The 112,606-nt window shown below is 67.8% G+C and carries 110 protein-coding genes (2 of these 110 running past the window's edge); 60 read left to right on the top strand and 50 right to left on the bottom strand.

What is annotated here, in order from left to right:
• The 3 genes from ASD77_RS13970 to ASD77_RS13960 form a co-directional block, all read left to right on the top strand.
• Positions 1–139 carry the 3' portion of a homocysteine S-methyltransferase family protein gene (locus tag ASD77_RS13970; RefSeq protein ID WP_055942904.1) on the top strand. 956 nt of this gene lie to the left of the window's left edge, so 139 of the gene's 1,095 nt are visible here — the last part of the coding sequence; its start codon lies beyond the left edge, outside the window; it ends in the stop codon at positions 137–139.
• On the top strand, positions 136–2,904 hold the full coding sequence (metH, locus tag ASD77_RS13965) for a methionine synthase (RefSeq protein WP_055942901.1): 2,769 nt from the start codon (positions 136–138) through the stop codon (positions 2,902–2,904). The genes ASD77_RS13970 and metH overlap by 4 nt, the downstream gene beginning before the upstream one ends.
• Before the next feature lie 781 nt (positions 2,905–3,685).
• Entirely contained in the window at positions 3,686–4,870 is a 1,185-nt protein-coding gene (locus ASD77_RS13960) for an MFS transporter (RefSeq protein ID WP_055942897.1), read from the top strand.
• On the opposite strand, the gene ASD77_RS13955 is transcribed toward ASD77_RS13960, so the two are convergent.
• The 6 genes from ASD77_RS13955 to ASD77_RS13930 form a co-directional block, all read right to left on the bottom strand.
• Complete coding sequence (locus ASD77_RS13955; protein ID WP_055942894.1) at positions 4,867–5,553, bottom strand: alpha/beta hydrolase; 687 nt, start codon at positions 5,551–5,553, stop codon at positions 4,867–4,869. The two genes, ASD77_RS13960 and ASD77_RS13955, sit on opposite strands and share 4 nt — an antisense overlap.
• Before the next feature lie 29 nt (positions 5,554–5,582).
• Positions 5,583–6,209: a DUF2058 family protein gene (locus ASD77_RS13950; RefSeq protein WP_055942891.1), complete on the bottom strand. Its 627-nt coding sequence runs from the start codon at positions 6,207–6,209 to the stop codon at positions 5,583–5,585.
• 35 nt (positions 6,210–6,244) lie between these two features.
• Positions 6,245–6,481 (bottom strand): SlyX family protein, encoded by a 237-nt coding sequence (locus tag ASD77_RS13945; protein ID WP_055942888.1) that lies wholly within the window; start codon positions 6,479–6,481, stop codon positions 6,245–6,247.
• Positions 6,471–7,823, bottom strand: a complete 1,353-nt coding sequence (locus ASD77_RS13940; protein WP_055942885.1) for a UDP-glucose/GDP-mannose dehydrogenase family protein — start codon at positions 7,821–7,823, stop codon at positions 6,471–6,473. The genes ASD77_RS13945 and ASD77_RS13940 overlap by 11 nt, the downstream gene beginning before the upstream one ends.
• A gap of 49 nt (positions 7,824–7,872) precedes the next feature.
• Positions 7,873–8,808, bottom strand: a complete 936-nt coding sequence (locus tag ASD77_RS13935; RefSeq protein ID WP_055942883.1) for an FKBP-type peptidyl-prolyl cis-trans isomerase — start codon at positions 8,806–8,808, stop codon at positions 7,873–7,875.
• Between the two features lie 82 nt (positions 8,809–8,890).
• Entirely contained in the window at positions 8,891–9,439 is a 549-nt protein-coding gene (locus tag ASD77_RS13930) for a glutathione peroxidase (protein WP_156383668.1), read from the bottom strand.
• A 150-nt stretch (positions 9,440–9,589) separates the two neighbouring features.
• Here ASD77_RS13930 and ASD77_RS13925 point away from each other — a divergent pair, with 150 nt between their 5' ends.
• The 9 genes from ASD77_RS13925 (at position 9,590) to ASD77_RS13885 (ending at position 15,662) form a co-directional block, all read left to right on the top strand.
• Entirely contained in the window at positions 9,590–9,850 is a 261-nt protein-coding gene (locus ASD77_RS13925) for a hypothetical protein (protein WP_055942877.1), read from the top strand.
• Positions 9,851–9,853: 3 nt separating this feature from the next.
• Entirely contained in the window at positions 9,854–10,216 is a 363-nt protein-coding gene (locus tag ASD77_RS13920) for a GntR family transcriptional regulator (RefSeq protein ID WP_055942874.1), read from the top strand.
• Positions 10,216–11,091 (top strand): ABC transporter ATP-binding protein, encoded by an 876-nt coding sequence (locus ASD77_RS13915; protein ID WP_055942871.1) that lies wholly within the window; start codon positions 10,216–10,218, stop codon positions 11,089–11,091. Before ASD77_RS13920 ends, ASD77_RS13915 begins: the two co-directional genes overlap by 1 nt.
• Positions 11,088–12,083 carry an ABC transporter permease gene (locus tag ASD77_RS13910; RefSeq protein ID WP_055942868.1) on the top strand — a complete coding sequence of 332 codons (996 nt, stop codon included), beginning with the start codon at positions 11,088–11,090 and terminating at the stop codon, positions 12,081–12,083. Before ASD77_RS13915 ends, ASD77_RS13910 begins: the two co-directional genes overlap by 4 nt.
• 61 nt (positions 12,084–12,144) lie before the next feature.
• The gene (locus tag ASD77_RS13905; RefSeq protein ID WP_055942865.1) at positions 12,145–12,807 is read left to right on the top strand and encodes a hypothetical protein; all 663 of its coding nucleotides are present in this window, start codon (positions 12,145–12,147) and stop codon (positions 12,805–12,807) included.
• A 92-nt stretch (positions 12,808–12,899) separates the two neighbouring features.
• Positions 12,900–13,574 carry a hypothetical protein gene (locus ASD77_RS13900; protein ID WP_156383649.1) on the top strand — a complete coding sequence of 225 codons (675 nt, stop codon included), beginning with the start codon at positions 12,900–12,902 and terminating at the stop codon, positions 13,572–13,574.
• A gap of 82 nt (positions 13,575–13,656) precedes the next feature.
• Positions 13,657–14,493: a hypothetical protein gene (locus ASD77_RS13895; RefSeq protein WP_055942858.1), complete on the top strand. Its 837-nt coding sequence runs from the start codon at positions 13,657–13,659 to the stop codon at positions 14,491–14,493.
• A gap of 16 nt (positions 14,494–14,509) precedes the next feature.
• Positions 14,510–15,172, top strand: coding sequence for a hypothetical protein (locus ASD77_RS13890; RefSeq protein WP_156383648.1), 663 nt, complete (start codon positions 14,510–14,512; stop codon positions 15,170–15,172).
• A 64-nt stretch (positions 15,173–15,236) separates the two neighbouring features.
• Complete coding sequence (locus tag ASD77_RS13885; RefSeq protein WP_055942852.1) at positions 15,237–15,662, top strand: hypothetical protein; 426 nt, start codon at positions 15,237–15,239, stop codon at positions 15,660–15,662.
• A gap of 15 nt (positions 15,663–15,677) precedes the next feature.
• Here the strand turns inward: ASD77_RS13885 and ASD77_RS13880 are convergent, their stop codons facing one another.
• Positions 15,678–17,117, bottom strand: a complete 1,440-nt coding sequence (locus tag ASD77_RS13880) for a class II fumarate hydratase (protein WP_055942849.1) — start codon at positions 17,115–17,117, stop codon at positions 15,678–15,680.
• Positions 17,118–17,257: 140 nt separating this feature from the next.
• Here ASD77_RS13880 and purB point away from each other — a divergent pair, with 140 nt between their 5' ends.
• The 13 genes from purB (at position 17,258) to pilH (ending at position 31,082) form a co-directional block, all read left to right on the top strand.
• On the top strand, positions 17,258–18,625 hold the full coding sequence (purB, locus tag ASD77_RS13875; protein ID WP_055942847.1) for an adenylosuccinate lyase: 1,368 nt from the start codon (positions 17,258–17,260) through the stop codon (positions 18,623–18,625).
• Between the two features lie 23 nt (positions 18,626–18,648).
• A complete protein-coding gene (locus ASD77_RS13870) occupies positions 18,649–19,047 on the top strand; it encodes a VOC family protein (protein ID WP_055942844.1) in 399 nt (132 codons plus the stop codon).
• Positions 19,044–19,943, top strand: a complete 900-nt coding sequence (gene bla, locus ASD77_RS13865) for a subclass B3 metallo-beta-lactamase (protein WP_200947401.1) — start codon at positions 19,044–19,046, stop codon at positions 19,941–19,943. Before ASD77_RS13870 ends, bla begins: the two co-directional genes overlap by 4 nt.
• Before the next feature lie 70 nt (positions 19,944–20,013).
• Positions 20,014–21,252 carry a cupin domain-containing protein gene (locus ASD77_RS13860; protein ID WP_082563308.1) on the top strand — a complete coding sequence of 413 codons (1,239 nt, stop codon included), beginning with the start codon at positions 20,014–20,016 and terminating at the stop codon, positions 21,250–21,252.
• Positions 21,249–22,160: a GNAT family N-acetyltransferase gene (locus tag ASD77_RS13855; RefSeq protein WP_235578540.1), complete on the top strand. Its 912-nt coding sequence runs from the start codon at positions 21,249–21,251 to the stop codon at positions 22,158–22,160. The genes ASD77_RS13860 and ASD77_RS13855 overlap by 4 nt, the downstream gene beginning before the upstream one ends.
• 185 nt (positions 22,161–22,345) lie before the next feature.
• A complete protein-coding gene (locus tag ASD77_RS13850) occupies positions 22,346–25,174 on the top strand; it encodes a 2-oxoglutarate dehydrogenase E1 component (RefSeq protein ID WP_055942839.1) in 2,829 nt (942 codons plus the stop codon).
• A 42-nt stretch (positions 25,175–25,216) separates the two neighbouring features.
• On the top strand, positions 25,217–26,443 hold the full coding sequence (gene sucB / locus ASD77_RS13845) for a dihydrolipoyllysine-residue succinyltransferase (protein ID WP_055942836.1): 1,227 nt from the start codon (positions 25,217–25,219) through the stop codon (positions 26,441–26,443).
• Between the two features lie 108 nt (positions 26,444–26,551).
• Entirely contained in the window at positions 26,552–27,988 is a 1,437-nt protein-coding gene (gene lpdA, locus ASD77_RS13840) for a dihydrolipoyl dehydrogenase (RefSeq protein ID WP_055942832.1), read from the top strand.
• 73 nt (positions 27,989–28,061) lie between these two features.
• A complete protein-coding gene (locus ASD77_RS13835) occupies positions 28,062–28,400 on the top strand; it encodes a hypothetical protein (protein WP_055942829.1) in 339 nt (112 codons plus the stop codon).
• Between the two features lie 3 nt (positions 28,401–28,403).
• Positions 28,404–28,997 (top strand): TIGR00730 family Rossman fold protein, encoded by a 594-nt coding sequence (locus ASD77_RS13830; protein WP_055942826.1) that lies wholly within the window; start codon positions 28,404–28,406, stop codon positions 28,995–28,997.
• A 274-nt stretch (positions 28,998–29,271) separates the two neighbouring features.
• Entirely contained in the window at positions 29,272–29,568 is a 297-nt protein-coding gene (locus ASD77_RS17845) for a GIY-YIG nuclease family protein (RefSeq protein WP_082563307.1), read from the top strand.
• Between the two features lie 20 nt (positions 29,569–29,588).
• On the top strand, positions 29,589–30,587 hold the full coding sequence (locus tag ASD77_RS13825) for a YhdH/YhfP family quinone oxidoreductase (RefSeq protein ID WP_055942822.1): 999 nt from the start codon (positions 29,589–29,591) through the stop codon (positions 30,585–30,587).
• A gap of 102 nt (positions 30,588–30,689) precedes the next feature.
• Positions 30,690–31,082, top strand: a complete 393-nt coding sequence (pilH, locus tag ASD77_RS13820) for a twitching motility response regulator PilH (RefSeq protein ID WP_055942820.1) — start codon at positions 30,690–30,692, stop codon at positions 31,080–31,082.
• 64 nt (positions 31,083–31,146) lie between these two features.
• On the opposite strand, the gene cfa is transcribed toward pilH, so the two are convergent.
• The 3 genes from cfa to ASD77_RS13805 all read right to left on the bottom strand — a co-directional run bounded on the left by cfa (position 31,147) and on the right by ASD77_RS13805 (position 33,476).
• Complete coding sequence (cfa, locus tag ASD77_RS13815; RefSeq protein WP_055942817.1) at positions 31,147–32,265, bottom strand: cyclopropane fatty acyl phospholipid synthase; 1,119 nt, start codon at positions 32,263–32,265, stop codon at positions 31,147–31,149.
• A gap of 5 nt (positions 32,266–32,270) precedes the next feature.
• Positions 32,271–33,062, bottom strand: a complete 792-nt coding sequence (locus ASD77_RS13810) for a DUF3298 and DUF4163 domain-containing protein (RefSeq protein WP_055942814.1) — start codon at positions 33,060–33,062, stop codon at positions 32,271–32,273.
• A 114-nt stretch (positions 33,063–33,176) separates the two neighbouring features.
• A complete protein-coding gene (locus tag ASD77_RS13805; RefSeq protein ID WP_055942811.1) occupies positions 33,177–33,476 on the bottom strand; it encodes a GNAT family N-acetyltransferase in 300 nt (99 codons plus the stop codon).
• A gap of 198 nt (positions 33,477–33,674) precedes the next feature.
• Between ASD77_RS13805 and ASD77_RS13800 the strand changes: the two genes are divergently transcribed.
• Positions 33,675–33,878 carry a hypothetical protein gene (locus ASD77_RS13800; protein ID WP_055942808.1) on the top strand — a complete coding sequence of 68 codons (204 nt, stop codon included), beginning with the start codon at positions 33,675–33,677 and terminating at the stop codon, positions 33,876–33,878.
• A 141-nt stretch (positions 33,879–34,019) separates the two neighbouring features.
• Here ASD77_RS13800 and ASD77_RS17840 read toward each other — a convergent pair whose 3' ends face one another.
• From ASD77_RS17840 to ASD77_RS13780, 3 genes are all read right to left on the bottom strand, one after another.
• Positions 34,020–34,721, bottom strand: coding sequence for a histone (locus ASD77_RS17840; RefSeq protein ID WP_156383647.1), 702 nt, complete (start codon positions 34,719–34,721; stop codon positions 34,020–34,022).
• Positions 34,722–34,801: 80 nt separating this feature from the next.
• The gene (locus ASD77_RS13785) at positions 34,802–35,416 is read right to left on the bottom strand and encodes a rhomboid family intramembrane serine protease (RefSeq protein ID WP_055942798.1); all 615 of its coding nucleotides are present in this window, start codon (positions 35,414–35,416) and stop codon (positions 34,802–34,804) included.
• A 9-nt stretch (positions 35,417–35,425) separates the two neighbouring features.
• Positions 35,426–37,042 carry an MFS transporter gene (locus ASD77_RS13780; protein ID WP_055942794.1) on the bottom strand — a complete coding sequence of 539 codons (1,617 nt, stop codon included), beginning with the start codon at positions 37,040–37,042 and terminating at the stop codon, positions 35,426–35,428.
• A 148-nt stretch (positions 37,043–37,190) separates the two neighbouring features.
• Here ASD77_RS13780 and ASD77_RS13775 point away from each other — a divergent pair, with 148 nt between their 5' ends.
• A complete protein-coding gene (locus ASD77_RS13775) occupies positions 37,191–38,945 on the top strand; it encodes a M14 family metallopeptidase (protein WP_055942791.1) in 1,755 nt (584 codons plus the stop codon).
• Between the two features lie 149 nt (positions 38,946–39,094).
• Here the strand turns inward: ASD77_RS13775 and ASD77_RS13770 are convergent, their stop codons facing one another.
• Positions 39,095–39,847: a glutathione S-transferase family protein gene (locus ASD77_RS13770; protein WP_055942787.1), complete on the bottom strand. Its 753-nt coding sequence runs from the start codon at positions 39,845–39,847 to the stop codon at positions 39,095–39,097.
• A gap of 51 nt (positions 39,848–39,898) precedes the next feature.
• A complete protein-coding gene (locus tag ASD77_RS13765) occupies positions 39,899–40,780 on the bottom strand; it encodes a ZIP family metal transporter (RefSeq protein WP_055942784.1) in 882 nt (293 codons plus the stop codon).
• Between the two features lie 263 nt (positions 40,781–41,043).
• On the opposite strand from ASD77_RS13765, the gene ASD77_RS13760 reads away from it, so the two are divergent.
• Genes ASD77_RS13760 through dbpA form a run of 4 tightly spaced genes read left to right on the top strand, consistent with a single transcriptional unit; the run spans position 41,044 to position 44,261 of the window.
• The gene (locus tag ASD77_RS13760) at positions 41,044–41,826 is read left to right on the top strand and encodes a YbaY family lipoprotein (protein ID WP_082563305.1); all 783 of its coding nucleotides are present in this window, start codon (positions 41,044–41,046) and stop codon (positions 41,824–41,826) included.
• Between the two features lie 7 nt (positions 41,827–41,833).
• Entirely contained in the window at positions 41,834–42,412 is a 579-nt protein-coding gene (locus tag ASD77_RS13755; RefSeq protein WP_235578539.1) for a ribonuclease domain-containing protein, read from the top strand.
• Positions 42,409–42,843, top strand: coding sequence for a barstar family protein (locus ASD77_RS13750; RefSeq protein WP_055942776.1), 435 nt, complete (start codon positions 42,409–42,411; stop codon positions 42,841–42,843). The genes ASD77_RS13755 and ASD77_RS13750 overlap by 4 nt, the downstream gene beginning before the upstream one ends.
• 41 nt (positions 42,844–42,884) lie before the next feature.
• Positions 42,885–44,261 (top strand): ATP-dependent RNA helicase DbpA, encoded by a 1,377-nt coding sequence (dbpA, locus tag ASD77_RS13745; protein ID WP_055942773.1) that lies wholly within the window; start codon positions 42,885–42,887, stop codon positions 44,259–44,261.
• A 179-nt stretch (positions 44,262–44,440) separates the two neighbouring features.
• Here dbpA and ASD77_RS13740 read toward each other — a convergent pair whose 3' ends face one another.
• Positions 44,441–44,650: a cold-shock protein gene (locus ASD77_RS13740; protein WP_055942770.1), complete on the bottom strand. Its 210-nt coding sequence runs from the start codon at positions 44,648–44,650 to the stop codon at positions 44,441–44,443.
• A gap of 308 nt (positions 44,651–44,958) precedes the next feature.
• On the opposite strand from ASD77_RS13740, the gene ASD77_RS13735 reads away from it, so the two are divergent.
• The 3 genes from ASD77_RS13735 to ASD77_RS13725 all read left to right on the top strand — a co-directional run bounded on the left by ASD77_RS13735 (position 44,959) and on the right by ASD77_RS13725 (position 48,386).
• On the top strand, positions 44,959–45,516 hold the full coding sequence (locus tag ASD77_RS13735) for a YaeQ family protein (protein ID WP_055942767.1): 558 nt from the start codon (positions 44,959–44,961) through the stop codon (positions 45,514–45,516).
• 4 nt (positions 45,517–45,520) lie between these two features.
• The gene (locus ASD77_RS13730; RefSeq protein ID WP_055942764.1) at positions 45,521–46,702 is read left to right on the top strand and encodes an NAD(P)/FAD-dependent oxidoreductase; all 1,182 of its coding nucleotides are present in this window, start codon (positions 45,521–45,523) and stop codon (positions 46,700–46,702) included.
• Positions 46,703–46,772: 70 nt separating this feature from the next.
• Positions 46,773–48,386, top strand: coding sequence for a carboxylesterase/lipase family protein (locus tag ASD77_RS13725; protein WP_055942761.1), 1,614 nt, complete (start codon positions 46,773–46,775; stop codon positions 48,384–48,386).
• Between the two features lie 60 nt (positions 48,387–48,446).
• Here the strand turns inward: ASD77_RS13725 and ASD77_RS13720 are convergent, their stop codons facing one another.
• The 4 genes from ASD77_RS13720 to ASD77_RS13705 form a co-directional block, all read right to left on the bottom strand.
• Positions 48,447–49,427 carry an LLM class flavin-dependent oxidoreductase gene (locus tag ASD77_RS13720; protein WP_055942758.1) on the bottom strand — a complete coding sequence of 327 codons (981 nt, stop codon included), beginning with the start codon at positions 49,425–49,427 and terminating at the stop codon, positions 48,447–48,449.
• 84 nt (positions 49,428–49,511) lie between these two features.
• Positions 49,512–50,183, bottom strand: coding sequence for a glutathione S-transferase (locus tag ASD77_RS13715; protein ID WP_055942754.1), 672 nt, complete (start codon positions 50,181–50,183; stop codon positions 49,512–49,514).
• Between the two features lie 189 nt (positions 50,184–50,372).
• Entirely contained in the window at positions 50,373–51,932 is a 1,560-nt protein-coding gene (locus ASD77_RS13710) for a YdiU family protein (RefSeq protein WP_156383667.1), read from the bottom strand.
• Between the two features lie 5 nt (positions 51,933–51,937).
• Positions 51,938–52,687 carry a sulfurtransferase gene (locus ASD77_RS13705; RefSeq protein ID WP_055942748.1) on the bottom strand — a complete coding sequence of 250 codons (750 nt, stop codon included), beginning with the start codon at positions 52,685–52,687 and terminating at the stop codon, positions 51,938–51,940.
• An 87-nt stretch (positions 52,688–52,774) separates the two neighbouring features.
• On the opposite strand from ASD77_RS13705, the gene ASD77_RS13700 reads away from it, so the two are divergent.
• Positions 52,775–53,137: a metalloregulator ArsR/SmtB family transcription factor gene (locus ASD77_RS13700; RefSeq protein WP_055942744.1), complete on the top strand. Its 363-nt coding sequence runs from the start codon at positions 52,775–52,777 to the stop codon at positions 53,135–53,137.
• Complete coding sequence (locus ASD77_RS13695; protein ID WP_055942741.1) at positions 53,134–53,580, top strand: SRPBCC family protein; 447 nt, start codon at positions 53,134–53,136, stop codon at positions 53,578–53,580. The genes ASD77_RS13700 and ASD77_RS13695 overlap by 4 nt, the downstream gene beginning before the upstream one ends.
• Positions 53,581–53,678: 98 nt before the next feature.
• On the opposite strand, the gene ASD77_RS13690 is transcribed toward ASD77_RS13695, so the two are convergent.
• Positions 53,679–54,041, bottom strand: coding sequence for a DUF6164 family protein (locus ASD77_RS13690; RefSeq protein ID WP_055942738.1), 363 nt, complete (start codon positions 54,039–54,041; stop codon positions 53,679–53,681).
• An 86-nt stretch (positions 54,042–54,127) separates the two neighbouring features.
• Here ASD77_RS13690 and ASD77_RS13685 point away from each other — a divergent pair, with 86 nt between their 5' ends.
• A complete protein-coding gene (locus ASD77_RS13685) occupies positions 54,128–54,562 on the top strand; it encodes an FKBP-type peptidyl-prolyl cis-trans isomerase (RefSeq protein ID WP_055943496.1) in 435 nt (144 codons plus the stop codon).
• Between the two features lie 467 nt (positions 54,563–55,029).
• Here the strand turns inward: ASD77_RS13685 and ASD77_RS13680 are convergent, their stop codons facing one another.
• Complete coding sequence (locus ASD77_RS13680; protein ID WP_082563304.1) at positions 55,030–56,628, bottom strand: serine hydrolase; 1,599 nt, start codon at positions 56,626–56,628, stop codon at positions 55,030–55,032.
• A 97-nt stretch (positions 56,629–56,725) separates the two neighbouring features.
• Between ASD77_RS13680 and ASD77_RS13675 the strand changes: the two genes are divergently transcribed.
• The gene (locus ASD77_RS13675) at positions 56,726–57,985 is read left to right on the top strand and encodes a TIGR03862 family flavoprotein (protein WP_055943489.1); all 1,260 of its coding nucleotides are present in this window, start codon (positions 56,726–56,728) and stop codon (positions 57,983–57,985) included.
• Between the two features lie 391 nt (positions 57,986–58,376).
• Here the strand turns inward: ASD77_RS13675 and ASD77_RS13670 are convergent, their stop codons facing one another.
• The gene (locus tag ASD77_RS13670; RefSeq protein ID WP_055942735.1) at positions 58,377–58,721 is read right to left on the bottom strand and encodes a RidA family protein; all 345 of its coding nucleotides are present in this window, start codon (positions 58,719–58,721) and stop codon (positions 58,377–58,379) included.
• Positions 58,722–58,750: 29 nt separating this feature from the next.
• Entirely contained in the window at positions 58,751–59,341 is a 591-nt protein-coding gene (locus tag ASD77_RS13665; RefSeq protein WP_055942732.1) for a DUF998 domain-containing protein, read from the bottom strand.
• 250 nt (positions 59,342–59,591) lie between these two features.
• Here ASD77_RS13665 and ASD77_RS13660 point away from each other — a divergent pair, with 250 nt between their 5' ends.
• Positions 59,592–60,680 carry a diguanylate cyclase gene (locus tag ASD77_RS13660; RefSeq protein WP_055942728.1) on the top strand — a complete coding sequence of 363 codons (1,089 nt, stop codon included), beginning with the start codon at positions 59,592–59,594 and terminating at the stop codon, positions 60,678–60,680.
• A gap of 9 nt (positions 60,681–60,689) precedes the next feature.
• On the opposite strand, the gene ASD77_RS17830 is transcribed toward ASD77_RS13660, so the two are convergent.
• The 5 genes from ASD77_RS17830 to trxC all read right to left on the bottom strand — a co-directional run bounded on the left by ASD77_RS17830 (position 60,690) and on the right by trxC (position 64,736).
• The gene (locus ASD77_RS17830) at positions 60,690–62,495 is read right to left on the bottom strand and encodes a GGDEF domain-containing protein (protein ID WP_162247634.1); all 1,806 of its coding nucleotides are present in this window, start codon (positions 62,493–62,495) and stop codon (positions 60,690–60,692) included.
• A 45-nt stretch (positions 62,496–62,540) separates the two neighbouring features.
• A complete protein-coding gene (locus ASD77_RS13645) occupies positions 62,541–62,816 on the bottom strand; it encodes a hypothetical protein (protein ID WP_156383645.1) in 276 nt (91 codons plus the stop codon).
• Between the two features lie 146 nt (positions 62,817–62,962).
• A complete protein-coding gene (locus ASD77_RS13640) occupies positions 62,963–63,757 on the bottom strand; it encodes an SAM-dependent methyltransferase (RefSeq protein ID WP_055942717.1) in 795 nt (264 codons plus the stop codon).
• Entirely contained in the window at positions 63,754–64,299 is a 546-nt protein-coding gene (locus tag ASD77_RS13635) for a GNAT family N-acetyltransferase (protein ID WP_156383644.1), read from the bottom strand. Before ASD77_RS13635 ends, ASD77_RS13640 begins: the two co-directional genes overlap by 4 nt.
• On the bottom strand, positions 64,296–64,736 hold the full coding sequence (gene trxC / locus ASD77_RS13630; RefSeq protein WP_055942710.1) for a thioredoxin TrxC: 441 nt from the start codon (positions 64,734–64,736) through the stop codon (positions 64,296–64,298). The genes ASD77_RS13635 and trxC overlap by 4 nt, the downstream gene beginning before the upstream one ends.
• Positions 64,737–64,823: 87 nt before the next feature.
• On the opposite strand from trxC, the gene ASD77_RS13625 reads away from it, so the two are divergent.
• The gene (locus ASD77_RS13625; RefSeq protein ID WP_082563301.1) at positions 64,824–65,903 is read left to right on the top strand and encodes a tetratricopeptide repeat protein; all 1,080 of its coding nucleotides are present in this window, start codon (positions 64,824–64,826) and stop codon (positions 65,901–65,903) included.
• Position 65,904: 1 nt separating this feature from the next.
• Here ASD77_RS13625 and ASD77_RS13620 read toward each other — a convergent pair whose 3' ends face one another.
• The 5 genes from ASD77_RS13620 to ASD77_RS13600 all read right to left on the bottom strand — a co-directional run bounded on the left by ASD77_RS13620 (position 65,905) and on the right by ASD77_RS13600 (position 79,587).
• Positions 65,905–68,388: a S9 family peptidase gene (locus ASD77_RS13620; protein ID WP_055942707.1), complete on the bottom strand. Its 2,484-nt coding sequence runs from the start codon at positions 68,386–68,388 to the stop codon at positions 65,905–65,907.
• A 95-nt stretch (positions 68,389–68,483) separates the two neighbouring features.
• Complete coding sequence (gene thpR / locus ASD77_RS13615; RefSeq protein WP_055942704.1) at positions 68,484–69,074, bottom strand: RNA 2',3'-cyclic phosphodiesterase; 591 nt, start codon at positions 69,072–69,074, stop codon at positions 68,484–68,486.
• 228 nt (positions 69,075–69,302) lie between these two features.
• Positions 69,303–71,423 carry a M13-type metalloendopeptidase gene (locus tag ASD77_RS13610; protein WP_055942701.1) on the bottom strand — a complete coding sequence of 707 codons (2,121 nt, stop codon included), beginning with the start codon at positions 71,421–71,423 and terminating at the stop codon, positions 69,303–69,305.
• Positions 71,424–71,632: 209 nt separating this feature from the next.
• Positions 71,633–78,733, bottom strand: a complete 7,101-nt coding sequence (locus ASD77_RS13605; RefSeq protein ID WP_055942699.1) for a DUF4347 domain-containing protein — start codon at positions 78,731–78,733, stop codon at positions 71,633–71,635.
• A complete protein-coding gene (locus ASD77_RS13600) occupies positions 78,730–79,587 on the bottom strand; it encodes a sulfotransferase (RefSeq protein WP_055942695.1) in 858 nt (285 codons plus the stop codon). Before ASD77_RS13600 ends, ASD77_RS13605 begins: the two co-directional genes overlap by 4 nt.
• Positions 79,588–79,985: 398 nt before the next feature.
• Here ASD77_RS13600 and ASD77_RS13595 point away from each other — a divergent pair, with 398 nt between their 5' ends.
• Positions 79,986–82,061: a bifunctional diguanylate cyclase/phosphodiesterase gene (locus ASD77_RS13595; RefSeq protein WP_055942692.1), complete on the top strand. Its 2,076-nt coding sequence runs from the start codon at positions 79,986–79,988 to the stop codon at positions 82,059–82,061.
• Between the two features lie 64 nt (positions 82,062–82,125).
• Here the strand turns inward: ASD77_RS13595 and ASD77_RS13590 are convergent, their stop codons facing one another.
• Entirely contained in the window at positions 82,126–82,992 is an 867-nt protein-coding gene (locus ASD77_RS13590) for an HDOD domain-containing protein (protein ID WP_235578538.1), read from the bottom strand.
• Positions 82,993–83,396: 404 nt separating this feature from the next.
• On the opposite strand from ASD77_RS13590, the gene ASD77_RS13585 reads away from it, so the two are divergent.
• Positions 83,397–83,852 carry a PA2169 family four-helix-bundle protein gene (locus ASD77_RS13585; RefSeq protein ID WP_055942689.1) on the top strand — a complete coding sequence of 152 codons (456 nt, stop codon included), beginning with the start codon at positions 83,397–83,399 and terminating at the stop codon, positions 83,850–83,852.
• Positions 83,853–83,958: 106 nt separating this feature from the next.
• Here ASD77_RS13585 and ligD read toward each other — a convergent pair whose 3' ends face one another.
• The 5 genes from ligD to ASD77_RS13560 form a co-directional block, all read right to left on the bottom strand.
• Positions 83,959–86,493: a DNA ligase D gene (gene ligD, locus ASD77_RS13580; RefSeq protein ID WP_055942684.1), complete on the bottom strand. Its 2,535-nt coding sequence runs from the start codon at positions 86,491–86,493 to the stop codon at positions 83,959–83,961.
• Between the two features lie 71 nt (positions 86,494–86,564).
• Positions 86,565–87,194: a GIY-YIG nuclease family protein gene (locus tag ASD77_RS13575; RefSeq protein WP_156383641.1), complete on the bottom strand. Its 630-nt coding sequence runs from the start codon at positions 87,192–87,194 to the stop codon at positions 86,565–86,567.
• 3 nt (positions 87,195–87,197) lie between these two features.
• Positions 87,198–88,127: a Ku protein gene (locus tag ASD77_RS13570; RefSeq protein WP_055942679.1), complete on the bottom strand. Its 930-nt coding sequence runs from the start codon at positions 88,125–88,127 to the stop codon at positions 87,198–87,200.
• Between the two features lie 88 nt (positions 88,128–88,215).
• Positions 88,216–88,482: a DksA/TraR family C4-type zinc finger protein gene (locus ASD77_RS13565; protein ID WP_055942676.1), complete on the bottom strand. Its 267-nt coding sequence runs from the start codon at positions 88,480–88,482 to the stop codon at positions 88,216–88,218.
• Positions 88,483–88,576: 94 nt separating this feature from the next.
• Complete coding sequence (locus tag ASD77_RS13560; RefSeq protein ID WP_055942673.1) at positions 88,577–89,503, bottom strand: M14 family metallocarboxypeptidase; 927 nt, start codon at positions 89,501–89,503, stop codon at positions 88,577–88,579.
• Between the two features lie 130 nt (positions 89,504–89,633).
• On the opposite strand from ASD77_RS13560, the gene ASD77_RS13555 reads away from it, so the two are divergent.
• Together ASD77_RS13555 and ASD77_RS13550 are read left to right on the top strand one after the other, a co-directional pair.
• Positions 89,634–90,476: an MnmC family methyltransferase gene (locus ASD77_RS13555; protein ID WP_055943479.1), complete on the top strand. Its 843-nt coding sequence runs from the start codon at positions 89,634–89,636 to the stop codon at positions 90,474–90,476.
• Positions 90,477–90,559: 83 nt separating this feature from the next.
• Positions 90,560–90,814 (top strand): hypothetical protein, encoded by a 255-nt coding sequence (locus ASD77_RS13550; protein ID WP_055942670.1) that lies wholly within the window; start codon positions 90,560–90,562, stop codon positions 90,812–90,814.
• A 4-nt stretch (positions 90,815–90,818) separates the two neighbouring features.
• On the opposite strand, the gene ASD77_RS13545 is transcribed toward ASD77_RS13550, so the two are convergent.
• Positions 90,819–91,796: an AraC family transcriptional regulator gene (locus tag ASD77_RS13545; protein WP_055942667.1), complete on the bottom strand. Its 978-nt coding sequence runs from the start codon at positions 91,794–91,796 to the stop codon at positions 90,819–90,821.
• Between the two features lies 1 nt (position 91,797).
• Positions 91,798–92,343, bottom strand: coding sequence for an OsmC family protein (locus tag ASD77_RS13540; RefSeq protein ID WP_055942663.1), 546 nt, complete (start codon positions 92,341–92,343; stop codon positions 91,798–91,800).
• Positions 92,344–92,569: 226 nt separating this feature from the next.
• Between ASD77_RS13540 and ASD77_RS13535 the strand changes: the two genes are divergently transcribed.
• From ASD77_RS13535 to ASD77_RS13520, 5 genes are all read left to right on the top strand, one after another.
• Complete coding sequence (locus ASD77_RS13535) at positions 92,570–93,403, top strand: class I SAM-dependent methyltransferase (protein WP_055942660.1); 834 nt, start codon at positions 92,570–92,572, stop codon at positions 93,401–93,403.
• 2 nt (positions 93,404–93,405) lie between these two features.
• The gene (locus tag ASD77_RS13530; RefSeq protein ID WP_055942657.1) at positions 93,406–94,230 is read left to right on the top strand and encodes a methyltransferase domain-containing protein; all 825 of its coding nucleotides are present in this window, start codon (positions 93,406–93,408) and stop codon (positions 94,228–94,230) included.
• Positions 94,231–94,565: 335 nt separating this feature from the next.
• Positions 94,566–94,727 carry a hypothetical protein gene (locus ASD77_RS18400; RefSeq protein WP_200947400.1) on the top strand — a complete coding sequence of 54 codons (162 nt, stop codon included), beginning with the start codon at positions 94,566–94,568 and terminating at the stop codon, positions 94,725–94,727.
• Complete coding sequence (locus ASD77_RS13525) at positions 94,724–95,194, top strand: YaiI/YqxD family protein (protein ID WP_055942654.1); 471 nt, start codon at positions 94,724–94,726, stop codon at positions 95,192–95,194. Before ASD77_RS18400 ends, ASD77_RS13525 begins: the two co-directional genes overlap by 4 nt.
• A gap of 14 nt (positions 95,195–95,208) precedes the next feature.
• Positions 95,209–95,520, top strand: a complete 312-nt coding sequence (locus ASD77_RS13520; RefSeq protein ID WP_156383666.1) for a DUF6122 family protein — start codon at positions 95,209–95,211, stop codon at positions 95,518–95,520.
• A 4-nt stretch (positions 95,521–95,524) separates the two neighbouring features.
• Here the strand turns inward: ASD77_RS13520 and ASD77_RS13515 are convergent, their stop codons facing one another.
• Positions 95,525–96,847, bottom strand: a complete 1,323-nt coding sequence (locus ASD77_RS13515; protein WP_055942647.1) for a VCBS repeat-containing protein — start codon at positions 96,845–96,847, stop codon at positions 95,525–95,527.
• Between the two features lie 555 nt (positions 96,848–97,402).
• Here ASD77_RS13515 and ASD77_RS13510 point away from each other — a divergent pair.
• A complete protein-coding gene (locus ASD77_RS13510; protein ID WP_055943476.1) occupies positions 97,403–97,711 on the top strand; it encodes a YkgJ family cysteine cluster protein in 309 nt (102 codons plus the stop codon).
• A 10-nt stretch (positions 97,712–97,721) separates the two neighbouring features.
• Complete coding sequence (locus tag ASD77_RS13505; protein ID WP_055942643.1) at positions 97,722–97,937, top strand: hypothetical protein; 216 nt, start codon at positions 97,722–97,724, stop codon at positions 97,935–97,937.
• Positions 97,938–98,160: 223 nt separating this feature from the next.
• On the opposite strand, the gene ASD77_RS18185 is transcribed toward ASD77_RS13505, so the two are convergent.
• Both ASD77_RS18185 and ASD77_RS13500 read right to left on the bottom strand, forming a co-directional pair.
• On the bottom strand, positions 98,161–98,334 hold the full coding sequence (locus tag ASD77_RS18185; protein WP_156383639.1) for a hypothetical protein: 174 nt from the start codon (positions 98,332–98,334) through the stop codon (positions 98,161–98,163).
• 3 nt (positions 98,335–98,337) lie between these two features.
• A complete protein-coding gene (locus tag ASD77_RS13500) occupies positions 98,338–99,387 on the bottom strand; it encodes an LD-carboxypeptidase (RefSeq protein WP_055942640.1) in 1,050 nt (349 codons plus the stop codon).
• Between the two features lie 142 nt (positions 99,388–99,529).
• On the opposite strand from ASD77_RS13500, the gene ASD77_RS13495 reads away from it, so the two are divergent.
• The 3 genes from ASD77_RS13495 to ASD77_RS13485 all read left to right on the top strand — a co-directional run bounded on the left by ASD77_RS13495 (position 99,530) and on the right by ASD77_RS13485 (position 102,352).
• Positions 99,530–101,056, top strand: coding sequence for a hypothetical protein (locus tag ASD77_RS13495; protein WP_055942637.1), 1,527 nt, complete (start codon positions 99,530–99,532; stop codon positions 101,054–101,056).
• A gap of 117 nt (positions 101,057–101,173) precedes the next feature.
• Positions 101,174–101,791: a dihydrofolate reductase family protein gene (locus ASD77_RS13490; protein WP_055942633.1), complete on the top strand. Its 618-nt coding sequence runs from the start codon at positions 101,174–101,176 to the stop codon at positions 101,789–101,791.
• A gap of 81 nt (positions 101,792–101,872) precedes the next feature.
• Positions 101,873–102,352 (top strand): VOC family protein, encoded by a 480-nt coding sequence (locus tag ASD77_RS13485; RefSeq protein WP_055943473.1) that lies wholly within the window; start codon positions 101,873–101,875, stop codon positions 102,350–102,352.
• A gap of 20 nt (positions 102,353–102,372) precedes the next feature.
• Here the strand turns inward: ASD77_RS13485 and ASD77_RS13480 are convergent, their stop codons facing one another.
• On the bottom strand, positions 102,373–102,555 hold the full coding sequence (locus ASD77_RS13480) for a DUF2892 domain-containing protein (protein WP_055942631.1): 183 nt from the start codon (positions 102,553–102,555) through the stop codon (positions 102,373–102,375).
• 98 nt (positions 102,556–102,653) lie between these two features.
• Positions 102,654–103,889 carry a cation:proton antiporter gene (locus tag ASD77_RS13475; protein ID WP_055942629.1) on the bottom strand — a complete coding sequence of 412 codons (1,236 nt, stop codon included), beginning with the start codon at positions 103,887–103,889 and terminating at the stop codon, positions 102,654–102,656.
• A 188-nt stretch (positions 103,890–104,077) separates the two neighbouring features.
• On the opposite strand from ASD77_RS13475, the gene ASD77_RS13470 reads away from it, so the two are divergent.
• From ASD77_RS13470 to ASD77_RS13460, 3 genes are read left to right on the top strand one after another with little or no spacing between them, the layout of a single operon-like run.
• Positions 104,078–105,226 carry an SPFH domain-containing protein gene (locus ASD77_RS13470; RefSeq protein WP_055942626.1) on the top strand — a complete coding sequence of 383 codons (1,149 nt, stop codon included), beginning with the start codon at positions 104,078–104,080 and terminating at the stop codon, positions 105,224–105,226.
• Between the two features lie 12 nt (positions 105,227–105,238).
• Positions 105,239–106,564, top strand: coding sequence for a hypothetical protein (locus tag ASD77_RS13465; RefSeq protein WP_055942623.1), 1,326 nt, complete (start codon positions 105,239–105,241; stop codon positions 106,562–106,564).
• Positions 106,561–106,821: a hypothetical protein gene (locus ASD77_RS13460; protein WP_055942619.1), complete on the top strand. Its 261-nt coding sequence runs from the start codon at positions 106,561–106,563 to the stop codon at positions 106,819–106,821. Before ASD77_RS13465 ends, ASD77_RS13460 begins: the two co-directional genes overlap by 4 nt.
• A gap of 108 nt (positions 106,822–106,929) precedes the next feature.
• On the opposite strand, the gene ASD77_RS13455 is transcribed toward ASD77_RS13460, so the two are convergent.
• Together ASD77_RS13455 and ASD77_RS13450 are read right to left on the bottom strand one after the other, a co-directional pair.
• Positions 106,930–107,772 carry an SDR family oxidoreductase gene (locus tag ASD77_RS13455; RefSeq protein ID WP_200947399.1) on the bottom strand — a complete coding sequence of 281 codons (843 nt, stop codon included), beginning with the start codon at positions 107,770–107,772 and terminating at the stop codon, positions 106,930–106,932.
• A gap of 73 nt (positions 107,773–107,845) precedes the next feature.
• On the bottom strand, positions 107,846–108,946 hold the full coding sequence (locus tag ASD77_RS13450; RefSeq protein ID WP_055942616.1) for a Gfo/Idh/MocA family oxidoreductase: 1,101 nt from the start codon (positions 108,944–108,946) through the stop codon (positions 107,846–107,848).
• Positions 108,947–109,093: 147 nt separating this feature from the next.
• Between ASD77_RS13450 and ASD77_RS13445 the strand changes: the two genes are divergently transcribed.
• Positions 109,094–110,014 carry a LysR family transcriptional regulator gene (locus ASD77_RS13445; RefSeq protein ID WP_055942613.1) on the top strand — a complete coding sequence of 307 codons (921 nt, stop codon included), beginning with the start codon at positions 109,094–109,096 and terminating at the stop codon, positions 110,012–110,014.
• A 238-nt stretch (positions 110,015–110,252) separates the two neighbouring features.
• Positions 110,253–111,107, top strand: a complete 855-nt coding sequence (locus tag ASD77_RS13440) for a PA4780 family RIO1-like protein kinase (protein WP_055942608.1) — start codon at positions 110,253–110,255, stop codon at positions 111,105–111,107.
• A gap of 27 nt (positions 111,108–111,134) precedes the next feature.
• Here the strand turns inward: ASD77_RS13440 and ASD77_RS13435 are convergent, their stop codons facing one another.
• Positions 111,135–111,971 (bottom strand): NAD-dependent epimerase/dehydratase family protein, encoded by an 837-nt coding sequence (locus tag ASD77_RS13435; protein ID WP_082563297.1) that lies wholly within the window; start codon positions 111,969–111,971, stop codon positions 111,135–111,137.
• Between the two features lie 123 nt (positions 111,972–112,094).
• On the opposite strand from ASD77_RS13435, the gene ASD77_RS13430 reads away from it, so the two are divergent.
• Positions 112,095–112,606, top strand: partial view of an AraC family transcriptional regulator gene (locus tag ASD77_RS13430; protein WP_055942604.1) — the 5' portion only. 280 nt of this gene lie beyond the right edge of the window; the window shows 512 of its 792 coding nt (coding positions 1–512); the start codon lies at positions 112,095–112,097; its stop codon lies off the right edge, out of view.

Here is a 112,606-nt window from a genome sequence, read left to right as displayed (position 1 = left end):
GTTCGCGCAGTCCGGCCTGCTCAATCTCGTGGGCGGATGCTGTGGCACGACGCCGGCGCACATCAAGGCCATCGCCGAGGCCGTGGCGGGAATCCCGCCGCGCCGCCTGCCTGCCGACGGCCTGGAACAGGCCGCATGAGCCCGCGCATCCGCCACACCCGCCTGTCCGGCCTGGAACCGCTGGTCATCACGCCGGACCTGCTGTTCGTCAATGTCGGCGAACGCACCAACGTCACCGGCAGTGCTCAGTTCCGCAAGCTGATCAAGGAAGAACGCTACGAGGAAGCGGTCGACGTCGCCCGCCAGCAGGTCGCCAACGGCGCGCAGATCCTCGACGTCAACATGGACGAGGGCCTGATCGATTCCGAGAAGGCGATGGACCGCTTCCTCAACCTGATCGCCTCCGAACCCGACATCGCCCGCATTCCGGTGATGGTCGATTCGTCGAAGTGGAGCGTGATCGAGGCCGGCCTGAAATGCCTGCAGGGCAAGGGCGTGGTCAACTCGATCTCGCTGAAGGAAGGCGAAGCCGCCTTCATCGAGCAGGCCCGCAAGGTGCTGCGCTACGGCGCCGCCGCCGTGGTCATGGCCTTCGACGAGACGGGCCAGGCCGACACCTGTGCGCGCAAGGTCGAGATCTGTACGCGTGCCTACCGCATCCTGACCGAAGAGGTCGGCTTCCCGCCGGAAGACATCATCTTCGATCCCAACATCTTCGCCGTGGCCACCGGCATCGAGGAGCACGACAACTACGCCGTCGACTTCATCGAAGCGACCCGCATCATCAAGCGGACCCTGCCCCACTGCCACGTGTCCGGCGGCGTATCGAACGTCTCGTTCTCGTTCCGCGGCAACGAGCCGGTGCGCGCGGCGATCCATTCCGTGTTCCTGTACCACGCCATCCAGGCCGGCATGGACATGGGCATCGTCAATGCCGGCGGCCTGCCGGTCTACGACGACCTGGACGCCGAACTCCGCGAGCGCGTGGAGGACGTGATCCTCAACCGGCGCAAGGATTCGACCGAGCGGCTGCTGGAGATCGCGGACCGCTACAAGGGCAGGAAGGGCGAGGCGCAGGTCGAGAATTTGGCCTGGCGCGACAAGCCGGTGCGGGAGCGCCTGGCGCATGCGCTGGTGCACGGCATCGACGCCTTCGTCGACCAGGACACCGAGGAAGCGCGGCAGCAGGCCGTGCGTCCCTTGGACGTGATCGAAGGGCCGCTGATGGATGGCATGAACGTCGTCGGCGACCTGTTCGGCGCTGGCAAGATGTTCCTGCCGCAGGTGGTCAAATCCGCCCGCGTGATGAAGAAGGCCGTGGCCTACCTGCTGCCGTTCATCGAGGAAGAGAAGCTGCGTACCGGCGATGTCGCCAAGTCGAACGGCAAGATCATCATGGCCACGGTCAAGGGCGACGTGCACGACATCGGCAAGAACATCGTCGGCGTGGTGCTGGCCTGCAACAACTTCGACGTGGTGGACCTGGGCGTGATGGTGCCCACGCAGAAGATCCTGGACACCGCCCGCGCCGAGAACGCCGACCTGATCGGCCTGTCCGGCCTGATCACGCCGTCGCTGGAGGAAATGACCCATGTCGCCCGCGAGATGCAGCGACAGGGGTTCGAGATGCCTTTGCTGATCGGTGGCGCAACGACCTCGCGTGCGCACACCGCGCTGAAGATCGATCCGCACTACAACGCGCCGACGGTCTGGGTGAAGGATGCGTCGCGTGCGGTCGGCGTGGCGCAATCGTTGATCTCGCGCGACATGCGCGCGGCCTTCGTCGCTGCCAACGACGCCGACTACGCCGAGATCCGCGAACGCCACCGCAACCGCGGCGACGCCAAGCGCCTGGTGTCCCTGGAGAAGGCGCGCGGGCAGAAATTCGACGGCGGTTGGGACCACTACACGCCACCGGTGCCGAAGCAGCCGGGCCTGCATGTCTTCGACGACTATCCGCTGGCGGAACTGATCGACTTCATCGACTGGACCCCGTTCTTCCAGGCCTGGGAACTCGCAGGCAAGTACCCTGCGATCCTGACCGACGAGGTGGTGGGCACGCAGGCCAGCGAGCTGTACCGCGACGCACGCGCGATGCTGGATCGCATCGTGTCGGAGAAGTGGCTGACGGCGAAGGCGGTGTTCGGCCTGTGGCCGGCGAACAGCTTCGGCGACGACGTCGAGATCCAGCCCCTTCACCCGCTTGCGGGGGAAGGCTGGGATGGGGGCCACGCGGCGGCTCAGACCCCACCTCCCTCCTTCCCCGCGAGCGGAGCAGGCGGCGCAACCCGCCTGCACTTCCTGCGCCAGCAGGTCGACAAGCCCGCCGACCGGCCGGATTTCTGCCTGGCCGACTTCATCGCGCCCAGGGACTTCGGCAAGCAGGACTGGATCGGCATGTTCGCGGTCACCGCCGGCATCGGCATCGACGCGCATGTGGCGCGCTTCGAGGCCGACCACGACGACTACAACGCCATCCTGCTCAAGGCGCTGGCCGACCGGCTGGCGGAGGCGCTGGCCGAACGCCTGCACCAGCGCGTGCGCAAGGAGTTCTGGGGTTACGTGTCCGACGAGTCGCTGGACAACGAGGCCTTGATTGCCGAGAAGTATGTCGGCATCCGACCTGCCCCGGGTTACCCGGCCTGCCCCGAGCACAGCGAGAAAGGCACGCTGTTCCGCCTGCTCGATGCCGGACACAACGCCGGCATGTCGCTGACGGAAAGTTTCGCGATGCTGCCGACCGCGGCGGTGTCCGGCTATTACTTCAGCCATCCGCAGAGCCAGTACTTCGTGGTCGGCCGCGTATCGAAGGAACAGGCGGCCGACTACGCCAAACGCAAGGGCGTGGAACTGGCCCAGGTCGAGCGCTGGCTGGCATCGAATCTGGACTACGACCCCGAATAAGAAAGCTCACCGAGCACCTTGGTGACGCGGCCGCCAGCGTGCCTCCCGAGGCCGAACCCGCATGGCACCTACTCCCCCTCTCTCCCGCCGGGAGAGGGCAAGGGTGAGGGCGAACCGCCGCAATCCCAGTCCGTCCCGGATTGTGGACAACCCCACCGTCGTCCCAGCGAACGCTGGGACCCATCTTGCTCTTACGAGATGCCGCGGCCCGCATGCGCAATGGATTCCAGCTTTCGCTGGAATGACGGGACTACGGGCAGGCCAACCACTCCGTCGTCCCAGCGAACGCTGGGACCCATCTTGCTCTTACGAGATGCGACGGCCCGCATGCGCAATGGATTCCAGCTTTCGCTGGAATGACTGGACTACAGGCAGGCCAACCACTCCGTCGTCCAGCGAACGCTGGGACCCATCCTGCTCTTACGAGATGCCGCGGCCCGCATGCGCAATGGATTCCAGCTTCCGCTGGAATGACGGGATCACGGGCAGGACAAACACCCCTCGTCCGAGCGAACGCTGGGACCGATCTTGCTCCTACGAGATGCCGCGGCCCGCACACGCAATGGATTCCAGCTCCCGCTGGAATGGCGGGCGAAAACGCGCGCTCCAACCGTGGCAGGCCGAGCGCGCGATGCCGACCGTAGCGTGCGCCATGCGAACGACTCGCGCTGTCTGTTGACCGTCACAGAATCACTACAGCTCGCGGCCAGTTCCCGCACACCACACCTCCAGCGGCCGCAACCGCTGTTCGACCGACCATCACCCACCGCTACAATGCGCCATGACACCGCCTGGCGCCGCCGATCCGCATCCCTATCCTGCCGTCCGGCTGTCCAGCTTCTACTTCTTCTACTACGCCGCGCTGGGCGCGTTCACGCCGTACTGGAGCCTGTACCTGGAGTCGCGCGGGCTGGGTGTCGCAGCGATCAGCGTATTGATGAGCCTGTGGTATGCCACGCGCATCGTGTCGCCCAGCCTGTGGACCACGCTGGCCGCACGCTCCGGGCATCCGATCCGGTGGCTGCACCTGGGGTGTGCGCTGGCGCTGGGCTGCTTCGCGCTGTTCCTGCTGCCGCTGGAGCACGCGGGCCTGTTCGCGGTGATGCTGGGCTTCTGCTTCGCCTACAACGCGGTGATGCCGCAGTTCGAATCGATCACGATGTCGCACCTTGGTGCGCGCAGCGACCGCTACGGTCTTATCCGCGTCTGGGGATCGATCGGCTTCATCGTGGTGGTGGCGTCGTTCGGCTGGCTGATCGACGAGCGTCGCCTGGGCGTGGGGTCGCTGCCCTGGCTGATGCTGCCGGTCTTCGTCGGCGTGCTGGTGTCCGCGCTGGCCAACCGCTATGCGCACGAGCCCAGCCTGCCGGCGCACGCGGCGGACGACAGCTTTCGCGCGCGGTTGCGGAAACCGCAGGTGATCGCTTTCTTCGTCGCGGCCTTCCTGACCCAGATATCGTTCGGGCCGTTCTATACGTTCTTCTCGATCTACCTGTCCGAGCATGGCTACCCGACCGCGACGCAGGGCGTGCTGTGGACGGTCGGCGTACTGGCGGAGATCGGGGTGTTCTTCCTGTCCAGCCGCATCTTCCGGCGCTGGGATGCCAGCCGGGTGCTGCTGGTGGCGCTGCTCAGTGCCTCGCTGCGCTGGCTGGTTACCGCGCTGTTCCCCGACAGCATGCCCGTGATGGTGATCGCGCAGCTGACCCATGCGCTGAACTTCGGCGCCTTCTTCGCGGCGGCCATGCAGCTGCTGGTGCGTTTCTTCCCCGGCCGGATGAACGGCCACGGACAAGGCGTGTTTTATGGTCTGTCGTCCGGCGTCGGCGGGGTCTGTGGTGCCTTGCTGGCCGGTCAGCTGTGGCGTATCGGCGGCGAAGCCGCGTTCCTCTGCTCGTCGGCCATCGCGCTGATCGCCGCCTTCATCGTCTGGCGATGGTTGGTGCGGGACACGTCGGCCGACTAGCCTGCCGTGCGCTGTCCGATCCCGTTCAGGAAATGCCGGATGCCGACAGCAGCCGCCTCTGGCGCCATCTGGAACAGGAAATGCGGCGCATCGATCGTCGCCTGTCGCGCATCGCGCGCGCAACGAAGGATCTGACGCCCGGCATGGCGTCCGATCAAGCGGTCGCGCCCGGCCTGCAGATGAAGCACGGGGATCTGCAAGGCGGCCAGTTCGCCTCGGACGTCGACACGCAGCGCCGCAAGCGCACGCCGACGCAGGACATCGTGCCGCACCGTGCGCATGGCGGTCAGGAACTCCACGCGCAGTGCCGGCGGCAATTCACCGCCGGCCAGCCATCGCTCGAGGATCGGAAGCGGTGGCGCGATGGCCGGCAGCCGCTCCAGCAGTTGCGCGCCCATCCTGCTCGCCGGCAGGGGTGCATGGACAAAACTCGCCGCCAGCACCAGTCCGCGAACACATGCCGGGTGACGATGCGCCAACAGCACGGCCAAGGGCCCGGCGAAGGACTCCGCCACCAGCACGACATGCCCGCGACCCGGCAACCTCGGTGCAAGCGCCTCCGCCAGTTCCGGGTAGTCCTTGAACTGCTCGCTGTCGTACGCCAGCACATCCACGTCGGCGACATCCGCCAGCGCGGTCACCAGCGGCGCATACAGTCGTCCGGTACCGTCGAGGCCCGGCAACAGGCAAAGCCGTGGCCGGTCGCCCGCTGTCACCACACCAGGTCGTCAGGCACCTGGTACTGGGGATCGGCATAAGGATCGTCTTCGGCCGAGGCGTTCGGGTCGACCTTCAGCGCGATGGCGGGCGCGAAAATGGCTTCCGCCTCGGCCAGCACGGCCGCCGTGACCAGCAGGTAGCGTCCGTTCTGCTGCACCACGCCCAGCTCGCCGGCATTCAACGCCTTCAGCTGTTCGGCAGTGACGTAGATGCGCTTGATCTTGCCGCCATAGGGGAAATGCCGCGCGATGTCGGCCTCGGCATCGTTGAGGCCCTTGTCCTTGAGGAAGGCTTCCAGCTTGGCCTTGGCCTCGCGGCGCACGCGCGCCTCTTCCTGCTTCACGCGCTCGGCTTCGATGCGCTCGTCCTTCTCGCGCTGGGCGCGGATGGCGTAGGCCTTGGCCAGGTCGATGTCTTCCTGACTGCGTTTCGGCTTGCCCGCACCACCCTGCGGCGGACGCGGCTTGCCGCCCTGGCCGGGTTTGGAATGCGCGCCGCCCTTGCCGGCCGGCCTCTGGGTGTCGCGGCGCGGATCGGGCCGGCGGTCGGGTTTGCGCTCGGGCTTCGGCGCGGGCTTGAAACCCAGGCCCAGCAACTGGTCGCGGAGTGAATCGGTCATCGGTCTTTCGTGGGGACTGCTGAGCCGCAAGCGTATCAATAATGCGGCGGGGGTGGCTCGTTGGCGGGATCTTCGAACAGCGACGTACGCACCTTGCCCAGTTCTTCCACCATGTGGCGCAGCAACAGCGCCGTGCGCTGGTTCTCCGCACGCGCATCTGCCAGGGCCTCGCTCAGTTCGTTGAGCGAGTGCTCCTGGAACGCCAGGCGGGTCTCCAGTTCGACCAGACGCCGTTCCAGCGCGTCGCTGGGCAAGGGCAGATCAGCCTGCACGCAGCGATCTCCCGCGACCGATGCCGTAATAGGCCAGGCCCGCTGCTTCCACCTCAGCCGGGTCGTACAGGTTGCGGCCGTCGAAGATCACGGCATCGCCGAGCGTTTCCTGCAGGCGCGCGAAATCCGGGCTGCGGAACTGCTTCCACTCGGTCACCACCACCAGCGCATCCGCGCCTTCGATCGCGTCGCGGGCGTCGTCGCACAACAGCAGGTCATCGCGCTCGCCGAAGATGCGGGCGGCCTCCTCGCGCGCTTCGGGATCGTAGGCGCGCACCTGGGCGCCCGCTTCCCACAGTTCGGCGAGCAAGCGGCGGCTGCTGGCCTCGCGCATGTCGTCGGTATTGGGCTTGAACGACAGCCCCCAGACGGCGAAGGTCTTGCCGCGTACGCCTTCGTCTTCGCCGCGGTCGTAGTGGCGCTGGATCAGCTCGAACAGATGGCCTTTCTGGCGCTCGTTGACCGACTCCACCGCCTGCAGCAGCTCAGGCGCGTAGCCGTGCTGCTGCGCCGTGCGGGCCAAGGCCTGCACGTCCTTCGGGAAGCAGGAACCGCCGTAACCGGCACCGGGATAGATGAAGTGCCAGCCGATGCGCGGGTCCGAGCCGATGCCCTGGCGTACATGCTCCACATCCGCGCCCACGCGCTCGGCGATGTTCGCGATCTCGTTCATGAAGCTGATCTTGGTGGCCAACATGGCGTTGGCGGCGTACTTGGTCAGCTCCGCCGAGCGTACGTCCATCACCACGATGCGTTCGTGGTTGCGGTTGAAGGGCGCGTACAGCCGGCGCAGTTTCTCCACCGCCTGCGGCTGCGATGCGCCGATGACGATGCGGTCGGGGCGCATGCAGTCGTTGACCGCGTCGCCCTCCTTCAGGAATTCGGGATTGGACACCACGTCGAACGCGACATCGACGCCGCGCGAGGCCAGTTCCGCCTCGATGCTGGCACGCACCTTGTCCGCGGTGCCGACCGGCACGGTGGACTTGTTGACCACCGTGCAGGGGCGCTGCAGGTTGCGGCCGATCGTGCGCGCTACCGCCAGCACATACTGCAGGTCGGCGCTGCCGTCTTCGTCCGGCGGCGTGCCGACGGCGATGAAGACCACCTCGCCATGCGCGATGGCATCGACCGCATCGGTGGTGAAGCGCAGCCGCCCGGCCTCGTGGTTCGCCTTGACCATCGGCGACAGGCCGGGCTCGTAGATCGGCACGACGCCCTGGTTGAGGCCGTCGACCTTGATCGGGTCGATGTCGACGCAGACGACATCGTGCCCGACCTCGGCCAGGCAGGTGCCGGTTACCAGTCCGACGTAACCGGTACCAAAAATCGCTACGCGCATCAGCCCATGTCCATCAGTGAAAGTTCAGTGCTGAATACGGCGATTCGGATTACTGCAGGACACCCATCAGCTCGACGTCGAACGTCAGCGTCGCATCCGGTCCGATCTTGCCGCCCGGCGCGCCGTTGGGTCCGTACGCCAGGCTGGACGGAATCCAGAAGCGGTACTTCGCCCCCACCGGCATCAGCGCCACGCCTTCGGTCCAGCCCGCGATCACCTGGTTGAGGCCGAACTCGGCCGGCTCACCGCGCGCGTAGGAACTGTCGAAGACCTCGCCGTTGAGCAGCTTGCCTTCGTAATTGACCCGCACCCGGCTGGTCGGCATCGGGCGCTGGCCGTTGCCCTGGCGCAGCACCATGTACTGCAGGCCGGAAGCGGTGGTGACCACGCCCGGCTTGGCCTTGTTGGCGGCCAAGAACTTGGCGCCCTCGTCGCGGTTGCGCTGCGCGGCGCCGGCCTGGCGCTTGGCGAGATAGGCCTGCATCTCGGCCTGGGCCTGTTCCAGGGTCAGCAGCGGCGTGCCGCTCTTGGTGGCCACGGCTTTCACCGCCTGCGTCAGCACGGCGATGTCGATCTCGTCCTTGAACGGCACCAGCGACGGGCCGATCACGTAGGTGCCAAGGAAGACGCCGACCTTGGTCTTGTCCACCGGCGGCGGCGTGCTGCCCGGCGGCATGCCGGGGATCGCCTGGCCGTCGGCCACGGCGATGTTGAGGCGAAGCAACTGGTCCGTGGCCTGGGCTTCCTGTTCGTTCATCGCCTTCGGCTTGCCCGCGAAGGTATCGCCGATGGCACGCTCGAACGCGCCCAGGTCCATGAACGGACCGACCGGCTGCAGCGAATTGCCCACGTCCACACCAATGGCGTAGCTCACCTTGTCGCGCTCGGACACCAGCGCGGTTTTTTCCTGTGCAGCCACGCTGCCTCCCAGCATCGAAAACGAGATTGCCAACAACACGGCTGCGCCGCGGACCGACCGCTTCATCCTTTCTGCTCCTGGAACCTGCGCCGCGATGGGGGCGCCAAACCGATATTGTGGCACGCCCGCTGGCCGCGAAGGCACCGCGTCAGCGCACAGCGCGCGGTACCTTGAGTTCGCGCTCGATCGCCGCGACCACGGCCGGATCGTCCGGCGAGACCTTGCTGGGGAAGTTCGCCACCACGCGCCCGTCCCTGCCGATCAGATACTTGTGGAAGTTCCAGCCGGGTGCGGTTCCCGTTGTTTTCGCCAGCGATGCGTACAGCGGCGTCGCCTTGTCGCCGGTCACAGCGACCTTCTCGAACATGGGGAACTTCACGCCATAGGTCAGCGTGCAGAACTCCTGGATCTCCTTTTCGCTGCCCGGCTCCTGACCCCTGAAGTCGTTGGAGGGAAAGCCGAGCACCGCGAATCCCTGCGCGCCATAGCGCTGATGCAGCGCTTCCAGCCCCTCGTATTGCGGTGTATAGCCACATTTGCTGGCGGTGTTGACGATCAGGAGCACCTGGCCGGCGTACCGCTCCTTCAGGTTGACGGGCGACTTGCCGGCCAGCGGACGGTAGCTGACATCCAGCAGACCGGCGGCCAATGCCGCTGCGGAGACCCCGAGAAGCACGAGAAACGCGAGCAATTTCAAAGATTTGGACTTCACGGCAGCACTCCACTATTACGAACATGACAAGTATGCCTTCAGTTGGGTGACAAAACCCCGCGCCCCGGTTGACGGCCTGTGTTTTGGTGTTATAGTTGAATACAACACCACTCACCCAACTCAGGGGGGTACCCGATGAACCCGAAACTGACCCACACCCTGCCCAGCCTGGCCGTCGGCGGCCTGTTGCTGGCAGCGGGTGCCCTGGCGGCCATGTCCGGCGCCCGCACGTCCGAGGTGGATCCGGCCACGCTGGTGGGCGCGCTGGAATCCGACGTCCGCGAGATCACCGGCGACGACCAATCCCCGCAGGCGCCCGCGCACAAGCGCCGTGCCCGCGCCTCCCTGTCCATGCCGTACTTCTCTTTCGGCCAATCCCTGCGTCCGAGGAGCTGAGCCATGGCGCCCATCCAATGGAGCGACGGTGCTCCCATCTACCGTCAGTTGAAGGATCGCGTGATCGCCATGATGCTGGACGGCATCCTGAAGCCGGGCGACGCCCTGCCCTCCGTCCGCCAGGTGGCCGCGGAGTACCAGCTGAATCCCATCACCGTCTCGCGCGCCTACCAGGAGTTGGCGGACGAGGCACTGGTGGAGAAGCGCCGCGGCCTGGGCATGTTCGTCACCGACGAAGCCGCCAAGAAGCTTCGCGGCAGCGAGCGCGAGCGTTTCCTGACCGAAGAGTGGCCGGCCGTCGCCGAGCGCATCGAGCGCCTGGGCCTGTCCATCGAAGAGTTGCTGCAATCCAAGGGGATCAAGTGATGAATGCTGCAATCGCCAATACCGTGGTGTCGGCCCACGGCCTGCGCAAGGCGTACCGGAACAAGCTTGCGCTGGACAACACCAGTTTCGAGATCGAAGCGGGCAAGATCATCGGCCTGATCGGCCCCAACGGGGCCGGCAAGACCACCGCGCTGAAGGCCATCCTGGGCCTGACGCCGTTCGAGGGCCAGCTGAAGGTGCTCGGGCTGGACCCGCGCAAGGACCGCGACGAACTGATGAAGGATGTCTGCTTCATCGCCGACGTCGCCGTGCTGCCGCGCTGGATGCGGGTGAAGGAGGCCATCGACTTCGTCGCCGGCGTCCACCCGCGCTTCGACCGCGCCAAGTGCGAACGCTTCATCGCCAACACCCAGCTCAAGCCCAACCTGCGCGTGCGCGAGATGTCCAAGGGCATGATCGTGCAACTGCACCTGGCGCTGGTGATGGCGATCGACGCCAAGCTGCTGGTGCTGGACGAGCCCACGCTGGGCCTGGACATCCTCTACCGCAAGCAGTTCTACCAGCGCCTGCTGGAGGACTACTTCGACGAGCAGAAGACGATCATCGTGACCACCCACCAGGTGGAGGAGATCGAGCACATCCTCACCGACGTGATGTTCATCCGCGACGGCAAGATCGTGCTGACCTCGCAGATGGAAGAGGTCGCGGAACGCTATACCGAACTGCTCGTCAGCGGCGAAGCGGTCGAGCAGGCCCGCGCCCTGAAGCCCATCGACGAACGCGCCCTGCCCTTCGGCAAGACCGTGCTTCTGTTCGACGGTGCGCCGAAAGGACATCTCGCCGCCCTCGGTGAAACCCGTACCCCTGGCCTGGCCGACCTGTTCGTCGCCATCATGAAAGGAACCTACGCATGAACGCCGTGACATCGACATTGGGCAAATCCTCCAAGCCGGGCGCGTTCACGTGGTTGCTGAAGCGCGAGTTCTGGGAGAACCGCGGCGGCTTCTTCTGGGCCCCGGTCATCACCGGCGGCATCTTCGTGGTACTGAACGTGATCCTGGCGATCATCGGCAGCATCGCCGCACGTGGTTCGATGGGCGGCGGCTTCGACATCGATGAAGCGCCGCGAAAGGCCGAGATGATCGTCGGCGGCATTGGCGACGGCATGTTGCTGGGTGGCGTGATGCTGGCCTGCGTGGTGCTGGCCTTCGTGGTGTTCTTCTACGCGCTGGGCACGCTGTACGACGACCGCCGCGACCGCAGCGTGCTGTTCTGGAAGTCGCTCCCCATCTCCGACACGCACATGGTGCTGTCCAAGCTGGCTTGGGCGCTGCTGCTGGCCCCGTTGCTCGCGGTGGGCGTGGGCATCCTGATCGGGCTGGCGATGTGGCTGATCTCGGCGCTGACCATCACGGTCAACGGGTTGCCGGCAGGCGGCGCGATCTTCACCCACTCGCATCCGCTGCGCATCATCGGCGGCGTGTTGTCCTCGCTGCCGGTCTACGTGTTCTGGGCACTGCCGGCGGTGGGCTGGTTGATGTTCTGCTCGGCCTGGTCGCGCAGCAAGCCGTTCCTGTGGGCGGTGCTGGTGCCGGTGCTGGCCTGCGTGATCATCAGCATGACCGACATCCTGCCGGGTCTGGAAATCCGCCACGATCTGATCTGGTACACCGTGGTCTACCGCGGCCTGGCCAGCGTGATCCCCGGCGCCTGGTTCCCCACCCTGTCCGGCGGTGCCGCCAATCCGCAGGCCGAGATCAATACGCCGGACGACCTGGCCAATGCCATCGACCTGACCCGCAGCTGGCAGGCCTTCGCCTCGGCCGACCTGTGGATCGGTGCGGCCATCGGCGTGGCCCTCATCATCGGTGCGATCTACCTGCGCCGCTGGCGCGAGAGCGAGTAAGCCTGCCCGGGGCGGCGCCCCACCGCCGCCCGCTTTTCTTCGATACGACAAGGGACAACCCATGCACAAGAATGCTCTTCTGGTCCGCAGCGCCGGCATCGCCGCCGCCTTGCTGCTTGCAGCCTGCCAGCCGGCACAAGACAAGCAGGACACCACCGGCATCGCCGCCGAGGCCATGGGCGAAGTCGCCAAGGGGCTGGGTGAAGCCAGTCAGGAAATGGAGAAGGCCCGCGAGGAAATCGCCACCGCCCGCGAAAAGCTGGCGCGCGAGAACATCTCGCTCAACCGCAACGAAAGCCAATCCCTGCCGAAGGCAGAGATCACGCCGTCCGGCGAGTTGTTGATCGAAGGCAAACCGGTCGCCACCACGGCGGAACAGAAGGCGCTGGTGCTGGCCTACCGCGGCGAGCTGCTCGGCGTGGTCGGCGACGGCATGGCCATCGGCATGGAAGGCGCACGGGTTGGCATCGATGCCGCGGCATCCGCCCTGAAGGGCGTGCTCGCCGGCCAGTCCGGCGACGAGATCGGCCAGCAGGTCGGCGAACAGGCCAAGGCGAAGATCAAGCCGATGGTGGCGCAGCTGTGCACGCGCCTGCCGGGGCTGCTCGTTGCGCAGCAGGCCCTGGCCACCGCGCTGCCCGAGTTCAAGCCTTACGCCAGCATGGACCAGTCCGACGTGGACGACTGCGGCGATGCCAACGGCGACGGTACCTGGACCTTCTGAGCCCGCTGCCTCACGTGGCGCACAGCGCGACAGCCGATTCCCGGGATCGCCGCGAACGACGCGCGTCGCCCCCACCCGCGAAGGAGACCGACATGCATGCACCCTGCCTCCACCGTGCCCTGCTTCCCTTGTTGCTCGCCAGTCTGCTGCCATTCGCGGCGCAGACGGCCAATGCCAGGGACACGAGCATCGACAGCGAAATCAGTGCCGACCTGGCAAGCGCACGCGATGACGTGCGGGCCGAGCTGGCCGCCGCCCGCCGTGAGCTGGAGACCGGCAACCTGCAACTGGGCGACAACCTGCGCTTCGGAAAGTCCGGCAAGCGCACCGCCGACGAGGATCGCGTGCTGCCGAAGGCGGAAATCACCCCGCAGGGCGACTTCCTGATCGAAGGCAAGGCGGTCGCCATCGACGTCCGCCAGCGGCAGCAACTCCTGCGATATCGCGGTCAGGTGATCGACATCGCCAAGGCCGGCATCGACATCGGTGAGCGCAGCGCGCAGGCCGCGCTCGAGGTCGTGGACCGCGGCCTCTTCAGCCTGATGGTCGGCGCCATGACCGGCAGCCTGGAACGCCGCGTCGAGAAAACCGTCAGGGAGACCGTGGAACCCGGCGTGCGCCAAATCTGCCGCAGCCTGCCGGCGTTGATGGACAGCCAGCAGGGCCTCTCGGCCAGTCTTCCGTCGTTCCGTCCCTACGCCACGCTGGAAGCGGACGATGTCGAAGACTGCGAGCGGGAGGTCCGTCGCGAGTTCGCCACGCGTTGATGCACCGTTGATTCCGCCGGCAGCGCCCCGCCCTCGCCACCGGCATCTCCGGCCCGAACGACCCGATTCCCGAGACCCGCCGATGCGCACCGCCCTGATCGCTTCCGCCCTGCTCGCCCTGCTCGCACTCTCCGCGCCCGCGCTGGCGTCGGACAGATACTGCAAGCACGAAGCGCCGCGCCAACTGACGCTCGACATCGGCGACGCCAGGGCCGTGGTGTTCGAGGTCGGCCCGCATCATCTGACCGTGGAATCACGTGTCGGTGCGCCGGCCGCCCTGGATGGCCGGGCCTGCAGCAGTCATGCCGACCGGCTTCCGCGCCTGAAGATCGAGCAGCGGCGGGCCGGTGACAAGCTGGTCGTTCGGCTGTACCAGGACGGCAATGCCAGCGTCTTTTCGTTCGGCGGCAAGTACGCCTACCTGCACCTGTCCGCGACCCTGCCCGACCACGTGCCCGTGCAGGTGAAGGTCGGCTCGGGCGAAGCCGAGGTCACGGGTGCGCCGGTGCTCAGCGCCGACGTCGGCTCTGGCCATGCCGTGGGCCGCGATATCCGCGGCCTCGTCGCCGCCTCGGTGGGCTCGGGCGAGATCGATGTCCATGGCGCCGGCAGCCTCAACGTGGTGTCGATCGGCTCGGGCGAAGTCGAGGCGGACAAGGTGCGTGGAGCCACCCAGGTCGGCGGCATCGGCTCGGGCGGCTTCAGCCTGTCCGGCGGCGGCGACGTCGAGATCCGCTCCATCGGTTCCGGCGGCGCCGAGCTGCGCGACATCAACGGCAACGTCACGGTCGGATCAGTGGGCTCCGGCGGCGTGGACGTGCGTGATGTCGCCGGCAACCTGAGCGTCCGCTCGGTGGGCAGCGGCGACGTCGACCACGACGGCGTGAAAGGCAAGATCGATATCCCCCAGCGTCGTTGATTCCCGAGGAATGACCATGATTCGTACGTTCGCCATCGCCTTTTCCGTCGCGCTGCTGGCTGCCTGCTCACCAGGCGCCGATGCCGATGCCGACAAGACCTCATCCCGCGCGTTGTGGGGCCAGAACGTCAAGCTCGACAGTCCCGGTCATCCGAAAGCCGAAGTGTCGGCGAAGGGCGACTTCATCGTCGATGGCAAGCCGGTGCCGGTCAGCGATGCGCAGCGCGCCTTGCTGGTCGCCTATCACCGCGAACTCGGCGGCATCGCCGACGCCGGCATCGCCACCGGCAAGGAAGGCGTGAAGCTGGCCGGCAAGGCGGTCGGCGCGGCGGTGAAGGGCATCTTCAGCGGCAATCCCGACCAGATCGACCAGCAGATCGACGCCGAGGCGAAGAAGGTGGAAGCCGAAGCGATGAAGATCTGCGACCGCCTGCCCGGCCTGTACAAGGCGCAGCAGGACCTTGCCGCCGCGCTGCCCGCGTTCCAACCCTACGCGAGCATGGAGCTGGACGACGTGGAGGAGTGCCGCACCTCGCACAGCGGCGCCCACGATGCCGGCGAGGAAGTCGGACGCGCGCTCGGCCGGGCGGTCAAGGGCGATGCGCCCGGAACGGCAGGCAATGCCGCGGCGGAAGCCGATGCCGCCGCCGCGCAGCCGGCCGATGCGCCTTCGCCCTGAGCGCCCGTCTGGCGCGTGGCGCGCGACGTCGAGTCATCCTTCCTTTTCCCTTACGAGGTCCGCAATGAAATACGTCGGCACGATGCTGCTGGGACTGGCGATGACGGTGTCCACCGCGCAGGCGGCCGATACACCGGACCCCGCCCGCGAACAGGCCTTCCAGGACCACATCGCCTACGTCGCCACGTTCGCGATGCCGGTGCTGATAGAGAAATGCGCCGCGACGGATGCGGGCTACCTGCAGCGTGCAGCCCCGGCCTATTTCCGCTACGTCAATACTCACCAGGACCAGATCGAGCGCGGGCGCCTGCTGACGCTCGCCGAGTTCGCGCCGGGCGACACCCTGGTCGCATACCGCGAGCGCACGCTCGCGCAACGACTGGGGCGCCTGGACAGCGGCACGCCCGAGCAGAAGCAGCAGATGTGCGAAGGCGCGCTGGCGATGCTGGGCGGGATGAAGATCCCCGGCGAGTGGCCGCCGCGCGACTGACGCGCGGCAACGTCCTCAACCGCCACCGCCTCCCGGCTTGCCGTGGATGCCGCCTTTCGCCAGCACCGCCGGATCCAGCAATCGCTTGAGGGTCGTTTCCGGTAGGCCGGTGACCTCGCGCGCCACCTCCAGCACCGGCCGGTTCTGCTTGTAGGCCTGCTTGGCGATGGCCGCACCTTTCTCGTAGCCGATCACGGGATTCAACGCCGTCACCAGGATGGGATTGCGGTCCAGCGCTTCCCGCACGCGATCGCCGCGCACGCTGAGTCCGGCGATGCAGTCGTCGGCCAGCAGGCGCGACACGTTCGACAGCAACTGGATACCGTCCAGCAGGTTGTGCGCGATCAGCGGCAGGGTGACGTTGAGCTGGAAGTTGCCGGTCTGCCCCGCCACGGTGATCGCGGTGTGGTAGCCCATGACCTGTGCGCACACCATCACCGTCGCTTCCGGAATCACCGGATTGACCTTGCCCGGCATGATGGAACTGCCGGGCTGCAGCGCCGGCAGTTCCACTTCGCCCAGGCCCGCCAGCGGACCGGAGTTCATCCAGCGCAGGTCGTTGGCGATCTTGGTCAACGCCACCGCCAGCGCGCTGAGCTGGCCGGACAGCTCGACGGCGTCGTCCTGCGCGGCCAGGCCCTCGAACTTGTTGGCCGCGCTCTCGAAACGCGTACCCGTGCTGGCCGACAACGCCTTCGCCACGCGTGCACCGAAACGCGGATCTGCATTGATGCCGGTGCCGATGGCGGTCCCGCCCAGCGGCAGGCGCCGTACGCGCTTCAGCGTGTCCTCGATGCGGGCCTGCGCGGACGACAGCTGCGCCGACCAGGCCGAGAACTCCTGGCCGAACGTCAGCGGCATGGCGTCCATCAGGTGCGTGCGGCCGGTCTTGACCACCTTGCCCAGCGCCTTGCCACGCGCATCGATGGTCTTGCGCAGGTGCGCGATGGCCGGCAACAGGTCCTCCAGCACCGCCAGTTGCGCGGCCACGCGCAGGGCGGTCGGGATAGCATCGTTGGAACTCTGCCCGAGGTTGACGTGGTCGTTCGGGTGCACCACCGCGGTGCCCGCACGCGTCGCCAGCGTGGCGATCACCTCGTTGGCATTCATGTTGGACGACGTGCCGGAACCGGTCTGGTACACGTCGATGGGGAAATGCGCGTCGTATTCGCCCGAGGCCACCGCCCGTGCGGCGTCCTGCACGGCCTTGGCGATGCCCTTGGGCAACAGGCCCAGCCCGGCATTGACCTCGGCCGCGGCGCCCTTGACCAGGCCCAGGGCGCGGATGAAGCCACGCGGCATCGGCCGGCCGGAAATGGGGAAGTTCTGCACCGCCCGTTGCGTCTGCGCACCCCACAGCGCCTCGGCCGGCACGTGCAGTTCGCCCATGCTGTCGTGTTCGATGCGGGTGCGTGCGGCGCGGGGCTTGCCCACGGCGGTCTTCTTGCTGGTCATCAACCGTCTCCTGGAGGGATTCACGGCGTGCGCACCGGCGCGGATGCCGGCGGCTGGCGGGGGTCACAGGATACGCCAGGCCGGTTCACCGCCTTCCCGGGGTAAAATGGAACGCTCCCTTTCAGCCGCCCTCCTTCCCCATGTCGGATTCGTCCCTGCTCGCCCTGTCCCCGCTCGATGGCCGCTACGCCGGCAAGGTCGATGCGCTGCGCCCGATCTTCTCCGAGTACGGCCTGATCCGCGCCCGCGTGAAGGTGGAGGTGGAGTGGCTGCTGGCGCTGGGTGCGGAGCCGGGCATCACCGAGCTGCCGGCGTTCTCCGCCGGCGCCACGGCGAAACTGCGCGCGCTGGCCGACGGCTTCAGCGTCGCGCACGCCGCACGCGTCAAGGAGATCGAGCGCACCACCAACCATGACGTCAAGGCGGTGGAGTACTTCATCAAGGAGCAGCTGAAGGACGACGCCGAACTGGCGCCCGCGCTGGAGTTCGTCCACTTCGCCTGCACCAGCGAGGACATCAACAACCTGTCCTACGGCCTGATGCTGGAACAGGCGCGCCGCGAGGTGCTGTTGCCGACGCTAGACGGCGTGGCCGCGACGCTGCGCACGCTGGCGCACGCGCAAGCGGCCCAGCCGATGCTGTCGCGCACGCACGGCCAGACGGCGTCGCCGACCACGCTGGGCAAGGAGATCGCCAATGTCGTGGCGCGCATCGAGCGCCAGCGCGCACAGATCGCCGCGGTCGAACTGACCGGCAAGATCAACGGCGCCGTCGGCAACTACAACGCGCACGTGGCTAGCTACCCCGATGTCGACTGGCCGGCGTTCGCGCAGCGTTTCGTCGAGGGCCTGGGCCTGGTGTTCAATCCGTACACCACCCAGATCGAGCCGCACGACAACGTCGCCGAGATCGGCGATGCCGCGCGCCGCGCCAACACCATCCTGATCGACCTGGCCCGCGACATCTGGGGCTACATCTCGCTGGGCTACTTCAAGCAGCGGCTCAAGGAAGGCGAAGTCGGCTCGTCGACGATGCCGCACAAGGTCAATCCGATCGACTTCGAGAATGCGGAAGGCAACTTCGGTATCGCCAACGCGCTGTTCGAGCACTTCAGCGCCAAGCTGCCGATCAGCCGCTGGCAGCGCGACCTGACCGATTCCACCGTGCTGCGGGCACTGGGCACGGCGTTCGGCCATACGCAGGTGGCGCTGGACTCGCTGGCCAAGGGCCTTGGCAAGCTGGAAGTGAATCCGGCGCGTCTGGATGCCGACCTCGACGCCGCCTGGGAAGTGCTGGCCGAAGCCGTGCAGACGGTGATGCGCCGCCACGGCCTGCCCAATCCGTACGAACAGCTGAAGGCCCTCACGCGCGGCCAGGGCATCACCGCCGACTCGATGCGCGCCTTCGTCGAATCGCTGGACCTGCCGGCCGAAGACAAGCAACGCCTGCGCGCGATGACGCCAGGCCGCTACACCGGCCTCGCCGAGCGGCTCGCCCGTAACATCTGAAGGACGGACGCGAGGGAACGGCGATGCACCTGCTGATCAACATCGATGTTCCCGACCTGTCCGCGGCAGAGGTGCTGTACACGACGGCCTTCGGCCTGACCGCCGCGCGTCGCTTCGGCGACGGCGGCGTGGAACTGCTGGGCGCGCAGGCGCCGATCTACCTGCTGCACAACCCCTCCGGATCGATCGCGGCCGCCGATGCGCCCCGCGACTACGCCCGCCACTGGACGCCCGTGCACCTGGACGTGGTGGTGGATTCCCTTGAGCCTGCCCTCGCCCGCGCCCTGCAGGCCGGTCTTGCGCAGGAAACCGACATCCGCGAAACGAACTGGGGACGCATCGTGCGGCTGGCCGATCCCTGGGGCCACGGCTGGTGCCTGCTGCAGTTCGTCAACCGCGGCTACGACGAGATCGCCACATGATGCTCCGCACCACCTTGCTATCGGGCTTAATTGCCCTCGCGCTGCCGACGGCCGCACTGGCTGCCGACACCCCCATCGCCAAGGCCTGCGCCGATGACGCCGGCTGGAACGACCCGGCCACGCCGCTGAAGGTGTACGGCAACACCTGGTACGTCGGCACCTGCGGCATCAGCGCGCTGCTGGTGACCTCCGATGACGGCCACATCCTGGTCGATGCCGGCACGCCGCAGGCCGGTCCGCAGATCCTCGCCAACATCCGCACGCTCGGCTTCAAGCCGGAGGACGTGCGCGCCATCGTGTTCTCGCATGAGCACCACGACCACGCCGGCAGCTTGGCCGAACTGCAGCGCGCCACCGGCGCGCCCGTCTACGCCCGCGCACCGGCCGTGGATACGTTGAAGCGCGGCAGACCGGATCGCCGTGACCCGCAAATGGAGGTGGCGGAACCCATCGCCCCTGTCGCGCAGGTCATCACGCTCGCCGACGACGGCGTGGTGAAGGTGGGCGGGCTCGCCTTGCAGGCCATCGCGACGCCCGGCCACACGCCCGGCGGCACCAGCTGGACATGGCGGTCCTGCGAAGGCGATGCCTGCCATCAGATGGTCTACGCCGACAGCCTGACCGCGATCTCGGACGACGTGTACCGCTACAGCGACGATGCCGCGCACCCGGGTTACACCGCCGCGTTCCGCGCCACCCTGGCGCGCGTGGCCGCGCTGGACTGCGACATCCTGGTCACCCCGCATCCGTCAGCAAGCCAGTTGTGGGCGCGGATCGGTGCACGCGCCAACGCGCCGCTGGTCGATACAGGTGCCTGCCGCGCGTATGCGGAACGGGCCACGCAGCGGCTGGACAAACGCCTGGCAGACGAAGCCGCCTCCCCGCCTTCGCCTTGACCGGCCTCAATGACGACACGGCCATGGCCGTGGATGCTGGCTTTCCCTCCCCCGTCGCGACTGCATGCCCATGAAGAACAAGACCGCCCGCCCGCCCAAGGATCTGCCGTTCGAGGTGGACGCCTCGCGCGCGCAGCCGCTGGGCATGCCGGCCGAGCGCTTCCTGCGCGACTACTGGCACAAGCGTCCGCTGCTGATCCGCAACGCTTTCCCGGATTTCGAAACGCCGGTGCAGCCGGAAGACCTCGCCGGCCTGGCCTGCGAGGAAGGCGTGCTGGCCCGCCTGATCAGCCTGGACCGGACGACGGGTGCCTGGGACGTGCGTACCGGGCCGTTCCAGGAAGAGGACTTCCCCGGCCTGCCGCACCACGACTGGACCCTGCTGGTGCAGGACGTGGACAAGTGGGACGCGGACGTGCGGCGACTGCTCGAACAGTTCCGCTTCCTGCCGCGCTGGCGGGTGGACGACATCATGATCAGCTTCGCCGCGACCGGCGGCTCGGTCGGCGCGCACGTGGACCACTACGATGTGTTCCTGCTGCAGGCGCAGGGCGAGCGGCGCTGGATGATCGATGCCAGCGTGGCGATGGGCAGGCCGGCGCCGGACCTCGGCTTCCAGGACGACGTGGCGATCAAACTGCTGCGCACGTTCGATCCCACGCACGAATGGGTGTTGTCGCCGGGCGACATGCTGTACCTGCCGCCGCTGGTCCCGCACCACGGCGTGGCGGAGAACGCCTGCCTGACCTTCTCGATCGGCATGCGCGCGCCGTCGTCGGCCGAACTGATCGGCGATTACCTGGATACGCTGATCGCCGAGGCCGACGACGCCCAGCGCTACCACGACGAAGACCTGACCGCGCCGCAGGACCCCAACGAGATCGACGCCCGCGCGATGGAGCGCGTGGTCGAGGCGCTCAATGCGCTGCGCATGAACGACCCGGACCTGGTCGGCGACTGGTTCGGCCGCTTCATCACCACCTATCGCGCGTCCGGCGACGTGATGCCGGCACCGGATGCCCCCTCGCGCATCGAGATGGAATGGGACCTGCAGCAGGGCGCGCGACTGCTTCGCCACCCGTTCTCGCGTTTCGCGTGGCGCCGGCGCAGCAAGGGCGCAACCCTGTTCTGCAATGGCGTGGATTACGTACTACCGGTCAAGGACGCCCAGCAGCTGGCGGCACTGGAGAGCCTGGACGTCGCCACCTATGGCGCGCTCAGCGAGGCCGGTCGCGATGCCGTGATGGCACTGGCGGCCCAGGGTCACTACCAGCTGGCCCTGGAGGATGACGGGGAAGAAGACGCGTGAGCACAGGCCTGGACTACGGCATCGAAACCGTCGATTACGCCACCGGCGCGGCGCCGGTGCACCAGGTCCGGGACGTGGTCTTCGTGCAGGAACAGCAGGTGCCGCGCGAGCTGGAGCGCGATGCGCTCGATCCCCTCAGTCATCACGTGCTGGCCCGCGACGCAGCGGGGACGCCCATCGGCACCGCGCGCCTGACGCCAGAGCACCGCATCGGCCGCATGGCGGTGCTCTCGGCCTGGCGCGGCCGCGGCGTCGGCGACGCCCTGCTGGTCGCCCTGCTGGACGAGGCCCGCCGTCGCCAGTGGCCCGATGTCTCGCTGCACGCCCAGGTCACGGCCGAGACCTTCTACGCCCGGCACGGCTTCGTGCCGGAGGGGGAGCGCTTCGTTGAGGCCGGCATCGAGCACCAGGGCATGCGCCGGCACCTGGCCGGGCCCGCCAGCATCGTCCATCGCGCCGAAGCCGTGGCCATCGCCACTGCCGTGGTGACCCAGGCACGCCGCGCGCTGGTGATCTACAGCCGGGCGCTGGATCCGGGGCTCTGGGATGCGCCCGCGGTCGTGGAGGCGTTGCGCCGCTTCGCCACTCGCCAGCGTGGCGCGCAGGTCAGCGTGCTGCTGCACGATGCCGGTACCCCGCAGCGGGCGCTGGCCCCGCTGATCGGCCTGGGCCAGCGCCTGCCCAGCGTGTTCGCCTTCCGCGAAGTGCAGGACCCGGTGGACCTGGCGTACACCGCCGCCTTCGTCGCCAACGACGACCACGGCTACTATCACCGCCCGCTCGGCCATCGCTTCGATGGCGAAGCGGGCCTCGCGCACGCCGGTCGCGCCCGGCAGCTGCGGGACGAGTTCATGCAGATGTGGGAGCGTTCGCGCCCCGTCACCGAGTACCGGGCGCTGGGCCTCTGACGTCATGCGAGCGGCCTTGTCCCGAGGGCCATCATCGATCCGTGATCTGCGTCTTTAGTCCAATCCGGTTACGCCCCATTCCCGGCATGGGGGTATAATTTCCCGGTTTTCGTCCCTGTCAGTGCGGTATCGCGCAGTACGGACGCAAGCGCCCCTCGACTACCCCACTGCACGCCATCGCCATCGTGGACAACCTCCTGAAGCAGTTCGCGCAATCCTCGCAGCTCAACGGAGGCAACGCCTCCTACGTTGAAGACCTGTACGAGCAGTACCTCGTTTCCCCGGAAAGCGTGGGCCCCAAATGGAAGGCCTACTTCGATGGCTTCAAGGGCCGCGAGGCCGGCGACGTGCCGCATTCGGTGGTCATCCAGCAGATCACCGACGCCGCCCGCCAGGCCGCCAACAACGGCCATGTCGTGGCCGCCGGCGGCGACGAGCGCGAGCGCAACGTGGGCCGCCTGATCACCGCCTACCGGTCGCGTGGACACCTGGGCGCCCGGCTCGACCCGCTGGGCCTGACCCCGCCGGTCAACCCGCCCGACCTGGACCTGGCCTTCCACAACCTGTCCGAGCGCGATCTCGACAGCGAGTTCAGCACCGGCAACGTCGGCGGCAATTCGCGCATGAAGCTGCGCGACCTGCTGGCCCGCCTGAAGGCGGCCTACACCGGCCCCATCGGGGTCGAGTTCATGCATATCCCGGAAGTCGAACAGCGCCAGTGGCTGTACCAGCGCCTGGAGACGGCCGGTGGCCAGTTCGGCCTGTCGGACGAGGCCAAGCGCCGTACCCTGGAGCGGCTGACCGCGGCAGAGGGCCTGGAGCGCTACCTGCACACCAAGTACGTGGGCCAGAAGCGCTTCTCGCTGGAAGGCGGCGACGCGCTGATCCCGCTGCTCGACACGATGATCCGCAGCGCCGGCGAAGGCGGGGTCAAGGACATCGTGGTGGGCATGGCCCATCGCGGCCGCCTCAACGTGCTGGTCAACACGCTGGGCAAGAGCCCGCGCAAGCTGTTCGACGAGTTCGAGGGCAAGTTCGAGCACGACAACAGCCTGGCCCACGCCGGCGACGTGAAGTACCACATGGGCTTCTCCGCCGACATCGCCACCCCGGGCGGCCCGGTCCACTTGGCGCTGGCGTTCAATCCCTCGCATTTGGAAATCGTCGACCCGGTCGTGGCCGGCAGCGTGCGGTCGCGCCAGGAGCGCCGCACCGACGCGGCGCGCCAGACGGTGCTGCCGATCATCATGCATGGCGATGCGGCGTTCGCCGGCCAGGGCGTGGTGATGGAGCTGTTCCAGATGTCGCAGGCGCGCGGCTTCGCCGTCGGCGGCACGCTGCACATCGTCATCAACAACCAGATCGGCTTCACCACCAGCAACAAGGAAGACGCCCGCTCCACGATGTACTGCACCGACGTGGCCAAGATGGTCGGCGCGCCGGTGTTCCATGTGAACGGCGACGATCCGGAGGCGGTGGTGTTCGTGGCGCAGATGGCCTACGACTTCCGCCAGCAGTTCAAGAAGGACGTGGTGATCGACCTGGTGTGCTACCGCCGCCACGGCCACAACGAAGCCGACGAGCCGGCCGCGACGCAGCCGGTGATGTACCAGACCATCCGCAAGCACGCGACCACGCGCGAGATGTACGCCGCCACGCTGGAAGCGGCCGGCGTGATCCCCGCCGAGGGCGGCAAGGCGCTGGCCGATGCCTACCGCAACAAGCTGGACTCGGGCGAATACACCACCGAACTCGCCAAGCAGAAGGACGACGAACTGGCGATCGACTGGTCCAAGTACCTGTCGGGCAAGCTGAGCGATCCGGTCGACACCAGGGTCAAGCGCAAGTCGCTCGACTCGCTGGCCAAGATCATCACCACCATCCCGGCCGGCGTGGCGCTGCACCCGCGCGTGGCGAAGATCTACGAAGACCGCGTGAAGATGGCCGCGGGCGAACAGCCGGCCGATTGGGGCTTCGCCGAAAACCTCGCCTACGCCACCCTGCTGGCGGAAGGCAACGGACTGCGCCTGGTCGGCCAGGACGCCGGCCGCGGCACGTTCTTCCACCGCCACGCGATCCTCCACGACCAGAAGACCGACAGCTACTACCTGCCGCTGCGCCAGCTGGTCGAACAGCCGGAGCAGGCCACCATCATCGACTCGCTGCTCAGCGAGGAAGCGGTGATGGCGTTCGAGTACGGCTTCTCCACCACCGACCCCAACACCCTGTGCATCTGGGAAGCGCAGTTCGGCGACTTCGCCAACGGCGCGCAGGTGGTGATTGACCAGTTCATCGCCGCCGGCGAAGCCAAGTGGGGCCGCATCAGCGGCCTGACCCTGTTGCTGCCGCACGGCTACGAAGGCCAGGGGCCGGAGCACAGCTCCGCGCGCCTGGAGCGTTTCCTGCAGCTGTGCGCGGTGGAGAACATGCTGGTCTGCGTGCCCACCACGCCCGCCCAGTGCTACCACATGCTGCGCCGGCAGATGCGCATGACCACCCGCAAGCCGCTGGTGGTGATGACGCCGAAGTCGTTGCTGCGCCACAAGCTGGCCGTGTCCACGCTGGACGAACTGGCCAACGGCGAGTTCCAGCACCTGATCCCCGATGCCGTCGCCGACGCCAAGAAGGTCAAGCGCGTGGTCGTGTGTTCCGGCAAGGTCTACTACGACCTGCTGGAAGACGCGCAGAAGCGCGGCCAGGACGACGTGGCGCTGGTGCGCGTGGAGCAGCTCTACCCGTTCCCGCGCCCGCAGCTGGCCGCCGAACTGAAGCGCTACGGCAAGGCCACCGAGGTGGTTTGGTGCCAGGAAGAGCCGCAGAACCAGGGCGCGTGGTACCAGATCAAGCACCACCTGCAGGCCTGCCTGGCCGAGAAGCAGACGCTGCATTACGCGGGTCGCGCGCGTTCGCCCTCGCCCGCCGCCGGCCATTTCGCCGAGCACGTCGAGGAACAGCTCAAGCTGGTCGCCGACGCACTGGTCAACAAGCTCGGCAACGACAACGTCGCCGAATAAGCCCCCACTCATTAGAACAACATCACCAGGACGTCCCATCCCATGGCCACTGAAGTCAAAGTTCCGGTTCTGCCCGAGTCCGTCTCCGATGCCACCATCGCCGCCTGGCACAAGAAGGTCGGCGACGCGGTCAAGCGCGACGAGAACCTGATGGACCTGGAAACCGACAAGGTCGTGCTGGAAGTGCCCTCGCCCGTCGACGGCGTGCTGAAGGAAATCAAGTTCAAGGAAGGCGATACGGTGACCAGCCAGCAGCTGCTGGCGATCATCGAGGAAGGCGCCGTGGCGGCAGCCGCACCCGCCGCCGCCGCCGAAGAGAAGCAGCCGGCCGCCGGCGCCCAGGAAGTGCAGCCGAAGGCCGCCGCCGCCAAGGCCGACGCCGCCGCGCCGTCCAGCACCAAGCCGGCACCCGCCGGCGCCGACGCGCTGCCGCCGGGCGCGCGCTTCACCGCCATCACCCAAGGCATCGACCCGGCCGGCGTGGAAGGTACCGGCCGTCGCGGCGCGGTAACCAAGGAAGACCTGGTCAACTACGCCAGTGGCAAGACCGCCGGCGTGTCCGGTGGCGCGCGTCCGGAAGAGCGCGTGCCGATGACCCGCATCCGCACGCGCATCGCCGAGCGCCTGATGCAGTCCAAGAACTCCATTGCCATGCTGACCTCGTTCAACGAAGTCAACCTGGCCAAGGTCATGGAGATGCGCAAGGAACTGCAGGACGACTTCGTGAAGGCCAACGGCATCAAGCTGGGCTTCATGAGCTTCTTCGCCAAGGCCGCTGCCAACGCGCTGCAACGCCACCCGATCGTCAACGCCTCGGTCGACGGCAACGACATCATCTACCACGGCTACGCCGACATCTCGATCGCCGTCTCCACCGAGAAGGGCCTGGTCACGCCGGTACTGCGCAATGTCGAGCGCATGGGCTTCGGCGACATCGAGAAGGGCATCGCCGAGTACGCCAAGAAGGCGCGCGACGGCAAGCTGGGCCTGGAAGACCTGCAGGGCGGCACCTTCACCATCACCAACGGCGGCACCTTCGGTTCGCTGATGTCCACGCCGATCGTCAACCCGCCGCAGAGCGCCATCCTGGGCATGCACGCCATCAAGGACCGCGCCATCGTCGAGAACGGCCAGGTGATCGCCGCCCCGATGATGTACATCGCGCTGTCCTACGACCACCGCATCATCGACGGCAAGGACGCGGTGCTGTTCCTGGTCGACATCAAGAACCAGCTGGAAAACCCGCACCGCATGCTGCTGGGCATGTAAGAGCGAGAAGTGAGCGATCAGGAGTGAGAAGTGAGAGCGGCTGCTTTTGCTTTCCTCCCCTCACTCCTCACTTCTCTGCACTCACTCCTCTTACTCTGAGCGAATGAAATGAGCGAACAATTCGACGTCGTCGTCATCGGTGCGGGCCCTGCCGGCTACCACGCCGCCATCCGTGCCGCGCAGCTGGGCATGAAGGTCGCATGCATCGACGCCGCGCTGGGCAAGGACGGCAAGCCCGCACTGGGCGGCACCTGCCTGCGCGTCGGTTGCATCCCGTCCAAGGCATTGCTGGATTCCTCGCACCAGTACCACAACCTGACCCACCAGTTCGAACAGCACGGCATCAGCGTCAAGGACGCGAAGATCGACGTCGGCACCATGGTCGGCCGCAAGGACGCCATCGTGAAGCAGTTCACCGGCGGCATCGCGCAGCTGTTCAAGGCGAACAAGGTGACGGCGTACTACGGCTTCGGCCAGTTGCAGCCGGGCAACCTCGTGAAGGTGAAGCAGCACGACGGCAGCGAGGTCGAGCTCAAGGGCACCAACATCATCATTGCCGCCGGTTCGGATTCCATCGAACTGCCCTTTGCCAAGTTCGATGGCGACACCATCGTCGACAACGTTGGCGCATTGGATTTCACCGAAGTGCCGAAGCGCCTGGCCGTGATCGGCGCAGGCGTGATCGGACTGGAGCTGGGCAGCGTGTGGAAGCGCCTCGGCGCCGACGTCACCATTCTCGAAGCCCTGCCCGATTTCCTTGCCGTCGCCGACAGCGAAGTGTCGAAGGTCGCCGCGCGCGAGTTCAAGAAGCAGGGCCTCGACATCCGCCTTGGCGCCAAGGTGTCGAAGACCGAAGTCACCGGCAAGGGCAAGAAGAAGGAAGTCGTGGTCACCTACAGCGACGCCGAAGGCGAGAAGACGCTGACCGTCGACAAGTTGCTGGTCGCCGTGGGCCGCCGCGCCGCGAGCAAGGGCCTGCTGGCCGAGGGCACGGGGGTCAGGCTCAACGAACGCGGCCAGGTGGAAGTGGATGCGCACTGCCATACCGGCGTCGATGGCGTCTGGGCCATCGGCGACTGCGTGCGGGGGCCGATGCTGGCGCACAAGGGCTTCGAGGAAGGCATCGCGGTCGCCGAGCTGATCGCGGGCCTGCCCGGGCATGTCAACTTCGACACCATTCCGTGGGTCATCTACACCTCGCCCGAGATCGCCTGGGTCGGCAAGACCGAGCAGCAGCTCAAGGCCGAGGGCGTGGCCTACAAGGCCGGCTCCTTCCCGTTTGCCGCGGTGGGTCGCGCGGTGGCGATGGCGGAGCCGACCGGCTTCGTGAAGGTCATCGCGGATGCCGAAACCGATCGCGTGCTCGGCATGCATCTGGTCGGCGCCAACGTGTCCGAACTGGTGCACGAAGGCGTGCTCACCATGGAGTTCAAGGGTTCCGCAGACGACCTGGCCCGCATCTGCCACGCGCACCCGTCGCTGTCGGAAGCGGTACACGATGCTGCGATGGCCGTGCACAAGCGCGCGATCCACAAGGCCAACTGATCCGCTGGCCCGCCACGAACGGCCCGGTTTACCGGGCCGTTCTGCTTCCGGGCTTCCATCACCGGATGAAACCATGTTCGCCTTGCTGCTTCCCCTGACGATCGCAGGCATCGCCATGACCCCGCCCGACCGCCACGACGATCCCCACGCGCGGTGCATGCTGGTCAGTGCGGGCATGGACGTGCGCGAGGCATGGACAATCATGCAGCGCCCGCCGGACAGCACGCTCAGTGGCCACAGCGCCGCCGGCCCGGACGGCGATCCACCAGCAGGCAGTTTCGCCATCGATTTCTGGCAGACCACCGACGCCCACGGCGTCCGCCGCACCTCCGCGTTGCGCTACCGCGGCGGCACCATCGAAAGCGTGGACTGCGGCCGCATCGATCCCCCCTCCCCCTTGAAGGAAAACTGATCCATGCGTTCCCTCTGCGTCTACTGCGGCTCCAACGCCGGCAACAAGCCCGCCTACACCGAACGCGCGATCGCCCTGGGCGACCGCATCGCCAAGGAAGGCATGCGACTGGTCTACGGTGGCGGCAACGTCGGCCTGATGGGGACCGTGGCCGATGCCGTGCTCGCCGCCGGCGGTGAGGTGATCGGCGTCATTCCCGAACAACTGGTCAACTGGGAAGTCGCGCACAAGGGCGTGACGAAGCTGGAAATCGTCGCCAACATGCACGAGCGCAAGAAGCGCATGTTCGACCTGGCCGACGGTTTCGTCGCCCTGCCCGGCGGCTTCGGCACGCTGGACGAGATGTTCGAGATGCTGACCTGGCGCCAGCTCGGCATCGGCGACAAGCCGTGTGCCTTCCTCGACGTGGAAGGTTTCTACACCCCGCTGATGGGCATGATCGACCGCATGGTCGAGGAGCGCTTCCTGCACCCGGAACAGCGCGCCGACCTGTGGCACGGCGACGACCTCGATGCGATGGTCGCGTGGATGCGCGCCTACACGCCTGCGCAGGCGGACAAGTGGATGGATGAGAAGCGGCGCAAGACGTTGCGGTGAGCCGTCCATCGTCCTAGCGAAGGCTGGGACCCCTCTTGCTCTTGCGGGCAGCCATGCGGCGACCACCGGCAATGGATTCCAGCGTTCGCTGGAATGACGGTGGGCGGTGTCCGTGCGATGGACGAACTGCCGTCGTCCCAGCGAAAGCTGGGACCCATCTTGCTTTCAATATGACCTTCACCAAAAACGCTACCAGCGGATTGCTGCTTGTCCGGGAACGGTGAGGTAGGTTTATAGTCTTCTCGCTCGCGCTGACTGGCAAAGGAGAGCCTGCATGCCTCGGGAACGGATTCCCTGTGTCTACATTCTTTGCAGCCAACCACGCGGCACGCTCTACATCGGCGTAACCTCCGAACTTCCAGGACGTATCTGGCAGCACAAGCACGATCAAGCCGACGGCTTCACTCAACGCTACGGCGTCCATACTTTGGTCTGGTATGAAGTCCATGAGCAAATGGAATCTGCGATCCTGCGCGAGAAGGCCATCAAGGCATGGAAACGCCTCTGGAAGATTCAGCTCGTTGAAGCCACAAACTCCACTTGGCGGGATCTCTATCCCGACATTCTTTGAATGAAAGAGGTGCCTAGACCATGACCCTGCCTTCCACCCCCTTCAACGCCTTCCGCATCCATCACGACGACGCCGGTTATCGCGGCGGCGTCAAGGCCATTGCGCTGGATGCCCTGAATCCCGGCGAGGTGGTCATCAAGACCGCGTATTCGTCGGTCAACTACAAGGACGCGCTCGCCGGCACCGGTGAGGGCAAGATCCTGCGGCGCTTTCCGCTGGTAGGCGGCATCGACGTGGCAGGCCACGTGGTGGCCTCGACGGATCCGGCGTTCAAGGAAGGCGATGCGGTGCTGGTGACCGGCTCGGGCCTCAGCGAAACGCGCGATGGCGGCTATGCCCAGTACGCGCGACTCGATGCGAAGTGGGTCATTCCCCTGCCCGACGGACTCAGCCTGCGCGAGAGCATGATCCTGGGCACCGCCGGTTTCACCGCCGCGCTGGCGCTCTACCGCATGCGCGACAACCGGCAGACGCCCGACCTCGGTCCACTCGCCGTCACCGGCGCGACCGGTGGCGTGGGCTCGCTGGCTGTCGACATCTTCAGCAAGGCGGGCTTCGAGGTGCATGCCATCAGCGGCAAGCCCGAGAACACGGACTACCTGAAATCCATCGGCGCCAGTGAAGTCCTGGGCCGCGACGCGCTGGCGACCTCGCGGCCGATGGAGTCCGCGCGCTTCGGTGGCGGCCTGGACAATGTCGGCGGGCCGATGCTGGCCAGCCTGCTGGCGCAGACCGTGCCCTACGGCAATGTCGCCAGCGCCGGCCTCGCCGCCAGCGCCGACCTGCCCATAACTGTGATGCCCTTCATAATTCGGGGCGTGTCCCTGCTCGGCGTTGCCTCCGCCGGCACCGCGCGCGATATCCGCGAACACGTCTGGCAGCTCCTGGCCAGCGACTGGAAACCGCGCCACCTGGACACGATCTGCACACGGGAAACCACGCTGGAAGGCCTGCCGGAGGTGTTCCGCACCATGCTGGACGGGCGTTCGTTCGGACGCACGCTGGTGCGAATGGGATGAACGGCACAGGCGGCGCGACGGGCGTCGTCCGTTGGCCTCCCAGCCCATTGTGTTGTCACCGACAAGGTCTAAAATCGACGGCGGGGAACACTGGGGATATCCATGGCAAAGATTCTGATCGTCGACGATTCGCCGTCGCAGCTGCTGGGCATCCAGCGCATCGTCGAGAAACTGGGGCACGAATCCATCACCGCCGAGGACGGCGCAGCGGGCGTGGAAGTCGCCAAGCGCGAGCTGCCCGACATGGTGCTGATGGATGTGGTGATGCCGAACCTCAACGGGTTCCAGGCCACCCGCACGCTGAGCCGCGAGGCCACCACCAAGCACATCCCGGTCATCCTGGTGACCACTAAGGACCAGGACACCGACCGCATGTGGGGCCTGCGCCAGGGCGCCAAGGCCTACCTGACCAAACCGTTCTCCGAGGATGAGCTGGCCGAAGTGATCGAGCGCATCTTCAACGCGCGCGAACTGCCTTCCGCTCCGTCGGCCTGACGCGCGACATCGATGGATCGGGAAAGAGCAGGCTGCGGCCTGCTCTTTTCGTTTGAGTGCCCGTTCAGCGCGGTGCGACGTAGCCGCCCGGTACGCCGCGCGGCGACAGCACCAGTTGCCACAGGTGCGAACGGCGACTGCGGAAGGTGGCCATCGACGCCGCAAGGTAAAACCGCCACATCCGGCGGAAGCGCTGGTCGTAACGCGGAGCCAGCGCATCCCACGCGGCTTCGATATTGTCGCGCCATGCCTGCAGGGTCAGGTCGTAGTCGGCGCCGAAGTTGTGCCAGTCCTCCAGCACGAACCGGCCCTCGGCCGCGTGCGTGATCTGGGCCGCCGAGGGCAGCATGGAGTTGGGGAAGATGTAGCGCGCGATCCACGGATCGGTGCGGTCCACCGAGCGGCTGCCGCCAATGGTATGCAGCAGGAACAGGCCGTCCGCCGGCAGGCAGCGCCGCACCACGTCGAAGTACGCGGCGTAGTTCTTCACGCCGACATGCTCGAACATGCCGAGCGAAAACACCGCATCGAACGGCTCGTCCAGCGCGCGGTAGTCCTGCAGGCGGATCTCCACCGGCAATCCGGCGCACAAGCGGCGCGCGTACTCGGCCTGCTCGCCCGAGATGGTAACCCCGACGCCTTCCACGCCATACCGCTCGGCCGCGAACGTCAGCGCTTCGCCCCATCCGCAGCCTACGTCGAGCACCCGCATGCCGGGCCGCAAGCGGAGCTTGCGGCAGACCAGGTCGAGCTTGGCTTCCTGCGCAGCGTCGAGGGTGTCGGCATGGCGCCAGTAGCCGCAGCTGTAGACCAGGCGACGGCCCAGCATGGCGGCGTAGAGATCGTTGCCGAGATCGTAGTGGCGTCGCCCCACTTCGCCACTGCGGCGCGGCGACTGGAGGTTGGTCAGGCGGGCCCGCAGTGCATCGAAGATCTCGCCGGCGCGCGGCACCCGCTCGTCCAGGCGCGCCGCCAGCAGGCGGTACAGCAGGCCGTCGAGCGAGGCGGCGTCCCACCACCCGTCCATGTAGCTTTCTCCCAGGCCCAGCGATCCCTGCCCCAAGACGCGCGCGTGGAAGCGCGGATCGTGGACCTGGAGGTCCCAAGGCCGTTCGCCACCGACCCGCACATCCGCTTCGGCCAACAGGGCTGCAATCCTGCGCTCGAAGCGGGCATGCGGCATGGCGGTCAGCGGGCGAACAGCTCCGCGTACGCCGGGGCGACGTGCGGCAGCAGCAGCGCCGAGGGCACGTCGACCGTCTGCGTGCCATCGGCATACGGACCCACCTGGTAGGGCGGGAACACGAAGCGCAACGCGGTGATGCGGCCTGCCGCGTCGAGCACCGGGATGAACTCGCTGAAGTTGCCGGCGTCCGGCTCCGTGCCTTCGTCGATCATCCGGAAGGTGCTCTTGATCAGCGCCGCGCGGTCGGTCGGCGCCAGCTCGTCCTCGTCCGCGCGGGTCACCACGGCGGTGTGCAGCTGTTCGCGCACGTAGTCGCTGATGGCCTGCCAGCCTTTCGCGCCAGGAACAAGGGCGGCGGCGGTCAGGCGGGCGTCCTGCTTCGGCAACCAGACGAAGCGCGCGATGAGCGGCTGGCCATGCGCGCCGCCGGTGTAGCGGCTGCCATCGGCCGCCACCGCCACGATGTTCGGTGTATCCACCACCTGTTCGAAGGCCAGCGACAACTCGTAGGGGGCCGACGGCTTGTCATTGCCGAACGCCTCGACGGCCTCCATCAGCTCGGCGCGCTGGGCGTCGGTATAGGCCGCCAGTGTCCGCGCCAGGCCGGGATGGCGGTTGACCGTCGCCGGATAGCTGATACCCACGACATAGCGGTCGGTGGACTCGATGACATCCTTCAGCTCGGGCGGCGCCACCGGCGCATCTGCAGGCGCGACCGCGGGCAGCTGCGGCTCGGCGGCGGTCGGCGGCGGGGCGGACTCGCGCTTGCAGGCGGACAGCGCCAGCGTCGCCATCAGGACCAAGCCGATGCCACGGATCGGGTTGCGGGTAGTGAGGGGGGATGACACGTACGGGCTCCTTCCGCGTGTGAGGGGCGTCATTCTAGGCTGCCGTACCCGCCACCTCCATCACGATCGTGCGTCGACCAGATCGGCGTACTCGGGATGCCGTTGGACGTACGCCGCCGAGTAGGAACACGCCGGCACCACGTGCCAGCCCTGGCGGCGCGCGTGGTCCAGCGCCGCCTTCACCAGCGTGGCGGCGATACCGCGCCCCCCGATGGCCTCGGGCACGCCGGTATGGTCGATGACCATGCGCCCGTCCCGCAGCGAGTACAGGAGCTCGGCCTCGTGGCCGTCCAGGCGGAGGGAGAAGCGGTGGGCGTCCGGGTCGTGATGGAGGTCGGGCGTGGGCGAGTCGGCGGTCATGGCAGCTCCGTGGTAGGGGACACCCCTACAGTGTGACTCAATGCCCGCCTGTCCCTGTGGCACAACTGGACGCAGCGCGTCACATTCATGCTTGTGAAAGAAAGGGACCGCTGCGGGAGCGTGACCGATATCGCACTTCCATAGTTGGCACGATTGCTGCGTGACATGGCACAAAGACCTGCATCTCGGAGTTCCGCCATGAGCCTGATCGACGCACTGCCCGATGTCTCCAACGCCAGCGACTTCACCCTGCTGGAGGGCCTTTACCAGCTGACCGTCACCGGCCACACCGATGCGTGGGAGTTCGAGAAACTCAACAACGCGGTGTACGAGCGCCTGATGTCGACCTATTCCGGCAGCGAGAACGCCGGCGTGCACGCCGTGCACTCGTTGATGGACTGATACCGCACTTCTTCCACCGGGTGCTCCGGCGCGGCGCAGGGGTCCACCTTCGGGTGTGACTGCCGCGCCGGAGTCCCGTCCCACCTGCATCGACGATGCAGGCAGAACGATCCTCCCTTCTTCCTCGACATGAACGTGGCGCTACTCGCCACGGTGATCGCGTTTGCCCTGATTGCGCCGATCCTGCGTGCCGGCGCTGCCCTGGATCGCCTTCATCCGGCTTTCCGCCGCATGCAGCTCGTGCGCCTTGCCGGCGGCTTCGGCGGAGGCGAATCCCGCTTCCGGCGTGGCGCCATGAGTCTCCTGATCCAGATGCTGCCACGGTGCAGGCTGGCGATCGTGTTCCAGTTTCTGTTCGAGCAGGCTGCGTGCGTTGGCCAGCGCCTGGGCGGGTGTGATCTTCTTCGGCGTGCGCTTGCGCGCGACCTTCTTCGCTGACGCCTTGGCTGCGGGGGCTTGCCGCGTGCCGGTGGTCGTCTTCGTCGTCGCACGTTTGGCCGGACGCTGAGGTGCCGGCTTCTTCGCTACCTTGCGCGCGATCTTCTTGGTGGCGGTCTTCGCCGTCTTCTTCGCGGCCACCTTCCGCGTCGTCTGCTTGGCGACCTTGCGCGTCGCGGTCTTCTTCGCCACCTTGGTGGCTGTCTTGCGTGTCGCACCGGACTGGCGGGCGACTTTCTTGGCGGCAGCTTTTGCGGGTGCGGCTTTCTTCGCGGTGGTTTTCTTGGCGGCGACCTTCTTCGTCGCAACCTTCTTCACTGCCTTGCGTGCCGCCGTCTTACCGGCTGCCGTTTTCCTGGCCGTCTTGCTGACGCTCTTGCTCGCTGCTGTCTTCCGGGTCGCCATGCGTTTCTCCACGGGTGGGACACAACACCGGGATAGCATGGCCCACCTTCAATGCAGGTGAGCAAAGCCGCAATGGCGGCTTAACCGAAGCTGGGGCGCGACAGTTCCTGCAGGAAGTGTCCCACCACGCCGGTGTCCATCACCACCAGAAACAGCACGCCATAGGCCGCACCGGCCAGGTGGGCGCCATGGTTGATGTTGTCGCCACCGCGCTTGTCCATCCAGATGCTGTAAGCGATGTACAGCACGGCGAACACGATGGCCGGCATCGGGATGAAAAACACGCCGATCGTGGCCCAGGGCGCCAGCATGATGAAGGCGAACAGCACCGCCGACACCGCGCCGGACGCGCCCAGGCTGCGGTAGTTGGGGTCCTTCTGGTGCTTCAGGTAGGTCGGCAGGATCGAGACCACCAGCGCCGAGAAGTAGAACAGCGGGAACACCCACGGCCCGTGCTGCGCCGCCATCCAGGCTTCGATCTGGCGACCGAAGAAGAACAGCGTGAACATGTTGAAGAACAGGTGCCAGATGTCGGCATGGATGAAACCGTAGGCGACCAGCCGGTCGTACTGGCGATGGCGGTCGATCGCCGGCGGCCACAGGATCAGCCGCATCAGCAGCGACGGCGTCCGCAATGCGATCAGGCTGACCACGCAGGTGGCCGCGATCAGTAGCAGGGTGATGGGAGCGTCCATCCTTCGTCCTCAGGCCGCAGCGCGGTAGTTGTCCTGCATCGGGTACGTGCGTGCGTACAGCGCGAACGCGAGCGCCGCGACAAACGCAAAGCCGGCGAAGAAGAACATCAGGAACGCGTTCTCCGTCCAGCCCTGCGCCTGGATCCAGCCGATCACCGCCGGATCGCGGACGCTGGCATTGGTCAACAGCACCCACAGGCCGCCGAAGGTGCTGGTCAGGTACCAGAACGCCATGATCACACCCTTCATCGCCATCGGTGCCTGGCTGTAGGCGAACTCAAGCGCCGTCGCCGATACCAGCACTTCGCCGAAGGTCAGCAGCAGGTATGGCAGCGTCTGCCAGGCCAGCGAGACCTGCTCGCCCTCGTCCATCTGCAGCTGCAGCATGCCGGCGACGATCCACGACAGCGCGGAGATCGCGATGCCCCAGCCCATCCGGCGCAAGGCGGTGACGTTGAAGCCCATCTTCCGCAGCGCCGGGTAAAGCACGAGATTGTTGAACGGGATCAGCAGCATGACCATCAGCGGGTTCAGTGCCTGCATCTGCGTGGCGTCCTTGACCAGCCGGCTGGGCCACCACCATGCGTCGTGCGGGATCACCATGTCCTTGCCCTGGATGACCCAGGTGGAAGCCTTCTGGTCGAACAGCGACCAGAACGGCGTGACCAGCGCGAACACGATGAGGATGCGCAGCACCGACCGCACGCCCTCGATGGCGACATCCGGGTGCAGGCCGCGCGCGCGCTCCAGTTGCAGCGAGGCACCCAGGCCGATACCGGCGATGATCGCGCCCAACGCGAGGCACGCGGTGATCACGAATCCCCACGCTTCGGGCCAGATCGTGACGCCTGCGAACTTCAGCGCCCACAGCGCCAGCATCGTGACGGCAGCGGCCATGCCGATGGCGGCGACCAGCGTGCCCGCGCCGAATCCCTTGACCAGCAACGCACTGCGCACGATGTTGAGGAACGAATCCGGATCCTCGCCGCGCGACGGCGGCACATTGACGTACTTGTGACGTCCCGCCCAGAAGATCAGCGTGGCGATGAACATCAGGATGCCGGGAATGCCGAACGCCCACGCCGGACCCCAGCTGTTCAACACCAGCGGCATCAGCAGCGAAGCGAAGAACGAACCGAAATTGATGATCCAGTAGAAGGCGTCGAAGACGATCTTCGCCTTGCTCTTGTTGGTCTGGTCGAACTGGTCGCCACAGAACGTCACCACCAGCGGCTTGATGCCGCCCGACCCCAGGGCGATCAGGAACAGACCGGTATAGAAGCCGGTCGCGTTGCTCTCGAACAACGCCAGGCACGCGTGGCCGGCGCAGTAGATCAGCGAGAACCAGAGGACGGTGTTGTACTTGCCGAAGTAGCGGTCCGACAGCCAGCCCCCCAGTAACGGGAAGAAGTACACACCGATGACGAAGCTGTGGAAGATGTCCTTCGCCGCACCATTCCGCGACGCTTCATCAGGCAGGTACGCCAGCAGCACCGAGCTGATCAGGAACGGCACGAGGATATTGCGCATCCCGTAGAAGCTGAAACGCTCGCAGGCCTCGTTGCCGATGATGTAAGGGATCTGGCGGGGCATGCGGCCCTGGCTGGCTTCTGCGGTCGTGCTCATCCGATCTTCCGGTGAAAAAGTCCCGGAAGGGTAACGTATCCGCCCGCGCAGGGTCGAACCGCCGCGCCGTCACCGAGAGGCGATCAGGGGCTGGGACTGACCGCGATTGCGCGGCATCATGCGCCCCTGCCCTGTTCAGGAATTCCCGATGCTGCGACCGCTCTTCGCCACCCTGCTGCTGGCCTTGGCACCCCTTGCGAACGCCCAGACCCCGCTGACGACCGTGGCCGAACGCTCCGGCTTCATCGAGACCGGGCGTTACGAAGAAGTCACTGCGCTGTGCGATGCCTTCGCGCGCCGCTATCCGACGTCGGTCCGCTGCATCACCTTCGGCACCAGCCCGGAAGGACGCCCGATGAAGGCACTCATCGCCTCCACCAGCGGCGCGCTGACACCGGAACAGGCACAGCGGCGCGGGTTGCCGGTGGTGCTGGTCCAGGGCGGCATCCACGCCGGCGAGATCGATGGCAAGGACGCGGGCTTTCTCGCCCTGCGCGAGGTGCTGGACGGGAAGGCCGCCACGGGTGCGCTGGACAAGCTTGTGTGGGTGTTCGTGCCGGTGTTCAACGTGGACGGCCACGAACGCTTCGGCGCGTGGAACCGCCCCAACCAGCGTGGCCCGAAGGAAATGGGCTGGCGCACCACCGCGCAGAACTACAACCTCAACCGCGACTACCTGAAGGCCGACACGCCCGAGATGCAGGCGATGCTGCACCTGGTGCAGCGCTGGGATCCACTGGTGACCGTGGACTTGCACGCTACCAATGGCGCGCAGTTCGAGCACGACATCTCGATCCAAGTCGAGCCCGTGCATGCCGGCGACGCCGGCCTGCGCGAGGCTGGCCTGGCGTTGCGCACCGGCGTGATCGATGACCTGGCGAAACAGGGATCGCTGCCCCTGCCCTATTACCCGTCGTTCGTCGTGAACGATGATCCGACCTCGGGCTTCGAGGACAGCGTGCCGCCGCCTCGCTTCTCGCATGGCTACTACCTGCTGCGCAACCGCATCGCCATGCTGGTGGAAACGCACTCGTGGAAGACATACCCGGTGCGGGTGCGCATCACCGGCAACACCGTGGTGTCGGTGCTGGAGCATGTCGCGCGCGAGGGCGTGTCGTGGCAGGCAGCGGCGAAACAGGCTGATATTGCGGCTGCATCGCCCGGCGGTCGAGCGGAACCGCTGACCTACATCGCCGCGCCCACCGCGCGTACCGTCGACTTCCGCGGTTACGCCTACACGCGCACGATGTCGGAGGTGTCCGGCGCACCGATGACGCGCTACGACGAAACCACGCCGCAGATCTGGAAGGTGCCGCTGAAGGACGACATTCGTCCCGGCATCGTCGTCGAGGCACCGGGCGCCGGCTACCTGGTGCCTGCTGCCGAAGCGTCGTGGGTGGCCGCCGTGCTGAAGACGCACGGCGTGGAGTACCGCCTGCTGGGCAAACCCTGGCAGGGCGACGCCGATGTCTTCCGTGCACGCAAGGCCAGCTTCGGCGCCGGCCCGGTGGAGACCCACCAGCGCCTGACGGTGGAAGGCGACTGGCAGCGCGAGACGCGCGGCGTGCCGACCGGCTCGCTGTTCGTGCCGATCGCACAAGCAAAATCGCGCCTGGTGATGGCGTTGCTGGAACCGCAGGCACCGGATTCGCTGCTGGCGTGGGGGCGTTTCAACAACGCCTTCGAGCGCAAGGAGTACATGGAAGATTACGTGGCCGAGACGGTGGCGCGCGAGATGCTGCAGGACCCGGCAGTGAAGGCCGAGTTCGAGCGCAAGCTGCGCGATGACAAGGCCTTCGCGGCGGATCCTGGCGCGCGGCTGGCGTTCTTTTACCGCAAGCATCCCTCGTGGGACGAGCGTTACCAGCTGTATCCGGTGCTGCGGGTGGATAGGGCGCCCTGATCAGCCCCTTGTGGGAGCGACGTGAGTCGCGACAGGTTTGCCAGAACGCGTCGCAGCACGCGAAGAGGGAGAACCACCGGCTTTCCGCAGGGGGGGTTGGTGCGCGGTCGCGACTTACGTCGCTCCTACAGAGGAGCAAAAGCGCGCGCTCAGCCCGGGCGCCGTACGCCGTAGCGCGGCGCGGCAGTTCCATACGTGGTTTCGGTGAGCGGCGCGCCCATCGCGGCCAGTGCGGCGCGTTGCTCCGGCAGCGGCGTACGCAGGCTCCCGTCCTCATAGCGCGCCAGCGTGTGGAACGCGGGCAACGCCCATGCGCGTTCGAGCAGGCCCGCCACGCGCGGCCAGCGCGCTGCGTCCACCTGATAGCGCACGAACGCGGCATTGCGGAAGAACGCCGCGATGCTGATGTCGGCGATCGAGACCTCGCCGAAGATCCAGCCCTGTGCCGGCAGCTGGGCCTCCAGGTAATCCAGCGCGACAGGCAGTTCCTCCTCGCGCGCCCCGCGCACGACGTCCTCGTCGGTGCCTTCGTTGAACAGGAACCGGCGCACGCCCTTCTGGAAGAACATCCGCCAGACGATGACATCGCCCAACTGGGAATCGCAGTATTCCTCCAGCCAGCGCGCCTTCGCCCGCTGGACCGGATCGGCCGGATACAGCGGGACCTCGAGGAAGCGATCCTGGACGTACTCGCAGATCACGGTGGAATCGTTGAGCACCAGGTCGCCGTCGAGCAGCACGGGGATACGGCGCAGCGGACTGAGCCGGCCGAACGCGTCGTCGCCGACAAACGGCGCGATGGGATCGATCCGGTACGGGATGCCTTTCAGTTCGAGGCACACCAGCACTTTGCGCACATAGGGCGACAGGTAGTTGCCGATGATCGTCAGCGGTTCGGTCATGCGCGGGCTCCGTGGGGACCGGGTGCAGCGTGCGCATGCCGCGCGCGCCGGTCAACCCAGCGCGGTATCGAGCGCCATCATCAGGCAGAACCCGATCGCCAGGCCGAGCGATGCGATGGTCCCGTTGCCATGGCGGTTGGATTCGGGAATCACGCTGTGGCTGACGGCGATCAGCATGGCGCCGGCGGCGAAAGCCAGGCCCCACGGCAACAGCAACGACGAAACAGACACCGCCCACGCGCTGAGTACCGCCGCGACCGGCTCGGCCACGCCCGACAGCGCGCCGATGAAGACCGCCTTGCTGCGCGCCATGCCGGCACTGGCCAGGATCAGCGCCACGACCAGGCCCTCGGGGATGTCCTGCAGCGCGATGCCCATCGCCAGGCCTTCCGCCCCGCGCAGGCCACCGCCGGCAGCCACGCCCACCGCCATGCCTTCGGGCACGTTGTGCAGCACGATGGCCAGCACGAACAGGACCACGCGCGACGGCACCAGATCGCGCTTCGCATCGCGCGGATCGTCCACCACGCCGCGGTCCAGCGCCAGCAGGGCCAGCGCGCCCAGCAACACCCCGGCGCTGACCAGGCCAGCAGCACCCCACGCCGAGTACCCCGCGCGACCTGCCGCGTCCAGCCCCGGCAGCACCAGCGAGAACGCCGTGGCCGCCAGCATCACCCCTGCGCCGAAGCCCAGCAGGCCATCCGCCAGTTGTTGTTGCAGGTGCTTCACCACCCACACCGGCATCGCGCCGAGCGCGGTCGCCAGCGCGCACAGACCACCACCACGCAGCGCACGCCGCAGCCCGCTGCCGTCGTCCAACGGAATCGTCGCTACCAGCGACAGGGCCACGCCCGCGATCATCAGCGTGACCACGACATACGGCCACGCGAACAGGACGCGCGTCTGGGCGAAAGGATGCAGCACCCGGTTCATGCCGTCGTACTCCCCGCACGGCGCAGTGGCGTCGATCCCGATACTAGCCGCGCCTGCGCAGCGACGCTCATCGCAAAACTGAATCGCTGTGATGGGTAGAGCCCATCGCGCGTGGCCTCGGCCCTGGTCGGCGCGTTGGCGCCCCGAGGCAAGCCGAGACCGTTCGCGCTTCTGCGACCGCGTGCCGGTGCTTCCTGCGTTGACGAACCATTACGTCCGCCATCGCTAAGCTGGCCACCCGCCACCGCCACCAGGAGCGCGCGATGTTCCGTCCCATGCTGATGACCGCCTGCCTGCTCGCGCTGGTGGGCTGTCAATCTCCGCCAGCCACGGCGCCGGCGCCGGAGGCGCCTTCTGCGGCTTCGCCCACGTCGGCCGCGATCCAGGGCCGCGCGCTCTACATGGAACGGATCGCGCCGCCGCCCGGCGCGATCCTCAGCGTGCAACTGGTGGACAACCAATTGGCCGACACGCCCGCTGCCGTGGTGGCCAGTGCCGACTTCGCCGATCTCAAGGGTCCCCCGTTCGCCTTCACCCTGCCTTACGACCCGGCAAAGCTGCGCCCGAACGGACAGTACGGCCTGCATGCCGGCCTTCGCGACGCGCAGGGCAGGCTGTGGTTCGTCACCGATACGCGGGTGCCGGTGACGCCGGGCTCGACGGCGCCGGTCGAGTTCCGCATGGTGCGTGCGGGCGCGGACCCGGTGGCGCCTGGTGCGGGCACGCCCTGGGAGCAGGCCCGGGCGCGCGGCAGCGTATTCCGCGGCATCGGCACCGAGCCGGGCTGGTCGGTGGAAGTCGGCGGCGGCGCGATCCCGCGCCTGTGGGGTGACCTGGACTATGGCGAGCGCACCATCGAGGTCGCGCAGGCGCGCAGGACCGCGCAAGGTTATGCCGGCAGCACCGGCGATGGCCTTGCCGTCGCGCTGACCACTAAGAAGGAAAGCTGCAGCGACGGCATGAGCGACACCGAATACCCCGCCTCCGCCGTGCTGACGGTCGGCGACCAGACCTATCGCGGCTGCGGCCGCTTCCTGACGGAATGATGCCTACATGAGTCGACGTTCCCGCGCACGCCGCCAGAGCCGCCAACGCCTTCCCTTGATCGCCTTCGTGATGCTGCTCGTGCTGGGTGCGGGCGCGTGGTGGTGGTCGCAAAGCGACGATGCGCCCGCCCCATCAGCCACCACCGCACGGGAAACCCCCGAGTCCACCCAGACCAGCGCCGTGCTGGCGCTGCCGCCGGTGGAGCAGACCCGTCCCGGCGCACTCGCCGGCGAGGTGCCCGACGTCGCGCCGCCTGTCGCGCCTGCCGCGCCATCGGCATCGCGCAGCACCGGCGCACTGCCCGCCTTCCTGCCGCCGGAAGCCCAGCACACCCTGACGCTGATCCAGCGCGGCGGGCCGTTCCCGCACCGGCAGGACGGCAGCGTGTTCCAGAACCGCGAGGGGCGACTGCCGCGGCAATCGCGCGGCTATTACCGCGAGTACACCGTCGACACCCCGGGACTGGACCATCGCGGCGAGCGACGCATCGTCACCGGCGGCCAGCCGCCGCGCGAGTACTACTACACGGACGATCATTACGAGAGTTTCCGCCGGTTCGAGATCGGCGGCGAGGCCACCCCATGAGCGACTCCGGCTTCGATCCCGGCCTGGCCGATCCCGCGCGCGCGGGCGTGTTCTTCGTCACCGACGACGATCTGGATCCGTTGTCCGCCGTCGGCCGCGACGCCGGCCTGCTGGCCCGCCGCATCGACCTGTCCGGCTGCGACAGCAAGTCCGCGCTGCTGCTGCGCATCGCCACGGTGCTGGACTTCCCGCAAAGCTCGGGACGCAACTGGGACGCGCTGTCCGACAGCCTGCGCGACCTGTCCTGGCTGGAGGCGCCGGGCTACGTGCTGCTGTTCGAACAGGCGCACGAACTGCGCGACCGCGCCGAGGACGATTTCGACACCCTGCTGGACATCCTGGACGAGGTGTCGCAGTTCTGGACCGCGAACGACGTTCCGTTCTGGTCGTTCATCGCCCTGCCGGAAGAGGACTTCCCCGACCTCCAGTAGGGTTTCCCGGCGGTGGCCGCGCCGATCTGCGAAAATGCCGCATGATCGATTTCACTTCTCTTCCGCTGGCGCCCGGCCTGCAGCAGGGCGTCCAGGCGCTCGGCTACACCCGTCCCACCCCCATCCAGGCCCGCAGCCTGCCCGCCATCCTCGACGGCCGCGATGTCATTGCGCAGGCGCCGACCGGCAGCGGCAAGACGGCCGCGTTCGGACTGGGCCTGCTGCACCGGCTGGATCTTGCCACCGTGCGCACGCAGGCGCTGGTGCTCTGCCCCACGCGTGAGCTGGCGGACCAGGTGGCGCAGCAACTGCGTAAGCTGGCGCTCGGTCTTCCCAACCTGAAAGTGCTGACGCTCTGCGGCGGCATGCCGCTGGAGCCGCAGCTGCGCTCGCTGGAAGCGCACGACCCGCACGTCGTGGTCGGCACGCCCGGCCGCATCCAGGAACTGCTGCGCAAGAAGGCGGTGCACCTGGGCGGCGTGCGCACGCTGGTGCTGGACGAAGCGGACCGCATGCTCGACATGGGCTTCGAGGAGCCGATCCGCGAGATCACCGGCAAGACGCCGAAGGATCGCCAGAGCCTGCTGTTCTCCGCCACCTTCACCGATGCCATCCGCGATATCGCCCGCAACACCCTGCGCGATCCGCTGGAAGTCACGGTGGATGCGCCGCAGGAACAGGCAGTGATCGAGCAGCGCTTCGTGCGCGTGGAGCCGGAGCGCAAGCAGACCGCCCTGGCCGGACTGCTGGCGCAGCGCGGCGTCGATTCGTGCGTGGTGTTCTGCAATATGCGCAAGGACGTGGACGAAGTGGCCGGTTCGCTGCAGCACTTCGGCTTCTCCGCGCTGGCCCTGCATGGCGACATGGAACAGCGCGACCGCGACGAGGTGCTGGTGCGCTTCGCCAACCGCAGCTGCAACGTGCTGGTCGCCAGCGATGTCGCAGCGCGCGGTCTGGACATCGAAGACCTGGCCCTGGTCGTCAACTACGACATGCCCAGCGACGCCGACACCTACGTGCACCGCATCGGCCGCACCGGTCGCGCCGGTCGCGGCGGGCTGGCGATCAGCCTGTGCACACCGCGCGAACTGCCGCGGGCCACGGTGATCGAGGAACGCCTGGGCGCCCCGCTGCTGTGGGACCGCAGCGTCCCGCCCGCGCCGAAGGCCAACACCGCACCGCCTGCCACGATGACCACGTTGCGCATCGATGCGGGCAAGACCGACAAGCTGCGTCCCGGCGACGTGCTGGGTGCATTGACCGGCGACGCCGGCCTGTCCGCGTCCGCCATCGGCAAGATCCATGTGTTCGCCACGCGCACCTACGTGGCCGTCGCGCGCGAGAAGGCCGCCGCCGCGCTGTCGCGACTCAACGCCGGCAAGATCAAGGGCCGCAGCTTTCGCGTGCGCAAGCTCTGAGGCATCCATCCTGCGGCGTGGCGTGGGAGCGACGTAAGTCGCGATGACGCACCGACATTGTCTACAGGTCCGCGATCGCGACTCACGTCGCTCCCACAACGAGAAAACAAGACCACACAAACAAAAACGCCGGCGCTTGCGCACCGGCGTTTTCTTGAACCGTCGGGTTCAGCGCTGGATTACAGCGGCTGCACCTGGTCGGCCTGCATGCCCTTCTGGCCCTGCACGGCGACGAAGGAGACCGCCTGGCCTTCCTTCAGCGACTTGAAGCCATTGCCCTGGATCGAGCGGAAGTGCACGAACAGGTCGGGGCCGCTCTGCGGGGTGATGAAGCCGAAGCCCTTGGCGTCGTTGAACCACTTGACGGTACCGGTCTGACGATCAGACATCTTTACTAACTCCTGAAACATGGATGAAAGGACCACAACCCCGGCATATGACCGGGACGGGACTGGGTTTGCAGGCGTTGGTAAAGCGGGAAGATGTAGCAGATGTATCTACCGCATCAGGCTCACGATTCACGGTGACCCTGGCAAGCACAGTGGCGGCACTCTACCGGGGTTTTCAGGTAAAAGCGAATCCCTGTTGCAGCCAACCTGAACAGGGACGTCCGGCAGCCCTGCCGGCCGCCGTCGCGCACGCACGGGTCGTCGCCCCTCGCGGCGTATGATGGCGCCCCTTCTGCCGGACCCCCGCCATGGCCCTCAAGTCCACCGTCGTCAAAGCCGAACTGCAGATCAGCGACATGGACCGGCACTACTACGGCGCCCACGGCCTGACCCTGGCCCAGCACCCGTCGGAGACCGACGAGCGGCTGATGGTCCGGCTGCTGGCCTTCGCCCTCCATGCCGACGACCGCCTGGAGTTCGGCAAGGGCCTGAGCAACGAGGAAGAGCCCGATCTGTGGCGCAAGGACTACACCGGACTGATCGACCAGTGGATCGACCTGGGCCAGCCGGACGAATCCCGCATCCGAAAGGCCTGCGGTAAGGCGGGCGAAGTCATCGTGGTCAACTACGGCGGCCGCGCGGCCGACCTCTGGTGGGAGCGGAACGCGGCGCTGCTGGCGCGTCACCGCAACCTGACCGTGCTCGACATCGCCCCGGAGACGGTCGACGCCGTGACCGCCCTGATGGTGCGCAGCATGCGCTTCAACGTGATGATCCAGGACGGCGAGATGCAGTGGATGACCGACGACCTCGTGGTCAGCGTGATCCCGTCCATCCGCCAGGCAGGCCTCGCCCGGGCCGCCTGACCGCATGGTGCCGACCCACGACGTCCTGGTCATCGGCGGCGGTGCGGCCGGCCTGATGACCGCATTGACCGCCGGCCAGCGCGGCCTGCGCGTGCTGGTGGTCGAGCACGCCAACAAGGTCGGCAAGAAGATCCTGATGTCCGGCGGCGGCCGCTGCAATTTCACCAACACCGGCACCACGCCGGTCAACTTCCTGTCGGCCAATCCCCACTTCTGCAAGTCGGCGCTGGCGCGCTACACGCCGGCCGATTTCATCGGGCTGGTCGAACGGCACCGCGTCGCGTACCACGAGAAGGAGCTCGGCCAGCTGTTCTGCGACGTGTCCTCCAAGCTGATCGTCAAGCTGCTGGTCGACGAATGCCTGGTCGCCGGCGTGCGTATCGAGACCGGCTGCAGCGTGCAAAAAGTGGAGCAGGCCGATGGCCTGTTCCGGCTGGAGACGACGCTGGGCCGCTTCGCCGCGCCGTCGCTGGTGGTCGCCACCGGCGGGCTGTCGATCCCGAGCATGGGCGCGACCGGCTTCGGCTACGACCTGGCGAAGCAATTCGGCCACGACCTGCTGCCGACGCGTGCCGGCCTGGTGCCGCTGACGCTCAGCGGCAAGCACCAGGAGCGGCTGGCCGACCTCAGCGGTGTCGCCTTCCCGGTGGAAGCGCGTTGCGGGAAGGCGCACTTCCGCAACTTCATGCTGCTCACCCACCGCGGGGTCAGCGGGCCGTCGATCCTGCAGATCTCCTCGTACTGGCAACCCGGCGACAACCTGCGCCTGGACCTGCTGCCGGACCGCGACGCGCTGGACTGGCTGCAGGGCCAGCAGAGGCAGCGTCCCGATGCCGAACTGAAGACGGTGCTGTCCGACGCACTGCCACGCCGGTTCGCCCAGCGCCTGTGCGAGGTCTGGCTGCCCAACCGGCCGATGAAGCAGTTCAATGCGCCGCAACTCAAGGATGCCGCCGCCCTGCTTGCCGGATGGCCGCTGGTCGCCAGCGGTACCGAGGGCTACCGCACGGCCGAAGTCACCCTGGGCGGCGTGGACACCGATGGCGTGTCCAGCAGCACGATGATGTCGAAGCGGGTGCCGGGCCTGTTCTTTGTCGGCGAGGTGCTGGACGTCACCGGCTGGCTGGGCGGATACAACTTCCAGTGGGCGTGGGCTTCCGGCCACGCCGCGGGCATGGCGGCCTGACGCACTGCGGCGTTCCCAACGCGGCGGCCTTTGCTAGCCTTGTGGAAACCGGTGTCATCTCGGGATTTCCATGACGTCATCGCTAGATACGGCCTCGCGCCGCCGCTTCCTGGCCCAACTGGCCGGCACCTCCGGACTCGCGCTGGCGTCGGCCTGCCTCCCGGCTGGCGCCGATACCGTTCAGGCCACGTCCGCGACCACCCGCAGCGGACGCATTGCCGGCCGCGTGGACCGTGGCATCCATGTGTTCCGTGGCCTGCCCTACGGCGCCGATACCGCCACCCGACGCTTCCAGCGCGCCGTGCGCGAAACGCCCTGGACCGGCGTGCGCGATGCCACCCGCTTCGGCGCATCTGCGCCCCAGCGCGGCGACGCCGACGGACAGCCGGTCAGCGAGGACTGTCTCTTCCTCAACGTCTGCACCCCTGCCCTGCGCGATGGCGGCAGGCGTCCGATCCTGTTCTACATCCACGGCGGCGGCTACAACAACGGCTCGGGATCCCATCCGCTCTACGACGGCGCGAACCTGTGCCGGCGCGGCGACGTGGTGGTGGTCACCGTCAACCACCGGCTCAACGCGTTCGGCTATCTGCATCTGGGCGAGAGCGGCGACGAGCGCGTGATGGACGCCGGCAACATCGGCCAGCTGGACCTGATCGATGCGCTGCACTGGGTGCGCGAACACGCCCACGAGTTCGGCGGCGACGCCGGCAACGTCACCGTGTTCGGCCAGTCGGGCGGCGGCGCGAAGATCGCCACATTGATGGCAATGCCGGCGGCCGATGGCCTGTTCCACAAGGCGATGACCATGAGCGGCCAGCAGGTCACCGCCGCCGGCCCGCGCGCGGCGGCGCAGCGCAGCGCGCTGTTCCTGGGCGAACTCGGACTGCGGCCGGGCGACATCGACGCCTTGCTGGCGATGCCGATGGCGCGGCTGCTGGACGCCACGCGGTTGCGCGACCCCTCGCGCGCCGAAGACACCTCGCTCTATTTCGGCCCGGTGCTGGATGCGCGCAACCTGCATCGCCATCCGTTCTATCCGGATGCGCCCGCGCAGTCGGCGCGCATCCCGATGATCATCGGCAACACGCGCGACGAGACCCGCGCCTTCCTTGGCAACGACGAGGCGAATTTCTCCCTGACGTGGGAACAGGTGCCGCAGAAACTGCGCGAACAGCAGTATGTGGACCTGTCGCCGGAGGTGGTGATCGCCGAGTACCGGCGGCTGTATCCGGACTACACGCCGTCCGAGGTCTTCTTCGCGGCGACCACCGCAGGACGTTCGTGGCGTGGCGCGGTGATCGAAGCCGAGGAGCGAGCGAAGCAGGGCGCGCCCGCCTGGGTCTACCAAGTGGACTGGCGCTCACCCGCCGAGAACGGGCGCCTGCGGGCATTCCATACGCTCGACATCCCGTTGGTGTTCGACAACATCGGCGCGGAAGGATCGAAGACGGGGGCCGACGCACGCGCCCGCACGATGGCCGCGCGCATGAGCGCCGCGCTGATCGCCCTCGCCCGCCACGGCGATCCGAACCACGCCGGCCTGCCCGCGTGGGCCCCGTACACGCTGCCGCAGCGGCAGACGATGGTGTTCGACGACGAAAGCCGGATGCAGGACGACCCGCGCGGCGGCGAGCGCCGACTCTACGAACGGGTGCCCTTCATCCAGCGCGGCACGATGTAGCGTGCGCCGAGCGCACGACCGCATGGATGCGTGTCACCGCTGTCGTGCGCGTGACGCACGCTACGACATGACCTCGTCCGCGATCTCGAAGGAGCGCAGGCGCTTGGCGTGGTCGAAGATGTTGGCGGTCAGCATCAGTTCGTCCGGACGATGCCGCTGGATGAAGTCGGCGATGCCCTTGCGCACGGTGTCGCGGCTGCCGATGACGGCACAGGCGAGCGCCTGCGCGACCCCGGTCTTCTCATGCGGCTCCCAGAACGTCTCGATGTCGTCGATCGGCGGCGGCACCAGTCCCGCGCGGCCACGACGCAGGTTGACGAAGGCCTGCTGCTGGGTGGTGAACAGATAGCGCGCTTCCTCGTCGGTCTCGGCCGCCACCACGTTCAGGGCAAGCATCGCGTGCGGCTTGGCCACATGCTTGGACGGGCGGAAGTCTCGGTGATAGAGCAACAACGCCTGGTCCATCGCGTCCGGCGCGAAGTGCGATGCGAATGCATACGGCAAGCCGAGCGCGGCCGCCAACTGCGCGCCGAACAGGCTGGAGCCCAGCAGCCACACCGGCACCTCCAGTCCCGCACCCGGCACGGCGCGCACGGCCTGGCCCTCTTGGACCGGCGCGAAGTAGCGCAGCACTTCCTGGACGTCCTGCGGAAACTGATCGGCGCCGTCGAAGTAGCGGCGCAGGGCGCGCGCCGTGGCCTGGTCGGTGCCCGGTGCGCGGCCCAGTCCCAGGTCGATGCGGCCCGGATACAGCGACGCGAGCGTGCCGAACTGTTCGGCCACCTGCAGCGGCGAGTGGTTGGGCAGCATGATGCCGCCGGCGCCGACGCGGATCGTCGAGGTCGCGCCTGCGACATGGCCGATCAGCACGGCGGTGGCCGCGCTGGCGATGCCCGGCATGTTGTGGTGTTCGGCCAGCCAGTAGCGCGTATAGCCCCAGCGCTCGGCGTGCTGCGCCAGGTCGCGCATGTGGGCGAAGGCCTGCGTGGTGTCGCTGCCTTCGCAGACGGGGGCCAGGTCGAGGAGCGAATACGGAATCATGGGACCACCGGCAAGGACGATGCCATTGTCATGGGGCCACCGACGGCCGGATTCCACCACAGGTCGCGGGACGCTGTATCCCGCTCAGCCCAGCAGGTCGAACGGACCGCCCTGCTGCAGTGCCCGCTGGTAGGAAGGTCGCGCATGGAGGCGCGCGAGGAAGCTGGCCAGATTCGGACGGTCCGCAAGGCCGGTCCGCACCGCGGCGGCTTCCACCGGAAAGCTCATCTGGATGTCCGCCGCGCTGAACTGCTCTCCGGCGAACCAGGCCGCCTTGCCGAGTTCGTGCTCCATGTAGTCCAGATGCAGCTTCACCTGCGGACCGACGAACGTCCGCATGGCCTTGTCGGCGATCCCGCGCGCGACCGGCCGGGCGAAGAACGGCATCGGCGCCTTCTTCAGGCGCGAGAACACCAGGCTCAGCAGCATCGGCGGCATCGCCGAGCCTTCCGCGTAGTGCAGCCAGTAGCGGTAGCGAAGGTGTTCGGCACTGCCCGGCGACGGTGCGAACCGGCGCGCCGCGTCATAGCGCTCCACCAGGTACTCGAGGATGGCACCCGATTCGGCCAGCACATGCTCGCCGTCGACCACCACCGGCGACTTGCCCAGCGGGTGGATCTTCTTCAGCTCCGGCGGCGCCAGCATCGTTTTCGCATCGCGCTGGTAGCGCACGACGGTGTAGTCCAGCCCCAGTTCTTCCAGCAGCCAGAGCACGCGCTGCGAGCGGGAGTTGTTGAGGTGGTGGACGGTGATCATGGGGGCGCTCCGCGGGGGAAGCTCATGCTACCGCGCCGCTCGCCGTTGTAGGAGCGACGTCAGTCGCGACCGCATGTCGACCGCCACGCTGGAAACATGCCTGTGTCGTAGACCCTTTGCATCTGACGGCACGAGGAGGCCTGGACGCTCGGTCGCGACTGACGTCGCTCCTACAGTGGGCCAGCGCGCTCACGAACTGCACGACAGCATCGAGCAGCCTGCGCGTTCCCGTGCCCAGTCGGGGCGCCGATGCGCAAACCGGTCGCAGCCGGGCTGGTCGTCGTAAGGACGGCGCATGACCTCCATCAGGTCATGGACGCCGGTCAGGTCGCCGGCCTCCGCAGCCTCGATCGCCTGCTGCGCCAGATAGTTGCGCAGCACGTAGCGGGGATTGGCCAGGCGCATGCGTTCGCGGCGCGTGGCGGCATCGAGCGCATCTTCGTCACGCCGCCGCGCATAGCCGACCAACCAGTCGCGCAGCGCGGGCGCCACGGCCTCGCGCTTCGCCGGATCGTAGAACGCCTCGTCGAAAGCGGACAGCGAGGCATCCGACAGATCCGCATTCATCAACGCGCGGAAGAACAGCGTCATGTCGATCTCGCCTTCCTGCAACAGCAACTGCAGCGCCTCCCTGCGTTCGACATCGTCGTCGCGGCAGGCGGCCAGCCCCAGTTTGCCTGCGATGGTGTCGCGGTCCGCCTGCGTGTAGGCATCGGCGAAGCGCTGCAGCCCGTCCTGCAACGGCGCCGCGTCGCCGAACAGCGGCGACAGCGCCTGCGCGAAGCGGCTCAGGTTCCAGCCCGCCACGCGCGGCTGCCAGCCGAACCGGTAACGTCGGCCCTGTACGTCGGTGGTGTTCGGCGTCCAGTCCGGATCGTAGTGGTCGATCCAGCCATACGGGCCGTAGTCGATGGTCAGGCCCAGCACCGACATGTTGTCGGTATTCATCACGCCATGTACGAAACCCACCCGCATCCAGTGCGCCACCATCACCGCCGTGCGTTCGCAGACCTCGGCGAACCATGCCGCATACAGCGCCTCGCCCTCGCCCGCCAGGTGCGGAAAGTCGCGCCGGATCGTGAAGTCCACCAGCGCACGCAGCAGCTCCGTCTCGCCACGCGAGGTGGGCAGCTGGTAATGGCCGAAGCGCAGGAACGACGGCGCCACGCGGCAGACGACGGCGCCCGGTTCGGGTGTCGGGTGGCCGTCGTAGAACATGTCGCGCACCACCGCCTCGCCCGTGCCGACCAGGCTCAGTGCGCGCGTCGTCGGCACGCCCAGATGGTGCATCGCTTCGCTGCACAGGAACTCGCGGATCGAGGAGCGCAGGACTGCGCGGCCATCGGCGGTGCGCGAATAGGGTGTCGAACCCGCACCCTTCAGTTGCAGCTCCCAGCGCTCGCCGGCCGCATTGACCGCTTCGCCCAGCGTGACGGCACGGCCATCGCCGAGCTGACCGGCCCAGTGGCCGAACTGGTGGCCCCCGTAGTTGCCGGCGTATGGCTGCATCCCGGGCAGCAAGGCATTGCCGCCGAACACCTGGGCGAATGCAGGCGATGCGACATCGCCATCGTCCAGTCCGAGCAGGGACGCGACGTCGCGCGAATGCGCCAGCAGCGTCGGCGCGGCCACCGGTGTGGGCTCGACCGCCGACCACAGCGCACCGCGCACCTCGCGGCGGCGATAGCCCTGCTCGGGATCGCCCGGCAGTTCGCGCAGGAAGCGGTTGTCGAAACGCAGGGCGTCCAGGCCGCTCATGCGGCGTCCGAAGCGTCGTCCACCAGCGGCGTCAGGTCGGGGCGCAGCGCGACGCGTTCGTCGAACACGAAACAGGCGCCGTCGTACCCGAACCCGCCCACCTGCTCGAAGTAGCCGAGGATGCCGTCGTCCAGCTGCAGCACGTTGTCCATGCCGTCGGCCTGCATCCACAGCACGGCCTTCTCGCAGCGGATGCCGCCGGTGCAGAAGCTGACCACGGTGGCGTCCTTCAGCGCATCGCGATGCGGCTCCAGCGCCGCCGGCAGATCGGTGAATTTGTCGATCGGCAGCGTCAGCGCGCCGGCGAAGGTGCCGTATTCGATTTCCTGCTGGTTGCGCGTGTCCAGCATCACTACGCGACGGCCCGCGTCGTCGTGGCCCTGCTGCAGCCAGCGCGCCAGCGTGCGCGGCGCGACAACCGGCGCCCGCGCGTCTTCCGGCGTGCTGCCGGGACGGCGGAAGCTGATGATTTCCGGCTTCACCTTGATCTTGAGGCGCGCGAACGGCACGCGCTCGCTACGGCTGTACTTCACCCGCAGGCCCTGGAAGCGCGGATCGGCGCGCAGCGGCGCCAGGAAGGATTCGATGGCATCCGCCTCACCGGCCAGGAACAGGTTCAGGCCCTCGCCGGCCACCAGCACGGACCCGCGCAGGGCCAGCGCATCGGCGCGAGCATGCAGGGTGGCGGCGACGTCGGCCGGCGCCTCGAGGGGCGTGAAGTGGTAGGCGGCGATATTGGTGACCATGCCGCGATTTTACCGCCCGTCGGCGTCGGCCCCCTTCATTCAACCGGATGGTTGACAGTCAAGGCGCGCGCGGAAATACTCAACCACATGGTTGAACATGATGCCGCCCGCCTCGACGCCGTCTTCCACGCGCTCGCCGACAGCACCCGTCGCCGCATGCTGCGCAGCCTGCGCGGGCAGCCGCGCAGCGTGGGCGAGCTGGCGGCGCCGTTCCTGATCTCGCTGGCGGCCGCGTCCAAGCACATCAAGGTGCTGGAACGCGCCGGGCTGGTGACGCGACAGATCCAGGGCCGCACGCACCTGTGCCACCTGCAACCGCAGGCGCTGGCCGAAGGCGACGCCTGGCTGCGGCAGTACGAACAGTTCTGGACCGCCCGCCTCGATGCCCTCGATGCGGCGCTGCAGACGGACGCCCCTTCCCTCGCTTCCCCGATCCTGGAAACGCCATGACGACGCCTCCCGACACCGTCGATGTCACCGTCCATCGTTCCTTCGCTGCGCCGGCCGAACGCGTGTTCGACGCGTGGCTGACGCCCCGCCTGCTGGGCCAGTGGATGATGGGTCCGGAGATTCGCGAAGAAAAACTGCTGCGCCTGGACGTGGATCCGCGCGTCGGTGGGCGCTTCTCGATGCTGGTCGAACGCGACGGCGAGCGCATCGACCACGTCGGCGAATACCTGGTCATCGAGCGTCCGCACCGGCTGTCCTTCACTTGGACCATCGCCGGCGAAGCCGACCAGGACGGCAGCCGCGTCGACATCGTCATCACGCCGACCACGTCCGGCTGCGACCTGCACCTCACCCACGCCCTGCCCCGCGCCTGGGCCGACTACGCCGGGCGGACGCAACAGGGCTGGGCGACGATGCTGGAAGCGCTGCATGCGATGTTCTGAGCTTTCGCGTGCGCTCCATGGGCATCCGGACCGGACGGATCAAAGACCGCCGCTGAGGATTTCCGGGGCGCGTACGCGCTGCCCGAAGCCGGCTGCGATCAGAGCAGCAGCCAGGGCAAGGCCAGCGTCAACGCGATGATCGCGGCCATTGCCGCGAGCATGCCGATGACGTATCCCGGTCGCGACTGCAGCAGGCCCATGAACGTCTCTGCGCGCCCTTCGCGCTCGTCCGCTCTCTGCTGGGTGCGGGCCTGCTCGCGACGTCGGATCTGATAGTCGGCCATCAGGATTTTCGCGCGTGCCAGTTGATCCGGATCCTCGATCCACAACCCGCCGGCGGAAATGCCCCACGGGCTGGGCGGGGTCTCGTAGAAGTCGATCGCGTGGGTCCGCAGCAGCTCACGCACCTCGTGGGCTTCATCGCCGGGTACGTTGCGCAGGTTCAGGAAAAGTTTCGCCATGGGCGCAGTTTAACCGCAGCCCGTGCGGTGTCTTTCGCCACCGATGGGTTACCCTGCGCGCCTTGCCGATATCGATGAACCCCATGATGCGTACCCTGCTGCTCGCTGCTTCGCTGACCCTGCTCGCCGCCTGCGCGCCCTCCGGCCCACCGCCGGGCGGCAGCGTCGCCGAACTCGAACGCATCGACACCGCCGCCGGCACCGGCGCCGTGGCCACCAGCGGCAGCGATGTCAGCGTGCACTACACCGGCTGGCTTTACGACGAGAACGCGCCCCAGCAGCGCGGCATGAAGTTCGACAGTTCGGTCGATCGCGGCACGCCCTTCACCTTCCTCCTCGGCGCCGGCCAGGTGATCCGCGGCTGGGACGAAGGCGTGGCCGGCATGAAGGTCGGCGGCAAGCGCACGCTGAAGATCCCGGCCGACCTCGGCTATGGCAGCAAGGGCGCCGGTGGCGTCATCCCGCCGGGCGCCTCGCTGGTGTTCGACGTGGAACTGATCGACGTCAAGCCGCACGAGTGACAGCTGCGCAGTTCCTGCAGGGCCGAAGGCGGTTGTGGGAGCGACGTAAGTCGCGAGCTTCTGCCAGTTGAGGATAGGCCCACCCGAAGCGACAACGAAGGCCGGACGTTCTCCGCCCGGAGATGCGCCCATCGCGACTTACGTCGCTCCCACATCCCACCCCAGCAATCCCGGCTGCTCGCTACTCCACCGGCGCCAGCCGCAAGTCGTGGAGATCGAAGCTGAAGTCGGTCAGCGGCGAGATCGCCTCCATCCGCGCTTACCAAGCGACGCCAGGGCCTGCGAGCGAGGCGGCGATTGCCGCAAGACCGAAGGCCGTTGTGGGAGCGACGTAAGTCGCGAGCTTCTGGCAAGTGAGGAAAGACTCACCCGACGCGGCAACGGGCGCCGGAGGTTCTCCGCCCGGAGTTGCGTCCATCGCGACTTACGTCGCTCCCACATGCCGCTCCTGCGATCCCGATCGCTCGCTACTCCACCGGCACCAGCCGCAGGTCGTGGAAGTCGAAGCTGAAGTCGGTCAGCGGCGAGATCGCCTCCATCCGCGCTTCGTGGATACCGCCATCCGGCTTCAGCGAATAGGTCAGGAACGCGTCTGCGTTGAGCCAGCGCTCGCGCCAGCGCACCACGAAGGTGTCGTGCTGCCACGGCTGCAGGTCACCCACCAGTTCCGGCGTGCGGCTGAAGCGCAGCACCAGTCCCTCGCCTTCCTGCGAAACCACCACGTCGCCATACCACGGATCGCGCAGCGTACCGGCGTACTTCGCGAGCGGCAGCGAGGGCTTCGAGCTGGCGTCGCGTGCCGCCAGCAGTTTCTGCCAGCGTTCGTCGGCGTTGCCCTTGGCCTGCGCCACCTGCGCCTGGTAGGCCGCCAGCCAATCGGTGCCGCTGTCGGCCATATAGGCGTCCAGGACCTTCAGCGTGATCGCATTAAAGGCCGCGCCGACTTCCTGGTTGGTCAGCACCACGATGCCCAGCTTCTGCTCCGGCACCAGGGTCACGCGCGAGACCATGCCCGGCCAGCCACCGGTGTGCCAGACCAGCTTGCGGCCCTGAAAATCCGAGACCATCCAGCCTTCCCCGTAGCCGAGGAAGTTGGGCTTCGCCGCTTTCAGCGCCTCGATCTTCGGTTCGGCGATCGGGATGGGCGTGACCAAAGACCACATCGCTTTCTGCCGCGCCGGCGTGAACAGCGCCTGCTCGCGTCCCTTCGCATCGCGATAGGTACCGCCGGCGAGCTGGGCGTTCATCCACTTCGCCATGTCGGTGACGCTGGAATAGATACCTCCGGCCCCGGCTACGTTGCGCCAGGTCATGCGCGGCGCCGGCTGCAGCGTGGTGAAGTCGGCCATGGCATGGCCGGTGGCGACATTGTCGCCGGCCTTCAGCGCATCGCTGTTGTAGCGCGTCTCGCGCATGCCCAGCGGCTGGAAGAAGCGTGTGTGCAGGAACTGTTCGTACGACTGCCCGCTGGCCTGCTCGATCACCAGCTGCGCCACGCCGTAGAGGATGTTGTCGTAGGCATAGCGCTCGCGGAAGCCGCCGCTCAGGGGCACGTCGCGCAGGCGCTCGGCCACTTCGCGGTTGCTGTAGGTGGTGGTGGGCCAGTACAGCAGGTCGCCCGCGCCCAGTCCCAGGCCGCTGCGATGGACCAGCAGGTCGCGCACGCGCATTTCGCGTGTCACGTACGGATCGGCCATCCGGAACCATGGCAGGTGATCGATGACGCGGTCTTCCAGCGTCAGCTTGCCCTCGTCGGCCAGCATCGACAGCGATGCCGCGGTGAACGCCTTGGTGTTGGAAGCGATGGCGAACATGGTGTGCGCATCGACCCGCGCGGCCTTGCCCATCTCGCGCTCGCCCCAGCCCTTCGCCAGCACCAGCTCGCCGTCCTTGACCACGGCCACCGCGATACCGGGTACGTCGAAGGCTTCGCGCACGGACTCGACATAGGCGTCGATGTCCTGCAGCGCAGCGGGGGGCGTGGCCGCGCTGGCCGCAGCGCCGAAGGCGAGCAGGCCGAGCAGACAGAGGGCGCGACCGTGGGTCGCCGACAGCTTCGAACGCATCGTGTGTCCCGCATCTGGAATCCTGGGCGACGATACCGCATGCCGCACGCGCGTTGCGCCTGCCGGAAGCCGCGCGCCGTCACGGCATACTATGCCGATGCCTTCGCCACGCCCCGACGATTCTTCCCCACCGCGAAGCGTCGCCGTCATAGGCGGTGGCCCTGCCGGTCTGATGGCCGCCGAAACGCTGCGCGCCGCGGGCCTGCAGGTGGATCTGTACGACGCCAAGGGCTCGGTGGGGCGCAAGTTCCTGATCGCCGGCAAGGGCGGCATGAATCTGACCCACTCGGACCCTTTCGAGGTCTTCGTCAGCCGGTACGCAGAGCGCAAGCAGGAGGTCGCGGCCTGGCTGCGCGATTTCGATGCCGATGCGTTGCGCGAATGGGCGCGCGGCCTGGGCGTGGAGACCTTCGTCGGGACCTCGGGCCGCGTGTTTCCGTCCGACCTGAAAGCCGCGCCACTGCTGCGTGGCTGGGTGCGGCGCTTGCGCGAACAGGGCGTGCGCTTCCATGCGCAGCACCTCTGGCTGGGTTGGAACGACGACGGCGCGTTGCGCTTCGCGACGCCCGATGGCGAGCGCACGCTGCATGCCGACGCGACGGTGCTGGCGATGGGCGGCGGCAGCTGGCCGCAGCTGGGGTCCGACGGCGCGTGGGTGGAGGCGCTGGAGGCCAAGGGTGTTTCCGTCGCAGCCCTGCAGCCGTCGAACTGCGGCTTCGATATCGGATGGAGCGAGCATCTGGCTTCGCGTTTCGCCGGCGAACCCCTCAAGCCGGTCGTCGCGCACTGGCAGGACGCCGACGGCGTGGCGCAGCAGCGCCAGGGCGAATGCGTCATCACCACCACCGGCATCGAAGGCAGCCTGGTCTACGCGCTGTCGCCGATGCTGCGCGACGCCATCGCGCGCGACGGCGCAACGACGCTGATCCTGGACCTGTTGCCCGGGCGCGACGAGGCAGACCTTTCGCGGCGCCTGGCCAAGCCGCGCGGCTCGCGCAGCCTCAGCGAGCACCTGCGTCGTGAGGCCGTCGTCAGCGGCTTGCGCGCCGCGCTGCTGTACGAAGTGCTGGACAAGGCGGCGCTGGCCGACTCCGCACGCATCGCCCGCACGCTGAAGCGCTTCCCGTTCCGGCTGCAGCGCCCGCGCCCGATCGCCGAGGCGATCAGCAGCGCCGGCGGCGTTCGGCTGGAAGCGCTGGATACGCATCTTATGTTGCGCGAGGTGCCCGGCGTGTTCGCCGCCGGCGAGATGCTCGACTGGGAAGCTCCCACCGGCGGCTACCTGCTGACGGCGTGCTTCGCCAGCGGTCGACGTGCCGCACGGGGCGTGATCGACTGGCTGGAACGCAGCGTCTGATTGGTCGTCCGCAGGGGCTGCGGCGCGCACCGTGGGGAGTGCGTGCCGCAGCGGCTGCGGAACGTGGGCGCACGATACGCGACCGATTGTTGAGGCCCGGTTAGCGTTACGCAGCAGTTTTGTTACAGCGCTTTACGGCAGGATGTGCATGCTTGTCCTCACGCGGCATGCACCTTCATTCTGCTTCCTCGTCAACGTGGATTGCCGGCTCCGACGTGCGTCGCGCCTTGGCAGCCACGTACATGTTGTCCACCAGATTGGGATAGCGTCGGCCCGCCGCCGTTGCGCGGGCACGCGCTTCCTCCACCTGTGCCGGCGTCAGCTTCGAAGCACCCCCACGACGCTTGGGCGCGGGGCGTTGCCAGGGGCCGGGTTTGCGCGTGGCCATGACTCAGACGGCGGCGGTCACCACGATCTCGATCAGCCAGGCCGGCCGTGCGAGATTGGCCTGCACGGTGGCGCGCGGCGGCGCATTGCCCTCCGGCACCCAGGCGTCCCATACGCGGTTCATCGCCTCGAAATCCTGCAGGTCCTTGATGAAGATCTCGGCGCGTAGGATCTTCGACTTGTCGGTGCCGGCACGGGCCAGCAGCGCGTCGATCTCGGCCAGCACCTGCTGCGTCTGCCCGGCGATGCCCTGCGTCGCGTCTTCGGCAATCTGCCCGGCCAGGTACACCACGCCGTTGTGGATGGCCATCTCGGACAGCCGCGGGCCTACCTCGAAGCGCTGGATCATGGGATTTCCTCCGTTGTGAGGTCTGCAGCTTAGCGCTGCGACCCGACCACCGCACCGGCGGCGGCGCGCCACAGCCACCATCCGCCCAGCCACATGGCCAGGACAATCAGCGCGATCAACAGTTTCTGCACCCAGCCCTGCCCCGCCGGCGGCCACAGCGCATGCAGCCATAGCAGTGCGTAGCACGCGACCGACCACATTGCAGCCAGCGGGAAGTGGTGGCGCCAACGGTCGTCCATGCGGAACCGCCATGCCTGCAGCACCATGCCGGTGGTGACGCACAGGAACGCCGTGATGGCGCACGTGTGGTGGAACCAGTGATGGAAGTCCGGCGCCACCTGCGGCAACCACGAGTCACCGATCGCCACGCCCGCCAGTGCCAGCGCACCGAAGCAGAGCAGCAGCAACGGCGCGCCACTGCGCGCCTTCGCCGACAGCTGCGCATACAGGCCGGTCGCCAGCAACACGATCGCGGCCGCCAGCACGCAGTACAGGGTGCGCAACAACAGGCCGCCGGGACCCGACAGGTACTGGCTCAGTGTGGCCTGCTGCCAATCGAGGTCGCCCCGCACGACCTGCAGCGAACCCGCCACCAACAGGAACGCGCCTGCGCCCGACATGGCCGCAAGCGCGGAGACTCGGGGAGGCACTGGAATACGTGCGGGGACGGTGGCAAGGCGGGGCATGGACACTTGGGAAAGCCGCGCGGGACGCGCGTCCGATTATCGTCCACACACTCAAGAATCCGCGCCTGCGGCCGCTGACGTGGCATCACTCCGCAGCGTGCCCGCCATCACGCTTTCGCCTACACTCCGGCTACTCCCGGGCGCACCGGGGATGGCCGCCACGAGCAAGGGAACTCCAGCGCCAATGCCGTTCACCGCACCGTCGCCCGGGACCGATCCGGAGCGCCACACCCAACGCCTGCCGCGCCGGATCCATCGCCTGCGTACGCTCGGCATGGGGCTGGCGGCGTTGCCGACCGGCATGGTGTTGCTGGAGAACCAGGCCGGCGCGGGCCATTGGGTGTTCCTCCTGTTCACCACCGTGGTCTGGCCGCAGCTCGCGCTGTGGCTGGCGCTGCGCCATCCGGCGCCTTTCCGCGGCGAGATCCGCAACCTTCTGGTCGATTCGATCCTCGCGGGCATGTGGGTGCCGCTGATGGCCTTCAACCTGCTGCCCAGCGTCCTGCTCGTCACGCTCACCACCGTCGACAAGATCAGCACCGGCATCGACAGGCTGTGGTACTGGTCGCTGCCGCTGATGGCGGCGGGCGCGCTGGCGGTCGGGGTGTCGACCGGCTTCGAGATGCAGCCGATGACCAGCATGGCGGTGATGGTCGCCTGCCTGCCCATGCTGATGATCCATTCGATCGCCGTGAGCCAGGCCAGCTACCGACTGGTGCGCAAGGTGAAGCGGCAGAACCGGCAGCTCGACGAACTGAGCCGGCGCGACACGCTGACGGCGCTGGACAGCCGCCGCCACTGGCAGGAACAGGCCGCCCTGTTGATGGACCAGTGCGCGGCGACCGGCGAGCCGGCCACGCTGCTGATGATCGACATCGACCACTTCAAGGCGATCAACGACCGCCATGGCCACGCGGCCGGCGACGACGTGCTGCGGGCGACGGCGCAGGTGATCCGCCACAGCATCCGCAGCCACGACGCGGCCGGCCGGCTGGGCGGCGACGAGTTCGCGATATTGCTGCGCGGGACCGATGTGGAGGCGGCAGGCATCGTGGCCCAACGGATCCGCGAAGGCGTACAGGCGCTGAGGCCGGAGAGCGCGCCGGGGCTGCAGCCGACGGTCAGCCTGGGGCTGGCGAAGGCGACCGGATCGGCCGAGGGACTGCGCGCGTGGCTGGAAGCGGCGGATCGCGCGCTTTATCAGGCCAAGAGCCGGGGCCGCAACCAGCTGGCGATCGACGAGGACCTGCAGCCGCTCGCCGATACACCCTGACGAAGCCCCTCAGGCGCCGAGGTGCTCCGTGCGGTCGCGCTGCGGCATCTCCAGCACGTTGCTGGCGGCGCGGACGTTTTCCTGCTCTGCGTCGTACACGCAGACGCGGTTGCGGCCGTTGTGCTTGGCGCGGTAGAGCTGCTTGTCGGCATGCGAGAGCAGCTTGGCCAGGCTGTACCCGGAGTGCTGGCTGGAGGTCACGCCGAAGCTGCCGGTGATCGCGAATACGTGGCCGGTCTCGCGGGTTTCGATCTGGGCCAACCGGACACGGCAGTCTTCGGCCACACGGGAGGCGGCACGAAGGTCGCAGCCGTACATCAGGATGGCGAATTCCTCACCGCCCAGGCGGCCCAGCACGTCGATGCGCCGGCAGAAGCCCTTGCTGGCTTCGGCCACTTCCTTCAAGGCCCAGTCGCCGACCCCGTGGCCGAAGCGGTCGTTGATGTTCTTGAAGTGGTCCAGGTCGAACATGATCAGCGAGGCCTGTTCGCCGTTCCGGGCGCACTCGGCCAGCGCGCGCTCGGCGCGGATGGTGAAGTGGTGGCGGTTGCAGATGCCGGTCAGCGCATCGGTCTCGGCCATCTTCTTCAGCGACAGCTGCACCCGCTTGATCTTGAAGGCCCAGTAGCCGATCGAGGCGATCAGGAGTATCAACAGGATGACGATCAGACGTGTGTTCTGCGCGGACTGCTGGTCGACTTTGCGCTGCAACTGTAGAACCTGATTTTCCTGATCCAGCAGATCGATCTGCTGGGTCTTCTGGACGATCTGCTGCCGTACAAGTTGATATGCCAACTCGCGCGTCTTGATCTCGTTGAGATACGCCTTGTCAGCCTCTGCATACTTCTTGTACTGCTCAAGTGCGACTGCAGGCTCGCCACGGAGATTGGCGATCTCGTAAAGAACACGGTATGCCACGACCAAGGGCAATGACCCGGCAATGGATTTCCCCTGCGCGACCGCGTCCTTAGCGTGCCTCTCTGCCGATTCCACGTTGCCGAGTTTCATCTGATACTCGGCGAGCATCGATAAGTACTCGGCGATCAACACCGGGTAGCCCGTGGCTCTTACCGAAGGAAGATGTTTCTCGAGCAGATTGATCGCGTTAGATGTCTTGCCTTCCGCATGCCACTTCTTGGCTAAATAAGTTCGTGAAAATGCGGCGAGCAGCGTCTCGCCTTCACGCTCGCAGTTCTGGATGGCGCCGTAGATCTTCTCTTCGGCCGGCGTCTTCCCTTCGCCCTGCAGGGCTTCCACGACTAAGTTGCCTGCAATGCATTGGCTGCGTCCGGATGGCTCATCGGATAGCACCTGATTGGCGTACTCTCCGCCAAGCCGGAATTCACCGACACGGTTATAGAGGATGCCCGCCGCCAGAAGCCCGTGATGGCGGGCGGCGCGGTCCTTCACCTCGGTGACCAACGGCAGCATCTCATTGAGCGTGCTGAGACCCTGCTCGAATTTCCGGTTGCCTGCGTAAGTGTTGGCCAGCATTGCGCCGGCGCGAAACCTCACAGCGACATCTGCCGGGCCCGTACGGATCTCTTCCAGATCCCGGATAGCTGCTTCCGCCCTGCCCTCCAACAGGAATCCATGCGCGCGCATCAGACGAATCTTCATGCGCTGATCGGGCGTCGACGCCTCCTCGAGCGCCTCAAGCTGCTTGAGTATCTTGAAGAACTGTTCCGGCTTGGACGTCCGTATAGCGTCCGCCTCATCGAACAAGGCATCAAATGACGCGCCCGCCTTCGCGGGCAGCGTCAGAACAACTGCGACCAGGGCCAGCCATCCATACCGGGTGATGTACGCTTTCATCCATTCAGCTCCATGTCGTCGCATCCGAAAGAAAAGCGTGCCCGCTTACTCTTCCGCAGGCTCTTCACGCGGCTCGGACACATCGTCCGGCTGGGGTGCATCCTGTTCTTCTTCGCCACCGGGCGTGGCAATCATGCAGATCATCTTGCTGCGCGTCTGCTCAAGCGCGTAAAGCGTATGCACGTCTCGGGCCAGCACAGCCTGCCTTGCCCTTCCCTCAACCCCGAACTGCTCCATCGCCGCGAGATACTCTTCAACCGACATGTCGCCCAACTGTGGCGCAGCACCCAACGATTCCATCAAGCGCAGAAGATTCGACACGAATATGTTCCCCTAGATCAATAGATTAAAGCCGACAGCCCACCACGTTCCGACGTGCGGTCCCCAAGGGCGCCAGCGCCACCCGATTCGCGGGCCTAGCAGGCCGAAGATACCGTCTTTTGGCACACGCCTCCACCACGCTCCGCCTAGCCGCCTCCGGCCGGAAGGACTCCCAGCCGGGCTAACACCTCCTCGTTGCGCTCCATCCGGTGGAACGGGGGGATGACCAAGGTCGTTTGTAGCCTCAGATCTGCATCCGGCAGCGCGGCAAGCCGCATATGATCGATCCGGGGGGAATGAATAGGCACCACGGCAGCTTCATACGCTATGACCTCGTGGCTACTCGAGTACCCGTGCTCCGCCAACAGGTCGACAAGGATCTGCCTGGCTCCAGCCCCTGTTGACGAAAGCCTCGCCAGCGTTTGATCCCCCGCCACGCCGACTTGCCAAAGAACGAGATAGGCCGTCAGGTCAATCCGTCGCCTGTAGAACATGAACTGGCTAGTTTCGTAGTGCTGGCAGCCGTAGGTGCCCGGGTCGACACCCAAGTCTGCATACAGACAGTCCTCGGCCGACACCGCGGCCTCCATCAATGCCGTGTGACCTTCCTGCCTGGCTTGAGCGACCGCCCGGTGCGGCACCCCGGCAAACACGCCCGGATGACCGTAGAAGGCACCGCAAACCCTGCGTCCTTCGCGTACTTCCGCCATGATTGCGGCCACCATCTCCCGATAGGTCTCGGTCCTCGGCTTACCCTCAACGTAGTAAGGCTGGAGGCTCCGCACATCGGCATTCATCCCTTGGACCCACTTTTCCACCAGCGGATCGGAAACGGCCACGAAGACCACGTCAGCCTCCTCGATGTGGCGGCGCGCGCGCGGACCGATGTGGGCACCCAGCATCATCCCGGTGCCGACGCAGGCCAGACTTCCCTTTTTCATACTTTCCCCTGGATTAGTTCGTTGCAAGACGCGCGCTGCCAGTGCGCAAGCGTCCGTTCCCACCTTACGCCTCCAGAGAGATGCCCTTCCGCAGGGATGCGTTGGAAGTCCAGCTTCCGCATAAGACCTTCGGCCCCGCCGTTCTCCACCCGGTGACTCGTGAAGACTGTCTCGCAGCCGCCCTCCGTGAAAGCGAAATCCATCAATCGGCGAATGATCTCCGTCGCGACCCCGCCGTTATGGTGCTTTGGCCAGATCAGGGCACCGATCTCGTGCATGGCGTCCCTTGCCACGAGTGCCAGCAAACCGATCTCATGTCCCTCGGCTTTCTCGACTACCACCCACGTCCGATAGTCCTTGCTTTCTAGCCGGTTGAACGACGCCACCTTGGTGAACGCTTGCAGTGCTGCGCCCGTTTCCAAGGGCTCGGCCACATGGCGCATCAACTCGGGATCGGTATACAGCGCAACATACAGCGCGGCGTCTTCGGCGCTGAGTGGCCGCATACGGAAGCGTCCCGTTTCCAACGTCGGCAGCTTCAAACCCGCACGTCCCTCACCCACCGCACAATCCCCTCCGCCTGCATCGCCCCGCTCTGCCGGGCTATCTCGCGGCCACCCTGCAGCAGCACCAGGGTCGGGATGCTGCGGATGCCGAAGCGGTTGCCCAGCCCCGGGCTGGCGTCGGTGTCCACCTTGGCCAGCCGCACGGCCGGCTCCAGCAGGCCCGCCGCGCGCTCGAAATGCGGCGTCATCTGCAGGCAGGGGCCGCACCAGGGCGCCCAGAAATCGACCAGCAACGGCAACGTGCTGCGCAGTGCGTGGCGATCGAAGTCCGCCTCCCCCAGCGCCAGCGGCACCCCGGTGAACAGCGCCTCGTGGCAGCGCCCGCACTGGGGCGCCTCCACCAGCCGCTCCGAGGGCACGCGGTTCATCGCAGCGCAGTGCGGACAGGCGATCAGGTGGGCGGCGGCATCCATGCGCACATCCTAACGCCGGGGCCGCCCATGCTGCATCGCCACAGCGCATAGACTGCGGGCATCGTTCTCCTCGACGAGGGCCGCACGATGATCGCTACCCTGATGGCCGCCACGCTGGCCATGGCCGGACTGGCCCCCGCTGCCGCCCCGGCGCCCTCCGCGCAACCGCCGACGCCGGCCGAGGTCATGGCCTTGCCCGAGCCGCTGCGCCGCGAGTTCCACGCCAAGGTACTGACGACGCCCCGCAAGTCCGAGCAGCGCCTGCGGCGGATGGTCGAGTTCCTGTTCTCGCCCGACGACCTGGGCATGCGCTACGACATCACCGCCAACCACACCGTGGCGGAGGCCTACGCCACCCGGCAGGCCAACTGCCTCAGCTTCACCCTGCTCGCCATCGCGCTGGCGCGGGAGGCCGGCTTGCAGGCCTACGGACAGCAGATCGACGAAACGCTGGCGTGGCGGCAGGAACAGGACACCCTCTACCGCACCCACCACGTCAATGCCGGGGTGCGCATCCGGCACCGCCAACTGACGGTGGACGTGGCCTGGGACCAGGTGATCGCACGCAAGCCGCCCCGCGAGATCAGCGACGCGCGCCTGCTGGTGCACTACTACAACAACCGCGCCGCCGACCTGCTGGAAGCTGGACGGCTGGACGACGCGCTGCGCTATGCCAGCGTGGCGAAGACACTGGACCCCACCTACGCGGTGACCTGGAGCAATACCGGCGTGCTGCATCTGCGACGCGGCGATCCGGAGCAGGCCGAACAGCACTACCTGCACGCCCTCCGGCTGAACCCATTGGACCCCGGCGCCCTGTCCAACCTGGCCGCGCACTACCAGCGCACAGGCGACGTCGAGGCGGCCGCACACCTGCAGGCCCGCCTGCAGCGCGTGCAGGCACGGGATCCGTTCCACCACTTCCTGCAAGGCGCCAGGCACGAGCGCGAGGGCAACGTCGAGCTAGCCATCCGCGACTACCGCCAAGCGATCAAGCTGTTCCCCGACGAACACCGCTTCCATTTCGGCCTGGCGCGGGCCTACTTCCTGCAAGGCGACCACCGCCGCGCCGGCAAGGCGCTGGCGCGTGCGGAGCGTCTCAGCGAAGGCGACCAACGCCGGCTCTACCACGCCAAACTGGATGCCCTGCGCCGGCTGGCGCACTGAATCAGGGAAGCGCGACGGATTCCGGTGCCGTCGCCGACCGCGTGGTGGAGGCAGGCGCGGGCGCATCGCCACCGAGATGCTGGCGCAGGAATCCCGCGACCGCACTCCAGGTTTTCTCGCGATTTTCCTGCGAGGCGAAACTGTGCCCCTCGCTCTCGAACGCCAGCCCCACCGGGCGCTGACCCGCCAACGCCAGCATGCGCGCCATGCGACGGCTGTGCTCGTAGTCCACGCGCTCGTCTTCAAGACCGTGTATCAGCATGACCGGCGCACGGATGCTGGCGTACTGATAGAGCGGGGACTGTCGCTGCATGTCGTCCAGCACCTTGGCCGGATCGCCCAGGTATTTTTCCAGCGTGGCCCGGGACGCTTCCGTCCGGCCCAGGTCGCTGGACGTGAACAGCAACGTCTGGTCGCTGGGGCCGGCGATCGACACCACACAGCGGAAGCGCTCCGGCCAACGTGCCGCCGCGACCAGTCCGGAATAACCGCCGTAACTGGCGCCCAGCATGCACATGCGGTCGCCGTCCAGCGGATGGCGCGCCAGCGCCGCCGTGATGGCGGCGTCGATATCGTCTTCGATGCGGGTGCCGAACGCTCCGTAAGCGGCCTCGCGGAAGGCCCGGCCGTAGCCATCCGATCCACGGAAGTTGACCTGCAGCACTGCGTATCCGAGTGACGCGACGAACTGCACCTCGCGGTCGAAATGCAGGCGGTCGGCCACGCCGATGGGGCCACCATGCGGAAAGACGACGAGCGGCCGCTTGCCCGATCCGGGCGGCACGGTCAGGAAGGCCTCCAGCGGCAGGCCATCCTTGCCCTTGAAACTGAGCACCTGGGCCGGCGCGAAGCGCACCGCCGCCAGCCACGGCGCCGCATCGTCCAGCAGTTCCGCGGTCCCTTTCACCGTGTCCAGGTGGTAGAGCTGCGACGGTTGATCGGCGGCATCCACATCCAGCACCACGTGGCGCCCGTCGCGGCTGCGGTCGGCGACCTGCACCATCTTGCCGGGGAACGCCTTCGCCAGCAGCGCCCCGAGGCGCGCGTCCTCGGGCTGGAAGTATTCGCTGACCAGCAGTCCTCCCTCGTAGAACTGCACGCCGATGGGCGTACGTTGCGCATCGAAGAGCACGTGCTCGACATCGACGCCCGGACGCGAGAACAAGGTACGGCCGATCGTCTTCCGCCCCAGGTCGTACTCGACGAGGTCACGCTGCCCGCGTCCCGCATCGGTCAGCGCATACAGCGTGCGCACGTCGAGCGATAGCCCGACCGGATCCAGGTCGGTCTCGCCGCCGAGTTTCATCACGTCGCGGAATACCAGGTTCTCCTGCAACACCAGCACGTAGTCCTCGCCGCGGCGGGCGACCGCCAACCGCAGCACGCCGTTGCCATCGGCCATCCACCACAGGTCATCCTTGACGCCCTGGTTGAGGCGGTCGCGATACTGGAGCTTGGCCTCGTCCACGGCCTTCTGACTGCTGATGTCGAGCCGATGTACCATCAATCCGCCCTGGCGGGCCACGCTGCCGAACAGGATGTAGCCCGGCTCGCGTGGCAACGTGTCGACCACCCACCCGCCCTTGGGCAGGTTGATCCGCGTATAGCGCCGCGCGCCGGAGGCGTCGGTTTCCATGCGGATGGCGATCACCATCTGCTGGCCGCGGGGCGGATCCACCGTCAACAGCAGCAGGTCGTCGCCCGCCCACTCCACCGAATCGAACTTCACCGCACTCTTGGCCATCAGCGACGCCTGCCGCCCCTGCAGGTCGACCAGGTCCACGCCCCAGTCGTCCTTGCCATTGCGGACCTGCAACGCGAGCAGCGTACCCGCCGGATTGAGGCTGGCCTGGACAATCCGCTCGGGCTTGAACAGGGTGGCCGGCTGCAACGGCAGCACGTAGGCGAGCGCGGGTTCGCGCAGATCGGGCAGCGTGGTCGGATCTTCCTTGGCGGCAGCGCGCAACGGCTTGTAGAAAGCGGGGAACGGATCGGGGTAACGCCCCGAGAACGCCAGCGGATACTGCGCGTAGATGGCCGGATGGGTCTTCTGCATCCAGTCGATGGCCGCCAGCGACCGGTTGGTGGACGCGAAGCGCGCGCGCCAGAAGCTGCGCGGGCGGAACAGCAGGTCACCCGGATAGGTAATGCGGCCCGGCTCGACCGTGAAGCGGAAATCCTCGTCGTCGGACAAGGTGTAGCGGTAACCGAACGCCAGCTGCAGTTCCCGCCACTCGTAGGTGCCTGCCTGCACGGCGTAGAGGCGGAAGTTGCGTCCCTCCTTCAGGTCGCGCATCACCCCGGAACCGAACAGCTTGCCGTCGCGGTTCATCCGCACCATGGCCACGTCCACCGACGTGTCCACCGCCATCAGCACCAGGCCTTCGCCCGGCTTCAGCGCGACCGCGTCGTCGGGCTTGATCTCGCGCATGCTGGCCTGCGCCGCGAAGCTGGCCAGGCCGCACAGCAGCATCAGCATCGCCATGGCGCGACGCCCTATCGCATGTCCCATCATCACTCCCCCTACCCTGACGCGATCCCCATCGCGTTGCCGATGTTAGCGCCTCTGGGCGCCTCGCTTCACCCCAGCGGCCACTCGCCAAGCACGTCGTAGTCCGCCTCGCCTTCGATGCTCTGCAGCAGGTGCACGCCCTGCGGGTGCAGCACCACCGGGGGCACGTCCACCGGCGCGGTGCGCGGCGGCACATAGGCCAGGGTCAGGTGCGGCACGAAGCTGCGGCCCACGTGCTGCTTGAAGCCGGCGCGCAGCAGGCGTTGCTGCAGAGTGCGCCAGAACGCCACCACCGCCGGCGACGGGTGCAGCGCCGCCAGCGTCAGCGCGGGATTCTTCGGATTGCCCAGGCACAGCAGGTGGTCGAGGGTGATCCCGACCGGTTCCGGCTGCCAGTCCTGCATGGCCTCGTGCGCCGTGCGCACCATGTCCTCGCGGGGCCCATCGCTTTCGCCGAGAAAATGCAGGGTCAGGTGGTAACGCTCGGGGCGCACCCAGCGCGCCTGCGGGAACGCCGCCTTCAAGTCATCGGCACGGTGACGAAGGGCCTCGCGCTCGCCGGCCGAGGGCACCAGCGCGAAGAATAGCCTATGCAGCCGGCCCGGCTGTGGGCCGCCGAACAGGTCGCCTTGCGGGGTGGACGCGGGGGTGGCGGGCATGACGCGAAACGCACGGGAAACGAGGATGCCCCGCATCATCGGTGCGTGCGCCGGGCGATGCAAGCCAAGCACGGCCGCCTTGGGGCCTCCTGCGTGTGCGCACCGTGCGCCATGCGCACGACCGCACTCCACGCATTCCCCTGCACGCATGCGCGAGGCGCCATATGTGTCGTGCGCATGGCGCACGTTACGACGGGACGCCGCCACGGGGGCGGCGTCCCGAGGCGGTCACCAGATCCGCACGCGGTCCTGCGGGGCGATGTATAGCGGATCGCCCTGCTTCACGTCGAAGGCGTCGTACCATGCGTCGATATTGCGCAGCGGCGCGAAGGCGCGGATGTGGCCCGGCGAATGCGTGCCGTTGACCAGCTGCTGCCGCAGCGCGTCGTCGCGCCACAGCGTGCGCCACACCTGGCCCCAGCCCATGAAGAAGCGCTGGTCGCCGGTGAAGCCGTCGATCACCGGCGCCGGCTTGCCGTCCAGCGAACGGTGATAGGCCTCCAGCGCGATGGTCAGGCCGCCCAGGTCGCCGATGTTCTCGCCCATCGCCACGCGGCCGTTGATGTGCATGCCGGGCAGCTGCGGGAACGCGTACGCCTCGTACTGCGCGCCCAGCCTGGCGGCCTGCACCTCGAACTTGGCCGCGTCCTCGGCGGTCCACCAGTCGCGCAGCACGCCCTTGCCGTCCGACTTGCGGCCCTGGTCGTCGAAGCCGTGGATGATCTCGTGGCCGATCACGCCACCGATGCCGCCGTAGTTCACCGCCGGATCGGCGTCGGGATCGAAGAACGGCGGCTGCAGGATGGCGGCGGGGAACACGATCTCGTTCTTCACCGAGTTGTAGTAGGCATTCACCGTCTGCGGGGTCATGCCCCACTCGCCCTTGTCCACCGGCTGGCCGACACGCTTGCGGCGGTAGTCCCACTCGAACTGGCCGGCGCGCTGCGCATTGCCGAACAGGTCGCCGTTCTTCACCACCAGTGCGCTGTAGTCGCGGTATTTGTCGGGATGGCCGATCTTCAGGCCGAAACCGGCCAGCTTGGCGTGCGCTTCGGCCTTGGTCGCCGGGCTCATCCATGCCAGCGTATCCAGGCGTGCGCCCATGGCCGCCTTCACGTTGGCGACCAGCGCGTCCATCTTGGCCTTCGCATCCGGTGGGAAATACAGCTGCACATAGTCGCGGCCGATCGCTTCGCCCATCGCCGATTCGGCGAAGGACACGCCGCGCTTCCAGCGCTCGCGCTGCTGTGGCTGCCCGGACAGGAACTTGTCGCGGAACTCGTACTGCGCCACCGAGAAGTCCCTCGACAGCACCGGCGCCGCGTTGTCGGTGGCGTGGAAGGCCTGCCAGGCCTGAAGCGTGGCGACGTCGGTGTCGGCGAAGATCGCGGCGATCTTCGGGATGGCGCTGTCCTGGCGGATCACCGCACGGTCCGCACCCTCGACACCAGCCGCCGTGAAGAACGCGGCCCACGGGAAGCCCGGCGAAGTCGTGGCGAAGTCCGCCAGCGCCAGAGGGTTGTAAGTCTTGTCGCGGTTGCGGCTCTCGGCACGGGTCCAGTGCGCCTCGGCGATGCGGGTTTCCAGCGCGAGGATCGCCTTCGCATTGTCCTGCGGCTGGGCCCAGCCGGCCAGCTGCAGCATCTGCGCGATATAGGCCTCGTAGCGCTCGCGCTGCGGCGCGAAATTCTCGCGCAGGTACATCTCGCGGTCGCCCAGGCCCAGGCCGCCCTGGCTCAGGTACAGCGCGTAGACGTCCGGATTCTTCTGGTCATCGCTGACGCTGAGATTGAAGAAGCTGTCGTAGAAGCCGCCCCGCTGCCCCATGAGCCGGGCCAGGGCGTGCTTGTCGCTGGCCGCACGGATGTCGGCCAGCACCGGCTGCAACGGCTTGGCACCCAGGCCCTCGACTGCGGTCTCGTCCATGAATCCGCGGTACAGCGCGGCGATCTTGGCAGCGTCGCCGCCGGTCGCGGGATCGCCCAGCGCATAGCCTTCCACCAGCACGCGCAGGCGCGCCTCGGACAGGTCGCGCAGGATGGCGAAGCCACCGTAGCTGGAGCGGTCGGCGGGGATCTGCGTGGTATCGGCCCAGGTGCCGCTGACGTAGCGGAAGAAATCCGTGCCGGGCTTGGCCTGGCGGTCCATGCCGGCGGTGTCGATGCCCCAGCTGCCGAAGCGGCGGGCGGGGATCGTCGCGTCGGCGGCCGCGCCACCGGTGTCGGATTCGGCGAACAGCGACTGCAGCGTGCAGCCGTCATCGAGACAGGCGCGGTCCTCGTGGGCGGCCAGCGGGGCGGCAGCGGCGAGGGCCAACAAAGTGGCGGCGGACAGCAGGGTCTTCTTCAACAGCGTTCTCCGGAAGTCAGGGCGGGCGCGCATCGCGCGCGGGCGTGCCTGGGAGGGTAGCGCTGCCGACCGTTCCCGGACTGTGCCAAAGGTGCTGGGAGCACGGTCGACGTGCCGGGCGCCGGGGGACCAATCTCAAAAAAAGAAGCCCGGCGATAGCCGGGCTTCCCGTGACGCACAGGATGGTCAGAGGCCTGCGGACAGTCCGCTCAACGTGGCGCCTCCGAGGGGTCCGCACACCGGCGCCCGCAGCGACGGGCGGCTTCACCGGCCATCGTGCCGTCGTCCTGCACGAATCCTCCGCTGGAGGGCTGCCCGTACGACAGGCGCAGGCCGAGGGTGCTGCCCTGCGTGCGGTTGCTGGCCTGCTCATGGCCGAACAGCAGCGACAGCAGCCAGCCGGGGCGCAGTTTCACGTCCAGGCCTGCCGCCAGCGACAGGGCGTTGTCGTTGTAGCTCTGCATGCCCAGGCGGTAGTCGGTGGGGTGCGGCCACACCACGTAATTCATGGCCGCCTCGCCCTTGTCGTCGATCGCCTGGCGGTACTCCAGGGTCCAGAACGGCCGGTAACGCCCGTTCGCACCGCCGACCTGGTAGCTGCCTTCGATGCCCAGCGCGAACGTGCTGTTCTCCACTTCCTGCCGGCGATACGCCAGGTCGTAGATATCCAGCCCGTACTCGCGGTAGGCGTCGAGGGTGGTACGGCTGGCGTCGAACCGGCCATAACCGGTCAGCGCCATCCGTTCGCCACGATGCTCGTAGCCCAGCGCCAGCGAGCCGAACCACTGCTCGCCGTCGCGTACGGCCGTCCCCAGGGCGCCGGCGTCATCGCTCCAGCGGCGGATGTCGAAATCCAGGCGGCCGGTAGCCAGCATGCCGTCCACGAACAGGTGCTCGCCCCGGCGCCACAGGCCGTACAGCGCCAGCGAGCGCTGGTCGGCCTTGAGCCGCGATGCAGTGCCGTCGAGATCGCTGTCGTTGCGCGCCAGGCTGCCCGCCACGCCCAGCAGCAGATGCTCGCCGACTGCACGGTCCGCACCCAACGTGATGCCATCGGTCTGGAAGTCGTAGCCACCCACCCGTCCGCTCTTGCCGAACGTGGCCGTACCGGATGCCCACGCACCCCAGCCTTGCGGCAGTGCCGGCAACACGCCACCCGTCGCCTGCCCCACGGGCACCGACAGCCCCTGGCGGTCTTCGCCCCCGGCGTACGCCAGCGTGACCGTGTTGCTCGACGCGTTGGCGCCGCTGCGCACCTGGCGCAGGCGGTCGCGGATGTTCGACTGTTGTGCGTTGGCGAAGCGCACGCTGGCGTCCACCTGCGCCTGCAGCAGGCCGACCACGCCCGGATCGCGGGTCGGGTCGGGACGCACGTCGACCTGCAGCCGCATCTCCACGCTCGCCGCGGCGTAGCTGCCTGCGGCGGCCTGGGTCGCGGTGATGACGGTCTCGCCTTCCGCATGCAGGGTCACGGTGCGGCCGTTGATGCTGGCCACGTCCGGATCGCTGCTGGTGAAGGTGAAGGCACCGGCACTGGGGCTCTGCGGATTGGTCAGGTCGAACGCGGGTTCGCCATAGACCTTGCGCAGCTCCTCCGGCCACACCAGCGTCGGCGCGGCTGAGGCGATCTCCACCTCCAGTTGTGCCTGCGGCGCCGCCTGGTGGTTGGCATCGCCCGCTTGGTCAGCGGTCAGCGAACAGCGTCCCGCGGCCAGCATGGTGACGGTGGTGCCGCTCACCTGGCACACCTGCGGTGTGGTGCTGGCGAACACCACCGGATTGCCGGAGGCACCGCCTGTCGCCACCAGCGCGAACGTGCCGCCAGGCGTGAACACCGGTGCGGCAGGATTCGCGCCGAAGCCGGTGATCGCCTGTGCCGCCTGCGCCACGACCAGTTCATACGCTTGCGCGCCGGTGAAGCCGTTCGCATCGCGTACTTCGATGGTGAAGGCGAAGCTGCCGGACTGCGCAGGCGCACCCGACAGCACGCCGGCAGCGCTCAGCGACACGCCCTGCGGCAGCGAGCCTGCGGTCACCGTGTAGGTGTAGGGCGCGGTACCGCCGCTGACCGTCAGCGTCTGGTTGAGCGCACCACCGTGCGTGGCGGGCGGCAGCACCGGCAGCGCGAACACCAGCTGCGGTGCGGCTACCTGCAAGGTGTACTGCCGCTGCGTCGTGAACGGACCCAGACCCGTGCTGCTGTCGGTGACCTGGACAGTCAGGCTGAAGCTGCCCGCGGCCGTCGGCGTGCCGCTGAGGCGGCCGTCGGTGCCCAGCACCAGACCGGCCGGCAGCGCCCCGCCGGTCAGCTGGAAGGTGTACGGCGATGCGCCGCCACTGGCGACGAACGCATGCGTGTACGCGCTGCCGCCGGTGCCATCCACGGGGTTGGTCGCGTCCAGCGCCACCGTCGGCGCCGTGACGCTGATCGTCACCGTCGCGGCCGCGGTCGTCTGGTAGGCATCGCTGGCGGTGTAGGTGAAGCTGTCCGGCCCGGCATAGCCCGGATTCGGCTGGTAGGTGATCGTGGTGCCGCTTGCGGTCGCAGTGCCGTGCGCAGGCGGCATGAGCACCGCGACCGAGGTGGCCGTGCCCGTGACCGACAGCGTCACCGGCGTGGCCGGCGCACCGTACGCCAGCGTGGCGCTGGCGTCCGCAACATCGAGGGCCGGGATCGGCGTGACCGCGTTCGACGTCGCCGACGCGGCGCTGCTGCCTGCACTGCCCTGCGCCGTCACAGTGAACGTGTAGGCGGTGCCACTGGCAAGGCCGCCGACCGTGATCGGACTTCCCGCACCGGTGGCAGTGATGCCGCCGGGACTCGCCACGACCGTGTAGCCGGTGACCGGCGTGCCACCGGTGAAACCCGGCGCGGTGAACGTCACCGTCACCGAGGTGGGTGAGGCCATCGTGGCCGTGCCGATCACGGGAGCACCGGGCGCCACCGCATTCACCGCAAACGTCTGGCTGACCTGCGCGGCGGGCAGATGGCTGGCATCACCCGCCTGGTCGGCGGTGATCGTGCAGGTGCCGGCCGTGAGGAAGGCCAACGCACCGGTGGGCGTGACCGTGCACACCGATGGCGTCGCCGAGGCGAAACTTACGGGCAGTCCGGAATCAGCCGTTGCCGACAGCGTCGGCGTGGTGCCGAAGTCCTGGCTGCCGGGGTTGGCGAACGTGATGACCTGCGTCGCGGCGGTCACCACGGCATTGGACGCCGCCGAGGCGGAGCCCGTGCCCGCGCTGTTGGTCGCGGTCACGATGAACGTGTAGCTGGTGCCTGGGGTCAAGCCGGTGACGCGGACCGGACTGCCGGATCCCGTTGCGGTGGCGCCGCCCGGATTGGCGGTCACCGTGTATCCGGTGATGGCGATGCCGCCGCTGCTGGCCGGCGCGGTGAATGCCACATCGACTTCGGTCGAACTGACCAGGACAGCCGTGCCGATCGTAGGCGCTCCCGGCACCACCGCGTTGACGGTGAACGTGCGGGTGACCTGCGGAGCTGCGAGATAGCTGCCGTTGCCCGCCTGGTCGGCGTTGATCGTGCAGGTGCCCGCATTGACGAAGGTCAGCGCGCCGCCCGTCGTGATCGTGCAGATACCGGTGGTGGATGACGTGAACGTCGGCGTCAGTCCGGAATCCGACGTCGCGGTGAGCGTCGGCGTGGTGCCGAAGTTCTGCGCGCCGGGATTGCTGAAGGTGATGGTCTGCGTCGCCGCCGGCGTGATGCTGTTGGAGGCCGCCGACGAAGGACCCGTGCCCGCCACATTGTCCGCCGTCACCGTGAAGGTGTACGCCTGCCCGTTGGTCAGGCCGGTGACGACGATGGGCGACGACGCGCCGCTTATAGGCGCCACATCGGCCGGGTTGACGGTCACGGTGTAACTGGTGATGGCCGATCCGCCGATGTTCAGCGGGGCGGTGAACGCGACGCTCGCCTGGGTGTCGCCTGCGATCGCGGTGCCAATCGTCGGTGCACCCGGCACCACGGGAATGACGGTGAACGACCGGCTGACCTGCGGCGCCGGCAGGTAGCTGCTGTCTCCCGCCTGGTCGGCATTGATGGTGCAGGTGCCGGCGGCGATGAAGGTCAGCACGCCCCCGGACGTGATCGTGCAGACGCCGGTGGTGGATGACGTGAACGTCACGGCCAGGCCCGACGTCGAAGACGCACCGCCCCCCAGGATCGACAGATTCGGCGATGTCCCGAAGTTCTGCGTGCCCGGATTGCCGAAGGTGATCGTCTGCGGCGACGCAGGCGTGATGCTGTTCGATGCGGCCGAGGCGGCACCGGTGCCGGCGGAATTCGTCGCGGTCACGGTGAACGTGTACGCCACGCCATTGGTCAGGCCGGTCACCGTAATCGGCGAACTCGAGCCGGTGCCGGTTGCGCCGCCGGGATTCGCCGTGACCGTATAGCCGCCGGCGATGATCGCGGCACCGCCGATGGAGGCCGGTGCGGTGAACGTCACCGTGGCCTGGGTGTCGCCCGCCGTCGCGGTACCGATGGTCGGCGCCCCGGGCACCACCGCGTTGACCGTGAACGTCCGGGTCACCGTGGTCGCCGCGTTCCACGCGGCGTCGCCCGCCTGGTCGGCGTCGATGGTGCAGCTGCCGGCGGTAACGAAGGTCAGCGTGCCGCCGGACGTGATGGTGCAGACGCCGGTGGTGGACGAACTGAACGTCGGCGTGAGGCCGGAGGTCGCGCTGGCGGTCAACGTCGGCGCGGTGCCGAAGTTCTGCGCACCGGGGTTGGTGAAGGTGATGGTCTGGCTGCCCTTGGGCGTGACGGCGTTCGACGCAGCCGACGCGACGCTCGTTCCGATGGCGTTGGTCGCGGTCACGACGAAGGTGTACGGCGTGCCGTTGGTCAGGCCCGTCACCGTGGCCGTACAGGCAGCCGGCCCCGCGCACGTGCCGACGGCACCGCCGGGACTGGCGATGGCCGTGTACGTGGTGATCGCCGAACCGCCGTTGCTGCCCGGCGCCGTGAAGGTGACGCTGGCCTCGCCATCGCCGGCCGTAGCCGTGCCGATGGTCGGTGCGCCAGGCGCGGTGGGAATGGCGACGGTATGCGTCGCGCCGCTGGTGAAGGCGGTGGGGCCGCTGTTGCCGGCCGCGTCCGCGATGTTGGTGGACCCGTTGAGATTCAGTCGCAAGTCGCCGGTGCCGGCAATGCCGCTCACGGTGACGTCGATCGAGGTGCCACTGCTCGCCGAGACACTGCTGATGGTGCCCGTGGCCGTGCCCGTCGTCGCCAGCGCGAAATCATCGGTCGACACGTTCGCGACCGACTCGTTGAATGCCACTGTGAAGGTCACGCTGGTGGCGGTGGCCGCAGGCGAGCCGCTCACGGTGATGCCGGTGACAGCGGGTGGTGCGGTGTCGACAGCGGCATTGGTGGTATCGGCCGCCGTCGTGGTGTTGCCGGCATTGTCGGTGGCCGTGAACGAGACATTGCGGCCGGTCGCCTGCAGCGCACCGCTGGGCAGCGTATACGTTGCCGTCCAGGTGCCGCCGCTGTTGGTCGCACTGACCGCCGCGCCACCTCCGAACTGGCTGAAGTTCGCGGTGGCACCACTGATCGTATCCGTGTTGTTGTCGCCCGCAGGCGTGTTGTTCCAGGTCGCCGTGACGGTGTCGCCGATCCTGTAGGTGCCGCCGGTTCCCGAAGCGCCGGAAATGGCGATGTTGCCGTCGGTCACCGTCGGCGCCACGTTGTCGACCGTGGCGTTGGTGGTGTCGGCAGTCGTGGTGGTGCCGCCCGCATTGGTCGCCGTCACGCTGACGTTGCGGTTGATCCCGTCAATGGCGCCCGCCGTGAGCGTATACGTGGCGGTCCAGGTGTTGCTGCTGTTGCTCGCGGCCACCGCCGCTCCACCGCCGAACTGGCTGAAGTCCACGGTGACGCCGGTCATGGCGCCACTGTTGTCGCCTCCGGCGGTGTTGTTCCAGGTCGCGGTGACGGTGTCGCCGAGCTTGTAGGCGCCACCGGTGCCGCTGGCACCGGAGATGCTGATGCGGGCATCGGTGAGCACCGGCACCGAGCTGGGGGCGTCATCAATGACAAGCTGATCGAGACGCAGGTTGCCTGACACATCGTAGGCGCAGTTGTTCACCTGGACCCGTAATGCCGTCAGCGCCACACCGGCCAGGTTGCTTGGTGTGTAGGTGGCGGCGCCCGCCCCCCACGCGATGTTGTCGGTCACGGTGGAACCGTCCGACTTGCGCGTACCGATGAGCTGCGCGCTGGCGCACGCGCCCTGCCAGTTGACGATTTTGCGGACGCTGGTCAGCACGAAGGATTCCATGTTCGCAGTGTTCGCCTGGAACTGGATGTGACCGCTCGTCGTGTAGGGGTAGCTGTAGCTGGGCACCATATTGGCCGGCCAGCCGGGGTTGTTCGCGATATGGTTGGCGGAGATCGCGTACACTTGGGGCGTGCTCGCGGAAATCACCAGCTTGCCGTCCGTCGACGCCAGTGAGCCTCCCACGCAGTAGTTGTTGACGGTGCCGGCACCGGGACAGAAGCTCACGCTGTTGTAGGTGGCTGGCGCCAGTACCGAGGAGAAGTCCCGCAAGCTCTTCTCGGCGAACGGGAGCGCGGCGACAACATCGCCTCGGCGCACTTCCAGATCCCAGTCAGCACCCTGCTCCGCGTTGCCGGTCTTGTTGCTCGACGCTGCCACATCAAGGCCGGTCATGTCGCGTACGATGTCCAACAACGCTTCGCCTTCTTTCCCGCTCGCCAGATCGCAGCCGTAGAGCAGCAGGTCGGCACCATCGGCCAGCGCACCACGCAACGCGGCGAATGTATCGATCTCGCGCTTCAGTGCCTCCGAATCAATACGGCTGTTGCCCAGGTGCAGTACGCCATTCTCTGCGTGGGAGACGATGTGCAGTGCGACGAGATCACGATATGGCGCCAGTGCCAGCTTCAACTGCTCCAAGCCCGAACGCGACGTATCGATCTCGACGATATCCACGCCAGGCTTCACGCCCCGGTAGAAGGCGGCCTTGTCCGGCACCGCGGCATCAATGATCACCAGTTCCGTCACCGGTCCCGGCGCATGAATCTCGAGCGATCCCGGCATGACGGGACCGTCGATGCGCCGCACGGCCTTCCCGTGACTTGCGAAACCGTTGCGCAACTCCCTCGTCGTCAGGTCACTGGCGCCGACGCCCACCCGCATGTAGCTACGCGGCTGGTAGCCACCGCGCATCAGGTATCCACCGGCCGACGTGGTAGCAGCGTGTGCGGAGAAGGGAAGCAGCAGCGTCGAAAGGCCGCCAAGCAGGGCGCGCTTCATGGTGTGTCCTTGGTGTTGTCCGTGTTCTGGCCGCCGTCGCGACGCGGGGCGATGATCCCCGCCGCCGTGCCGGCCTGGTCCTGCCAGAAATCCATGTCGTGGTACTTCGCGAAGAGATCCGGCGGCAGGATGCTGCGCCGGGTCTTGAACTCGACCTTCCGCCTGACCGTGTGGAGACCCTTTACGCCCAGCCCCTGGTCGAACGCCTCTTCGGCGTAGTCCACGTTGTCGAAATCGTGGCCGAAGCGCGGTTCACCGATGAAGTCGTACACCAGCTCCATCGTCCGCGCCGGATGACGCGTGAGCAGTTCGTAATCGACCAGCAGCAGACGGTCGGAAAACTCGCCGTAGTAGGCTTCCTTCAAGGCCGTCCATGCCCCGCCGACGGCGCCACCGGCGTTGATCAGCTGTTCGCAGCGGCTGTATACCGTCTGCCGCGTGGCCGGACTGAACATCCGGCTGTAGTCGAAGGGATTCTTCCGGTAGATGGACTCGAAGCTGTCCATGATCCAAGCAGGATTCCGCACACAGCAGACGACCTTGAAGTCATCCACCAGCTCGACCAGCTGGTGCATGCGCGCCGTCCAGGTGCGGTTGGTGTCGAACACCACGTCGGCCGCATTGTCCGCGTAGTAAGCATCCAGCAATGCGCGGCAGATGGTGCGTCGCTTGGCTTCGTCGAAGAAGGCCCAGGACTCGCCACCGGCGCCCATCTGCTCCAGCGCGCCATTGATCAGGCCGGCGACCGGACTGCTCATGCCTGCGTGGAAGCGGGGGTTCTGCCGCAGGATGCCGGCCAGCAATGTGGAGCCGGAGCGCGGCAACCCGGAAATGAAATGGAATCGCCGGCTCACGCAACCGATCCGTGCTGCGGCGCGAGCCGAGATGCATCACATGCCATCCGCACCGGCAGGCGCGGAACGTACGGGTGTGCGCACGCGTGCTGCATGCAGACCGACTTGTCCAAGAATTTCCCCTGTTATCACGAAGACCCGGCAAATGGGCCCGTCGCTCGACGCCGTGCACGGACACTCCCCGTGGACACCACCCCATGGCGTCCACCGCCTGCGCGACGGGCCCATGGTACCCGCGAACCCGCGTCGGCTCCACCGCTGCCGACCGCCGCGGGCACGGCAAGGTCGATGCAAGTCCTGCGCCAGATCGCCGGGCACGGCACGCCGCCCTCAAGAATCATTAGAGCTGGCCGATACCGTCATCTGGAGAGCCCTCCCCACGGGCCACGATCCTCCCCATGACCGGCACGTACAACGAGATCCTCGTTCTCTTTTCCCTGCTGGTCGCCATCCTCGCCTCCTACACGGCGCTCGACATGGCCGGCCGTGTCGCGACCACGCAGGGCACGGCGGCGCGCTGGTGGCTGGCGGGCGGTGCGTTCGCGATGGGCCTGGGCGTGTGGTCGATGCACTTCGTCGGCATGCTGGCCTTCGATCTGCCGATTCCGCTGGGATACGACCTCACCCTGACCTTCTGCTCGATGCTGGCCGCAGTCGGCTCGTCAGCGTTCGCGCTGTGGCTTGTGTCGCGCCCGCACCTGCCGCATCGCCGGCTGCTGCTGGGCGCGATGCTGATGGGCAGCGGCATCGCACTGATGCACTACATCGGCATGGCGGCGCTGCAGATGCGGCCCGGCATCGAGTACCACCCCGGCTGGTTCACGCTGTCCATCGCGATCGCCGTGGCCGCGTCCGGTGCGGCGCTGTGGATCGCCTTCCATCTGCGCAGCGGCGGCCGTCGCAAGTACCTGCTGCGCGCACTCGCCGCGGTCGTAATGGGTTTCGCGATCGTCGGCATGCACTACACCGGCATGGCGGCGGCCCAGTTTCCCGCCGACAGCTGGTGCGGCGCCGCGCGCGATGGCGGCGTGCCTACCCAGTGGTTGGCGATCCTCGTGGTGGTGGCGACGGTAGCCATCATGGGCATTGCGCTGATCGTGTCGGTGCTGGACCGTCAGATGCATGCGCGCACGCATCACTTGGCGCATTCGCTGGCGCGCGCCAATGAGGAGCTGCTGCAGGCCGCGCTGCATGATCCGCTCACCCGCCTGCCCAACCGTATCCTGCTTCAGGACCGCATCGAGCAGGCCATCGAGAAAGCCAGGCGCAAGCACGAGCAGTTCGCGGTCATGTTCCTGGATCTGGACGGATTCAAGGGCATCAACGATGCGTACGGGCACCAGGCCGGCGACACGCTGCTGGTGGAGGTCGCCACGCACGTCCGCAGTCTGCTGCGCGGCCAGGACACGCTGTCGCGGCTGGGCGGCGACGAGTTCGTGCTGGTGGTGGCCGCGACCGATCCCGAGGATGCGGCCATGGTGGCCCAGCGGATCATCGACGCCATCGGTACCACCGCCCTGCACGTGCACGGCACCGAGTTGCAGGTGACGGCCAGCATGGGGATCGCGCTGTATCCGTCCGACGGCGACAGCGAGCGCGAACTGATGGCGCATGCCGACGCGGCCATGTACCACACCAAGGACAACGGCCGGAATGGATACACGTTCTTCGCGCCCTCGATGAACATCAGCGCCCACCAGCAGCTGAAGCTGCTGAACGAACTGAGGCGCGCCGTCGAGCGCAACGAACTGGTGCTGTACTACCAGCCCAAGTTCTCCGCACCGCACTACGAGATGGTCGGCGCCGAGGCGCTGCTGCGCTGGCGGCATCCCGAACTGGGCCTGCTCGCGCCGGGCGCCTTCATTCCAGCCGCCGAGCGCAGCGGCCTGATCCTGCCCATCGGCGACTGGGTGCTGGACGATGCCTGCCGCCAGATGCGCGCCTGGCGCGAGGAGGGACACGGCATCACGAACGTCGCGATCAACCTGTCGCCGCTCCAGTTCTCGTCGCCCAACCTGGTCGCGATCGTCGCCGAAGCGCTGCGCAGGCACGACGTGCCGGCCAGCAGCCTCACGCTGGAGATCACCGAGACCACGGCCATGCGCGACGCCGACGCCAGCCTGGGCATCCTCGATGAACTGACGCGAATGGGCGTGAAAATCTCCATCGACGACTTCGGTACCGGCTATTCCAGCCTGCTGTACCTGAAGCGGCTGCCGGCGTCGGAACTGAAGATCGACCGCGCTTTCGTGCGCGAACTGGAATCCAATGCCGAAGACGCCGCCATCGTGTCGTCGATCATCGCCCTGGGCAAGACGCTCAACCTGCGGGTCGTGGCCGAGGGCGTGGAAACCCTCGGCCAGCGCCAGCAGCTGCGGCGCCTGGGGTGCGACCTCTACCAGGGCTACCTGATGGGCGAACCGATGGAAGCCGATGCGTTGTTCGCGGCGCAGGCGGCGCGACAGCACGCCTGATGCATGGCCGCCGACGCGACAAGGGCGCGTGCGCCGATGGACTCCGGAAGAAAAGTGGCGGGCCTCAGGCCGCGTCGGCCACCGGTGGCGCTTCCATCGCGTCGGCGGCTTCGGGGGCCGCGCTGGCCAAGACGCGTGCGAGCGGACTGAAGGTCGCCACATCGTCCGCCGCCTGTTCGCGCAGCGCCTGCATCAGGCGCTCGGACAGGCCCCACTCGCGGGCGACGGCGCATCCCAGCCGTGGCGACCAGCGATGCAGCACCCTGGCCATCGCGGCCGCATCCGGCAAGCGCCCTTGCGATCCTGCCAGCGCATCGCGCAGCACCTGTACCACGACGATGGCGCCCAAGCCCTGCAGCAGCGCCAGCAGTTGGGCGGCGAAGACCGCCTCGCGGCCCGACGGACCGGCCAGCCGTGCCGCGACCAGCGCGGTGCGCTGGGTGTGGTCCCAGACCAGGTCCGGCAGCCGCCCGAACACGCCACCTTCGACCCGCATCACCGGCTGCATCAGTGCCACCGCGACCAGATGGCGCAGGCCGTCCACACCGACCATCGCCACCGCACGATCCAGGCTTTCCACCGCCAGCGTGTCGCGCCGGTAGAGCGCGCTGTTGGCCAGCTTCAGCAGGTTGGCCGCCAGCGTCGGATCGCGCGCGATGATGCCGGCGATGTCGCGGCCCGAGGCGTCGTCATCGTTCAGCGCGCCGAGCAGTTGCGGCAGCAGTTGCGGGCGCCGCGGCAACCGCTGCGGATCCTCGGCGAAGCGCGCCAGCGCGTCGCGGGCCGTCGCGATCACCGCTCGACTGTCTTCCGGCGACAGGCACGCATCGATGTCCATCTGCGCCAACCGCAGCAGCGGCCCCGCCCAGTCGCGCGAAGGCGCCGAATGCTCGGCCGCCGCGACGCCTGCGATATCGGGGTGAGGCGTCATGGCCACGCTGGATAGCGCGACCTCGCGTCGTCCCCGCTTCCACCACCCGCCCATTATTCCCCGTAAGCCCACGCGCTCACCTGCGATTGCATAGTCGACGACATCGTAGCGGCCGCGGCGCGCGCATCTTGAGGCTCCGTTCCCTGCCTTCCCTTACTCCGAAGCCGCAGGGATGGTACGGACAGACCAGCATCGCGACCGCGCCTGCAGGTGCGACGCTGGGTGAAAGGTGCGGTTTCCCTATCGCACGTCCCGTCATCTCATGGAAATTTCACTCGCGCTTCGCGCGTTCGCGACATCGATGAATGCTTCCGTTGAACGGTCACGCGATGTTGATGCCCGGTGCGCGAACTTGTCCTGCAAGAGCGAATGACGCTCTGTCCCTTCCATGACAGGAGTTCATCATGAACACGCAGAAGAAGATCCAGCACAGCCTCAACGATCTGATCGAGATCGCCCGCGATGGCCACAGTTTCTATACCGATGCCGCCGGGAAGGTGAAGGACCAGGAGCTGGCAACGCTCTTCACGCGCATCGCCGGCGTCAAGCAGGACATCGTCTCGCGCCTGAGTGCCGTCGTGGCCTCCGCCGGCGGCGAGCCCGCCGAGCACGGCACCCTGGTCGGCAGCATGCAGCAGTTCTACGGCAAGGTCCGCGCAACGCTGGGTGACACGACCTACGGCTACGTCGCCGAACTGGAAGAATCGGAAGATCGCCTGTTGAAGGCGTTCAACGAAACGATCGCCGACGAAGACACGCCGGCCACCGCCCGCGCCGAAGCCCAGGCGCTGTTGCCCAGCGTCCGCGAGTGCCACAACGTGATGCGCGACCGCAAGCAGGTGCTGAAGCGCGCCAGCTGATAGCCCACCGGCATCGGCACTATGAAGCCCCGCCCTGTGCGGGGCTTTCCTTGTCTGTAAGGCCCGACCACGAGGATGCGGTCAGCGCACGCCCTGCTCGCCAGGGTCAGCTTCCCTTCTTCCGCTTGCGTGCACGCGGGTCGAGCCGCTTCGCCACCGCAGCGAAATCCTGCGTCAGGTCCGTGTAATCGCCCCACGGATGCTGATCGAGGCGCGCCATCCGTCGCGGCGCCGAGGCCAGCGAGTAGGCGTCGCCACCCTTGATCCGGCCAAGCTCTTCCCAGCGCAGCGGCATTGCCACGGGCGCGCCCTCGCGCGCGCGCAACGAGAACGAGGCCACGCTGGTCGCGCCGCGCCCGTTGCGCAGGTAGTCGATGAAAATACGGCCCTTGCGGAATTTCTTGGTCGCGGTGGCGACGTAGGCGAGCGGATCGGCAGCCGCCATCGATTCGGCGAATGCATGCGCGAAGTCCTTCACCTGCGGCCACGGATACGCCGGCTTCAGCGGCACCACCACGTGCAGGCCTTTCCCTCCGGATGTCCGCACGTACGACACCAGCCCCAGCGCGCGCAGGTGTTTGCGCACCAGCCGCGCGGCATCCACCACCCGTTTCCAGGGAACGTCCGGACCCGGGTCCAGGTCGAAAACGATCCGGTCCGCCCGCTCGGGCGTCTGCGCCAGCGCGCCCCAAGGATGGAATTCGAGTGCATTGAACTGCGCCAGCTCGAGCACGCCGGTCTCGTCGTGCACCACCAGGTAGTCTGCACGTGCCCCCCCCTCCTCCTGCAACGGCACGGAATCGACGCGCTCCATGCCCGCCGTGTGATGCTTCTGGAAAAAGCAGGGTCGGCCGGCGCCTTGGGGACAGCGCACGATGGACAGGGGTCGGCCTTCGATCTCCGGCAGCAGCCAGCGCGACATCGCGCGGTAATAGTCGAACACCTGGCGTTTGGTGATGCCGCTGTCGGCGAAGATGACGCGTTCGGGGTGCGTCAGCGCCACATCGTCTACGGCAGGGGGACGGCGAGAGGCAGGCATGGCGGCTCCGGTACGGGGAAGTGGCGCCGGCCGTTCGCGCAGGTCGGCCGCGCGCTTGTCGCGACGTACGGTCTTGAGCGAGGACTGCCGCAGCAGCCCCTGCTTGCCCAGGCCGTGGTGGAAGACTTCCGCCACCAGTGTCGGCGCCACCCAACGCGCACGCCGCAACTCGGGATCGTCCACCTCCACCCGCGCGGTCGGTGTAGTGCGTGCACGCGGCGCCAGCTGCGCGGCGAGCGCTTCCAGCAATCCATCGCTGAAGCCGGTGCCCACGCGTCCCGCATAGCGCCAACCTCGCGCACCCTCCGGCGCTGCCAGCAACAGCGCACCCAGGCCACTCCGACTGCCTTTCGGCGCGGTGAAGCCCACGATCGCGAACTCGTCGGACGCGCGCTGCTTCACCTTGCGCCACGCGTCACCGCGCCCGGCCTGGTAGGGCGCGTCGGCACGCTTGCTGATGATGCCCTCCAGCCCGCGCTCCAGGGCCATGGACAGGGCCTCGTCACCGCGGCCGACGATGTGCGAGCTGTAGACCAACCGGTCGGGCGGCGATTTCAGGAGCTCGGCCAGCAGCGCCTTGCGCTGGTATTGCGGACTGCCGGACAGGTCGACGCCATCGACCTGCAGGATGTCGAACAGCACGTACGACAGGGCTGCATTCTTCTCGCCGGCCAGCGTGGCCTGCAGCAGGGCGAAGTCCTCCTGCCTGCCGGCGCCGGCCACCAGTTCGCCGTCGAGGACGGCTTCGTCCAGGTCCAGTGCTTCGATGGCCGCCACGATCTCGGGCACACGCGTCGTCCACTCGATCTCGTTGCGTGACCACACGCGTGCCTTGCCCTTGGCGATCTGTGCGATCAGCCGGTAGCCATCCCACTTGGCCTCGTGCAGCCACGCATCGCCACCCGGCACATCGGCCTGCAGCCTGGCCAGCTGGGGCGGACGGAACCCGGGCCGCTGGCGGGTCGCACGCGTGCCGTCCAGCCGGGCGGCTCGCCCGGCCCAGCGCTGTGCGCTTCGCGAGGCGGCCGTTGCGCGCTTGCGGCGCTTCTTTGCGGGCCGTACGGCTTTCCCCTCGTGCGAAGGCGTCACATCCTGCAGCAGATCGTCGGCCTCCTGCGTGCCGGCGTGGTCGTCGCGCTCCTTGAACAGCAACCACTGCGGCCGGGGGCCCGACTTCTGCGTGCGGACGAGGTGCCAGCCGCCTTTCAGCTTGTCGCCGAACAACCGGAAGCGCAGGTGTCCCTTGGCCAGTTGCGCTTCCGCGTCGCCGTCGGTGGTCCAGAGGCCACGGTCGAAGGTGGCCACATGGCCACCCCCATACTGCCCTTTCGGGATCTCGCCCTCGAAATCCGCGTAGTCGATCGGGTGGTCTTCCACTTCGGCGGCAAGCCGCTTGACCTCCGGGTTGAAGCTGGGACCCTTGGGAACGGCCCAGCTCTTCAGCGTGTCGCCCACCTGCAGGCGGAAGTCGTAGTGGCGATGGCTGGCGTGATGGAGCTGGACGACGAAGATGGGCCGTTCGCCACGCGCGCGACGCCGCTCCGCTGCAGGTTCGGGCGTGCGGTCGAAACGGCGCTTGCGTCGGTACTCCTGCAGGCTCATGGGTATCCTCGATGGCGTCCGTTATGCGGCGCATCCCGTCAACAGCGCGTGCAAGACCCGCGACAGCAGCATCAGGGGGGCGCCAGCGTGTTGCGCGCCAGCCAGGCCTGCAGGGCTGGCGAAATCGCATCGTCCAGCGCCACGCCCAGTACGACGTAGGCATCGAGCGCGTCCCGCAGCGCTCCCAGGGGCGCCCATGACGCGGCCGCAGGCCACCCATCCGGCGCACCGTAATGTGCACTGGCCGCCCGCTCGCCGGCCTCCAGACGCTCGCGCTGCTCCTGCAGGCGCCGGGTGATCCAATGGCGCAGTGGGGCGTGCAGGACGAATCCCTGCGCGGCCAGCTCGTCCCGTGCACCGTCGAGCGCCGTCATCGCGCCCCGGAACCATTCCGTCTCCCCCGCCGCCTGTGCGGGCACCTGCAACGGCGGTGGCGCAGCATGGTCGCGCAGGGCGCGCTTCCAGCGGGTCTCCCAGTGGCGGGCTTCGCGCATGCTGTCGGCTTCGGCCAGCCAGCCCCGATCCAGGTCGAAGAACTCGTAGAAGCGCGACGAGAACGCCTGCATGCGCACCAGCGGATCGGTCGCGATGCCGAGCTTGGCGTGGTCCTCGTAGGCGCACGGCAGCACGTAGAGGCACGCGCGCCCGCTGGCGCCGGTGCCGACCCCCTCCACCGGCACGATGCGACGGCCTCCCGCCACGGGTCAGCGCGCGGCGACCTTGGGCGTGCGCTTGGCGGGCGCCTTCTTCGTCGCCTTGATCGCCTTGGTGGCCTTGCGCGCGGACTTCTTGGCCGGCGCCTTCCTGGCGGACTGCTTGTTGGCCGGTGTGCGCTTCTTGCTGTCCAGGCTCTTCTGCAGCAGGGCCATGAAGTCCACCACGTTGGTGGCGGCGTCCTCGCTCTCGGCGGGCTCCACGTCCACGATCTTCGTAGTGGCGCCACGGGCCTTGATGCGCTTCCTGATGATCGTCTCCAGACGCTTGCGGAACTCGTCCTCGTAGTCGTCGGGTTTCCACGGCGCGGACATCGAGGCGATCAGGGTTTCGGCCATCTCGCGCTCCTTCGCGGTAATGCGGTAATCGCCCGCTTTGCCGGCCGGCAGCTTGTACTCCTCGGGCTCGACCAGCTCCTGGGGATAGCGCAGCATCATCAATACCAGCGCATCCCCTTCCGGCACCACGGCGCAGAGATACTCGCGGGTACGGATCACCACGCGTGCCACGCCGACCTTGCCCGTGCCTGCCAAGGTATCGCGCAGCAGCACATAGCCTTTTTCCGCCTTCTTGCCGGGCACCAGGATGTAGGGCTTCTCGAAAAAGCGCAGCCCAATCTCGTCACGGTCGACGAAGGCTTCCACGTCCACCGATTCGTGTGTTTCGGGCGCAGCGGACGCGATGTCCTCCTTCTCCACGACCACATAGCTGCCCTTGTCGTACTCAAAGGCCTTCACGATGTCCTTCCAGGGCACTTCCTCGCCGGTGTCGGCGTTGACGCGCTCGAAGCGGATGGGCTTCCTGTCGCGGGAATCCAGCATGCGGAAACTGATGTCCACCTTGCGCTCTCCGGACATCAGCGCGACCGGAATGTTGAGAAGGCCGAACGACAGTGTGCCGGTCCAGATGGGGCGTGCCATGGCGTGCCTGCGGGGAACGGAGGAATCCCCATCCTGTGCACCGGCGCCGCAAGCGCGCGTGAAGACCCCACGCCGCGCTGGCAGCGGATCAGCGCAACTGGCTGTCCTTGCTGCCGCGGCGGTTGTACAGGCCGGCGCCGTGTTCTTCGTGGTCGGCCGCTTCCTGGCAGCTCACGCACAGGCGCACGCCCGGCACGGCCTGCTGGCGTGCGACCGGAATCGGCTTGCCGCACTCTTCGCAGTGGGTCAGGCTCGGCCCCTTGGGCAGCGCGCGACGCGCGCGTTCGATACCGTCCTTGACGGTCGCATCGATCTGGTCCTGCACGGCGCCATCGCCGGCCCATCCGGTTGCCATGGTCGTCTCCTCGCACGCACGGGCGTCCGGCCAGCTTACGCCGCCACCGACACCACGGGTTCACGAAACGGAATGGGGCCGAGGGCGCCTCGATTCAACCGTGCGCCAGCGCGTAGTCGATCGCCGCGACGACCGCGGCCACCTGCGCATCGTTGCACTGTTGCGGCGTGGCCTTGGGGCTGTCGGGGTAGACCTCGGTAATGGTGGTGTAGCGCGCGTCGGTGATGCCGGTGCACAGGCCGAGCGATCGGACCGGGTATTCGATGACGCCTTCGGCGACCACCGGCGAGCCGATGATCTCGCCGTTGGCGTCGGCCGGCGCGATGTGGGTGACCGTGACCACCGCGGCGATCACCGCACGCTGGAAGTCCGGCTGCCGGCGCTCGCTGTCGTCCACCAGGTAGAAACCGTCCGGAATCTCGCCCGGCTCGTAGGGCTTGCCGTCGCGCGCGGCCAGCGCCGGGCGGAACTCGGTTTCGTCGCTGTCGGTGGTCTCGTGCAGATCGATATGCATCAGCACGCGGTCCCTGATCGGGGCGACCAGGGCGATCAGCGCCGCGGACTCCTGCGCGGGACTGCCGGCGCGGAAGGAGCGGTTGGGGTCCAGCGCATCGGCGTTCCAGCGGTGGATGCGTTCATAACCCCAGGGGCTGACGCAGGGCACCACCAGCAGGTTGGCCTTGCCGGCATAGTCGCCCGCGCGTTGCTCAAGGAACTGCAGCGCGCCATGCACGCCGCTGGTCTCGTAGCCATGCACACCGCCGGTCACCAGCATCGTGGGCAGTGCTTCGTTCCAGTCGCGGCTGCGCACGGCGTACAGCGGATAGGTTTCGCCTGGGCCGTAGTCCAGCAGGCCGTACTGCTCCACGTCGAAACGCTCGCGCAGGCCCTCGATCGCGACGCCGACATCGTCCACGTAGCGGCGCCGCACGCGCTGCTGCGCGCGCCACTGCGCCTTTTCGGCCGCGCCCCAGGGCTGGCCGGGGGTACCGATGGGATGGAAACGGTCGAATGGGGTCATGGCGAAGGCAGCGAAACCGGCGGGGGCCGCACTATACCAGCGGCCTTCCTGGGCGCAGTCGGCGCCTGCGCACTGTCCAGCATGCGTCATCGGGGCGAAAATGGAGGTCTTCCCGAACCACGACCTCACGATGCCCCACTACACCGGCCCCCTGCTGACGCGCGACGACGCCGCAGCGCTGCTCGCCGCGCGCGACCGCGCCCAGGACGCGTGGACCGGATCGCTCGACCTGGGCCGCTCGCAGGGCGAGGCACGACTGGGCGCCGACCGCTGGCAGTGGCGGGACATCGACTACCCCTACCCCGGCAAGCTCAAGGACCGCACGTTGTACTGGTGGGAGGGCGAGGACTTCGCGCCGGTGTCGCGCTACCGCGGTTCGCTGATCAAGCTGGTGCCCACCGCGTGGGGTGCGCCCACGTTCGAGATCGACGGTATCAAGATGCTGCCGACCTCGAAGGCATCCCCGCTGGACGACGCGCGCCGCAAGGTCGCGCTGGTCGAGCCGCGCGGCAAGACGGTGCTGGATACCTGCGGCGGGCTGGGCTATTTCGCGGCCTGCGGCCTCGACGCCGGCGCCGCGCGCATCGTTTCGTTCGAGAAGAACGAAGACGTGCTGTGGCTGCGCACGCTGAACCCCTGGTCGCCCGATCCGGAGGCCGCCGACGCCGGCGGCCGTCTGCAGCTGATCCACGCCGACGTGTCGCAGGCCATTGCGCAGCTGCCGGACGCGTCGATGGACGCCCTGCTGCACGATCCGCCGCGCTTCGGCATCGCCGGCGAACTGTACTCGCAGGCCTTCTACGACCAGCTCGCGCGCGTACTGCGCCGCGGCGGCACCCTGTTCCACTACACCGGCAGCCCCAACAAGCTGACCAGCGGCCGCGACGTGCCCGGCGAAGTGGCGAAGCGGCTGGAAAAGGCAGGCTTCAAGGCGCAGCGCGCCCTGGATGGCGTGACCGGCGTGCGCCGCTGAAGGCGCTTCAAGACGATGGGCCCACCCTTCGCGGGCCAGGGCCTGCATGGTGTCGACCACGTCACCGGCATGTACGGGAGCACATGGAACGACAGCATGAGCACCGGCGTGAGCTCCGTGAGACGACATGCGAGGCGCGGCGCACCTGCACCGGCACCGGCACCGGCACCGGCACCCACCACGATGCGCTGACCAGCACGCCGCAGACCAGCCGCATGACCACCCACGGGACCGACAAGGACACCGGCATCCTCGAGAGATACGGCCCCGGCCCGGACGGAAAGGAAAACCCGGATGACGGAGATCACCGGCAGGAAGCGGGCCTGGCCGCTTCCTGACCGATCACGCGTGCGCAGCCTGACCGGCGTCGGCCAGGCTGCGCCGCCACGCGGCGGGCGGCTGGCCATACTCCCGACGGAAGGCGCGGCTGAACGAGGTGTCGTTCTGGTAGCCGACTTCCTCGGCCACGCGCGACAGCGGCGCATTGCTTCGCCGCAGCAGGTTGGCTGCCATCACCATGCGCCATTGCGTCAGGTACTGCATCGGTGACGTGCCGACGAGGTGCTGGAAGCGTTCGGCAAGCACCGAGCGCGAGGTGCCGGCGGCACGTGCAAGATCCGCCAGCGTCCAGTCGTGCGCAGGACGCCGGTGCATCGCGTTCAAGGCGCCCCCGACCACACGGTCGCCCAGCCCTGCCAGCCAACCGGCATGGCCGTCGCTCTGGTGCACGTGCTGGCGCAGCATTTCGATGAACAGCAGCTCCGCCAGTTTGGCGAGCAGGCCGTTGCCGCCCGGACGCGGCGATCGCGCCTCGGCCAGCGCGTACTGCACGGATGACTCCAGCCATGGACCGGCATGCGTGTCGCGCAGGCTGACTTTCACGACCGGCGGCAGCCCATCCAGCAACAACCGCGCCAATCGCGTATCGCAGGCCAGATAACCGCAGACGATGCGCGTGGGCGCACCGCCGCCGCCGTACGCGAGCCGCCGCGGGCGGCTGGAGAACAGCTTCTTCAGATCGGCGGCCCCGCGCGGCGGCGGCAGACCCGGCGCCGATGCCATGCGGTGCGCGCAGCCATTGGGGAACATCACCACGTCGCCCGCCTGCGCGTGCACGGAGGGCGCGCCCTCGAGTTCCACCAGGCATTCGCCTTCGGTGATCAGATGGAAGATCACCACCTGTTCCGCCGACGGGTCCAACCACGGCGCCGCCAACGCCGCCTTCGGCGACTGGTAGCACCACGGCGCACTGAACCGCGCGTTGACGAAGAACGCGCCCGACATCTGCACCACCCGCAGGATTTCAGACAGCGCGTCCATCTCAGCTGCCGAGCGCGCTGTCGACGTTGACGGTCACCGTCATGGCTGGCTGTGCGGTCAACGCGCCCTGCATCGGGGAGCGGCGCAGCGCTGTCTCCACAATGGCCGCCAGGCGCGCGGCCTCCACGTCGGCCGCTGCGAGATTGACGGCCACCCGCATGGTCGCCGGACCAGCCTCGATGTCCACGCCGTCGGCAGTGCGCATGCCCAGCAGGCCCCGCGTGTCACTGCGGCTGCCGACATCCACTTCGAGATGATCCAGGGCGACTCCTTCCGCCGCGGCCACCATCGCGATGGCCGTCGTCGCGCAGGCCGCGATACCGGCGCGGAAGTACCAGCCGGGCGAAGGCAGTTCGCCGCTGCCACCCAGTTCGGCCGGCATGTCCGTCTCGATCTGGATGCCTGACGCATGCGTGGCGACGACATGCATGCCGTCCCGCCATCGCGCACGGGCGCTGACGTCGTCGTGCAGGCCCATGTCGGGGCGACGGGTGAAGACGGCGACGGCCCGGCGCATCGCGCCGGCAATGTCGTGTGGTGTACCCATAGATCGGTGCAGCTCCGCGATGTGCAGGTCAGGGACCGGATTGTGCTCCCGATAACGCCGCCCGCCGCGCCGCGCGGCCAGCCGGCGGACGCACGGCAAGGAATTCAGGAGCCCGGGGCGATCGCGCGCACGCCACGGACGCACGGCCAGTTCCGGCAGACGCGGCGTCAGGACAACACATGGACCTGGCCGGCAGTCTGCGCCACCCCAAACCGGAGTTCTCCTGATGAACGCAGTTCCCGCCTCCCTCCCCGCCACCCCCGACCTGGCTGCGATCAAGCAGCGCCAGCAGGCCGCCTGGTCCAGCGGCAACTACGCCGTTGTCGGCACCACCCTGCAGATCGTCGGCGAACAACTGGCCGAAGCCGTCGACCTGCGCTGGGACGAGCACGTGCTCGATGTCGCCGCCGGCAACGGCAATGCCACGCTGGCTGCCGCGCGCAGGGGCGGTCGTGTCGTTTCCACCGACTACGTGCCTGCGCTGCTCGACCTCGGACGCGCCCGTGCAGAGGCGGAGCAACTGCAGGTCGAGTTCCTGCCTGCGGACGCCGAGGCGCTGCCATTCGCCGACGGGAGCTTCGACGTGGTGCTGTCCACCTTCGGCGTGATGTTCACGCCCGACCATGCGCGCGCCGCCGACGAACTGCTGCGCGTATGCCGTCCGGGTGGTCGCATCGGCATGGCCAACTGGACGCCGGACGGCTTCATCGGCCAGATGTTCAAGGTACTGGGCCGTCACCTGCCGCCGCCGGCCGGCGTGCAAGCGCCGTCGCTGTGGGGCACGCATGCGCACCTGCACGCACTGTTCGGTGACCAAGTCAGTGCCCTCTCGGCGACACCGCGCGTGTTCAACTTCCGCTACCGCTCGGCGACGCACATGGTCGATGTTTTCCGTACCTGGTACGGGCCGGTGCAGAAAGCGTTCCAGGCACTGCCGGCAGAGCGTGCCGCGCAGCTCGAAGAAGACCTCATCGCCCTGATGGAGCGCATGCGCGTCGGCCATGGCGATGGCCTGGTGGTGCCCAGCGAGTACCTGGAAACCGTGGTCACCCGCCGGTGAACATGCAGGCGAAACTGCAGCGACGCATCCAGCGATACGGCTGGGACCTGGCGGCGAATCGCTACGACGCGCTGTGGGAGGCGTCGCTGTCGGAGGCACACCGTCGCCTGCTGGCGCTCGCCGTGCCCGTGCGCGGCGAGGCCGTACTCGACGTAGCCTGCGGCACCGGCGTGATCGCGCTGGCGGCCGCGCGCCACGTGGGGCCCGACGGCCGGGTACTAGGCGTGGACATCGCCGAACGCATGGTGGAACAGGCCGTGCAGCGCGCTCGTGACCTGGACGTGGCGAACGCCACCTTCGCGCGCATGGACGGCGAACAGTTGGACATACCCGGCGAAAGCTTCGATGTGGCCTACTGCGCACTGGGGCTGATGTACATGCCCGATCCCGAACAGGCGATGCGCGAGATCCACCGGCTGCTGCGTCCTGGCGGCCGGGTAGCGATCGCGGTGTGGGGCCAGCGCGCCCGCTGCGGGTGGTCGCCGATCTTTCCCCTCGTCGACGAGGAAGTCGCCAGCGACGTGTGCCCGCTGTTTTTCCAGCTTGGCCACGCCGGCATGCTGGACGACCTGTGCACGCGCAGCGGCTTCGTCGATGTGCAGGAGCAGCGCGTCGATGCGGTGCTGGCCTACGCCAGTCGTGAAGAAGCGTGCGATGCCGCCTTCGTCGGCGGTCCGGTGGCGATGGCATGGTCGCGCTTCGATACCGCCACGCGTCGGCGCGTGCAGGCACGCTACCTTCGCGCGATCGCGCCGTGGCGCGTCGGCCAGGGATACCGCATGCCGGGCGAGTTCGTGGTGGCGGTGGCGCGCAAGCCCCCGCGCTGAGCGGGGGGCCTGCCGCATCACGGGGGGCGGCACGATCTTGCGGGAAAGGACGTCAGGGAACGCCCACCTCCCGGACAACGGCCGACGCGGCAAAGGCCAGGCAGTCTGCCAGCGCGGCTCCCGCAGGGGTTCGGCCATCTCCCCGGCCAGCGCAGGGCAATGGCCGCCCGCGCACTCGCGCGACCCGAACCGGGTCCGCAAGGTCCGGAAACCCTTGGAAACAGGAGGCCCGGTGCCCGCCCCTGCCCGCGCGCGGCGGATGCGGGCTATCGTGTACCCCTGCGCATCGCGCCCGCGATCCGTCCCACCCTTTTCCCTGGATACCCCCCTGCCCCATGCCCAAGCCCAACTATTCCTTTGAAAAGCGCCAGCGCGAACTGGCCAAGAAGAAGAAAAAAGACGAGAAAGACGCCAAGAAGCGCGCCGAGCGCGATGCCGCCCGCCCCGACGGCGGTCCCGAGGCGGACGAATCCGGGTCCGACGCCGCACCGGAATGAGTGACGGCGCGGTCCCCGCCGCCCAGGTCTGGGTGGATGCCGATGCCTGCCCGGGGCCGGTGAAGGAGATCCTGTTCCGCGCCGCCGAGCGCGTACGGGTCCAGGTCACGCTGGTGGCCAACCAGTGGCTGCGCACGCCGCCATCGCGTTTCATCCGCGCGCTGCAGGTCCAGGGCGGCTACGACGTGGCCGACGATGCCATCGTCGAACGGGCACAGGCCGGCGACCTGGTCGTCACCCAGGACATCCCGCTGGCGGCGCGCGTGCTGGCCAACGGTGCGCAGGCGATCAATCCGCGCGGCGACCGTTTCACTCCCGACAACATCGCCGAGCGCCTGTCCATGCGGAACTTCATGGACGAACTGCGCGGCGCCGGCGTGCAGACCGGCGGACCGGCGGTCTTCGGCGCGCGCGACCGCCAGGCCTTCGCCAACCAGTTGGACCGCTGGCTGGCCGGGCGCGTCTGACCGTCATGAGCGATCTGGAACTGCGCGCCCCGCTGCACTTGCTGCTGCACGTCCTCGTGCCGCTTGCGGTGGCGCGGCTGTGCTGGCCGAAAGACTGGAAACGCGCTGCGCTGTGGATGCTGACCGCCTGGGTGATCGACCTCGACCACCTGCTCGCCGACCCGGTCTACGCACCCGGCCGCTGCAGTATCGGCTTCCATCCCCTGCACACCTGGCCCGCCATCGCCGTCTATGCCGGCCTGGCCCTGCCCAGGAAGACCCGCTGGTTCGGCATCGGCCTGCTGATCCACATCGTGTTGGACGGCATCGACTGCCTGTTGATGTAGCGACTCACTGCAGCCGGGGCGGCAATGGCCGCGATTGAACGCGATCGGACAATTGGCAGTTGCGCCCGTAGAACACCCTCAATGATGAACTGGCTTCGGCCAGCACTACGTCCGGACACCCGTTGGAATCCACGTCGCCGATGGCAAAGGAATTGTCGAGATAGAAGCTGTTGTACCAAGGATTGTCAGAGGTCGTGACCACGATCGATGCAGCGAATCCGGTCGGCCCCTGCAACACATATCCCATCTGGTTGTTGCTGTTCATCATGGTCACGATGTCGGGATACCCATTCCCATCCAGATCGGCGATCTGGACCGCACCCGGTCGCTCGTAGTAACCCTGGAACGGAATGAACCGATAACCCGCCTGCGGGTTCCCATCGCGCTGGTAATGGATGTGGATGCCTTTGGCCGGTTTGAGCACGTTACCGCCGTCGGACACCAGCAGGTCCGGATTACCGTCACGATCCATGTCGGCAACGGACATGCCCTCCGGTGGAAACGTACTGGTGGACGCCAACGCGATGTCGATCCGGCTGCCCAGTCCGCCTGTGCGGATACCGGGATAGACATGGACATTAGACCAGCCCTGCGCGTTCGTTATGACGACATCGGGAATCCCGTCACCGGTGTAGTCGGCGATCTCGAGGGTGTTGTACCCGGCGAGCGGGGTATCCAGGGACCGACTGCCACGGAATCCTCCCACGCCATCGCTGAAGAAGAGCTCCGCGCCTTCTGCCCAGCTCTGCGCGAATACATCTCGATGGCCGTCGCCATCCAGATCGATTCCGCCCAGCGACAACAAGCGCCGCGGCGAAGAACGGCTGGTGGCGATGAAGGTCTGCCCTGCGCGCTTGAACACCATGATCGCGTTCTCGGTGCCCATGGCAATCTCGGGCAGCCCGTCGTTGTCCAGGTCGACGGCTTCCACGCTACCGCCGCGACCCGAGTAGATCGGAACGCGGTACTCCAGAGGCGTTTCGAGCGTACCGTCCCCCTTCTGCGCATGGACGCGCAGCACAAGCTCACCGAAAGTCGTCGCCGTCATCACGATGTCATTCAGACGATCCCCTGTGACATCAGCCACTACGACCTGCTCCGGCACGAAACTCGCGACCACCGGAGATACGATGACCCGCTCGAAGTGGAAGCCGGACATAGCGTTCAACGCGGGCAAAGGCCCCATGCTGGCAGTGCCGTGCGTCGAAGGCGCCCATAGGACGGGCTGCGACGTGATCGCCGTCCAGGACGGCAGCGCTGCGCCTACCGATCCTTCATCCAGGTAAGTGCGCGCCATGTCGTCAACGATCGCCTCGGCGTCCTGCATCCGCCGGTGCTCTGGCTCCAGCAGCCAACCTAGGAACAACAGCAAACTACCGGCCGCCAAGCAAGCCGCAAAAGATCTCAAGACGCCCACGCGGTCCCCCTCCCCCCTCTAGCGCAATGCAGCATCCCATGCAGGGCCTGCTGCCCGCAATCGCACCACTGCCTGGGCTTCCCCATACGCCGCATCCCTGGCAAGCGATCGCGGTGTAAGCCGTACCGCTCCTGTCGTTCGGCATCGGCCTGCTGATCCACATCGTGTTGGACGGCATCGACTGCCTGTTGATGTAGCGCGGGCCGCCCAATCTGACCCGTGCGTTCAGTTCCAGCGACCCGTTTCCGGCGGGAACACGCCGGGGGGCGTACCATGGGGCGGCTGTCTTCTCCTGCGTCCCGTCCGACCGCCGACAACGTCGCCCGCTGCGCTTTCCTCCATGCGTCACGACCCCACGGGGTGGACGCCTCACCGGGAGCGCTCCATGCCTCGCGACCCCTTGCCTGCCCTTCCCCGCCGTGGCGTTCCGCCTCGCGGTGGTTGGCTGCGCCCGGCATCGCGACCATGAACGCCGTCGCCGTCCCGCTGTGCGAGCGCTGCGATGCCGTGTGCTGCCGGCTGACCGTGGTCCTGCAGCCGGAAGACCGGGTGCCCGAGCACCTGACCGCCTGCACCGACGCCGGCCTGCACGTGATGGCGCGCGATGAGGAAGGCTGGTGCGTGGCGATCGACGCGGCGCGCATGTGCTGCTCGATCTACGAGACCCGCCCCGACATCTGCCGTCGCTTCGTCATGGCCGGCCCCTACTGCCGCGATGTGCGTGCCGACTACCTCGATCGCACATCGCGCGGCATCCCGCTCACCCTCTACTGAAGGAACTCCCATGGCCCGACCCCGCAAGAACGCCTCAGCTGACGCCCCCACCGACAGCGCCCAGGGCGCCAGCCGCGTGTTCGCCCGTCGCCCCGCGAGCCCGCGTGGCGCACTGACCAGCGACACCATCGCCGCCGACATGGACGCATTCCGCCTGGCCGGCGGCGCCATCGAAGTGCTCGGCACCACCCGGGTGCTGCGCAAGGTCGGCGCCGCCGACGCGTAGACGCCAACGCACGACGACGTCATCGAGCGCGAGACGGGCGCGCCCGAGAGCGGGCAGGCTCGCGGCGTCGTTGCTCAATCGCCCGATCGTGGCGCCTGGCAGGTGCCGGCCGTCACGCAGGGAACGCAGTCATCGTCCTCGCGATTGCTTTCCGCAATCTCCGCCAGCGCGGCGCGCATGGCCGCGGGATGGGCCTGGCGGGGAATCGGTGCGACGAAGGAATTCAGCGTCCTGCGCCCCTTGAATAGACCGCCAGCTCGCGCCCGCCGTGGCGATACCCGGTGAACTCCCAGACCTGGCCGGCCTCGCCCTGGAGCGTTTCCACCGTGTCGACCAGCGACGCCGCAAGCACGTCGCCATGTCCGGGAAACGGCAGCGGGCCTGAGCCGGCCCGCACGCATCACTGCGGGAACACCGGCTCCAGCATCCGGAACGTCCCGGCATCGGCATCCATCTCCACCTTGCCGCCTACCGGCACGATGAACTGCTGGCGGATGTGGCCGATCATCGCGCCGCGGTAGGTCGGCACCTTCAGCGGCAGGAAGTAATCGTCGAAGATCTGCGGCAGCGTCAGCGAGCCGTAGCCGCCGCCGGGATCGCACTCGGTGCATTCGCCGAAGATGATGCCCTTGACCTTGTCCAGCGCCCCCATCAGGCGCAGCGTGCTGAGCATGCGGTCGATGCGGTACGGCGCCTCGGACACGTCCTCCAGGAACAGGATCTTGCCGCTGAAGTCCGGCAGGTACGGCGAGCCGGCCAGCGCGGTCAGCACGGTCAGATTGCCGCCCACCAGCTCGCCCTGCGCCTTGCCGCCGGTGATCGTCACCGTGCGGTTCTTGCGCTGCACCAGTTCATCGCCCTTGTCGGCGCTGTTGGCGTACTGCATCTGCTCGCGCTGGAAGAACACCCGGCGGAACTGGTCCGCGTTGAAGGTGTTCCAGCTGCCGATGCCGATGGGGCCATGGAAGCTGACCAGCCCCGCCTGCGACAGAAGCGCGTTGTGCAAGGCGGTGATGTCCGAATAGCCCAGCAGGATCTTCGGATTGCGGCGGATCATGGCGTAGTCGAGGAGCGGCAGCAGCCGCGCCGCACCGGAACCGCCGCGCGCGCAGACGATCGCCTTCACCTCGCGGTCGGCGAACATCGCGTTGAGATCGCCGGCCCGCTCCCCATCCTGGCCGGCGAGATGGCCATAGCGCGATGCGAGATGCGGCGCCACCTTGACCTTCAAGCCCAACGCTTCCATCGCTTCGCGGGCGAGCTGCAGGTCGAACGGTTCGTCGGTGGCGCCCGACGGACTGACCAGCGCCACGGTGTCGCCGGGATTCAGCGCCGGCGGCAGCAGGCGCGCGCGCGACGGCGCTGCCGAGGCGGTGGAACCGACCGCGAACGGCACGGTGGATGCAGCGGCCATCAGGGCCGCACTGCCAAGGAAATGTCGCCTGTTCATGCCACCTCGATTGGACATCGCATGGATCGGGCCTTCATCCTAACCGCTGCGGCGCGGCGGGCGCATGCACGCATGGCCGCGGCATCTCCGCTCCGCCGTGAAGCACCGGTAATCGTCCGATGATGCGAAGGGAGGCAAGCCCATGGCCAGGATCCAGCGACCGTTCTATCCCATCATCTACGTCCGCGGTTACGCGATGACCCGCGACGAGGTGATCCAGACCACGTCCACGCCTTACATGGGCTTCGAGGCCGGCTCCACCAAGATCCGCCAGGCGCAGGACGGGCGCATCGTGAAGTTCGTGTTCGAATCGCCGCTGGTACGGCTGATGAAGGACTACGACTACCGCGACACCTATGCGGCCGGCGCCGAGAACGCCGGCAAGCTGTCGCCGCGCAGCATCGTGATCCACCGCTACTACGACGCCGCCGATCCCGCCTTCGGCGACGGCAAGGCGCTGTCCATCCCCGATGCCGCCAAGGCGCTGGCCGCGCGCATCACCGAACTGCGCGAGCGCATCTGTGGCAACAGCGAGGCCGACCGCAAGGCCTTCCGCGTCTACCTGGTGGCGCATTCGATGGGCGGACTGATCTGCCGCTGCCTGCTGCAGAACCCGGACATCGCCAGCGCCGAGGTGCGCGGGCTGGTCGACAAGGTGTTCACCTACGCCACCCCACACAACGGTATCGAGATGGGCGGCATCAACGTGCCCAGCCTGCTGTCGATCAACGACATGGACAATTTCAACCGCGGCGTGATGGCCAAATACCTCAAGGTACCGAAGGACAAGGTCAACACACTGGGCGATTCCGGGTTCCCGCCCGAGCGTTTCTTCAGCCTGGTCGGCACCAACAGCCGGGATTACGCGGTGGCGCATGGCCTGTCGTCGATGGCCGCCGGGCAGATGAGCGACGGGCTGGTGCGGATCGAGAACGCCTACGTGGCGAACAGCCCGCGTGCCTTCGTCAACCGCAGCCACAGCGGCTTCTTCGGCATCGTCAATTCCGAGGAGGGTTATCAGAACCTCTCGCGCTTCCTGTTCGGCGACCTCAGCGCCACCGCCCGGCTGGACATCAGCGCGCTGCCGTTCCCGCCGGAGATCGAGCAGGCGCGCAAGCGCGGCAAGAAGATCGCCTCGTCGTACTACATCGAGACCACGGTGGCGCCGCGCGGCGCCTACACCTACGACCTGACCTCGCGCACCAAGGCGCACGAGAGCGCGGTGCGCCGCGAGTACGCGGAGCTGTTCGGCCCGGACGGCACGCTCATCCGCAACGCGCGTGCGCCGGTGCTGTTCTCGGTCTATCTGGACAGCTCGAAGATCACCGCCGGCAGCGAAGTGTCCTTCTCGATCGACCTAGCGGTGTCCACTGCCGGTTACGAAGTCGACGGCGCCCTCTTCCTCAAGCAGCACATCCCGGGCGAGTACCTGTTCCGCGACACCCTGGTGCTGTTCGCCAAGCGCGACGACGCTGGCCACTGGGCGCTGCGTTACGTCTGGGCGGACGAACACTGGGCCACCGGTCCGAAGAACGCCGCCGAGGTGGCGCGCATGGGCAGCAAGGCGGTCGGCGCCACCCAGGCCACGCCCATGCTGTTCGCCGTGCCGGTGGTGTCGAACAAGGGCTTCCAGGCCCAGCTGAGCATCGCGCTGGCGCCCTGGGCCTAGCGGCGTCGCGTCCGCCGGAATCCCGCGCGGACGGATGCTCCCTCGCCTGTCGATTTCCGGTCCTGCCGGTCGTCGTGGAAGAGAGGCGGACACATCGATCCGCCGGGAAGCACAACCATGCGCCGACTCATCGTGGCCGCCATGACCAGCGTCGACGGCGTCATCCAGGCGCCAGGCGGCCCGGACGAAGATCGCAGCGGCGGCTTCGCGCACGGCGGCTGGGTGTGGCCGTATGAGGGCGACGACGAGGCGATGGACGGCCTGTTCGCGCACCCTTTCGCGCTGCTGCTGGGACGCCGCACCTACGACATCTTCGCCGGCTACTGGCCGCAGGTGGCCAGCGATGCGCCGCACGGCGGCATCGCCGACGCCTTCAACGGCGTCACCAAGTACGTCGCCACCCACCGTCCCGAGACGCTGGCGTGGCAGCACAGCCATGCGCTGGGCGCCGACATCGTCCCGGCCGTGCGTGCGCTGAAACACCGCGACGGGCCGGATCTGATCACCCAGGGCAGCAGCGAGCTGGTGCACCAACTGCTCGCCACCGACCTGGTGGACGAACTGCGTCTGCTGGTCTATCCCCTGCTGCTCGGTCGCGGCAAGCGGCTGTTCGACGACGGCACGCAGCCGGCGGCGTTCCGGCTGGCAGCCACGCGTACCACGCCGGCCGGCGTGGTGATCGGCCGCTATCTGCGCGATGGCGACGTGCGCAGCGGCTCGTTCGCCCATGACTGATGCCCATGCTTCACCCCTTCCTTTCACCCCCGCGCGATGATCGCGCGCACCCCCTTCATCCCACCCGACACCGAGCACACCATGACCCCGAAGAACACGATCTGTCTCTGGTACAACCACGATGCCGAAGAAGCCGCGAACTTCTACGCGAAGACCTTCCCCGACAGTGCAGTGAAAGCCGTGCACCGCGCGCCGGCCGACTATCCGTCCGGCAAGGAAGGCGATGTGCTGACGGTGGAGTTCACCGTCTGCGGTATTCCCTGCATCGGCCTGAACGGCGGCGAGGCGTTCACGCACAGCGAGGCCTTCTCGTTCCAGATCGCCACCGATGACCAGCAAGAAACCGACCGGCTGTGGAACGCCATCGTCGGCCACGGCGGCCGCGAGAGCGCCTGCGGCTGGTGCAAGGACAAGTGGGGCCTGAACTGGCAGATCACCCCGCGCGTGCTGACCGACGCCATGGCCAACCCGGACCCCGCGGTGGCCAAACGCGCCTTCGAGGCGATGATGACGATGCAGAAGATCGACGTGGCAAGGATCGAGGCGGCGGTCCGCGGCTGAGCGGGCTTCAGGCCCGGGCGTCAGCGCCGGCAGGTGTTGACGCCCAGCAGCCGGTACAGCGGGCAGACGTTGAACAGGCCGGTGGCCAACGGCACCACGCCGAGCCAGGCCCACCATGGACCGCCGATCAGCGCCCAGCCGATCAGCACCGCGCCGACGACCACGCGCACGCCCTTGTCGAAACCGCCCACGTTCGCGTTCATCGCGCCACCTCCTGACAGGAGCCTCCAGCGTCGCGCGGACGCGCTGTGTGCGCATTGATCGCGATCAACCGGACAATGCGCAGGCACCCGTGCCGGAATCAGCGGCGTCCGCGCCGGCGGCGATCAAGCCAACCCAAGACCCGCTGCGCACTCAGCCCGTGCATCAGGATCGACAGCACCACCACCAGGCACACCACCGCCCACAACGCCGGCGCCTCTTCAAAGTCCGCCTGATGCGTCGCGAACGCCAGGTAGTAGAACGAACCGATCCCGCGCACGCCGAACACGGCGATCGTCCAGCGGTCGCGGGCCGGCAGTCGCAGGCCCCACAGGCCCAGCCAGCCGGCCAACGGCCGCACCAGCAGCACGAAGACCAGCGCGAACACGATCTCCCGCCACCCCAGCGCGTGCAGGATGCCGCTGGCCAGGGCCCCGCCCAGCAACAACAACAGCAGCGCCATCAGCAGGTTCTCGCACTGGTGGGCGAAACGGTCGAGGGTGGCGTGGTAGGCATGGTCGCGCTCGGACTGGCGCATCACCAGCGCGGCCACGAACACGGCGAGGAACCCATAGGCATGGCACAGCTCGGCCACGCCATAGACCAGCAGCGTGATCGCCAGCGCTGCCAGGCCATCCTCGCTGCCGGACAGCGTCGGCTCGCGCTCGCTGCGGAAGATCAGGTGCATCAGCCCGTAGCCGACCACCGCACCGATCGCGACGCCCCCCAGCACGCGCCAACCCACGTCCAGCAGCAACCAGCGGCTCCATGCCATCGGTTCGCCCGCCGCCTCCAGCGCCAACGCCACGGCCAGCCAGACGAAGGGAAACGCCAGGCCGTCGTTGAGCCCGGCTTCGGACGTCAGGGCGAAGCGCACCGGATCCTCGCCGCCCTCGCCGGGCGGATGCACCTGCACGTCCGACGCCAGCACCGGATCGGTCGGCGCGAGTACCGCGCCGAGCAGCACGGCGGCGGCCACGCCATAGCCCAGCCAAACCTGCCCCAGCCACAGGCCGGCCAGGATGGTCAGCGGCATGGTGATGCCGAGCAGCCGCCACGTCACCGCCCACGCACGCCAGCCGAAGCGGGTGTCGATGCGCAGCCCCACCCCGGTCAGCGCCACCAGGACAGCCAGCTCGGTCAGGCGCTCGGCCACCGCCGGGAAGCGCATCGGGTCGGCGGGCGGCAACGGCAGCGGCAGGGCGTAAAGGCCAGCGCCCACCAGCACGTAGACGATGGGAAGCGTCAGCGGATGCCGCGCCAGCAGGTGCGGCATCCACGCCGCTCCCAGCAGGGCGAGTCCGATCAGCGTCAGCGCGAGCACATAGGCATCCATCGCTGCAGTATCGCCAGTGCGCCCCCGGCGGCGTTGACGCGCGGTTCACGCCCGGCGCAGCGCTGCGCCGGGATGACCTCCGGCAGGTCCGGCGCATGACCTCTGCGCCATGAAGCTGTCGTAGCGCTCTGTATACTCGGTCACGCTTGGCGGGTGCCCCTACCCGTCGCGAATCACGGAGCGATGTCATGGGTCTTGTACAGGCGGTGGTGGGTGCGGTCGGTGGCGTGCTGGGCGACCAGTGGAAGGACTTCTACACGGTGCCGCAGGGCCTGCCCTCGACGGCGGCGCTGTTCGGCGCGGTGCCGCAGGGCACCAACGCCGGGCGCGGTTCCAACACCAGCGGCTCGTCCAACATCATCACCAACGGCTCGAAGATCGTCGTGCCCGAAGGCTACGGCCTGCTGCTGATGCAGGACGGCGCGATCACCGCGTTCGTCGCCGAGCCGGGCGGCTACGAGTGGCGCTCGGACGACCTCAACTCCAAGTCGATCTTCGCCGGCGACGGCATCGTGTCGACCTTCATCACCCAGAGCTGGGAGCGCTTCAAGTTCGGCGGTCAGCCGGGCTCGCAGCAGGCTGCGTTCTTCGTCTCGCTGAAGGAACTGCCTGACAACCGCTTCGGCACGCAGTCCGAGATCTATTGGGACGACGGCTTCCTCAACACCCAGGTCGGCGCGGTCACGCGCGGCTCGTACACGCTGAAGATCGTCGACCCCATCCTGTTCGTGAAGAACTTCGTGCCGGCCAGCTACCTGCAGCCGGGCAAGGTGTTCGACTTCACCGACCTGGACAACGCGGCCGCCGGCCAGTTGTTCAACGAGGTGGTCGGCTCGCTCGCCCCGGCCTTCAGCCTGTACACCAACGATCCGTCCAAGGGTAACCGCATCACCAAGCTGCAGCAGGATTCGCTGGGCTTCGCGCAGAGCCTGTCGGCGGCGGTCGAACAGGGCTACCAGTGGAAGTCGGATCGTGGGCTGGCCATCGTCAAGACCGCCATCGTCTCCATCGAGTACGACGCCAACACGCGTGAGTTGCTGAAGACCGTGCAGCGCGCCGATGCGCTGTCCGGTGCACGCGGCAATTCCAACCTGCAGGCCAGCGTGGCCCAGGGCATCCAGTCCGCCGGCGAGACCGGTGGCGCCGCCGGCCTGATGGGCGTGGGCATGGCCAGCGGCATGATGGGCATCGGCAACATGCAGCAACCGGTCGCGCCCGCCGCGCCCGCGGCGGACGATCCGGTGGCCAAGCTGAAGAAGGCCAAGGAAATGCTCGACCTCGGCCTGATCACCCAGTCCGACTACGACGCGCTGAAGGCGAAGGCCCTGGGCCTGTAAGCGGACGCACGCATGTCCACCCCCCACCGTCCGGCGCCACCGCCGTTGCCGCCGGTCCCTCCTGTGTCGGGCCCCGGCTCGCCGCAGGAGGTGCCACCGCTGCCCGGGACCTTCCCGGTCGATCCCGCCACCCTGCCCGACGCGATCCGCGAGGAAATCGAGGCGCCCGATCCGGTCGCCCTCGACACCGCCGCGGCCGAGCTGAAGGACGGCCTGAACCGCTGCCCGAAGTGCGGCGCCACCGACATCCGCCACAAGCCGGGCAGCGACGTGCTGGTCTGCCTGTACTGCCGCAACGAATGGGTGGGCGCGCGGGTCGAGGAGGAGTTCGGCCTGGGCGAAGGGCTGGACCAGTTGCGCGGCACCGTGATCGCCAGCGGCGCGCGCGCCATCGATGCCGATGTCGCCAGCCTGATGACCTTCAAGTGCACCGGCTGCGGCGCCGAGGTGATGGTCAACACCGAAAGCACCATGACCGCCCGCTGCCACTGGTGCCGCCACGTGTTCGGCGTCAACGAGCAGATCGCCAACGGCGCCGTGCCCGACGCCGTGCTGCCGTTCCGCATCAAGAAGGACGATGCGGTCGCGCGCATCCGCCAATTCGTCGACAAGCGCCGGCTGTTCGCGCTGAAGGCGTTCAAGGACGAGTTCTCGCCCGAGAACGTCGTCGGCGTCTACCTGCCCTACATGATCGTCGACGGCAACGCCAGCGCCGAGCTCGCCGGCAAGGGCGAGATCCTCACCCGCACCTACACGCGCGGCACCGACAAGAACAAGAAGACCTACTACGACGCCGACGTCTACCAGGTGGAGCGCGCGGTGGACTTCACCGTCGACGACCTGCCGCTGGAATCCTCCCGCGAGCGCGGCAACCTGGACGTCAAGGTCAACACGCAGAACATCATCAACACCATCCTGCCGTTCGACACCAAGAACGCGGTGAAGTGGAACGCCTCCTACCTGTCCGGCTTCACCTCGGAAAAGCGCGACACCGACGTCGAACAGCTGCGCCCGCGGCTGGAAGACCAGCTGCTGTCGATCGCCCGCGCGCAGGTGGAAGGCTCCGTCCACCGCTATGACCGCGGCGTGCGCTGGGAACAGGAACGCCTGGACGTGCACGGCACGCGCTGGGTGTCGATGTACCTGCCGGTCTGGCTGTATTCGTACCACCAGCCCGGCAAGAACGGCGGCCTGCTGCACTACATCGCCGTCAACGGCCGCACCGGCGAAACGATGGGCAGCGTGCCCGTGCAACAGTGGAAACTGCTGCTCACCGCGCTGACCGTGGGCACCTTCCTGGAGGGCATCGCCCTCTGGATCATCTGGGCAGGCGCATGAGCGACGACAACGGCCTATGGCTGCTGGCATTGGGCCCCACCGGCGCCGCCGCGCTGTACTGGGCGATCTACCGCTACTACCGCAACACCGACAAGTCGCACGCCTTCGAGCGCGAGACCGAGGTGGTGGCCAAGCCGGTCACCGGCAGCGACCGCAAGATCGACGAGGTCAAGGGCACCCAGCGCACCCGCATCGATGGCGACAACCTGCGTGCCTACCGCCAGCGCGTGACGCGCATCCGCGGCGACGACGGCTGAGTCGGCCGTTCCCCGATCCGCGAGCCACCGCGGCGCACGCCTTGCGCGGAGCACCGGCGCATCCGGCCGATCGATGCCCACTCTCCGTGGTCGCCACCCGCGTGGCGATCAGGCATTGAAACCGCCATCGACGGTGATGATCGAGCCGGTCATGAAGCCGGCGGCAGGACTGGCGAGAAACGTCACCGCGGCGGCAATGTCGGCAGGAGCGCCGTAACGGCCGAGCGATGTGAAGCGGCGGTTGATATCCGCCCAGGCCCCGTCCGCCGGGTTCTGGTCGGTATCGATGGGACCGGGTTGCACCAGGTTGACAGTGATGCCCTGCGGGCCCAGGTCGCGTGCAAGGCCACGCGTCAACGCCAGCATCGCCGACTTGGTCATCGAATAGACGGTCAGGCCGGGGAACGGCACACGCTCCGCCACGCAGGACCCGATGGTGATGATGCGGCCGCCGGCCGGCAGATGCGGCAGCGCGGCCTGCGAAGCGAGCACCGCCGCACGCGCGTTCACGTGCAGCAGCGCATCGATGTCCTCCAGGCGCATCTGCGCGAACTGGCCGTCGCGGGATATGCCAACGTTGTTCACCAGGATATCCAGTCCGCCGATGCCGCTCACGGTCTCGTCGATCGAGCGCCGGATCGCCGCCGGATCCGCACTGTCCGCGCGGATCGCGACACCGCGCCTGCCCGTCGCCTGGATACTCCGCACGACCGACGCCGCTGCGTCCGCCGAGTTGAGATAGGTGATCGCCACATCGGCTCCGCGTTCGGCCAGGGCCAGCGCGATACCGGCGCCGATGCCGCGCGACGCACCCGTGACCAGCGCTCGCCTGCCGCGCAGGTCTTGCGACGGTGCGCTACCGGCCGGAGTACGGCTGCGGCCGGGCGTCGCGGCGGTGGCCCTGTCGCTGGCCGCGACGGTGAGCGCGGCAACCCCGGCCGCCATGCCCATCACAACGTCGCGCCGGGTGCTGTCGAAAGGTGTCCTGTCGTTCACGGGATTCTCCGGGTCTGGTGGGAAAGGATCATGCGTACACCCGCTGCCGCATGCCGGTATCCGCCGCTCGCTCCACGGCGGCGATCAGGCGGCGGTTGTGCGCGGCGTGCGCGAAGCCGGGGGTGTGGAACGTGCCCGCTGCGATATCGCGCGCAAGACTGGCGTAGACCTCGCCGACGTTGATGGCCGCGCCATTCCAGAAGGCCGCGGCGGTCGGACCCACGCCGTCGGCGACGGGCGCATCCGGCCTGTCGAAGGGCACGCTGGCCGTCAGCGCCAGGTCGCCGACCTGCGCGCCGGCCGGGTGATGGCCGCTCAGTCGCAGCGAACCCGCCGAGCCCCGCACCTCGATGACGAAGTGCGGATCGTGTTCGACGCCCGCCAGCACCTGCACGGACACCGATGCGTCCCGCGCGGTCGCGGCGATCAGGTCGACATGGTCGGGAATCTCGCGGGCCGAGGCCGCACCGGTATCGACGACCGCGATCTGCGGCCACACCGTCCGGGTCCGCGCATCGACCTCGACGATCCCGCCCAGCAGTGCCTCGATGATGTCCAGCACATGCGCGACGGTGATCGTCAGGAAGCTGGCGCCCGACGCGCGCTTGTTGAAGTAGTCGTAACGGCTGAGCGTGGTCGGCCCGAAGCCGAAGGTCGTGGCCCGCACCTGCGCCGACAGCACGTGCCCGATCGCGCCGGACGCGATCAACGCGATCGCGCGCCGCACCGAGGGGTTGTGGCGGCCCTGCAGGCCGATGGCGGTGTGCCGTCCCGCCGCGGCGGCGGCCATCGCATCGGTTTCCTGCAGCGTGGCGCCCAGCGGGGCTTCGCAGTAGACGGCCTTGTTCGCCGCCAGGGCGGCCATCACCAGCGCATGGTGGTCCGGCACCTTCACCGCGACGGTGACCACGTCGATGCTGTCGTCGGCGATCAGCGCCAGCGGATCGCCATAGGCCCGCTCGGCGCCGAAGGCGGCGGCGGCAGCCTGCGCGCTGGCGTCGCGACGGGTGGCGACGGCAGCGAGCACCAGCGACGGCTGTGCCGCAAGCGCGGGAACATGGGAAGCGCCGGCCCAGCTGGCCTGTGCATCGGCACCGATGATGCCGACGCGGAGAGGTCGGTTCGACATGGGGGAGTGTCCTGGCATGGCTTGGGGAGATCAGGAGTGGGCGGGAGGCATGGCCTGCCCGACGAAGCGACACGTTACGAGGGGGATTCCCTCAGAAAAATCCCAAAAATCAGACGAGAGTTGTAAGCAGAGGTTTAAGATGCCGACATGAATCCTTCCCTCCTTCCCGCCCTGGCCTGGTTCGCGCTGGTCACCGAGCACGGCAGCTTCTCGCGCGCGGCACAGGCCATGGGGGTGTCTCCCGCGGCGCTGTCGCAAAGCCTCAAGTCGCTGGAGCGCGAGCTGGGCGTACGCCTGCTCTACCGCACCACCCGGCACATGTCGCTGACGGAAGCGGGCCAGCGCCTGTACGACACGCTGCGCCCCGCGCTGGGACAGATCACGCGTGCGGTCGACACGGTGGACGATGCGGACGCGGCGCCCTCAGGCCTGCTGCGGATCAACACCTCGCGACTTGCGGCGAAGGGACTGATCGAACCGCACCTGCGGGAGTTCCACGCACGGTATCCGGCGATCACGCTGGAGCTGGTGATGGCCGATGGCATGTCGAACATCATCGCGGACGGGTGCGATGCCGGTATCCGGCTCGGCCAGACCCTGGCCGAGCACATGGTGGCCGTGCCGGTCAGTCCGCCGCTGTCGATGGCGGTGGCCGCGTCACCGGACTACCTGGCGCGCCACGGGGTGCCGCCGACACCTTCTGACCTGGTGCACCACAACTGCCTGAACTACCGCTTCGTCGGCAGCGGTACCCTGCACGACTGGGAGTTCAGTGATCCGGCAGAACCCGGCCGGCCGTTCACCCGCTCTGTCGCCGGCAGCCTGGTCACCAATGACGACGGCAGCATGATCCGCGCGGCGCTGCAGGGCCTGGGCCTGATGCAGGTGGTCGACCTGGCGATCCGCGCGCCCCTCGCCGACGGCCGTCTGGTGCGCGTCCTGGCCGCATGGACGCATCGCCATGCCGGCTTCTACCTGTATGCCCCGTCGCGAGAGCACATGCCGGCGAAGGTGCGCGCGCTGATCGATTTCCTGGTGGAGAAGCGCGACGGCATCGCCGCGTTGTGAGGCGTCTTTTCCCGCAGCGTCGACGTGCCCGCAGGCCGGACACGAGGCGCTTCCCTCCATGCCACCCTTCCGCCGACGAACACCGGCATGCCCTGCCCGTTGTCCCGTGCGCGCTCGCTGACCCGGCGGCGAGACGACGTCACGCTTTGTGTCCCCGCGCCTGCACGACGCGCCGCTTTGGGTCACACTGCGCGCCTGTCGCGTGCGCCCGCCGCGAACCCGCTCACACAAGGACGCCGTGAAGACCCCTGCCAGCCTGCTGATGCTGATCGACGAAGGCGTCATCGACGAGGTGCTGCGCCCGCTCAAGAGCGGCAAGGAAGCGGCCGTGTACGTGGTGCGGTCCGGCGACGACGTGCGCTGCGCCAAGGTCTACAAGGACATGGCGCAGCGCAGTTTCCAGAAGCGCGCGCAGTACCAGGAAGGCCGCAAGTCGCGCGGCAGCCGCGAGGCGCGCGCGGTCGCCACCGGCAGCCGCTACGGCCGCAAGCAGCAGGAAGCCGAGTGGAAGAATGCCGAGGTCGATGCGCTGTACCAGCTGCGCGAAGCCGGCGTGCGCGTGCCGGAGCCGTACGGCTTCTTCCATGGCGTGCTGGTGATGGAACTGGTCACCGACGCCGAGGGCTTCTCCGCGCCCCGCCTGGGCGAGGTGGAACTGACGCCCGAACAGGCCCGCGACTACCACGCCATCCTGGTGCGGCAGGTGGTGCGCATGCTCTGCTGCGGCCTGATCCACGGCGACCTGTCGGCGTACAACGTGCTGGTCGGTCCCGACGGCCCGGTGGTGATCGACTTCCCGCAGGTGGTCAGCGCCGCCGGCAACAACGCCGCGCGCACCATGCTGCTGCGCGACGTCAACAACCTGACCGCCACGCTGGGCCGCTGGGCGCCGGACCTGCTCGATACCTGGTACGGCGAAGAAATGTGGGTGCTGTTCGAAGCCGGCACGCTGTTGCCCGACACCCCACTGACCGGCAAGTTCACGCCCGACGAACGCAGCGTCGACCTCGATGGCGTGCGCGATGCGATCAACGACGCGCGCGAGCTGGCGCTGATCCGTCAGCAGGGCCGCGAGGCGCAGGACGAGGATTGATCGCGCGCCGCTGGCCGCGCGACGGCATCACGCCTGCCCCGCCTCCACCGCATCGGCCAGCCTCGGGAACACCGGCTTGAACCCCAGCTCATCGCGGATGCGCTGCGTGTCCATCACCGCTGCGAAGGCCTGTGCGCGTTCGGGATCGCTGCCATCCGGCGGCGGATGACCGACCGACGCGAACAGCGTGGCAAGGTCGGGCGCTTCATCATCGGCCACGTTGTAGACGCGATGCGCAGGTGATGGCGCCGCGAGCAGGCGGCTCACCGCCTGCGCCACATCCGCATGGTGGCCGAGCGACATGCGCTGCGTCGGCGGGAACGTACGCATGAACGGCACCGCCTCCGCGATATGCGGGTCGCCGTCGCCGTAGACGAACGGCAGGCGCAGGATGCGCGCATCCAGGCCGTCGATATCCAGCAGCATGCGCTCGGCAGCGAGCTTGCTCCGTGGGTAGGCATCCCGCGGCGCGCACGCATCGTCCTCATGCGCGGGGACACCGCCGTTCGGGCCATAGACCAGACCTGTGCTGGTGAACACGAAACGCCGCACGCCGGCATCGCGGGCGGCCTGCGCCAGATGCTGCGTGCCCAGGTTGTTCACCGCATGCGCTTCTTCCGGCGTGGCGCCGCGGAAGAACGCCGCGCAATGCACCACCGCCTCCACGCCCTGCACGGCCGCCGGCAGCGACGCTGGCTGCATCAGGTCGCCGACGACGAGCTGGATGCCGTGATCGGACAATCCGGTTGCACGTGCAGCGTCGCGCACCAGGGCACGCACGGTGTGACCCTGCTGCACCAACCGCTTCGCAAGCCTGCTTCCCACTTTTCCGGTCGCGCCGGTGATCAGTATGTTCTTGTTCATGCGGGCCACGATAATCGGCGGACATCGCCGCGCATTGGAAAAATCGGCCATCGCATGCGGGTTGCGGCCCGCCGGACGCGGCCATCACAATGCCGCATGCCGTCTGTCCTCCCCCGCTCCCCCGTGACCCCTGCCGCTATCGATGCCGCCCCGCGTCCGGTCGTCGCGTGGACGGTAAGCGAGTACCCGCGCGACCGGCAGCGCGTCGCCATCCCGCAGGTGGAAGCGCAGATCGTCGTGCGCTTCGGCCCGACCCTGCCCGACGGCGTCGACGTGCATGCGGTGGGGCCCCGCACCCAGGTGCAGCGCAAGTTCATCCGTGGCGGACAGCGCGCGGTGCTCGCGCGCCTGCGACCCGGCACCTACGAAGCCGCCCTGAGCATCTCCGCCACCGAGTTGCCAAGCACGCCGGTGCCGCTGGACGCCTTGTGGGGACCGGCCGCCGTCCACCGCCTGCGCGAACAACTGGCCGATGCCGCCGATACGCAGGCCGCCGGCGCGATGCTGGAAGCGGCAGTGTCGGCGCGTGCGGCGCGGCAGCCTACGCTCGATGTGGCACCGGCGTTCCTCCCCGCGGCGCTGGATCGGCTGCAGGTCGCCAGCCTCAGCCAGGTCGTGCGCGAGTTGGGTATCAG

The sequence above is a fragment of the Pseudoxanthomonas sp. Root65 genome (assembly GCF_001427635.1).
Classification (GTDB): Bacteria; Pseudomonadota; Gammaproteobacteria; order Xanthomonadales; family Xanthomonadaceae; genus Pseudoxanthomonas_A.
Note: the sequence above shows the minus strand (reverse complement) of the source record. Positions and strands in the feature narration are given on the sequence as shown.

Bases quoted from the DNA above. Each gene is read 5' to 3' on its own strand.
- dbpA (WP_055942773.1), top strand. From the start codon at position 42,885: ATGATCGATTTCACTTCTCTTCCGCTGGCGCCCGGCCTGCAGCAGGGC.
- ASD77_RS13560 (WP_055942673.1), bottom strand. From the start codon at position 89,503: ATGACCCCATTCGACCGTTTCCATCCCATCGGTACCCCCGGCCAGCCC.
- ASD77_RS13725 (WP_055942761.1), top strand. From the start codon at position 46,773: ATGACGTCATCGCTAGATACGGCCTCGCGCCGCCGCTTCCTGGCCCAA.
- ligD (WP_055942684.1), bottom strand. From the start codon at position 86,493: ATGAGCCTGCAGGAGTACCGACGCAAGCGCCGTTTCGACCGCACGCCC.
- ASD77_RS13465 (WP_055942623.1), top strand. From the start codon at position 105,239: ATGTCCACCCCCCACCGTCCGGCGCCACCGCCGTTGCCGCCGGTCCCT.
- ASD77_RS13690 (WP_055942738.1), bottom strand. From the start codon at position 54,041: ATGGCGAAACTTTTCCTGAACCTGCGCAACGTACCCGGCGATGAAGCC.
- ASD77_RS13935 (WP_055942883.1), bottom strand. From the start codon at position 8,808: ATGAAGCGGTCGGTCCGCGGCGCAGCCGTGTTGTTGGCAATCTCGTTT.
- ASD77_RS13905 (WP_055942865.1), top strand. From the start codon at position 12,145: ATGCACAAGAATGCTCTTCTGGTCCGCAGCGCCGGCATCGCCGCCGCC.
- ASD77_RS13760 (WP_082563305.1), top strand. From the start codon at position 41,044: ATGTTCCGTCCCATGCTGATGACCGCCTGCCTGCTCGCGCTGGTGGGC.
- ASD77_RS13620 (WP_055942707.1), bottom strand. From the start codon at position 68,388: ATGGCGATGCTGATGCTGCTGTGCGGCCTGGCCAGCTTCGCGGCGCAG.
- ASD77_RS13540 (WP_055942663.1), bottom strand. From the start codon at position 92,343: ATGGGTACACCACACGACATTGCCGGCGCGATGCGCCGGGCCGTCGCC.
- ASD77_RS13705 (WP_055942748.1), bottom strand. From the start codon at position 52,687: ATGGTCACCAATATCGCCGCCTACCACTTCACGCCCCTCGAGGCGCCG.
- ASD77_RS13665 (WP_055942732.1), bottom strand. From the start codon at position 59,341: ATGTCGGGCGCAGGCGCGTTCCTGTTGGTGGCGGGTTCGCTGCAGGTC.
- ASD77_RS13770 (WP_055942787.1), bottom strand. From the start codon at position 39,847: ATGACCGAACCGCTGACGATCATCGGCAACTACCTGTCGCCCTATGTG.
- ASD77_RS13700 (WP_055942744.1), top strand. From the start codon at position 52,775: ATGGTTGAACATGATGCCGCCCGCCTCGACGCCGTCTTCCACGCGCTC.
- bla (WP_200947401.1), top strand. From the start codon at position 19,044: ATGATGCTCCGCACCACCTTGCTATCGGGCTTAATTGCCCTCGCGCTG.
- ASD77_RS13860 (WP_082563308.1), top strand. From the start codon at position 20,014: ATGAAGAACAAGACCGCCCGCCCGCCCAAGGATCTGCCGTTCGAGGTG.
- ASD77_RS13805 (WP_055942811.1), bottom strand. From the start codon at position 33,476: ATGACCGCCGACTCGCCCACGCCCGACCTCCATCACGACCCGGACGCC.
- metH (WP_055942901.1), top strand. From the start codon at position 136: ATGAGCCCGCGCATCCGCCACACCCGCCTGTCCGGCCTGGAACCGCTG.
- ASD77_RS13895 (WP_055942858.1), top strand. From the start codon at position 13,657: ATGCGCACCGCCCTGATCGCTTCCGCCCTGCTCGCCCTGCTCGCACTC.
- ASD77_RS13500 (WP_055942640.1), bottom strand. From the start codon at position 99,387: ATGAACAGGCGACATTTCCTTGGCAGTGCGGCCCTGATGGCCGCTGCA.
- ASD77_RS13685 (WP_055943496.1), top strand. From the start codon at position 54,128: ATGCGTACCCTGCTGCTCGCTGCTTCGCTGACCCTGCTCGCCGCCTGC.
- ASD77_RS17840 (WP_156383647.1), bottom strand. From the start codon at position 34,721: ATGGCGACCCGGAAGACAGCAGCGAGCAAGAGCGTCAGCAAGACGGCC.
- ASD77_RS13800 (WP_055942808.1), top strand. From the start codon at position 33,675: ATGAGCCTGATCGACGCACTGCCCGATGTCTCCAACGCCAGCGACTTC.
- sucB (WP_055942836.1), top strand. From the start codon at position 25,217: ATGGCCACTGAAGTCAAAGTTCCGGTTCTGCCCGAGTCCGTCTCCGAT.
- ASD77_RS13695 (WP_055942741.1), top strand. From the start codon at position 53,134: ATGACGACGCCTCCCGACACCGTCGATGTCACCGTCCATCGTTCCTTC.
- ASD77_RS13740 (WP_055942770.1), bottom strand. From the start codon at position 44,650: ATGTCTGATCGTCAGACCGGTACCGTCAAGTGGTTCAACGACGCCAAG.
- pilH (WP_055942820.1), top strand. From the start codon at position 30,690: ATGGCAAAGATTCTGATCGTCGACGATTCGCCGTCGCAGCTGCTGGGC.
- ASD77_RS13880 (WP_055942849.1), bottom strand. From the start codon at position 17,117: ATGACCAGCAAGAAGACCGCCGTGGGCAAGCCCCGCGCCGCACGCACC.
- cfa (WP_055942817.1), bottom strand. From the start codon at position 32,265: ATGCCGCATGCCCGCTTCGAGCGCAGGATTGCAGCCCTGTTGGCCGAA.
- ASD77_RS13470 (WP_055942626.1), top strand. From the start codon at position 104,078: ATGGGTCTTGTACAGGCGGTGGTGGGTGCGGTCGGTGGCGTGCTGGGC.
- ASD77_RS13810 (WP_055942814.1), bottom strand. From the start codon at position 33,062: ATGGCGACGCTGGCGCTGTCCGCCTGCAAGCGCGAGTCCGCCCCGCCG.
- ASD77_RS13570 (WP_055942679.1), bottom strand. From the start codon at position 88,127: ATGGCACGCCCCATCTGGACCGGCACACTGTCGTTCGGCCTTCTCAAC.
- ASD77_RS17830 (WP_162247634.1), bottom strand. From the start codon at position 62,495: ATGAAAGCGTACATCACCCGGTATGGATGGCTGGCCCTGGTCGCAGTT.
- ASD77_RS13450 (WP_055942616.1), bottom strand. From the start codon at position 108,946: ATGTCGAACCGACCTCTCCGCGTCGGCATCATCGGTGCCGATGCACAG.
- ASD77_RS13775 (WP_055942791.1), top strand. From the start codon at position 37,191: ATGCTGCGACCGCTCTTCGCCACCCTGCTGCTGGCCTTGGCACCCCTT.
- ASD77_RS13435 (WP_082563297.1), bottom strand. From the start codon at position 111,971: ATGAACAAGAACATACTGATCACCGGCGCGACCGGAAAAGTGGGAAGC.
- ASD77_RS13550 (WP_055942670.1), top strand. From the start codon at position 90,560: ATGGAACGACAGCATGAGCACCGGCGTGAGCTCCGTGAGACGACATGC.
- ASD77_RS13670 (WP_055942735.1), bottom strand. From the start codon at position 58,721: ATGATCCAGCGCTTCGAGGTAGGCCCGCGGCTGTCCGAGATGGCCATC.
- lpdA (WP_055942832.1), top strand. From the start codon at position 26,552: ATGAGCGAACAATTCGACGTCGTCGTCATCGGTGCGGGCCCTGCCGGC.
- ASD77_RS13495 (WP_055942637.1), top strand. From the start codon at position 99,530: ATGGCCAGGATCCAGCGACCGTTCTATCCCATCATCTACGTCCGCGGT.
- purB (WP_055942847.1), top strand. From the start codon at position 17,258: ATGTCGGATTCGTCCCTGCTCGCCCTGTCCCCGCTCGATGGCCGCTAC.
- ASD77_RS13555 (WP_055943479.1), top strand. From the start codon at position 89,634: ATGCCCCACTACACCGGCCCCCTGCTGACGCGCGACGACGCCGCAGCG.
- ASD77_RS13910 (WP_055942868.1), top strand. From the start codon at position 11,088: ATGAACGCCGTGACATCGACATTGGGCAAATCCTCCAAGCCGGGCGCG.
- ASD77_RS13755 (WP_235578539.1), top strand. From the start codon at position 41,834: ATGAGTCGACGTTCCCGCGCACGCCGCCAGAGCCGCCAACGCCTTCCC.
- ASD77_RS13535 (WP_055942660.1), top strand. From the start codon at position 92,570: ATGAACGCAGTTCCCGCCTCCCTCCCCGCCACCCCCGACCTGGCTGCG.
- thpR (WP_055942704.1), bottom strand. From the start codon at position 69,074: ATGCCCGCCACCCCCGCGTCCACCCCGCAAGGCGACCTGTTCGGCGGC.
- ASD77_RS13530 (WP_055942657.1), top strand. From the start codon at position 93,406: ATGCAGGCGAAACTGCAGCGACGCATCCAGCGATACGGCTGGGACCTG.
- ASD77_RS13785 (WP_055942798.1), bottom strand. From the start codon at position 35,416: ATGGACGCTCCCATCACCCTGCTACTGATCGCGGCCACCTGCGTGGTC.
- ASD77_RS18400 (WP_200947400.1), top strand. From the start codon at position 94,566: ATGCCCAAGCCCAACTATTCCTTTGAAAAGCGCCAGCGCGAACTGGCC.
- ASD77_RS13780 (WP_055942794.1), bottom strand. From the start codon at position 37,042: ATGAGCACGACCGCAGAAGCCAGCCAGGGCCGCATGCCCCGCCAGATC.
- ASD77_RS13765 (WP_055942784.1), bottom strand. From the start codon at position 40,780: ATGAACCGGGTGCTGCATCCTTTCGCCCAGACGCGCGTCCTGTTCGCG.
- ASD77_RS13900 (WP_156383649.1), top strand. From the start codon at position 12,900: ATGCATGCACCCTGCCTCCACCGTGCCCTGCTTCCCTTGTTGCTCGCC.
- ASD77_RS13835 (WP_055942829.1), top strand. From the start codon at position 28,062: ATGTTCGCCTTGCTGCTTCCCCTGACGATCGCAGGCATCGCCATGACC.
- ASD77_RS13720 (WP_055942758.1), bottom strand. From the start codon at position 49,427: ATGATTCCGTATTCGCTCCTCGACCTGGCCCCCGTCTGCGAAGGCAGC.
- ASD77_RS13460 (WP_055942619.1), top strand. From the start codon at position 106,561: ATGAGCGACGACAACGGCCTATGGCTGCTGGCATTGGGCCCCACCGGC.
- ASD77_RS13915 (WP_055942871.1), top strand. From the start codon at position 10,216: ATGAATGCTGCAATCGCCAATACCGTGGTGTCGGCCCACGGCCTGCGC.
- ASD77_RS13750 (WP_055942776.1), top strand. From the start codon at position 42,409: ATGAGCGACTCCGGCTTCGATCCCGGCCTGGCCGATCCCGCGCGCGCG.
- ASD77_RS13940 (WP_055942885.1), bottom strand. From the start codon at position 7,823: ATGCGCGTAGCGATTTTTGGTACCGGTTACGTCGGACTGGTAACCGGC.
- ASD77_RS13870 (WP_055942844.1), top strand. From the start codon at position 18,649: ATGCACCTGCTGATCAACATCGATGTTCCCGACCTGTCCGCGGCAGAG.
- ASD77_RS13445 (WP_055942613.1), top strand. From the start codon at position 109,094: ATGAATCCTTCCCTCCTTCCCGCCCTGGCCTGGTTCGCGCTGGTCACC.
- ASD77_RS13660 (WP_055942728.1), top strand. From the start codon at position 59,592: ATGCCGTTCACCGCACCGTCGCCCGGGACCGATCCGGAGCGCCACACC.
- ASD77_RS13825 (WP_055942822.1), top strand. From the start codon at position 29,589: ATGACCCTGCCTTCCACCCCCTTCAACGCCTTCCGCATCCATCACGAC.
- ASD77_RS13715 (WP_055942754.1), bottom strand. From the start codon at position 50,183: ATGATCACCGTCCACCACCTCAACAACTCCCGCTCGCAGCGCGTGCTC.
- ASD77_RS13675 (WP_055943489.1), top strand. From the start codon at position 56,726: ATGCCTTCGCCACGCCCCGACGATTCTTCCCCACCGCGAAGCGTCGCC.
- ASD77_RS13890 (WP_156383648.1), top strand. From the start codon at position 14,510: ATGATTCGTACGTTCGCCATCGCCTTTTCCGTCGCGCTGCTGGCTGCC.
- ASD77_RS13505 (WP_055942643.1), top strand. From the start codon at position 97,722: ATGGCCCGACCCCGCAAGAACGCCTCAGCTGACGCCCCCACCGACAGC.
- ASD77_RS13960 (WP_055942897.1), top strand. From the start codon at position 3,686: ATGACACCGCCTGGCGCCGCCGATCCGCATCCCTATCCTGCCGTCCGG.
- ASD77_RS13585 (WP_055942689.1), top strand. From the start codon at position 83,397: ATGAACACGCAGAAGAAGATCCAGCACAGCCTCAACGATCTGATCGAG.
- ASD77_RS13885 (WP_055942852.1), top strand. From the start codon at position 15,237: ATGAAATACGTCGGCACGATGCTGCTGGGACTGGCGATGACGGTGTCC.
- ASD77_RS13475 (WP_055942629.1), bottom strand. From the start codon at position 103,889: ATGGATGCCTATGTGCTCGCGCTGACGCTGATCGGACTCGCCCTGCTG.
- ASD77_RS13490 (WP_055942633.1), top strand. From the start codon at position 101,174: ATGCGCCGACTCATCGTGGCCGCCATGACCAGCGTCGACGGCGTCATC.
- ASD77_RS13950 (WP_055942891.1), bottom strand. From the start codon at position 6,209: ATGACCGATTCACTCCGCGACCAGTTGCTGGGCCTGGGTTTCAAGCCC.
- ASD77_RS13510 (WP_055943476.1), top strand. From the start codon at position 97,403: ATGAACGCCGTCGCCGTCCCGCTGTGCGAGCGCTGCGATGCCGTGTGC.
- ASD77_RS13565 (WP_055942676.1), bottom strand. From the start codon at position 88,482: ATGGCAACCGGATGGGCCGGCGATGGCGCCGTGCAGGACCAGATCGAT.
- ASD77_RS13730 (WP_055942764.1), top strand. From the start codon at position 45,521: ATGGTGCCGACCCACGACGTCCTGGTCATCGGCGGCGGTGCGGCCGGC.
- ASD77_RS13595 (WP_055942692.1), top strand. From the start codon at position 79,986: ATGACCGGCACGTACAACGAGATCCTCGTTCTCTTTTCCCTGCTGGTC.
- ASD77_RS13545 (WP_055942667.1), bottom strand. From the start codon at position 91,796: ATGGACGCGCTGTCTGAAATCCTGCGGGTGGTGCAGATGTCGGGCGCG.
- ASD77_RS13830 (WP_055942826.1), top strand. From the start codon at position 28,404: ATGCGTTCCCTCTGCGTCTACTGCGGCTCCAACGCCGGCAACAAGCCC.
- ASD77_RS13480 (WP_055942631.1), bottom strand. From the start codon at position 102,555: ATGAACGCGAACGTGGGCGGTTTCGACAAGGGCGTGCGCGTGGTCGTC.
- ASD77_RS13735 (WP_055942767.1), top strand. From the start codon at position 44,959: ATGGCCCTCAAGTCCACCGTCGTCAAAGCCGAACTGCAGATCAGCGAC.
- ASD77_RS13485 (WP_055943473.1), top strand. From the start codon at position 101,873: ATGACCCCGAAGAACACGATCTGTCTCTGGTACAACCACGATGCCGAA.
- trxC (WP_055942710.1), bottom strand. From the start codon at position 64,736: ATGGATGCCGCCGCCCACCTGATCGCCTGTCCGCACTGCGCTGCGATG.
- ASD77_RS13640 (WP_055942717.1), bottom strand. From the start codon at position 63,757: ATGAAAAAGGGAAGTCTGGCCTGCGTCGGCACCGGGATGATGCTGGGT.
- ASD77_RS17845 (WP_082563307.1), top strand. From the start codon at position 29,272: ATGCCTCGGGAACGGATTCCCTGTGTCTACATTCTTTGCAGCCAACCA.
- ASD77_RS13525 (WP_055942654.1), top strand. From the start codon at position 94,724: ATGAGTGACGGCGCGGTCCCCGCCGCCCAGGTCTGGGTGGATGCCGAT.
- ASD77_RS13920 (WP_055942874.1), top strand. From the start codon at position 9,854: ATGGCGCCCATCCAATGGAGCGACGGTGCTCCCATCTACCGTCAGTTG.
- ASD77_RS13455 (WP_200947399.1), bottom strand. From the start codon at position 107,772: ATGGGCATGGCGGCCGGGGTTGCCGCGCTCACCGTCGCGGCCAGCGAC.
- ASD77_RS13680 (WP_082563304.1), bottom strand. From the start codon at position 56,628: ATGCGTTCGAAGCTGTCGGCGACCCACGGTCGCGCCCTCTGTCTGCTC.
- ASD77_RS13605 (WP_055942699.1), bottom strand. From the start codon at position 78,733: ATGAAGCGCGCCCTGCTTGGCGGCCTTTCGACGCTGCTGCTTCCCTTC.
- ASD77_RS13925 (WP_055942877.1), top strand. From the start codon at position 9,590: ATGAACCCGAAACTGACCCACACCCTGCCCAGCCTGGCCGTCGGCGGC.
- ASD77_RS13515 (WP_055942647.1), bottom strand. From the start codon at position 96,847: ATGCAGGACGCCGAGGCGATCGTTGACGACATGGCGCGCACTTACCTG.
- ASD77_RS13590 (WP_235578538.1), bottom strand. From the start codon at position 82,992: ATGACGCCTCACCCCGATATCGCAGGCGTCGCGGCGGCCGAGCATTCG.
- ASD77_RS13625 (WP_082563301.1), top strand. From the start codon at position 64,824: ATGATCGCTACCCTGATGGCCGCCACGCTGGCCATGGCCGGACTGGCC.